Raw genomic sequence first — 111939 nt, 5'->3', positions numbered from 1 at the left:
TCGAAGTGCGCCGCGCGCTCGAGGTGGAAGCCGCCCGGCTCGCCGCGGTGCGCCACACCTCGCGCGACCTGCGCCGCCTCCACACCCTGCTCGACAAGCGCGGCGTGCCCGACGCCAACGACAACGGTGCGAGCTTCATCGAGCGCGACCTCGCCTTTCACCTCGCCATCGTCGACGTATCGGGCAACCTCGCGCTGGCCGAAACCTGCCGCTTCATCACGGGCTACATCAAGGAGACGATCGCGAGCTCGATGGGCGGCACCAACCTGCCCGAGCCCGACGACGCCGCACACCGCGCGATCGTCGAAGGCATTGCCAGCCGCGACCCCGACGTGGCCGCCGCGGCGGTGCGCGCCTTCATGGCGCCGATGATCAACGCGCTGGCGCTGGGCACGCGATGACCTCGCTTACGCTCGCCCCAGGCCACACCACGGCCGACGACCTGCTGATCGACGCCGAAGTCGACAGCCAACCCGCCCCGCGCCCCACGCCCGCGCCCACCCTCGCGCGCCGCATCCTGCTCGCCGCCAGCGTGGTGCTGATCGCCTTCAACCTGCGCCCGGTGTTCGCCAGCCTCTCGGTGGTGCTGCCGGAGATCATCAAGGCCACCGGGCTCTCGGCCACGGCCGCGAGCCTGCTGACCACGCTGCCGATCGTCTGCCTCGGTGTGTTCGCGCCGCTCGCGCCTGGGCTGGGCCGCCGCTTCGGCACCGAGCGCACGCTGCTCGCGTGCATGGTGCTGATCCTGGCCGGCACGGTGCTGCGCGGCACCGGCAGCATCCCGCTGCTGTTCCTCGCCTCGGCCATCGCGGGCAGCGGCATCGCGGTGTCGAACGTGCTGCTGTCGGGCCTCGTGAAGCGCGACTTCGCGAAGCAGGCCGCGCTGATGATGGGCCTCTACACCATGGCCGTGTGCGGCGGCGCGGCCAGCGCCGCGGGCCTGACGGTGCCCATCGAGCACGCGCTGGGCGGCGGCTGGACCATGGCGCTCGCGATGTGGGCGCTGCCGGCCGCGCTGGTCACGCTGATCTGGGCGCCGCAGGCGCTGCCGCTGAAGCCGGTGGCGAGCGAATCGGGCTTCACGGTGCGCGGCCTGTGGCGCGACAGGCTGGCCTGGCAGGTCACTTTCTTCATGGGCCTGCAGTCCGCGCTCGCCTACATCGTGATGGGCTGGCTCGCGCCGATATTGCGCGAGCGCGGGCTCGGCAGCGAAACGGCCGGCTACGTGGTGTCGCTGTCGGTCATGACGCAGGTGGTGACCTGCCTCGTGGTGCCCGCGCTGGCGGTGAAGCTGCGCAACCAGCGCGGCCTGGCGGTCGCGCTGGCACTCCTCACGGTGGGCGCGATGCTGGCGATGCTGTTCGCTCCGCTCGGCGGTGTGGGCGGCGTGTGGGCCTGGGCCGTGCTGCTGGGCATTGCGCAGGGCGGCACCTTCGCGCTGGCGCTCACGATGATCGTGCTGCGCTCGCCCGATTCGCACGTGGCCGCGCATCTCTCGGGTATGGCGCAGGGCGTGGGCTACATGGTGGCCGCCTTCGGGCCGCTGGTGGCCGGGCTGCTGCACGGCTGGACGGGGAGCTTCCGCGCCTCGTCGTGGCTGTTCATCGGGCTGGGCGTGGCGCTCGTGGCCGCGGGGCTGGGCGCGGGCCGCACGATGCATGTGGGCGCGACGACCGTGCCCAGTCGCTGAACAGCCTCATTGCGGGCCGCCGCAGAAATCCGCGCGCTCGGTGGTCTTCGCGGTGAAGCGGATGCGCGTGGTGGTCGCGACGCTCTGCGGCTCGTTCTGCGGCCACTTGCTCTGCAGCCAGGTGTACTGCCACTCGTAGGGCGCGCCCGGCTTCGCGGCCTCGCCGTAGGCGATGCGCAGACTGCCGTTGCTCTCGTCGTGGCAGTGCTTCGAGGTCTTGTATTCCTTCTCGCTGAAGCAGGCGCGGATCATCTTGAAGCACGAGAACGGAATGTCCTCATGCACCGCCTTGCCGCCTTCCAGCGGCACGAAGTCCGCGGTGTCGAACGAGGCGCCGCCGCCGGAGTACATCTCCGACACGGTCTGCAGCACTGCCACGGCCCATTTGCCTTCGGCCAGCGGATAGAGCGCGGGCGCGAGCGACAGGCGCGCCTCGGGCTGCTCGGCGCCGCTGTCTTTCTTCAGGGACTGCACGTAGCCCGAGAAATCGTGGAGGCGGTCGAGCTGCCAGCCCGCCGCATCGGTGCTGCGTTTGATGCGCGCCATGGCCAGCGGCTCGGCCGACAGCACCACGTAGTCGCCGGGCGCGGCGCCGCGCGGGCGGTACAGGCCGAGTTGCTGCACGTCGCAGGGCTGCGGCAGCAGGGCGCACAGGCGCGCGCGCCATTGCGCATCGAGCGATTCGGGTTTTTTCACGGCGTCGAACACCTGGGCCGAGGGCGCGGCGAGCACGGGGACGGCGAACGACAGCGTAAGCAGCAGCAGCTTTTTCATGGAGCCGAATGGTAGCCATGGCCCGGGGGCGCCGGGCGGGTTTCGTACGCGTCGCTTGATAAAGTCGGGCGCGACCATGAACCCATCCTCTCCCCTCCTCCAGATCGATGCGCTGCGGTTTGCCTATCCCGATCAGCCCGCGCTGGTGTCGAACTGGAACGCATCCGTTGGCCCGGGCGTGACGCTGCTGTATGGCGACACCGGCTCGGGCAAGTCGGCGCTGCTTCAGGTGATCGCGGGCACTCTGCCCGCATCCGGCCGGCTGACGCTGGCGGGCGCGAGCCTCGACGCCGTGCCGGAGGCGTACCGCCGCCAGGTGTTCTTCGTCGATCCCCTGACCGACCGCTTCGACCAGCTCAGCGCGCGCGAATGCACGGCTTCGCTCGTCGAGGGCGACGCGGGCTTCGACGAGGCGAAGTGGCAGGCCATCGCCGACGGCTTCTCGCTGGCCCCGCATCTGGACAAGAAGATGTTCATGCTCTCGACCGGCTCCAAGCGCAAGGTGTGGATGGCTGCCGGGCTGGCATCGGGCCGGCCGCTCGTCCTGCTCGACGAGCCGACGGCCGGCCTGGACATGCCCTCGACGCGATGCCTGTGGGCCACGCTCTCGGACTTCTCGGCGCAGGCCAGGCAAGCGGTGATCGTGGCCAGCGCGGCGCGCATCGACACCGTGCCGCTAGCGGCCACCATCGAACTGCCGCTGGCCTGACGCCTGCCTTCAGGCGGCTGTGTCGAAGTCGGTGCTGCGGCTCACGGCTTCCCAGGCTTCCATTTCCTTGAGCATCGCCTGCGCATGGGCCCGCACCGCGTCGACCGAATCGCCGCCCAGTTGCAGCCGCAGCGGCGTGTGCTGGGCCTCCAGCGCCTTCGCGATGGCCGCCGCGGCCTTGCGCGGATCGCCGGCCTGCGTGTTGTGCATGCTGTGCGCGAACTCGCGCGTGGCGCCCACCACCGGCTGGTAGGCCTCGATCACCGGCATGTGGCGCATGCCGCTGCCCGCGAGCTGGGTGCGGAACTGGCCCGGCTCGACGATCAGCACCTTGATGCCGAAGGGGGCGACCTCCTGCGCCAGCGCTTCCGAGGCGCCTTCCAGCGCGAACTTGGAGGCCGAATACGCGCTGAAGCCCGCGAACGACAGCTGTCCGCCAAGGCTCGATATGTTCACGATGGCGCCCGACTTCTGCGCACGCAGCACCGGCAGCGCGGCACGCGTGACGGCCATGGCACCGAAGAAGTTGGTGTTCATCAGCGCGCGCAGATCGGCGTCGGAGGTTTCCTCGAGCGCGCCGACCACGCCGTAGCCCGCGTTGTTGACCAGCACGTCGATGCGGCCGAAGCGGGCCACCGCAGCTTCGACGGCGGCTTCGGCGGCGCCGGCCACGTCCACGTCGAGCGGCGTGGCCAGCACGCGTTCGGGCGCCAGCGCCACGAGGTCGGCGAGGCGGCCGGCATCGCGGGCGGTGGCGACCACGTTGTGGCCCCGCGCGAGCGCGTGCTCGGCGAAGGCGTGGCCGAAGCCGGAGGCGGCGCCGGTGATGAACCAGGTCTGGCGGGTTTGCGAAGAGATGCTGACGGGGATGGACATGAGGCTGGCTCCTTGAGGGTGGAAGGGTTGCCTTGAAGGCATGGCGTGACTGTCCCAGCATTGCCACTCATCGACTAGATGGGTCAAATCGAATGCACTATGCAATATGATGCATGAATGGACCGCAACCTGCTCCCGCATCTCGCCATCGTTCTGGCGGTGCACCGGCGCGGCGGCTTTGCCGCCGCCGCGGCCGAACTCGGCATGAGCGCCTCGGCCGTGAGCCACGCGGTGCGGGCCGTTGAAGACCACCTGGGCCAGCCGATCTTCGCGCGCACCACCCGCAGCGTACGGCTCACCGAGGCGGGCGCCGGCTTCGTCGGCGTGCTGGCACCCGCGATGGGCGAGATCGGCGATGCGGTGGACCGTTTCGGTGAAGCGCTCGGGCGCGTGGGCGGCGTGCTGCGCATCAACGTGCCCCACGTGGCCCTGCCGCTGGCAATGACGCCGCTGGTGGCCGAAATGGCGCTGCGCCATCCCGGGCTGGTGATAGAGATCACCTGCGACGACGGCCTGGCCGACATCGTGGCCAGCGGCCACGACGCGGGCGTCCGGCTGGGCCACACCGTGGCGCAGGACATGGTGGCGGTGCGGCTTACGCCGCCCTTCGAGGCCATCATGGTGGCCACGCCGCGCTATCTGGCCACCGCCGGCGAGCCGCACAGCATCGAGTCGCTGCAGCAGCACAACTGCATCGGCTTTCGCTTCGTGACCTCGGGCGGCGTGTACGCCTGGGACCTGCGCGACAAGGAAGGTGCCCACGTCTCGGTCGAGGTGCCGGGCACGGTGCGCGTCACCGACGCGCTCTATGCCCGCGACCTGGCGCTGGCTGACGTGGGCATCGCCTACATCTTCGAGCCGCTGGTGCGTGCCGATCTGCGCGAGGGCCGCCTGCGCCAGCTGCTGCCGTGCTCTGCCTTCGGGGAACCGGGCCTGTTCCTGTACTTTCCGCGCCGCGCGGCGCAGGCGCCCAAGCTGCGCGCCTTCGTCGACCTGGCGCGGGAAATGCTGGAGAAGAGCGCCGAAACCGGCGGCCATGCGCCTTCGCTTCCCGGCTAAGACGCCCGCCGAGCCGGGACATCCGGCCGGCCGGGCCGGAACCGGCTCCCGGTCCGGCGACAATCGGGGATTCCGGCGAAAACACATCCACCTCGTCCTTGCCGGAAGTTCCAGCCAACCCGACAACCCAGGATCTACGGAAGCAAGCGCATGAGCTCGAAGCAACCCACCATCGTCTACACCCTCACCGACGAGGCGCCCCTGCTGGCGACCTACGCGTTTCTGCCCATCATCCGCGCCTTCACCAACCCGGCCGGCATCAACGTCGCCACCAGCGACATCTCCGTGGCGGCCCGCATCCTGGGTGAGTTCCCCGAGTTCCTCGGCGACGACCAGAAGGTGCCCGACAACCTGGCCGAACTGGGCAAGCTCACGCTCAAGCCCGAGGCCAACATCATCAAGCTGCCCAACATCAGCGCCTCGGTGGCCCAGCTCAAGGCCGCCATCAAGGAACTGCAGGGCAAGGGCTACAAGATCCCCGACTACCCCGAGAACCCGACCACGGACGAGGACAAGGACATCCGCGCGCGCTACAACAAGTGCACCGGCAGCGCCGTGAACCCCGTGCTGCGCGAAGGCAACTCCGACCGCCGCGCACCCAAGGCCGTGAAGGAATACGCGCGCAAGAACCCGCACAGCATGGCCGAGTGGAGCCAGGCCTCGCGCTCGCACGTCTCGCACATGCACGGCGGCGACTTCTATCACGGCGAGAAGTCCATGACCCTGGACCGCGCGCGCAACGTCAAGATGGAACTGCTCACCAAGAGCGGCAAGGCCATCGTCCTCAAGCCCAAGGTTGCCCTGCTGGACCGCGAGGTCATCGACTCCATGTTCATGAGCAAGAAGGCGCTGCTGGCCTTCTATGAAAAGGAGATCGAGGACGCGCACAAGACCGGCGTGATGTTCTCGCTGCACGTCAAGGCCACCATGATGAAGGTCTCGCACCCCATCGTGTTCGGCCACTGCGTGAAGATCTTCTACAAGGAAGCCTTCGAGAAACACGGCAAGCTGTTCGACGAGCTGGGCATCAACGTCAACAACGGCATGGTCGACCTCTACAACAAGATCGCCACGCTGCCGCAGAGCACGCAGGACGAGATCAAGCGCGACCTGCACGCCTGCCACGAAAACCGCCCCGAGCTGGCGATGGTCGACTCGGCCAAGGGCATCACCAACTTCCACTCGCCCAACGACGTGATCGTGGACGCCTCCATGCCCGCGATGATCCGCAACGGCGGCAAGATGTGGGGCGCCGACGGCCGCCTGAAGGACGTCAAGGCCGTGATGCCCGAGTCGACCTTCGCCCGCATCTACCAGGAGATCATCAACTTCTGCAAGTGGCACGGCGCCTTCGACCCCAAGACCATGGGCACCGTGCCCAACGTCGGCCTGATGGCACAGAAGGCCGAGGAATACGGCTCGCACGACAAGACCTTCGAGATCCCCGAGGACGGCGTCGCCAACATCACCGACCTGGACACCGGCGAAGTGCTGATGAGCGAAGACGTGGAGCAAGGCGACATCTGGCGCATGTGCCAGGTCAAGGACGCCGCGATCCGCGACTGGGTGAAACTGGCCGTCAACCGCGCCCGCAACTCCGGCATGCCGGTGGTGTTCTGGCTCGACGCCTACCGTCCGCACGAGGCGCAGCTGATCACCAAGGTCAAGATGTACCTGCACGAGCACAACACCACGGGCCTGGACATCCAGATCATGAGCCAGGTGCGCGCCATGCGCTACACGCTGGAGCGCGTGGTCCGCGGCCTGGACACCATCAGCGCCACCGGCAACATCCTGCGCGACTACCTGACCGACCTGTTCCCCATCATGGAGCTGGGCACCTCGGCCAAGATGCTGTCCATCGTTCCCCTGATGGCCGGCGGCGGCATGTACGAGACCGGCGCGGGCGGCTCGGCCCCCAAGCACGTGCAGCAGCTGGTGGAGGAAAACCACCTGCGCTGGGACTCGCTGGGCGAATTCCTCGCGCTGGCCGTGAGTCTGGAAGACCTGGGCCTGAAAACCGGCAACAAGAAAGCCGCCATCCTGGCCAGGACGCTGGACACCGCCACCGGCAAGCTGCTCGACAACAACAAGAACCCGTCGCCCAAGACCGGCCAGCTCGACAACCGCGGCAGCCAGTTCTACCTGGCCATGTACTGGGCACAGGAACTGGCCGCACAGACGGAAGACAAGGAACTGCAGGCCCAGTTCGTGAAGCTGGCCGGCACGCTTGCCAGCAACGAGCAGAAGATCGTCGACGAGCTCGCCGCCGTGCAGGGCAAGCCCGTGGACATCGGCGGCTACTACCTGGCGGACCCTGCCAAGTTCGAAGCCGTGATGCGCCCGAGCCCCACGCTCAACGCGGCGCTGGCGTCGGCCCAGGGCTGATGGGCATCGAGCGGGTGGCAGCCATGAAGCCTTGGTTCACGATGCTCCCCGCCGCGCTCGCCCTGCTGGCTGGCGCGGCCCACGGGGCCGAAGACTGCGAGGCCCTGCGCACCGGCATCGAGTCGAAGATCGCTGCGGCCGGCGTGGCGCGCTTCGCCGTCACCGTCGTCGATGCCAACGCATCGGCGAACGGGCAGGTGGTGGGCAGCTGCGAGCTCGGCACCAAGAAGATCGTCTACCTGAAGGACGCCGGGCCCGCGTCCGGCGCAGGCTCCGCCCCGGCACCCAGGCCGGGCGAGCCGATGCTCACCGAGTGCAAGGACGGCACCGTGTCCGTCGGCGGCGACTGCAGGAAGTAGCAGCAGCCAACGGGGTGACGGCAACGGCGCTCAGCCCTTGCCCACCACCCGTGCGATCCACGCGAGCAGCACCGCCTCGACCTCATCGCGATTGACTTCATTCAGCGCCTCGTGGCGCGCGCCGCCGAACACGTGGCACGACACATCGCGCAGCCCCGCCTCGCGGTAGCGCTGCACCAGCGGGTAGAACCATTCGGCCTTGTTGCTGACCGGGTCCTGGTCGCCCACGAACAGATAGAGCGGCAGCTCGGGGCGGATGCGCCCTCGCATCGCGTCCGGCGCCAGCTCGGCCAGCTTCGCGAACATCGACCCCAGGCCCTCGGCCGAGACCGTGAATCCGCACAGCGGATCGGCGATGTAGGCATCGACCTGCGCCGGATCGCGGCTGAGCCAGTCGAAGGGCGTGCGAACGTCCGGCAATGCGGCGTTCATGTCTTCCAGCTTGAAGCCGGACTGCAACGCCGCGCCCAGCAGATCAAGCGCCGAAGTGCCCGAAAGCGCGGCGCCCGCCAGCAGTGCGCTGTGCTCGAGGAGGTAGTACTGCGTGGCGAACGAGCCCATGCTGTGGCCCACAAGGATCAGCGGCAGGCCCGGATGCACGCCGCGCACGTGGCGGCTCAGCAGCGCCATGTCATCCACCAGCCCGGCGAAACCGCGCGGGCCGAACTCCCCCAGCTCACCGCGCGCCGAGGCGCCCTTGCCGTGGCCGCGATGCTCGTTCGAATACACCACGTAGCCGGCCTGCACCAGCGCGTCCGCCAGGTGCCGATAGCGCAGCGAATGTTCGCCCATGCCGTGCGCCAATTGGATGACCGCGCGCTGCGTCGCGCCCTGCCAGCGATGGGACTCCACCGTGACGCCGTCGTTGGCGGTCAATTCGAAGTGTGTCTCGGTGGTCGGCATGCGGTGCTCCGGTGAAAGGGGAACGCCATCCTAGGGGTTGGCGGCCGGAGTTTCGCTCAGGAGTTTCCAGCCTTTGTCGCACGGAGGACAGCCAACACCTCACCCATCTTCTTCAACGCCGCTTCCGGCGTCGGCTCGATGTGGATCGAGCAGGCCAGCATCAGGTTCAGCGGCTGGCCGAAGTCTTCGACGGCAATACCGGAGCCGCTCTCGCGCAGCACGCCGTTCGCATCGGCTTCGCACGACAGTGCCGCCCGCGCGCGGTCCGCATAGCTCCCATCGGGCACGCCGTAGGCCACCACCGGAATCCCGAGCGCGACCGCCGCGCCCACCTCGAACACCGTGCCGGAATCGGGCTCCAGCCCTCTGAAGCAGGCGAGGTTGGCGACGACGCCGTCGGCGCTGCGAAGGCGCTGCATGTTGGCCTTGCAGATCTGCATTTCCGGAGCTTCGGGCGCAGGCTCCTCGTTGCCGTCGGCCGGAAGCAGTGCGCAGAGGCCGAGTGCGTCGCAGGCCGCGGCGAGCCGAACGAAACGGTCTCTCGCGTCAGGACGAAAGACGTCCGGTCCCGCGAGGTAGATCTGCGGGCGCCTCGAGGGATCGGGGTTGTTTTCCATCGGCCGAGCATCCTCGCTTTTTGGATTCGGCTCAAGATGCACCAGCACGATGCGTGAAGATCTTCCGATCGATGGATCGGCGCCAGCGCACATGCCGCGGTGAGCTACAGTCGCCGGCCCATGCATCGCACCTCTTCACCCGGCCACGCGCAGCGACTCGTCGAACTGGTGCGCGGCGCGCCCTGTCTGATGGCCGCCTTGGCGGCGGTGCGCGAGTTGGACCTCGGCGCGTGGTGCATCGGTGCGGGGGCAGTGCGCAGCCTGGTCTGGGATTCGCTTCATGGATTCAGCGAGCCCTCGGCCCTGGAAGACATCGACGTCGTGTACTTCAATGCCGACGAGCCGCCGCGGCTCGGTGAGGCCGCCCTGCAGGAACAGCTGTCGATGCGGATGCCGGAGCATCGCTGGGAAGTGACCAACCAGGCGCATGTGCATCACTGGTTTCGGGAAAGCCTTGGACAGGTCGTGGCTGCGCTGACCTCGCTGGAGGAAGGCATCGCGACATGGCCGGAGTTCGCGACCTGCGTCGGTGTGTCCCTGGCTGCCGACGACTCGATCCGCGTGCTGGCGCCGCACGGCCTGGAAGATCTGTTCGGGCTGCGCGTTCGGCACAACCCCGTGCGCGCGGATGCCGCTACGTACCGGCTGCGCGTGGAGCAGAAGCAATTCGCGCGACGCTGGCCCAAGGTCGAGATCCTCGCCGCACAGCCCTGAAGCACCGCCCGCTCTGCGCGACAGCCGGTGGATTGAGCAAGAAGCCACAGTGGCTACATCGCGAAAGCCAAAGCACTACGCCGCGCCATAGGAAGTGCCCGCCGCCCTTGCGTTTTGCAGGATCAGGCAAAAACCGAGTTCGATTCGGATACCGCCTCGGGGCCCTCGGACGCGAAACTTCTCTCCATGCCCGGTGCACCCTCTTCTGTGTGCGCCCCACGGCAACCGACCAGCACGAGGAGTTTCATCATGAGCGCAATCCAGGAAAAAGTCGTTCTCATCACCGGCGCGAGCAGCGGTATCGGCGAAGCAACCGCGCGGCTGCTCGCGCGGCGCGGCGCCAAGGTGGTGCTCGGTGCGCGCCGTACCGACCGGCTCGCGGCACTCGCGGCCGAGATCGAAGCCACGGGCGGCACCGCGAGCTTCCAGCGGCTCGACGTGACGCATCGGCCCGACATGGAAGCCTTTGCCGAGTTCGCCCTCGAGACGCACGAGCAGATCGACGTGCTCGTCAACGCGGCGGGCGTGATGCCGATGTCGCCGCTGTGGAACCGCAAGATCGAGGAGTGGGAACTCATGATCGACGTGAACCTGCGCGGCGCGCTGCTCGGCATCGCGGCCGTGCTGCCGGCGATGCAGGAGCAGGGCTGGGGCCACATCGTGAACGTGGCGCCGGTGGCGATGCAGGGCGTGTCGCCGAGTTCGGCCGTATACCACGGCACGCAGTACGCGGTGAACGCGATCTCCGAAGGCCTGCGGCAGGAGCATGCCGGCCGCCTGCACGTGACGGTGGTGAGCCCCGACGTGAACGGCCCCGGCGACCCGCTGGCAGAGCGCATCGCCGCCACGTACGCCCGGGAGCGCATGCGCACCAACCGGCGCATCGCGGTGCCCGTGGATGCGGTGGCGCGATCGATCGCAGGGGCCATCGAGGGCTACGGCATCACGGCCCGCACGATGCGGCCGGCGGGTGCGCAGAGGCCGCACCCGGCGGTGTACGTTCAGTAGGTCTTGTACGGCAGGAACTTGCCCGACAGCACCACGTTGACGCGGTCGCCCTTGGGGTCGGCCTGGCGCTGGATGTCCATGCTGAAGTCGATGGCGCTCATGATGCCGTCGCCGAATTCTTCATGGATCAGTTCCTTGATGGTGGTGCCGTACACGCTCACGACCTCGTACCAGCGGTAGATCAGCGGGTCGGTCGGCACGGGCGTGGGCAGCGAGCCCTTGTAGGGCACCACCTGCAGCCACTTCTGCTCCTCGGGAGTGAGGCCGAAGATCTTGCCTACGACCTTGGCCTGCTTCTCGTCGAGCGTCATCTGGCCTAGACAGGCGGCGGTGGTCCACTCCTTCGAGAGGCCGACCTTCTTTGCCACGTCGGCCCACTGGATGCCCTTGCTTACCTTGACGGTGATGATTTTTTCCGTGACGTCGTTGCGGTTCATGCGGTCTCCTGTTGAATGGGCTCAGGCAAGCAACAGGCGTGCCCACCGGAACTTGCGATCCGACTCGGCAATGGGTTGGTCGTTGATGCTCGCAAAGCGCCTCTGCATCAGCCCGTTCTCCGCGAACTCCCAGTTCTCGTTGCCATGGCTGCGATACCACTGGCCCGCGTCGTCGTGCCATTCGTACTCGAAGCGCACCGCGATGCGGTTGTCCGTGAAGGCCCACAGCTGCTTCTTCAGCCGGTAGTCGAGTTCGCGCACCCACTTGCGCGACAGGAACTCCACCACCTGCTCGCGGCCGTTGACGAACTCGGCGCGGTTGCGCCACTCGGTGTCGGGCGTGTAGGCCAGGCTCACGCGCACGGGGTCGCGCGAGTTCCAGGCGTCTTCGGCGGCCTGCACCTTCCGGGTGGCGGATTCGAGGGTGAAGGGCGGCAGCGGCGGGCGGGATTCCATGGAGATCTTTCAGTGCTGTGGTGAAGGGGATGCGCCGCAATGTGCCATATGTAGACAGACCTGTCTACATGCCTACAATCGCGCCATGGACATCTCCGCACTGCCCGCACGCGAGCGCATCCTGCTCACCGCGCACGACCTCTTCTACGCAGACGGCATCCGCGCCACCGGCATCGACCGCGTCATTGCCGCCTCAGGCGTCACCAAGGTCACCTTCTACCGGCACTTCCCGTCGAAGGACGACCTGGTGCGCGCCTTTCTCGACCACCGGCATGGCCTGTGGATGGCGTGGTTCGTCGATGCGCTCGGCCGCCGCGGGGCGCAGCGGCGCATCGGCGACGGTCAGGCGCTGGAGATACTGGCCGACGTCATGGCCGAGTGGTTCTCCGACCCGGTGTTCCGCGGCTGCGCGTTCATCAACTCGGTGGTGGAGGTGGGCACGAGCGTGGCGGGCGCCAGCGACATCGCGCGCGGGCACAAGCGCGAGATGGTCGAGGTGATCGCCGGCCTGCTGCCGGAAGCGCTTGGAGGGCCGCGGCGCATGGCCATCGCGCAGGCGGCCGCGCTGGGTGTCGACGGCGCCATCGTCAAGGCGCAGATGGGCGATGCGGCGGTGGCGCGCGAAGCGGTCGGCGACCTGCGCCGGCTGCTTCAGGCGCTGGGCGATTCGATCACTTCACGACCATCGCCGTGAACGGCCAAACGTAGGCCTGCAGCGTCACGTAGAGGCCCACGAGGCAGGCCAGCGCGATGGAGTGGAAGAACACGTAGCGCAGGATCTCGCCCTCGTGGTTGAACCAGCGCGTGGCGGTGGAGGCCACCACGATCGATTGCGCGTCGATCATCTTGCCCATCACGCCGCCCGAACTGTTGGCCGCGCCCATGAGGTTGGGGCTCAGGCCCAGCTGGTCGGCCGCCACTTTCTGCATGCCGCCGAAGAGCACGTTCGATGCCGTGTCCGACCCCGTGAGCGCCACGCCCAGCCAGCCCATCAGCGTGCCGAAGAAGGGATAGAACATGCCGGTGTTGGCAAAGGCCAGCCCCAGCGTGGTGTCGAGGCCCGAGTAGCGCGTGAGCGTGCCCAGCGCGAGCATCAGCACGATGGTGAGCAGCGAGAACTTCACCAGCCACAGCGTGCGGCCGTAGGCGGCCACGAGCTGGATGGGGTTGTACTTCATGATCAGCCCGCCCACGATGGCCGAGACAAGGATGCCCGTGCCCGTGGCCGAGAGCAGCAGCAACTGGTACACCGCGCCCTCCTTCGTGGGCTTGGGCACCACGGGCGCCACCTTCTCGATCATGTTGTGCAGACCGTCGATGGGGAAGCTCGGCGCGAAGATGCCGTTGAGCCAGGCCTTCACCACCGGCAGGCCCCAGATGAACACGAACACGGTGAGGATGAGCCACGGCGTCCAGGCGCGGATCACCGCCGCGCTCGCATGCTTCGTGGGCGCCACGGCCGGACCAGCTTCGCCGCCGTCGGTCTCGTGCCCCTTGAGCGACACCGAGGTCCAGATCTTCTTCGGCTTCCACACACGCAGGAACAGCACCAGGCACACCATCGACACGATGGCCGCGATGATGTCCACCAGCTCCGGCCCGATGTAGTTCGACACCAGGAACTGCGGAACCGCGAAGGACACGCCCGTCACCAGGATGGCGGGCCACACCTCCATCATTCCCTTGCGTCCCGCGAAGGCCCAGATGAGCCAGAACGGCACCAGCAGCGAGAAGAACGGCAGCTGCCGCCCGATCATCGCGGTGACCGCCATCAGGTCGTAGCCATGCACCTTGGCCAGCGTGATGACCGGCGTGCCCAATGCGCCGAAGGCCACCGGCGCGGTGTTGGCGATGAGCGAGAGCCCCGAGGCCGCAAGCGGCGAGAAGCCCAGCCCGATGAGGATCGCGGCGGTGACGGCCACCGGCGTGCCGAAGCCCGCCGCGCCCTCGAAGAAGGCGCCGAAGGCAAAGGCGATGAGCAGCAGCTGCAGGCGCCGGTCTTCGGTGATGCCGGCGATGGAGTCCTGCAATATCTGGAAGCTGCCGTTCTGCTGCGTGAGCTGCTGCAGGAAGATGATGTTCAGCACGATCCAGCCGATGGGCAGCAGGCCGGAAAGCCCGCCCAGAAAGGCCGCCTTGCCTGCCATGTCGGCCGGCATGCCGAATGCGAACACCGCGATGACCACTGCGCTCAGCAGGCCCAGCCCCGCCGCGTAGTGCGCCTTGACGTGCAGCAGCCCGAGGCACACCAGCATCACCACCACCGGTATCGCGGCCAGTGCCGTCGATACGATCATGTTGCCGAACGGGTTGTAAACCTGTTGCCAGACCATGCGCTTGTCTCCTTGTTGTTGGAATCTTTTTGAGCCGGCAACGCGAGGCAAAGCGAGTCCGCCAGGAGTGACCGAGAGCGTTCGCTACCATCCTAACCCCCTCCCTCCGCCAACAAAAGATGGTTTCTCCGCGTCTCCCCTCGACCCAGGGCCTGCAGGCCTTCGAGGCTGTCGCGCGCCTTCGCAGCGTGAATCTGGCCGCCGACGAACTCAGCGTGACGCCCAGCGCGGTGAGCCATCGCATCCGCCAGCTCGAACTGCTGCTGGGCCTCAAGTTCTTCGTGGGCGGCGACTTCGGCCTCAGCGCCGACGGCATGGCCTACCTGGCGCGCGTGCGCGAGGCCATCGCAGCGCTGCAGCAGGTGCCCGGCCGCGAGCCCGAGTCGCAGGTGCGACGGCTGCGCGTGGCGGTCACGCCGACCTTCTCGCGCCAGATGCTGCTGCCGCGGCTCGCACGGTTTCGCGATGCGTATCCGAACATCGAGCTGATGCTTCAGGTGACCACGCCGGTGCGCAACACCACGGTCGAGGAGGCCGACATCGAGCTGCGCTTCGGCACCGGGCCCTTTCACGACCGCGAGTTTTTCCAGTTGCTGGCCGACGAGGTCTCGCCGGTGTGCAGCCCCGCTTACCTGAAGCGCCACGGTCCCTTCGACGGCTTCGCCACCGATGCCGAGGTGTTGCGCGCGCAGCTGTTGCGCACGCCGCTGGAGTCGTGGCGCACGTGGTTCAAGGCTTGCGGCGTGGGCCTGCCCGAGCCGGCCACGGGCCACCAGTTCAACGACCTGGGGCTGGCGCTCGACGCGGCGGCCGAAGACTTCGGCGTGGTGCTGATGCACCTGCGGCTGGGCAGCGCATGGCTGGACAGCGGGCGGCTCGTGCGGCTGTCGCCGCGCAGCGTGCCCTCGCCCAACGCCTACTTCCTGTGCTGGCGGCCCGGCGCGATGGAGCGCCGGGAGTGCGCAACCTTCGTCGAATGGCTGCGCGAGGCGCTGCGCGACTGAACTGAAATTTTTTCAGCAGCGGGGCCGGCTTTTTTCAGATGGCGTGTCGGGGTGCCTGAAGATAATGGCCGATTCGCTTCGCCCCCCCACAAGAACCGCTCAGGAGACAGCCCTTGTCAGACCTTTCCAAGATCACCAGCATCGAAGACCTGCGGGTGATCGCCAAGCGGCGCGTGCCGAAGATGTTCTACGACTACGCCGACTCCGGCGCATGGACCGAGGGCACTTACCGCGCCAACGAAAGCGACTTCCAGAAGATCAAGCTGCGCCAGCGCGTGGCCGTGAACATGGAAGGCCGCTCCACCCGCACCACCATGGTCGGCCAGGAAACCGCCATGCCTGTGGCCATCGCGCCCACCGGCCTCACCGGCATGCAGCATGCCGACGGCGAGATCCTTGGCGCCCGCGCGGCCAAGGCCTTCGGCATTCCGTTCACGCTGTCGACCATGAGCATCTGCTCGCTGGAAGACATCGCCGCGAACACCGACCGGCATCCGTTCTGGTTCCAGCTCTACGTGATGAAGGACCGCGACTTCATCGAGCGCCTGATCGAGCGCGCCAAGGCGGCCAATGTGACGGCCCTGCAACTCACGCTCGACCTGCAGATCCTCGGCCAGCGCCACAAAGACATCAAGAACGGCCTGACCGCGCCACCCAAGCCCACCATCAGGAACCTGATCGACCTCGCGACCAAGCCGCGCTGGTGCATGGGCATGCTGGGCACGAAGCGCCGCACCTTCGGCAACATCGCGGGCCATGCCAAGGGCGTGAAGGACCTGTCGTCGCTGTCGTCGTGGACCGCCGAGCAGTTCGACCCGGCGCTGAGCTGGGCGGACGTCGAGTGGATCAAGAAGCTCTGGGGCGGCAAGCTGATCCTCAAGGGCATCATGGACGTGGAAGATGCGCGCCTCGCGGCGAGCAGCGGCGCCGATGCGCTCATCGTGTCGAACCACGGCGGGCGCCAGCTCGATGGCGCACCTTCGTCCATCGCCGCGCTGCCGGCCATCGTGGAGGCCGTGGGCAGCGAGATCGAGGTGTGGATGGATGGCGGCATCCGCAGCGGACAGGACGTGCTCAAGGCCCGCGCGCTGGGCGCGCGCGGCACCATGATCGGCCGCAGCTTCCTGTACGGGCTGGGCGCCCACGGACAGGAAGGCGTGACGCGCGCGCTGCAGATCATCCACAAGGAGCTCGACATCACGATGGCCTTCTGTGGCCGCACGAACATCGACGAGGTCGATTCGAGCATCCTTCTGCCGGGCACCTTCTGAGCCTCCCGCAATGGCTTGCGCCTGCTGCCCCTGAAGCCTATTCGGTGACCGTGACCTGCCGAGCCCTGAAGAAAGGGCCCGCCAGCTAGTTGGATTCCAGCCGCTGCGCCACTTCCTGCCGACCCATCCCGCGCACGGCAGCCAGGCTCTCCAGCTGCGCAGCCCTCGGGCGGGCCTTGCCCTGTTCCCAGTGGTAGATGGTCTGGCCGGACACACCCACCAGCTGTCCATAAGACGCGGCGGAAATACCGAGTTTCGTGCGATGCGCAGCCAATCGGCCAGCGCTGAACCGGCGCTTCGGCCCGCCGTCTCCCTCTTCATCGGGCTCGCTTGCACGTGCACCACGGGCGGTGCCCTTGGCAACGTTGCGCAGCTCCTTTTCCAGCGCAACCACCTGCCGGCGCAGCGCGGCGATGGCGGATCGGTGATGGACGGATGCCTTCTTGAGGGTTTCGATTTCCGCGCGGACTTCCTTGCGGGCGACGCGGGAGATTTCGGATTTAAGGATGGACGCGATATTTGGCATGGCGGCATTGTGCCGACCAAATGTAAGCGGCGGGAAAGATTATTAAGTTCCTCGGAATCAAAACTTGAATCTTTTGATTACAGCGAGAAGATCCTGGCCATCTCCGTCCACTTCTCTCCTTCGGGTGTCCAGGGCGTGGGTGCCTGAAACTTCCACATCAGTTCTTCCCATTCCCGAATCTTTGGATTGTTCTGCGTTGCAAGCGCCATGGCCCGGGCGTCGTAGCGCGCATCGTCCGTTTCCATCGACATCACCATTCGCGTGCCGAGCCGGTAGATCTCCATGCCCGTTACACCGTGCGCATGCAGATGCGCTCGCACCTCGGGCCAGATGTCGCGGTGATAAGCCTCGTATTCGGCGATCAATGCAGGATCGTCTTTCAAATCGAGAGCCAGGAAATGGCGCATGGGTCGCTCCGGTCAAATCAGGAAATAGATCAGGTCAGTGCCCGGTCCAGGTGCGTATACCCGCCGTCCACGAACACCCATTGCCCGGTGGTGTGCGAGGCCCGCTCCGACAGCAGGAACACGACGTTGTCTGCAATCTCCTGCGGCGTCGTCATGCGGCGGCCGAGCGGAATCTTGTCGGTGATCTCGGCGAGCTTTCGGTCGGGTTCGTCGAATGCGGAAATCCACCGTTGATACAGCGGCGTCATCACCTCGGCCGGAATCACCGCATTCACGCGAACCCCGTCTTCCAACAGCGATGCAGCCCACTCGCGCGTGAGCGAAAGCTGCGCGCCCTTGGCCGCGGTGTAGCCGCTCGTGTTGCCCTGCCCCGTCACGGCCGTCTTCGACGAGATGTTGACGATCGCGCCGCGGCTCGCCTTCAGGTGCGGCAGGCAATAGTGCGCCATCACGTAGCAGTGAACGAGGTTGCGTTCGAGCGAACCGACGAAGGCTTCGCGCCCCGCCTCCAGTCCCACGCTGTCGTTCACGCCCGCGTTGTTGACCAGGCCGTCGATGCGGCCGAACTCCGCGGCGGTGTCGGCAATGGCCTTGGCACAGGCGGCCTCTTCCATCAGCTCGAACTGGAAGAAGCGCGCGCGCGGCTGCAGGGCGCGCAGCGCCTCCTCGAACGGTGCGTCGAGCGGATTCTTCCCGCAGATCACCGGCACCGCGCCCTCCTGCGCCAGCGTCATCGAAATGGCTGCACCGATGCCGCTGCCGCCGCCGGTGACGATCACCACCTTGTCTTTCAGATTCAGGTCCATGTTGCGCGGTGCCTTTCTCTATCCGCGGAAACGGTATTGCTCGAGCGACTGCGGCTTCATCGTGATCGAAAAGCCCGCACCCTTCGGCGGCATGTACGCCGCGTTGCGGATCTCGCAGGGCTCGACGAAGTGCTCGTGCAAATGATCCACATACTCGACCACGCGGCCTTCGCGCGTGCCCGAGATGCAGAGGTAATCGATCATCGACAGGTGCTGCACGTACTCGCACAGCCCCACGCCGCCGGCGTGCGGACACACCGGCAGCTTGTACTTCGCGGCCATCAGCATCACCGCGAGGATCTCGTTCACGCCGCCGAGCCGGCACGCGTCGATCTGCACCACGTCGATGCCGCCGCGCATGATGAACTGCTTGAACATGATGCGGTTCTGGCACATCTCGCCCGTGGCCACCTTCACCGGTGCGACGCCCTCGCGGATCTTGCGATGGCCCTCCACGTCGTCGGGGCTGGTGGGCTCCTCGATGAACCACGGCTTGGCAAACGCCAGCTGCCGCACCCAGTCGATGGCCTGGCCGACCTCCCAGACCTGGTTGGCGTCGATCATCAGGTGCCGCTCGGGCCCGAGCACTTCGCGCGCCACGCGCAGGCGGCGGATGTCGTCCTGCAGGTCGCGGCCCACCTTGAGCTTGATGTGGTTGAAGCCCGCGTCGACCGCCTCCTGCGCGAGGTGCCGCAGCTTCTCGTCGGAGTAGCCGAGCCAGCCGGCCGAGGTGGTGTAGCAGGGGTAGCCCTCGGCCTGCAGCGTGGCGACGCGTTCGGCCTTGCCAGCGGCGGCCTCGCGCAGCAGCGCCAGTGCTTCATCGGGCCCGATGCAGTCGGTGATGTAGCGAAAGTCGATGCAGCGCACCAGTTCCTCGGGGCTCATGTCGGCCACGAGCTGCCACACGGGCTTGCCTTCGGACTTGGCCCACAGGTCCCACATCGCGTTGACCACGGCGCCGGTCGCCAGGTGGATCGCGCCCTTGTCGGGACCGATCCATCGCAGCTGGCTGTCGGAAGTAACGTGCCGCCAGAAGCGCCCCATGTCCTCCGCCACCCATGCCAGGTCCAGCCCCACCACCAGATGGCGCATCGCCTCGATGGCCGCGCAGCAGATCTCGTTGCCGCGGCCGATGGTGAAGGTGAGCCCGTGGCCCTCGAGCCCCGGCTGGTCGGTTTCGAGCACGACATACGCCGCGGAGTAGTCCGGGTCGGGGTTCATCGCATCGGAGCCGTCCAGATGCTGCGAGGTCGGAAAGCGCACGTCGAGCACGCGCATGGAGCGAACAATGGTCATGGGGTCTTCGCGGGCAGGCGATCAGTCGTACAGCACAGAGGCGATCTTGGGGTCGGCGATGTTGGTCTTGTCGTACCAGTAGAAGCCCGTGTCGACCACCTTCGGCAGCTTCTCGCCCTTGATGGCCTTCACCGCCATCTCGACCGTCTTGTAGCCCATGCCCACGGGGTTCTGCGTGATGGCACCGGCCATGCTGCCCTCCATGATCGCGTTCTTCTGCTGCTTGCCTGAGTCGTAGCCGATGATCACGACCTTGCCGTTGCGCTTCATCTCCTTCACGCCGTTGACCACGCCGATGGCGGAGCCTTCGTTGGCGCCGAAGATGCCCTTGAGGTTGGGCGAGGCCTGCAGGATCGACTTGGTGATCTCGGTCGACTTCAACTGGTCGCCGCCGCCGTACTGCACGCTCACGATCTTGATGTTCGGGTAGGTCGACTTGATGCGGTTGACGAAGCCGTCGCGCCGGTCGACGCCGGTGCGGCTGGTCTGGTCGTGCACCACCAGCGCGACTTCGCCGCTCTTGCCGATGAGCTCGGCCATCTTGTCGGCGGCGAGCGCGGCGGCGGCCTTGTTGTCGGTGGTGGTGGTAGTCACGGGAATGTCGCTGTCCACGCCCGAGTCGAACGCCACCACCGGGATCTTCGCGGCCTGCGCCTTCTTCAGCAGCGGAATCGCGGCCTGGCTGTCGAGCGCGGCGAAGCCGATGGCCTGCGGCTTCTTGGCGAGCGCGGCCGAGAGCATGTCGATCTGCTTGTCGACCATGGCCTCGGTCTCGGGGCCCTCGAAGCTGACTTTCACCTTCAGGTCTTTGGCAGCCTGCTCGGCGCCCGACTTCACGGCCTGCCAGAACTGGTGCTGAAAGCCCTTGGACACGAGCGGGATGTAGATCTCCTGCGCCTGCTGTGCCTGTGCGAATCCCGACAGGCCGATGAGGGCTGCACCGAGCGTGGTTGCGACTGCTCTTCTCTGGATCATGCGAAGTCTCCTGTGGTTGTGGAAATCCGGGTGGTTCACTGCTTGCTGCTGCTGCGGCGGCGCAGGATGTCCGCGTACACGGCCAGGATGATGATCACGCCCGTGACCACCGTCTGCCATTCCTGCGCGACCGAGAGAATGCGCAGGCCGTTGGTCAGCACGCTCATGATGAAGGCGCCAATGATCGTGCCGACGATGGTGCCCGTGCCGCCGCTGAGCGAGGTGCCGCCAATGACCACGGCCGCAATCGCATCGAGCTCGTAGCCCTGCCCGAGCGCGGGCTGTGCGGAGTTCAGTCGCGAGGCGATCAGCAGGCCCGCGATGCCGCAGATGCCGCCACTCACCGTGTACACCACGATCTTCCAGAAGTCGGTGTTCACGCCCGACAGGCGCACCGCCTCCTCGTTGCTGCCGAGCGCGAAGGTGTAGCGCCCGAGGATGGTCTTGTTGAGCACGAGGCTCGCGGCCATCGCTATCAGGAACAGGATCAGCACCGCATTCGGGATCGGCAGCGACGGAATGAAGTAGCCGATGAGCGAATCCTGCGAGATCGCCGGGAAGTCCGGCGTGTCGTTGAAGTAGATCGGCTTGGTGCCCGAGATCACGAGCGACAGGCCCTTGAGCAGCATCATCATGCCCAGCGTCGCGATGAAGGGCGGGATCTTGAGCTTGGCGATCAGCACACCCGAGACGAAGCCGGCCAGCGCACCGAAGAAGATCGCGGCCGCGATGCCGAGCGCGAGCGGCATGCCCATGTAGGTGAGCACCACGCCGGCCATGACGGCGCAGAAGGTCATCAGCGTGCCCACCGAGAGGTCGATGCCCGCGGCGATGATGACGAAGGTGCAGGCGATGGCGAGCACGCCGTTCACGGCGGTCGACTGCAGGATGCTCACGAGGTTGTCGGTCTGCAGGAACTGCGGCGACGCGAAGCTGAAGAACACCATCAGCGCAATGAGGCTGGCAAAGGCCAGCAGCTTCTGGCGCGTGGCGGGCCGAAAGAGCCGCGCCTTCAGCGAGAAGCCCGGTGCATCGGTGGTCGTCGCGGCGGTGGTGGCGGTGGGGGTCGTCAAGGGGTTGTCTCCAGTCGTCATGCGGTGGCGGCAGCTGCGCGCCGGGTGGCGAGCTGCATGATCTTTTCCTGCGAGGCTTCGCGCCCCCCGAGTTCGCCGGTGATGCGGCCTTCGCACATCACGAGCACGCGGTGGCTCACGCGCAGGATCTCGGGCAACTCCGAAGAGATGATCACGATGGCCTTGCCCTGCGCGGCCAGTTCGTTGAGCAGGCGGTAGATCTCGGCCTTGGCGCCCACGTCGATGCCGCGCGTGGGCTCGTCGAAGAACAGCACGCTGCAGTCGCGCAGCAGCCACTTGGCAATCACGATCTTCTGCTGGTTGCCGCCCGACAGCAGCCGCACCTGCTGGCGCACCGAGGGCGTCTTGATGCTGAGCTGCTTCACGTAGCGCTCGCCGGCCGCCTCGATGGCGCCCTGGTCGATGAACAGGCCCATCGACAAGAACTTCTTCATGCTCGGCAGCGCGATGTTGGTCTCGACGTCCATGCCGGTGGCCAGCCCGAAATGCTTGCGGTCTTCCGACAGGTAGCCGATGCCGCAGGCCACCGCGTCTTCGGGCGATTTGATGTGCACCTTCCTGCCGTGCACGAACACCTCGCCCGCGTCGATGCGGTCGGCGCCGAACACGGCGCGCGCGAGTTCGGTGCGGCCCGCGCCCATGAGGCCCGCGAAGCCGAGGATCTCGCCGCGGCGCAGCACGAAGCTCGCGTTGCGCACCATCGTGCCGCGCGTGATGCCGCGCGCCTCGAGCACGATCTCGTTGCCCGTGGTGTCGGGAAAGTCGTTCTCCACCTCGGTGAGCTGGCGGCCCACCATCATCGCGATGAGCGAGTCCATCGGCGTTGCCGCCATCGGCACGGTGGCGATGTACTGGCCGTCGCGCATCACGGTCACCCGGTCGGCGATGCGCTTGAGCTCGTCCATCTTGTGCGAGATGTAGACGATGGCCACGCCCTGGGATTTGAGCTGGCCGATGATGCGGAACAGGTCGGCCACCTCCTGGTTGTTCAGCGCGGCGGTGGGCTCGTCCATGATGAGCACGCGCGAGTCGAAGGACAGCGCCTTGGCGATCTCCACCATCTGCTGCCTGGCCACGGTGAGCTCGCCGACGGGCGTGCGCGGGTCCAGGCGCAGGTTCATGCGCTCGAAGATGCGCTGCGTCTCGGCGCACATCGCTTCCTCGTCGATGAAGAGGCCCAGGCGCCCCCGCGGCTCGCGGCCGATGAAGATGTTCTGCGCGGCGCTCAGGTGATTCATCAGGTTGAGCTCCTGATGAATGATGCCGATGCCCAGCGCCTGGGCCGCGCGCGGGCTCGAGATGTCCACGGGCTGGCCGTCGAGCAGCACCTCGCCCGAGTCCTTGCGGTAGACGCCCGCCAGCACCTTCATCAGCGTGGACTTGCCCGCGCCGTTCTCGCCCATGAGTGCATGCACCTCGCCGGGCAGCAGGTCGAACTGCGCCTTGTCGAGCGCGCGCACGCCGGCGAAGGACTTGCTCAGGTCGCGCAGGACGACGATGGGTTGCGTCATGGGATTTCCCGATGCAATGGCAGGTTGTAGAAGCGCTGCGCGGTACCGTGCCACACGTGGGCCTGCTCGCCGGTCGCGAGGCTGCCGATGCAGGCCTCGCTGAGGGCGATCCAGCCCGCGTAGTCGCCGGCCAGCGTGAGCACTGGCCAGTCGCTGCCCCACATGAGGCGATCGGGGCCGAAGCATTCGAGCAGGTGCTCCCACAGCGGCCGCACGGCGTAGGTGACGACATCCGCATCGCGGTGCATGGAGGGCGGCGCCTCGGTCCAGAGGCCCGAGAACTTGCAGCAGACCTGCGGCAGCGCCGCGATCTCGCACATCTGACGGCGCCACGCAGCGACGGCTTCGCCATCGGCGCTGCCCACGGGCGGCTTGGCCGCATGGTCGATCACCACCGGCAGTTGCGGCCATTCGCGCAGGAACTGCAGCAGCGGCGCCAAGTGCCGCGGCGTCACGAGCGCATCGAAGCGCAGCCCCAGGCGCACCATGGCCCGCAGCACGTCGGGGTGCGGCGCGTGCGCGATCCAGTCGTCTTGGGGCAGGTCTTGCAGCATCGGCCGCACGCCCTTGAACTTGGGTTGCGCCGCCATTCGCTCCAGCGAGGCGACGGACTCGGCCCGGCTCAGGTCGACCCAGCCGACCACGCCGCCGACCACGTCGTGTGCAGCGGCCAGTTCGAGCATGAAATCCGTTTCGGCTTCCGAGTCGGCCGCCTGCACCAGCACGGTCCGCCCGATGCCATGTGCTTGCAGCAGCGGCACGAGATGCTCGGGCAGGAAGTCGCGCACCAGCGGCGCCAGGGCGGGCACGTCCGCACGCAGCCACGCGTAGTCGCCGCGCGCGGGCCGCCAGAAATGCTGATGCGAGTCGATGCGCTGAATCATGTGGGTCGCGGGCAGCGGGAGTCCTGCCGAAGGTCTTGCCTCTTAGTCCATTTGTGAACATAGTATTTACAGACGAATTTTTGACGTCAAGCCCACTTGATGAGTGCTTACCCGTAGAACCAAACTTGCAAAAAGATAGGTCTGCTGTTGAAATTCATACGTGAACAAATCTATCCATCCAGACATCTTGAGCAAGCCGACCGAAGACCAGGACCGCTACCGCGCACCCGCGCTCGACAAGGGCCTGGACATCCTCGAACTGCTGGCGGACCAACCCGAGGGCCTGACGCGCGGCGAGATCGTGAAAGCGCTGGACCGTGGCCCGAGCGAGATCTACCGCATGCTCGAACGGCTGGTGGCGCGCCAGTACGTGCTGCGTTCGCTCGCCGGCGACCGCTATAGCCTGAGCCTGAAGATGTTCGACCTGGCGCACCGCTACCCACCGAACCACCGGCTGGTCACGCAGGCTCTGCCGGTGATGGACCGCTACGTGAAGGAAGCCGAGCAGTCCTGCCACCTCGGCGTGTACGACCGGGGCAACGTCCAGATCGTGGCGCAGGTCAACAGCCCGGCGGCGAGCAGCATGACGGTGCGGCCCGGCACGCGCGTGAACCTGCTCGACACCGGCTCGGGCCAGGTGCTGCTGGCCTGCGAATCGGACGAGCGGCGCCGGCAGATGGTGGCCGAGCACGTGGCGCTCGACGGCGAGGTGCAGATCCCGCCCGACGAGCTGGAGCACATGCTCGAGGCCGTGCGCGCCACGGGCTACCGGCAGCGCGAGAGCCTGCAGTACTTCGGCGTGATCGACATCTCGTGCCCCATCTTCGGCCCGCACGGGCATGCGCTGGCGGTGCTCACCACGCCGTACATCCGGCGCATCGACCGCCATGCGATCCCGTCGCTGGACCGCGCGCGCGAGCTGATGCTGCAGGCGGCGCGCGACCTGTCGTTGATGGCGAACGCGGCCTGATTACTTCGGGGCCTTCTTCCTTCGCCCGCCGATGGCCCCGGACGCCGCAGCCTCGAGGATGCGGCGAAAGGTCGGGCATTCCATGTGGCTGGGCGCGCGGCACACAGCGGCGTGCCGCAGGCCGTCGCGCATGGCGCTCAGGCTGCGGATCGTGCGGTCGAGTTCGTCCGCCTTGGCCGTGAGCATCACCCGGTCGATGCGCGGCTGCCCGTCGGGCCCGAACATGCGCGCGATCTCGTCCAGCGAAAAGCCGGCGGCACGCCCCAGCGCGATCAGCGCGAGCCGCTCCAGCACGCCGGGATCGAACAGGCGGCGCAGGCCTTGCCTGCCCGTGGAGGCGACGAGGCCTTTTTCGTCGTAGTAGCGCAGCGTGGAGGCGGGCACGCCGGAGCGTTGCGCGACCTCGCCGATATCCAGATGCTTCATCACCCTCTTGACCTCAAGTCGACTTGAACTTGCATAGTGCGGTTTCCGCCTCCCGAAGGCAAGCACAAGGAAACGACCATGGAAGCCACACAACAGCCCGGCGACGAACAGGCCAGGCTCTGGAACGGCCTGGCCGGGCGCGCCTGGGTCGACGCGCAGGCCACGCTCGATCACCTGTTCCAGCCGCTCGAAGACCTGCTCGTCGAAGCAGTGTCCACCAACCCCGCGAGCCGTGTGCTCGACGTTGGCTGCGGCACGGGCAGCACCACGCTCGCCGTCGCGCGGCGGCAGGGCAGCGAAGGCGGCTGTGTCGGCATCGACATCTCGGAGCCGATGATCGCCGCCGCCCGGATCCGCGCCGAACGCGAAGGCACGCCGGCACGCTTCATCTGCGCCAATGCGCAGACCCACGCGTTGGAGCCCGCGAGCTTCGACCGCATCATGTCGCGCTTCGGCGTCATGTTCTTCGACGAGCCCGTGCAGGCCTTCGCGAACCTGCTGCGGGCCGCGAGAGAAGGCGCCGAGTTGCGGTTCATCGCCTGGCGCAGTGCGGCGGAGAACCCGTTCATGACGACCGCGGAGCGCGCCGCCGCACCACTGCTGCCGTACCTCCCTGCCCGCCGGCCGGACGCGCCAGGCCAGTTCGCCTTCGCGGACAGGCAGCGGGTCCATGCGATCCTCGAAGAGAGCGGCTGGGCCGGCATCGACATCCAGCCCATCGACGTGCCCTGCACGATGCCCGGGACGGCGCTGCCCGGCTACCTGAGCCGGCTCGGTCCCGTCGGCCTTGCCCTTCAGCAGGCTGACGAGCGCACGCGCGTGCAGGTCATCGACACGGTGCGCGCCGCCTTCGAGCCCTACGTGCACGGCGATGAGGTCCGCCTGACTGCGGCCTGCTGGATGGTCGTTGCGCGCGGGGCGAACGCCCATGTCTGAGGCTCAGGCGAACAGCTTCCCGTTGAGCGCAATCCGCACGGTCTTCACCGTGAGAACCGCCAGCGCCAGGTTGAGCGCGACCAGCAGCGCCATGGCAATCACCCAGAGCGGCTCGCTCGCGCGCGACCCGGCGTACTTCAGCGCGGCATTGGCGAGCGCGGCCAACGGGAAGCCGATCGCCCACCAGCTCGGCGAGAACGTGGCGCCGCGACGGAACACCTTCGGCGCGACCACCGCGAACATGAAGAGGCCGAAGTAGAAGAGCAGCGAGGCAAAGCGGTCGATCTCGCCGACGATGTTGGTGTACGCGAGAAAGCCCACCGCAAAGGGCGCCACCAGGATCATCAGCGACGGCTCCATGGCGGGAGCGAGCGGGTCGCGATGCACCAGCCGGCCGATGATCATCGTGAAGAGCACGAGCGCCAGCACCGCGCCGACCGCGCCGGCGGCCAGATTGAGTTCGGGCGCCCATGCCATCGGCATGTGCGCGCCGGTGACGGGAATGTCGAGCGTGGCCACGCCCGGGATGATCCAGGCCGGCACGGCGAGCGAGGCATCCACCTGCCCCTTCAGCAGCCTCGACAGGCCGACGAAGCTCAGTACCAGGGTCGCGAGCAGCCCCACGGTCCACGCGAGGTGCGCCAGGGGCGCGCTGTACGGCGCCACGACGGCCGACAGCAGCAGGATGGAAATCGCGATGGTGCCGAAGAAGTTGCCCGCCACGGGGTGGTGGAATTCCGCCTGCACCGCCTGCGGGTGCCTCACGAGCTTTGCCAGGTAGCCCATCGAGATGAGCACGAAGACGCCCAGCGCGAACGCCCCGACGGCCTCGCCGACGATGGCCGGCGCACCCAGGCTGTCGTGCGCGAGCCGCCATGCGAGGGCCAGTCCGGTAAGGCCCATCACCGAGGCGAACAGGTTGACCGGGAGATTGCGCACGGAGGCTTGCGCGCGAGGCGCGATCGACGCAATGGCCGGTGAAGAAGGATTCAGAGCTTGGTTTTGCATGTCGGATGCCCTTGTCTGGATTTGCATTAGTTTGTATTTTCCGCCAGACTCCCACCGTCGTTTTTGCCAACTCACGGCGTTTTCCGCCAATCCCGGGGCCTTGTCTGCCATGCGCGTCGCCATCCTCGCTTTCCCCCGTTTCCAGCTGCTCGACGTGGCCGGGCCCGCCGACGTCTTCGCCGAGGCGTCGCAGCAGCTCGGCAAACCGCGCGCCTACCAGGTCCAGGTGATCGGCACCGGGGAAGGCATGCTCAAGAGCAGCGGCGGATTGCGGCTGGGTGTCGATTCCACGGTGGCCACGCATTGCGGCGCCATCGACACCCTGCTCGTTGCGGGCAGCCCCCGCGTGAAAGACATGGCGACCGACATGCAACTGCAGGATTGGCTCAGGCGTCAGGCCCGCACCGTGCGGCGTTATGGCTCGGTGTGCAGCGGCGCCTTCGTGCTGGCCGCCAGCGGCCTGCTCGACGGCAAGCGCGTGGCAACCCACTGGAAGCTCGCTGGCCGCCTCGCGTCGGACTACCCGCTAGCGAGCGTCGAGGCGGACGCGATCTACGTGAGGGACGGCCAGCTCTTCACCTCCGCCGGGGTCACGGCCGGCATGGACCTCGCGCTGGCCATGGTGGAGGAAGACCATGGCCGCGACCTCGCGCTGAGCGTGGCGCGCCAGCTGGTGATGTTCCTCAAGCGGCCCGGCGGCCAGAGCCAGTTCAGCGCCCACCTGGCGGCACAGACCTCGGAGCGCTCCAGCATGCGCGAGGTGCAGGACCACGTGCTCGCGAACCTCAAGGACGACCTGTCCGTGCCGGCCCTCGCCTTGCGCGCCGGCATGAGCGAGCGGAACTTTGCGCGCATCTTCCGCGGCGAAACCGGAACCACGCCGGCGGAGTTTGTCGAGAATGCGAGGATCGACGCCGCCCGCCGCCTGGCCGAGGAGTCAGACCTGCCGGCCAAGCGGCTGGCCGATGCGGTGGGCTATGCGAACGTGGACGGCTTCAGGCGCGCGTTCGGCCGCCGCCTGGGCGTGAGCCTCGTGGAATACCGCAGGCGCTTCGCCAGCTGACGACGAGAAGGCGAACCGCGACTCGCGCTCCGGCATTACTTTTCGGCGACCCAGAGCCGCGGATAGTCGCGCACGAAGCTGTCTTGCGTCACGCCCAGCGTCGCCGCATAGTCGAAGCGCTTCGCCTCGTAGGCATATTCGGTGTCGCTGCGCCGCTCGTAGCGCTGCATCAGCTCGCTCAGCACGCCGCCGCCGTCGAGGTCGACCCAGGCCGCCGGCGCGTCGGCGCCCTCGCCCTTCGCCAGGTTGAGCCGGCGCAGTTGCAGCAGGTTGGTGGCGGGCGTGAAGCCCAGGTCGAGGTCGACGCAGTGCGACAGGTCGGGCACCGCCTCGTCGTTGAGCTTCCAGTGGCCGCGCGCGTCACGGGCGATCGACAGGTCGACGGCCGAATCGCCGAGCCAGCCGCGCACCGTGCCCCATTGGGTGTGCCAGTGCAGGTCGCATCGCACGCGGTAGTGCAGCTGGCCGTTGCGGCCGTCTTCCAGCCGGAACACGGCCGCACCATCGAGTTGCCAGGCCGAAGCATTGCGTTCGAGGCGGCAGGCGTCGTGGCCGGGTACATCGAGCCTGCGCCAGAGGATGGAGGCGACGGTTTGCATGGCGCGGATGATGGCACCGGCATGCTCCACCACGCAAGCCATGACCCGCGGCGCCCACAGGTGGAAGTCAGGTTCGGGGAACAGGATCGCCACGCATGACGCCACCGGCCGAAACACCAGAGACCCGCCCCGCGCCACCGGTGCCGCGCGGGCTCGACTGGGTCGACCGCGCGGCGATGCCCTTCGCCATCGCCATCGCGCTGCTGCTGTTCGCGCAATGGCCGCTGCGCGACCTTGCCGGCTCGGGCAACGGACCGACGCAGGCCAACGACCTCGCGCAGTGGCTGTTCGCGCTGTACGTGGCCGTGGCGCTGCGGCATGCCGGGCGCCGCGGCGCGCATCTGGTGGCGCGGCCCGACCTGGCCGCCGACACCGCCGGGCGCTATGCGCGGCTGCGCCGCATCGGCGCGGCGCTGTGCGTGCTGCCGTGGGCACTGTTCCTGATCGCGACGGGCACCGTGCCGGTGCTGCGCGCGGTGGCCGCGTTCGAACTGTTCCCCGACACCTTCAACCCCGGCTATTTCATGATCAAGGTGGCGCTGCTGCTGCTCGCGGTGCTGCTGGCGGTGCAAAGCGTGCTCGACCTCTGGCACGAACGTCGACTGCCCGGGCAATAGATGGCCTGGCTCGGACTCGCCCTGCTCGCGCTGGCCCTGGCGCTGATGATGACCACCGGCTGGCCGACCTATGCCGTGCTGCTCGGCGTGTGCACGCTGGGCGCAGCGGCCGGGCTGGCGTTGGGCGCGTTCGATGTCGCGTTGCTGCAGAACCTGCCGTGGCGCATCGTCGGCCTGCTGGAGCACGATCTGCTGCAGGCGCTGGCGCTCTATGCGCTGGTGGGCGCGCTACTCAACCGGCTGGCGCTGGCCGAGCATCTGTACAACGGCCTGCGCAAGGCGCTGGCCTTCGTCGCGCCACGCGCGGCACCCGAGCTGGCCGGCATGGTGCTGGGCCTGATGCTCGCGCCGATGAACGGCTCGGTCGGCGCCAGCCTGCTGATGCTCGCGCGCACCGCCGGCAAGGGCTGGGCACGCGAAGGCCTGCCCGCGGCACGGCGCACCGCGCTCGTGGCCGTGACCAGCACGCTGGGCGTGATCGTGCCGCCCTCGCTGGTGTTGCTGCTGCTCGGCGACGCGATGCTGCGCGCCCACACCGAGGGCGTGAACATGGCGCGCGCGCTGGCGCTGCCCACGGCTGCCGCCGGCGCAGCCAACCGCATCGTCAACACGCAGGACATCCTGCAGGCGGCGCTGGTGCCGGCGGCGGCGTTGCTGCTCGGCTGGCTCGCGGTCGCGTGGTTCGGCGCACGGCGCAAGCCCCGACCCGTGGCGCCGCGCGAGCCTATGGATTGGCGCGAAGGCTGGACGCTGCTGCTCGTGCCCCTGCTGATCGGCGCGCTGCTCGTGCTGGTCACGCTGGGCAAGGTGCGCGCGGTCGAGGGCGCGGCCGCCGCCTGCGTGCTGCTGCTCGGCTGGGGTGTGGTGTCGCGCCAGCTCACGCGACCGGTGCTGTGGCAGGTGCTCGACGACGCCATGGCGCTCACCGGCGCGCTGTATGCGCTGCTGGCGGCCGCCACCACCTTCTCGCTGCTGCTGCGCGGCTTCGGCACCGACGGGCTGATCGCGCGGCTCATGCTGGCGCTGCAGGGGCATCCCATGGTCGGGCTCCTGGTGGTGCTTGCCGTGCTGCTGGCATGCGCCTTCGTGCTCGACGCCTTCGAGCTGATCTTCCTGATCGTGCCCATCGTGATGCCGCCGGTGCTCGCGCAGCTCGACGACGCGGCCTGGATCGCCACGCTCACCCTGCTGGTGCTGCAGGCCGGCTTCCTGCTGCCGCCTTTCGGCTATGCGCTGGTGCTGGCGCGCGGGCAGGCCGCGCCGCGTCCGCCAGTGGCCGCGGTGGCACGGGCGCTGGCGCCCTACCTGGCGGTGCTGGCCACCGTGACCGCGCTGGTGATGGCGCTGCCGGCCACCACGCGCTGGCTGCGCACCTCGCCCACCGCGCTCGCGCCGGCCGAGCCGATGAACGATGAAGCAGTGGACCGCCTGATGCGCGAGATGGCACCGCCCGACGCCGGCGACAGCACCGCGCCACCCGAGGAGAGATAGCACTCGCGGTGTGCCGCACAACGCGCGGCACACGACCTTCGACGCGGGCTAACATCGTCCGCTCGACCATTCAGAGGAGCGCGCAAGTGGAACCCTGGTTCGCCGATGCCAAGCCGATCAACTCGCTGGAGCCCGAGATCGCATTTCATTTGTGGGACGCGTTCAACGCTGCGCCGTACCAGCGGCCCGAGCCGCTCGCATTGCCGGAATTCCAGCGCGCCGAGCGCTTGCGAGTGCGCACCTCGGAGGCCATCGGGCACGAGGCGGAGCTTGCCGCGTACTACGGCCAGGTGGCCGCGCTGGCCCGGCAGCACGCATTGAAACTCCACCAGGTGCGCCAGTATTTCTGGATGGACCTGCGGCTCGACAACGAGGAGGCGGACGTGCACCTGTCCTTCCCCTGGTACGACACCTTCTCTTCCATGGACCACTTCCTCGTCGCCGTGGCCGGGCACGACGAGGGCAATATCTACGACGACCAGGACCAGGGCTGGGCGGTGGAGGTCTGGGCTCGCAACGGCACGCTCTACATCCGCGAAAACGACCCCGATTCCGAAGAACCCGGCCAGGCCGTTGCGCTGCCCAGGGCCGGCCTGCAGGCCCGCATTGCCCCGCTGCGCGAGCGCACCGCGAAGCTCGTGGCCCGTCTTGCAAGCGAGCTCGGCGCCGACGTGTGGACGACGGGCGAAGCCCCTTCTTTCCCGTAGGCCTGCTGCGCCGCGCCGCGGCGCTCAGATCGGATAGGCCGTGAGGATGTAGAACGGCTTGCCGTTGTAGCTTTCCATCTTGAGGATGATCCGCACGCCGGAGAGGTCATTGACGGCCGTGCTGCCGAACTGCACGCCGCGCCCCACCACGTAGCTCAGCACGTGCTCCAGCTCCGGCGACTTGCTGCCCGCGGCCGCCCCGCGCGACCACGCGCGCACCGCGGCGGCGTTGACACGCAGCGTCTCGGTGATCGCGCGCTCCGCGGTGGCAAGGTCGCCAAAGGTGGACACGGCCCTGGGACCCGGCCGGGTGGCGGTTCGCACCCTGGCCAGCAATTGGGCGTCGGTCTGCCCGACATGCCGCGCCATGGTGTGGCCGCCCAGCCTCGATCCCGCTGCGGCCTCGTGCTCGGCCAGCCGGATGCGGCCGCCGCGCATCACGGCGACGATGCGTGCGGCTCCCAGCGCCGATGCCACGACCAGCGGCACCGCCACATCCACCGCAAGCCCGATGCCATCGGCCGTGTCGCGCGAAGCGCCCAGCGCCTCGGCCGCCGAGCTGGCGGTCACGGCGGTGGCCGTGCGCTGCGGCGTGCCGGTCCAGATCTGGCGGCCCGACGTCGCCATGGTGTCGAAGCTGTGCACGCCCAGCACCACGCAGCCGGCCTTGGTCACCATCGTGGGTTCGGGTGCGACGCAGAGCACGCCGGCGCCGACCAGTTCCACGACACCGCCCACCAGCCCCACGGTGCCCCAGAGCCGGTTGCTCCAGCTCGCGGATTCGGGCACGTCCTGCCCGCCCAGTACCGCGGCCATCTGCACCGGCGTCAGCGCGATGCTCAAGCCTTCGACTTCGTCATCCATGCCATTTCCCTTTCCCATGCCATCGGAGGGTCCATCCGCAATCGGCCGCATTCTTGCACGCAGTCGCCCGGCGGGCGAACATCGCCGGAGCGCGAGACAATCGTCAACGTGAGTTCCGAGCCCCCGACATCCCCTCCGATGCGCCGCATCGCCCACCTCGACATGGACGCCTTCTACGCGTCCGTCGAGCTGCTGCGCTATCCGCAGCTCAAGGGCCTGCCGGTGGTGATCGGCGGCGGCAGGCGGCGCGTGGACGAGGCCATCCGCGACCTGCCCGAGGGCGGCACGCTGGCCGACATTCCGGTCGCGGCCTTTCCGCTGCTGAAGGACTACACGGGCCGCGGCGTGATCACCACCGCCACCTATCCCGCGCGGCAGTTCGGCATCGGCTCGGCGATGGGGCTCATGAAGGCCGCCAAGCTGTGCCCGCAGGCCATCATCCTGCCGGTGGACTTCGACGAGTACCGGCGCTATTCGCGCGCCTTCAAGAACATCATCCTGGAGGTCGCCCCGCTCATGGAAGACCGCGGGGTGGACGAGGTGTACATCGACTTCACCGACGTGCCCGGAGGCCAGCGCGACGGCGGGCGCTCGCTGGCGCGGCTGATCCAGACCGCCATCTTCGACGCCACCGGCCTGACCTGCTCCATCGGCGTGGCGCCCAACAAGCTCATCGCCAAGATGGCGAGCGAGTTCAACAAGCCCAACGGCATCTCGGTGGTCTACGAGCACGACCTCGAAACGCGCATCTGGCCGCTGCCCTGCCGCAAGGTGAACGGCATCGGGCCGAAGGCCGACGAGAAGCTCAAGCGCTTCGGCATCGAGACCGTGGGCCAGCTCGCGGCGCGCGACCGCGACTGGCTCGTTGCCACCTTCGGCAAGGCCACGGGCGCGTGGATGCACGAGGTGGCCTGGGGCCGCGACAACCGGCCGGTGGTGACCGAGAGCGAACCCGTGTCGATGAGCCGCGAGACCACTTTCGACCGCGACCTGCACGCCGTGCGCGACCGCGCCGAGCTGGGCGCGATCTTCACCCACCTGTGCGAGAAGCTGGCCGAAGATCTGCAGCGCAAGGGTTACGTGGGCAAGACCATCGGCATCAAGCTGCGCTACGACGATTTCAAGATCGCCACGCGCGACCAGACCATCGAGCGCTTCACGTCCGACGCGAAGACCATCCGCCACACGGGCGGCCTGTGCCTCAAGCGCGTGCCGCTGGAGCGCCCGCTGCGGCTGCTGGGCGTGCGCGTGGGCGCGCTGGCGAAGGCGGGCAGCCCCGAGGCGCTCGCGCCCACGGGGACCGGTGCGCACCGCGCGACGCCGGAGCCCGCGTCGACCACCGCGTCGCTGTTCTGACGGCGCCATGGCGAAACGCTGGCTGCGCCGCACCGCCTTCACGCTGCTGGGCTTCGTCGCGCTGATCGGCCTGTACTTGATCGTGGCCTGCGCGCTGGTGTTCTGGCCCGCCAATGCCAGGCCTGCGAGCGATGCACCGGTCGACGTACAGGCCTGGGTGCTGAGCAACGGCGTGCACACCGACTACGTGTTCCCGATCCGCTCGGCCACCATCGACTGGCTGCAGGTGTTTCCGCTGAAAGACTTCAGGGCGCCGCCGCCCGATGCCGAATTCATCGCCATCGGCTGGGGCGATCGCGAGTTCTACCTGAACACGCCCACCTGGGGCGACCTGACGGCGGCGCGCGCCTTCGGGGCGCTGTCGGGCGGCAACCGCGCGCTGATGCATGTGAGCTACCTGCGGCGCGAACAGCTGGCGCGCGGGGCCTACAGCCTGCCGCTCTCGCACGCACAGTACGCACAACTGATCGGCTACGTGCGCGCCGCTCTGCCCTCGGGCCATGCCTCACCCATCGCCGGCGCGCACTACGGCGACGACGACGCCTTCTACGAAGCCGAAGGCGGTTATCACCTCTTCGAGACCTGCAACACCTGGACCGGCCGCGGGCTGCGGCAGGCAGGCGTCACCGTCAGCCGCTGGACGCCGTTCGACTTCACGGTGACATGGCACCTGAAGCCTTCACGGCCCTGAACCCGCTCAGGGCTTCGGCACGCCGCCCTGCCACTTCGGCCAGTTGGTCACGATGTGATCGACCACGCGCGAGCCCACCAGCTCGATGTTCTCCACCGTCTCCGCGAAGCCGCCGGCCGTTTCGCCCGGGGCCGGGTCCAGGTGCTGCAGCGTGGTTTCCTTCGGGCTGCCCTGGTCGAAGTTGACCGCGCCGCGCAGGCTCATCACGCGGTCGGTGCCGTGCGTGCGCTTGATCACGAGGGTGATGGCGGCGGCTTCCATTTCGGTGATGACGTAGTCGTCGGCGCCGTAGAGCCTGGCGATGTATTGCGCCTGCTTCGACATGCCGGGGCCATGGAAGAAGGTGTCGCCAGTCATGTGCGTGCCGGTGCCGACGAAAGGCGCGCGGCGGGCCGCGACATCGGGGTAGCGCAGGCGGTACTTGCGCGCGCCGTCCGAATCCTTGAGCGGCGTGTCGGCCGAGAGCCTCATGGCCCAGCTCACGAGGTCGGGGTTGAGCTTGAAGCGGCGGTACTCCTCGTAGCCCTTGCGCGGCATGAAGGTCGGCTCGCCGGGCTTGTTCTCCTCGGGGGCCCAGCGGTGGCCGAGGTCGTAGTCGACCAGCCAGGTGGCCCAGCTCACTTCGCCGATGGTGCCGCGCGAAGGCGGCGTGCCGGCCACGCCGGAAATCACGTAGTAGCTCTGTGAGAAGTCGAACTGCGGGTTCAGCAGGATCGCCTGCATCGACGACGACGAGTTGACCTTGCCCATGCCGAGCACCGCGCCGCACACGCCGTCGGCATTGCAGTACACAGGCTGCAGCGCACCGGGCACCGCAATGGGCTTGGCGCCCTTCCAGTAGCGTTCGTACCAATGTTGGAACTCGCCGGCGCGGTCGCCCGTGTTCTGGCCGATCTCGAACATGGCGGCGACGAAGACCTTGACCTTCACGGGCGCGCCCGGGGCCGAGGCGGTCGGAGTGGAAGTGGTGGACGCGCAGGCCGTGAACAACAGCGCTGCGGCAGGCACCGCCAGCCAGCGGGCGGTGAAAAGCGTGGACCTGGAAGAAGTCATTCTGGAACCCGTTCAAGAGGAAAGAAGAAGAAGGCGGCGCAGGCGCACAAGCGCGCCTGCCGCACCGAGGGCGCTTGCGGCGTCCTACAACCGGCGATTGTCGATGCTGGCAAAAGCGCGATGTCGCGCCACCACGCAAACCCCATGCCGGCCTCTTCCCCTCCTGCCAAGCCGCCTTTGAAGCCGACGCCCATCGCCAACGGCCTCGTCTACGTGAACCCCGGCATGCCCGGCATCCGCCGCCTGAAGCACGGCGAGCGTTTCCGCTACCGCGACGCCAATGGACAGTGGCTGCGCGACGTGGACGAGATCGCGCGCATCCGCATGCTGGCCATCCCGCCCGCCTACACCCAGGTGTGGATCTGCCCGCTGCCCAACGGCCATCTGCAGGCCACAGGCATCGACGCGCGCGGGCGCAAGCAGTACCGCTACCACGCCGACTGGCGCTCGATGAAGGACGAAACCAAGTTCGATCGCCTCGAAGCCTTCGCGCTCGCGCTGCCGCGCATCCGCGCCCGCGTGGCGCGCGACCTGCGGTCGACGAAAGGCCGCAAGACGCCCGACCGCACCCAGGTGCTCGCGGCGGTGGTGCGCCTGCTCGACACCACGCTGCTGCGCGTGGGCAACGAGGAATACGCGAACAGCAACGGCTCCTACGGCCTCACCACGCTGCGCAGCCGGCACGCCGCCGTGCAGGGCCAGGCGCTGCGGCTGCGCTTCCGGGGCAAGAGCGGCGTGATGCACGAGGCGAAGCTCGACGATCCGCGCGTGGCCCGGGTGGTGCGGCAATGCCAGCAGCTGCCGGGGCAGGCGCTGTTCCAGTACGAGGACGAGGACGGCGAACTGCGCGGCATCTCGTCCACCGACGTGAACGACTACCTGGCCGAGGCCGCGCAGGGCGAGCGCTTCACCGCCAAGGACTTCCGCACCTGGCACGGCACGGTGCAGGCGCTGGAGCTCACCTTGCTGGCCTGCGAACCGGGCCGCGTCGCTACCGACGGCAGCCGCTACAGCGCCAAGGACATCCTGGCTGCCGTCGCCAGGCAGTTGGGCAACACGCCGGCGGTCTGCAAGAAGGCCTACGTGCATCCGGCGGTGCTGGCGTTGGGCAGCGCGCTCTCGGATGGCGACGAGGCCACGGGTGTGCTGTTCGAGAAGATCGCCGCGCACCGCACCACCAAGCCCTCGCGCGGGCTGCATGCGGCCGAGCGGCGGCTGCTGGCCTTCCTGCGCGCGCAGCGGCGCGGCCATGCGGCGCGCAAACGCGGAAAGACTCAGTTGCCGGTCGCGAGCACGAGGCGCACGCTGTCGCCTTCCAACGCCACGGCGTAGCCGAGGTCTTCGGCCAGGTTCTGCAATGCGACGGCGTCGATGGCCAGCGCACGCGGCGCACGGTGCGCGTCGAGCACGGCATGCGTGCCGCCGGGTTCGCGCGGCAGGGCCGTGAGGCGCAGCGCGTTGGCGCCGTCCGCCTCGACCCGGATCGCCCCGGCCTCGGCCGCGCCGTCGTGCAGGTAGCCCAGCGCACCGAGGAACAGGTAGCGCAGCGCAGCCGCGGCGGGCCAGCGATGCTCGTCTTCCTGCGGGTCCAGCGAAGCGTCCGCATCGAGCGTCACGCCGTGCAGGTCGAAGGCAGAGCGCATCAGGGCCACGCACTGCGCCACCAGCGCGCTGCGGGTGATGCCGTCATCCGTGGTGGCCAGTTCCCAGTCGCGCAGCGAGCGGATCGCCTCGACCAGTTCGGAAACCTGGTTGTCGATCAGCGCCACGCGCTCTTCGCAGGCGGCGGCGTCGATGGTGGCTGCGCCGACCTGCCGCTTGAGCATCAGCAGCGCCATGCGGACCACCGAGACAGGTGCCGCCATGTCGTGCCGCAGGGCGGGCAGCGCGCGCGTGAGCAATTCGTGGCGCACACCGGCGGCAATCCAGCTGCGCGCACTCGGCGAGGACTTCATTTCGCAGCGGCCACGGGCGTCGGGTTCATCGGCACGGTCACGGGTACTTCCTGAAACGAGGGGGAATAACAAGTATCGGCCCCACCTCCCCCCCCCGGGTGTAGGAGCGTGCCTACGATGGCGCCGGCACAGGGCCTGGCCCCTACCTCCAGGCCTTCGCAGGCCGCGATCTTCAGCTGAAATCAGCCCGCAGCCGGCCCGCAGCGCGCCTGCAGTTCGCGCTTGAGCAGCTTGCCGTTGGCGGTGGTGGGCATTGCATCGATCACCTCGATGCGGGCCGGGCGCTTGTAGGGCGACAGGTGTTCGACGAGGTACGCGCGCAGCGCCGCTTCATCGAGCACCGCGCCGGCCTTCAGCTCGACGAAAGCGACGACCTGTTCGTTGCCATCGGCCTCGGGCACGCCGACCACCGCGCACAGGTGCACGCCGTCGAAGCGGCCGACGACGGCCTCGATCTCCGCCGGATAGACGTTGAAACCCGAGCGGATGATCATTTCCTTCAGCCGCCCGACCACGAACAGCGCGCCGTCCTCGCCGAAGCGGCCGAGATCGCCGGTGGCATACCAGCCGCCGGGTCGCATCACCTGCGCCGTGGCGGCGGCGTCGCGGAAATAGCCGAGCATGAGGCCGGGCCCGCGCAGCCAGATCTCACCCGTGGCGCCGGGTGCGGCGTCGTTGGCGTCGAGGGTCACGATACGGGCCTCGCCCCCCTCCACCGCATACCCCGCCGCGGTGTCGGCGCGCGGCGACTCGGTGCGTGTGAGAAACACCGAGCCCGCGTACTCCGACAGCCCGTAGCCATAGTGCAGCGGCTGCCCGAACAGCTGCTCCACGCGCTGCTTGAGCGCCGGGTCGAGCGGCGCGGAGCCGGTGTAGACGTAGCGCAGTTGCGGAAAGCACGGCGCGGCCTCCTCCGCCTCGATGTGCGCCAGCAGCCGCGCATACATCGTCGGCGGCCCGAGCAGGTTCGACACCTGCTCGTGCGCCAGCGCGTGCAGCGCGTCGGCCGGCGAGAAGCTGCCGCGCAGCACCAGCGCCGCGCCGCCCGTGAGCGCAGCCATCAACACCGTGCCGATGCCGAAGATGTGCGTCATCGGCAGGAAGGCATAGACGCGGTCGCGCTCGCCCAGGGCGCGCACCTGGGCCGACACGCGGCCGAAGTGCAGCAGCCCGCGGTGCGACACCATCACGCCCTTGGGCGTGCCCGAGGTACCGGAAGTGAAGATGATGGCGGCCGTGTCGGCCAATGCCGGATCGGGCTCGGTGCGCGCTTCGGCACGCACGGCCGAGCGCATCACGCCACCGAGCGCCGCGGCCGTTGCACCGGCCCTCTGCGCATGCTTTTCAGCGGCTTCGGAGGCGGCGGCCGTGAAGCAGCAGACACGGGCATCGGCGCGCTCGACGATGGCAGCGATCTCGCCCGGCGACATGCGCGCATTCACGCCGCACGACCATGCACCGACGCGGCTGCAGGCCATGAGCAGCGCGATGTGCGCCGCGCAGTTCTCGGCCACCAGCACCACGCGGTCGGTCGGCCGCACGCCGGCGGCCAGCAGGTCTTGCGCGGCAACGTCGACCATCGCCTGCAGCGCGGCATAGGTCGTCGTGCCCGCAGGCTCGAAGAGGAAGACGGCATCGGGCCTGCTTGTCGCGCGTTCTTCCAGCAGGCTGTGGATACGGCGCATCGGCTATTCCGCCTCGATGCCCTTGGACGCGGTCGCCCAGAGCTGGCGGTCGGACTTGCCCTTGGCCGCCAGCAGGTCGGCCGCGCCGGACCACACGTCGTAGCCCTGCTCGCGCAGCCGGCTCGCGATGTCCTCGCGCGCGAGCATCTTCTGCACGGCGGCGTTCATGCGCGCGACCAGCGCCGGGTCCATGCGCGCCGGACCGTACAGGCCGAACCAGCCGCCCACGTCGTAGCCCGGCACGCCCGATTCGATCATCGTCGGCACCTCGGGCAGCATGCGGTTGCGCTGGCGCGAGGTGACGGCCAGCGCGCGCACCTTGCCGGTCTGGATGAAGGGCTTCGAGGTGGCGATGATGTCGAACATCATGGTCACGGTGCCGGCCATCACGTCGGCGAGCGCGGGCGCACTGCCTTTGTAGGGCACGTGCGTGAGCTGCACGCCGGTCATCTTCTCGAGCAGCGCGCCGCTCAGGTGGTTGGACGCGCCCACGCCCGCCGAGCCATAGAACACCTTGCCGGGCCGTGCCTTCGCATAGGCCAGCAGCTCGGCCACGCTGTGCACCGGGACTTCGTTGTTGACCACGAGCACGTTGGTGTAGTCCACCAGCGGCGCGATGGGCGTCAGGTCCTTCATCGGATCGAAGGCCATGTGGCGCTGCACGTTCGGGTTGATGGTGATGGTCGGGCTCGCCCCGAAGAACAGCGTCGCGCCATCGGGCTGTGCTTTCGCGACCGCGTCGCCGCCGAGCGAGCCGCTGGCGCCGGGCCGGTTGTCGACGATGACCTGCGTCCCGAGTGCCTGGCTCAGCGCGGGCGCGAGCAGGCGCGCGGCGCCGTCCACCGGGCCGCCCGCGGAATAGCCGACCACGAGCTTGATGAGGGACGGCAAGGACTGCTGCGCGAAGGCGCGATGGGGCACGGCGGCCAGCGCCGCGCTGCCCGCCAGCGCGGCCACCCATTGCCGGCGCGAAAAGTCGATCGAGGTCATGAGCGTTGTCTCCTGTTATGAATTGCTTTGGCGGCTGCGTCGCTCACGCCGGCAGGTCGAGGACTTGCCGCGCGAGGATGTTGCGCTGGATCTCGTTGGTGCCGCCGTAGATCATTGCGGCCGTGGAGCCGATGAGCGGCGCGAGCACGTTGAAGGTCTGGCCGTCGAGCACCTGGTCGCCGGCCACGGCGCCCTGCTCGTCGCCCGCTTCGACCAGCAGCGCGCCGATGCGGTGGTAGGTCTCGCTGGCCCAGATCTTCAGCAGCGACACCGAAGCCGGCAGCGGCTTGCCCGCACGCACGATGTTCGCGAAGCCCGTGTACGCCGCCGACAGGTCGAGCACGTCCAGCCGCAGCGCTGCGAAGCGCTGCGCGAACACCGGGTCGGCGAACAGGCGCCGCGCCTGCGCCAGCCGCGCGAGCTGACCCAGCGCGTATTGCGACTGCTTGGGGCTGCCGAGGAAGATGCGCTCGAAGCCCAGCAGCGCCTTCGCGATGGTCCAGCCGCCGTGCAGCTTGCCCACGAGGTTCTCGGCCGGCACGCGCACGTTGTCGAAGAACACTTCGCAGAACTCGGGCTCGCCCGCCAGCGTGCGGATCGGCCGGATGGTGATGCCCGGTGTGCGCAGGTCGCACAGCAGGAAGCTGATGCCCTCCTGCTTGCGCGCCTCCTTGTCGGTGCGCACCAGCATGAAGATGTGGTTGGCGTCCTGCGCGAGCGTGGTCCAGATCTTCTGGCCGTTGACCACGAAGTGATCGCCCTGCGCATCGCGCGCGGGCAGGGCTTCGGTGCGCAGGCCCGCGAGGTCGGAGCCGGCGTTGGGCTCCGAATAGCCCTGGCACCACACATGCTCGCCGCTCAAGATGCGCGGCAGAAAGCGCTGCTGCTGTTCGGTCGTGCCGTGCTGGATGAGCAGCGGCCCGATCATCACGATGCCCTGGTCGGGTGCGCGCGCCACGCCGTACTGCTCCAGCTCCTCGATCCACGCGATGAGCTTGTCGGCGGGCAGGCCCATGCCGCCGTGCGCCTGCGGCCAGGCGGGCGCGATCCAGCCCTGCGCCGACAGCGTGAGGTACCACTCGCGCATCTCGCTCCAGCGTGCGCGGTGCGAGAGGTAGCGCAGCTGCTGCGGATAGCGCTGCTGCAGGAAGGCGTGCACCATGCGGCGGAACTCGGCCTCGGGCATGGTGGACCAGTCTGCCGTGCGCGGGAACTCGCCTTTCCAGGTGGCCGCGCCCGTGGTCGCTTCGGCATCTCCAGCCAGCACGGCATGCCGCCGCTGATGCGCACTGACATTCCCAAGCCACGCCGACAGGCACAGCACCCGCTTGTAGAACAGGCTCAGGTCGCACTCCTGCGTATAGCCGATGGCGCCATGCAGTTGCACCGAGGTGCGCGAAGCCTGCAGCGCGGCGGCCGTGCAGCGCGCATTGACGCGGCTTGCCTCCGCTTCGAGCCGGTCGACCGTCAACCCCTGCCCTGCCACCGCCAGCACCTCGTTCAGCGTGGCCTGCGCCACTTCGAGATGGATGAACATGTCGACGCAACGGTGCTGCAACGCCTGGAAGCTGCCGATGGGCTTGCCGAACTGGGAGCGCGTGCGCAGGTAGGCCAGCGTCTGCGCCAGCATGGCCTGCCCCGCACCCAGCAGTTCGGCGGATTGAAGGATCTGGCCGGCCGCGAGTGCATGGCGCAAGGCATCCTGCGCAGCCGGCCCTTCGGCCAGCACGGCCTCCGGCGGCAAGGCGACCTGCTCGAAGCGCAGGTTCGAGGCCTGGCCACCATCGACCAGCGGCACCAGCGCCTCCGTCACGCCTTCGGTGCCGCGCGGCACCCACAGCAGCACCGCGTCGTCGTCGCCGCGCGCCGACACCAGCCAGCCGCTGGCGCCCGCGCCGGGCAGCACCATGAGCTTTTCGCCCTGCAGCAGCACGCCGCCAATGTGGCCGGGCCGCGGCTCGCAGCCGCAGGCCAGCGGCACGGCGCTGAGGTCGCCAGCGCTCTCCTGCCATGCCAGCGCGGGCAGGCTGCGGCCTGTAACCAGTTCGGCGAGCAAGGCGTTCGCGCCCGGCGTACCGAGCCGCGCCAGCAGCAGCGCACTGAGGCCTGCCACGGCCAGCAGCGGCTCGGGTGCCACATGCTCGCCCGCGGCCCGCAGGATTTCCGCTGCGCCGTCGAGCTCCAGTGCAAGACCGCCGGCCGATTCGGGAGCCAGCATGCCGGGCCAGCCGAGCTCGGCGATTGCGCGCCAACCGTGCGCCTCATCGGCATCAGCTTGTTCCATACGCTCGCGCCGCCGCTGGATGGCGCGGCTGCGAACGAAGTAGTCGAGCGCCGCTTCGCGCATCGCCGAAAGTGATTCGAAGTCCATCGCCGCAGCGTGACAGAAGGCCCCGCCGGGCGGCATTCGCATTTGCCGAAGGGAGGGTTTTGCAATCACGCAGCCGCCTCGCGCGATGGAGGGCTAGATTCGGCGCCATGACCAAGATCAAGAAATCCCTGCACACCGAGCTGGGTCACAGCACGCCGGACAAGATCACCGTGCGCGGGCGCGACCTACCTTCGGAAATCCTCGGCCACCTGAACCTCGGCGACATGGCCTTCCTGGAACTCACGGGCCGCATCCCGACGCCGCAGGAATCCGTCACCTTCAACGCCATCGTCGTCACGCTGGTGGAGCACGGCATTACACCCAGCGCGCTGGCTGCGCGCCTCACGTATGCGGGCGCCCCCGAAGCGCTGCAAGCCGCTGTGGCAGCGGGTCTTTGCGGCCTGGGCACGGTGTTCGTCGGCAGCACCGAGGGCGCGGCGAAGATGCTTTACGAAGCAATTCCCTTCGGCGAGAAGCCCACGCGCCCGCTCGCCGACATGGCGAAGGACATCGTGGCCGATCATCGCGCGCGCAAGCAGATCGTGCCGGGGCTGGGCCATCCGCTGCACAAGCCCATCGACCCGCGCACGCCGCGGCTGTTCCAGATCGCGGCGGAGAACGGCTTGTCGAGCCACTATGTCGCGCTGATGCAGGCGGTGCAGGAGGAAGCCGAGCGCGTGTCGGGCAAATCGCTACCGATCAACGCGACCGGTGCCATCGGCGCGATCGCGGCCGAATTCGGCTTTCCGTGGAAGATCATCCGCGGCTTCGGCGTGATGGCGCGCGCCATCGGCCTCGTGGGCCACATCCTCGAGGAGATCGACGATCCGATGGCGGTCGAGATCTGGCAGCGCGTGGAGAAGGAAGCCGGCGGCCCGCGCCGGGACTGAGCAGCAGCAAACAATGAACAACGCCAACGACAAGAACTTCCCCGACATCCGCGACGCCGTGCGCGACCTGTGCACGCAGTTTCCCGATGCCTACTTCCGCAAGATCGACGAGGCGCGCGGCTACCCCGCGGAATTCGTCGACGCGCTCACCAAGGCCGGCTGGATGGCCGCGCTGATCCCGCAGGAGTACGGCGGCTCCGGCCTGGGCCTGACCGAGGCCTCGGTCATCATGGAAGAGATCAACCGCCGCGGCGGCAACTCCGGCGCCTGCCACGGCCAGATGTACAACATGGGCACGCTGCTGCGCCACGGCAGCGAGGCGCAGAAGCGCGCCTACCTGCCGAAGATCGCCAACGGGGAACTGCGCCTGCAGTCGATGGGCGTGACCGAACCCACCACCGGCACCGACACCACCAAGATCAAGACCACGGCCGTGAAGAAGGGCGACCGCTATGTCATCAACGGGCAGAAGGTGTGGATCTCGCGCATCCAGCATTCGGACCTGATGATCCTGCTGGCGCGCACCACGCCGCTGGCCGACGTGAGGAAGAAGTCCGAAGGCATGTCGATCTTCATCGTCGACCTGCGCGAGGCCATCGGCAAGGGACTGACGGTGCAGCCCATCCTCAACATGGTGAACCACGAGACCAACGAGCTGTTCTTCGAGAACCTCGAGATTCCGGCCGAGAACCTGATCGGCGAGGAAGGCCAGGGCTTCAAGTACATCCTCGACGGGCTCAACGCCGAGCGCACGCTGATCGCCGCGGAGTGCATCGGCGACGGCTACTGGTTCATCGACCGGGTAACGGCCTACACCAAGGAGCGCGTGGTGTTCGGCCGCCCGATCGGGCAGAACCAGGGCGTGCAGTTTCCGATTGCCGAAGCGTTCATCGAAGTGGAAGCAGCGAACCTGATGCGCTATGAAGCCTGCCGCCTGTTCGACGCGCACCAGCCCTGTGGCGCACAGGCCAACATGGCGAAGTACCTGGCGGCCAAGGCGAGTTGGGAGGCGGCCAACGCCTGCCTGCAGTTCCACGGCGGCTTCGGCTTCGCCTGCGAATACGACATCGAGCGCAAGTTCCGCGAGACGCGGCTCTACCAGGTGGCGCCGATTTCCACCAACCTGATCCTGAGCTACGTGGCGGAGCACATGCTCGGCCTGCCCCGCTCGTTCTAAATGAGGGATGCGATTGCCATGAACGCTGTGGACCACCCGAGCAAGGTGCTCGCCGCCTTCGCCGCCGAACTGAAGTTCGGTGACATCCCCGCCTCCGTGCTTCGCCGCACCGAGGACCTGATGCTCGACTGGCTGGGCTCGGTGCTCGCCGCCCGCACGGCACGGCCGGTGCGCAGCATCGAGCGCTTCGCGCAGATGATGGGGCCGGCCGACGGGCCCAGCGAGATACTGACCTCGCGCCGCACCAGTTCGCCGGTGTTCGCGGCGCTGGTCAATGCGGCGGCCTCGCACTATGTGGAGCAGGACGATGTGCACAACGGCTCGGTGTTCCACCCCGCTGCCGTCGTCATAGCGCCCGCGCTGGCCGTGGCGCAGAGCCTCGGCGCAAGCGGTGCGCAACTGCTGACGGCCGTGGTCGCGGGCTATGAGGTCGGCATCCGCGTCGGCGAATTTCTCGGCCGCTCGCACTACAAGACCTTCCACACGACCGCGACGGCGGGCACGCTCGCCGCTGCAGCAGCGGTCGGCCGCCTGCTGGACCTCACGCCGCAGCAGATGCTGCACGCCTTCGGCTCGGCCGGCACGCAGTCGGCCGGCGTATGGGAGTTTTTGCGCGACGCGGCCGACTCGAAGCAACTGCACTGCGCGCACGCGGCGGCGAGCGGGCTGATGTCGGCCTACCTTGCGCAGGACGGCTTCACCGGCGCGGCGAAGATCCTCGAGGGCGCGCAGGGCCTGGGCGTCGGCATGTCGAGCGATGCCGATCCGGCGAAGCTCGTCGATGGCCTCGGCACACGCTGGACACTGGCCGAAACCTCCTTCAAGTACCACGCCTCCTGCCGCCACACCCACCCCGCCGCCGACGCGCTGCTGCAGGTGATGACGCAGAACAAGCTCAAGCCCGCCGACGTGTCGCGCGTGACCACGCACGTGCACCAGGGCGCCATCGACGTGCTGGGCCGCGTGACGGTGCCCGCGACCGTGCACCAGGGCAAGTTCTCGATGGGCACGGTGCTGGGCCTCATTGCCGTGCACGGCCGCGCAGGCCTCGGCGAGTTCGACCGCGACTTTCTCGCGCCCGAAGTCTCGGCCTTCCGCGACAAGGTGACGATGCAACTCGACGCCGAAGTCGACACTGCCTACCCCGCGCGCTGGATCGGCAAGGTCAGCGTACACACCGCCGACGGCCGCACGCTGCAGGGCCGCGTCGACGAACCCAAGGGCGACCCCGGCAACAGCCTGAGCCGCACCGAGATCGAGGACAAGATGCAGCGCCTCGCGCACTACGGTGAAGGCGTGACGGCAGAAGAAGCAAAGGCCCTATGCAACCGCATCTGGCAACTGGGCGAGACCCGGAAAGTGACGCGCTGGTTGCCCTGAGGCAGGAAGGGCCTCAGGCCCGCCCCGGGCCCGGTCTGCGGTGCCGGATGGAACGCCCAGGCTCAGGAAGCGATCAGGTGATCGAACAGCTCCCGAGCAGATGCAGGCAGCTGTTCCCGATCACGTGCGATCAACTTCAGCTCCCGCTCGGCCCACGCATCGCTGAGCGCCACAGTCGAGATGCGCATCGCCATCGACAGCCGCTGGGCGGAAGACGCGGGTAACACACCCACCCCCACGCCCGCCTCGATCATCAGGCAGATCGCCTCGAAGCTGCTGACCTGGATGCGCGGGTTGAAGCCCCGCCCCGCCAGTTCGGCGCGGCGCTGCAGGAAGCGGTGGATGGCGCTGCCGTGGTGCAGGCCCACGTGCTGTTCGTCGAGCGTGTCGGCGAAGGCCACCGAAGGGGCGCCCGCGAGGTGGTGCGTGAGCGGCACCACCAGCACGAGCTGGTTGCGCCCGAACGCGCGCGCATCGAACTCGCCGGTATGCACGTCGCCGGCAAGGATGCCGATGTCGGCCTCGCCGTCGGCCACGGCGCGCACGATCTCTTCGCTGAGGTATTCGCGCAGGTCCACCTGCACGGCCGGATGCTGCGTGAGGAAGCCCGCGAGCTTCTGCGGCAGGTACTCGGTGATCGAGGTGGTATTGGCGAACACGCGCACATGGCCCTTGATGCCCTTGCCGAAGTCCTGCATGTCGCAGCGCAGGTGCTCCATCTGCTGCATCACGCGCTTGGCGTGGTAGAGCACGGCCTGCCCCGCGGCCGTGAGGCTCACGCCCTGCGCGCTGCGATGCAGCAGCTTGCCGCCCACGGCCTCTTCCATCTGCTTGATGCGCGTGGAGGCGGCGGCCAGCGAGATACAGGCCTTCTCGGCGCCGCGCGTGAGGCTGCGCGCCTCCGCCACGTAGACGAACAGTTTCAGGTCGAACAGGTCGAAATGCAGGTTCACCGGTCAGGCGCGCGAGGAAGGAAAGTAACGCGCATTGTCCGGCGAATGGCGCCGTGCGCGCCCGCTTGCGGGTTTGTCCTCAGACGGGGTCCCAGCTGAACACGTCGGCCGAGCGGTCGAGCGGGAAGAAGCTCGCGCGCATCGCGGGCATGGCGTGCTCGGCGATGCTCTGCGGCGTCCAGCCCTCGGAGCGGTGGATCGAGCGCACCGGGCGCGGCTGGCTGATGAGCGAGATCTCGTTGTTGCGCACCGAGAAGATCTGGCCGTTGACCGCGCCCGCCGCCTCGCTCGCGAGGTACACCGCCAGAGGTGCGACCTTGGCCGGCGTCATCTGCTTGATCTTGTCGACGCGGGCGCGCTGCTCGTCGGTGTCGGTGGGAATCGCGCCGATCATGCGGCTCCAGGCAAAGGGCGCGATGCAGTTCGAGCGCACGTTGAATTTCTGCATGTCGAGCGCGATCGACTTCGACAGCGCGACGATGCCGAGCTTGGCGGCCGAGTAGTTGGCCTGGCCGAAGTTGCCGATCAGGCCCGAGGTGGAGGTCATGTGCACCAGCGCGCCCGCGTTCTGTTCCTTGAAGTGCACGGCCGCCGCGCGGCTCACGTGATAGGCGCCGTAGAGATGCACCTTGAGCACCGAGTCCCACTCGTCGACCGACATCTTGTGGAAGAAGCGGTCGCGCAGGATGCCCGCGTTGTTGACCGCCGCGTCGATGCGGCCGAAGCTGTCGAGCGCGCACTGCACGATACGCGCCGCGCTGGCGGCATCTGCCACGCTGTCGGTGTTGGACACGGCCTGGCCGCCGGCCGCGCGGATCTCGTCGACCACCTGCTGCGCGGGGCCGGCGCTGCCGCCGGCGCCATCGAGCGCGGCGCCGATGTCGTTGACCACCACTTTCGCGCCGTGGGCCGCCATGGCCAGCGCGATGTCGCGCCCGATGCCGCCGCCCGCGCCCGTGACGACGACCACTTTTCCTTCAACCATGTTTGTCTGTGCTCCGGAGGTTCTTTCGACCGCGGGTTCGCGGGCATATTTCAGAATGCCACAGGCGAAGCGAAAGCGGGTTTCAGGTTTCCGAAGAGGGCCTTCGGCGCGGCCCCGGGGACGGCTATTGGCGCGCCGTGCGGATGTTCGCCGGCAGCGCCTGCGGCCAGCTCGTGCGGAACGGATTGATGTCCAGCCCGCCGCGCCGCGTATAGCGCGCATACACCGCCAGCTTGGTCGGCTTGCAGCGGCTCCAGATGTCCGTGAACATGCGCTCGGCGCACGGTTCGTGGAACTCGTTGTGGTTGCGAAAGCTCACGATGTACGCCAACAGCCCGGCCTGGTCGATGGGCGGGCCGCTGTAGCGGATCTGCACGCTGCCCCAGTCGGGCTGGCCGGTGACAAGGCAGTTGCTCTTGAGCAGGCGGCTGGTGAAGGTTTCGTTCACATGCACCTGCGTGGCATCGCTGCTCAGCAGCTCCGGCGCGGGCTGGTAGTGGGTGCACTCGATGTCGAGGCGGTCGAGGTCGAGGCCGTCGAGTTCGTGCACCGGCTCGCGGTCGAACATGTCGGGCGCCATCAGCTTCACGCCGATGCCGGCCGACTGGTCGCTGCCGCGCCACGCGGCTTCGGACAGGTCCGCGCGCAGGCGCTCGCGCACCGCGTCGGCGCTCGCGAACTGGCTGTTGTTGAAGCTGTTGAGATAGAGCTTGAAGCTCTTGCTCTCGATGATGTTGGGCGTCTCGCACGGAATGGTGAAGTGCACGATGGCCAGCTGCGGCTTGCCGCGCAGGTTGAGCCAGCTCACCTCGAACGCGGTCCAGAGGTCGGCGCCGAAGAAGGGCAAGGCATCGGACCTGATGCCCATGGCCTCGCGCTGCGTGGCGCGCGCGATGGGAAACAGCAGCGTGGGGTCGTAGCGGTCGGCGTAGGCCGAGGCGCGGCCGAGCTGCGATTGCTCGGGCGTGTTGGAGTTCGGGTCGTGGCTCATGGTGTGGCGTTTCTGGCCTCCGCTGCATGCGCGAACGGAGCAATGTGGTTGGCGAGGATGGTGCACACCTCGGGCGGCAGGTCATGGCCCATGCCGGGGATGGCGACGAATTGCGAACCGGGAATGCGCCTGGCGGTGTCCTCGCCACAGGCAATGGGCACGAGCGCATCGGCATCGCCGTGCAGCACCAGCGTGGGCGACTGGATGCGCGCCAGCACCTGCGGCCGGTCGGCATCGGCGCCGACGGCCAGCATCTGCCGCATCAGCCCGGCCGGGCGGTATGCGCGGCGCATGCCGAAGGTGAGGCGCGCGGCCAGCTCTTCGTCGCTCTGCGGGTAGGCGGGGCTCTGGATCAGCCGCAGCAGCCGAATGCTGTGCGCGACCAGCGCAGCCTCGTCGCGGCCCACCGGACGGCGCATGAGCATGGAGGCCACCTCTCGGCGCGGCCCGGGCAGGCCGCGTGCGCCGCTGGAGCTCATGATGCTCACGAGGCTGGTCGTGCGCTGTGGTGCGGTAGCGGCCATGCGCTGGGCGATCATGCCGCCCATGGAAGCGCCGACGATGTGGGCCCTTTCAATGCCCAGCGCATCGAGTACACCGAGCGAATCAAGGGTCATGTCTTGCAGCGTGTAGGCAGAGCGCACCGGCAGGCCGAGGCGATGGCGGATGGTTTCCCACACGACGTTGCCCACGCCCGCATGGTCGAAGCCCTGGCTCAGGCCAATGTCGCGGTTGTCGTGGCGCACCACGCGAAAGCCCGCGTCGACCAGCTGCTGCACGAAGCCCGTGGGCCATGCGACCAGCTGCATGCCCAGGCCCATGATGAGCAGGATCACGGGGCGACCCTCGCCTCCGGTGTCGTCGACTTCGATCTGCAGGCCGTTGGCGGTGACTTTCATCGGCTTCTTGCTTACTTGAACTCGCGCTCGCGCAGCCACTTGGTGGCGACCCACTTCTCGCCTGCCAGCACCGGCGCGCCGCCGTGCAGCGTGCGAGTGACGGGGTCGGGCCGGTCATAGCTGAAGAACACGCCGCAGCCGCGCACCGGCGCCACTTCGAGGCCCACGTCGGGGAAGGTGGTGGCGCCACCGCCTTCGGGCTCCTGCAGGTACATCACCAGCGTGGCGACACGCTGGCCGCCGCGCTTGAGGATGGTGGGCGTGCCGGGTTCGCCGGGGTCGAAGTAGTCGTAGTGCGGGCGGTACTGCGCGCCGGGGGCGTAGCGCAGGATCTGCAGGCCCTCGCCGTATTCGAGCGGCCAGCGCAGCAGCGTGGCGAGGCGCTGCTCCAGCCGCGCGACGATCTCGTTCTCGCCGCGTTCGAAGAACATGCCGTCGCTGGTGCGGTCGACGTTGAGCACCTCGCCGCCGGTGCGGGTCTCCACGGTGAGCGAACGCGCGAGCCGAACACGCGCCGCAGCGATCAGGCCTTCGCACTCCTCGGCCGACAGCAGGTTGCCGAACACGACGACACGCGGATGCCGCATGGTCTGCAGCACCTGCACGCGGCGGTCGCCGGCATCGAGGTACAGCGGCGCACCGTCGAGGTCGGGGCCGGGCATTTTGGTGCGCACGGGCGGCAGGGCCACCTCCACGTTGGGGAATCCGGCCTCGAGCTGGGCCAGCGCCGTGTCGGCGGCGGCATCGTGCCAGCCGGCCGCGCGCATGGAAGCGCGCAGCGCTGGCACCGAGTGCCCGGCCGCGAGCTGGGCCACCAGCCACTCGCGCAGTTCCGGACTGATCGGTTGCGACATCAGACTTTCCTCCTGAACACCAGCCTTTCGGCTGTCGACACCTGGGCGTCGAAACCATAACCCTCGAGGTCGAATTTTTCCAGTGCCTTGGGCGTCGCCGCCTTGTGCTGCACGGCCCAGCGGGCCAGCAGGCCGCGCGCGCGCTTGGCGAAGAAGCTCACGATCTTGTACCTGTCGCCCTTCCACTCCTCGAACACGCATTCGACCACACGGGCCTTGAGCACCTTCTTGTCGACCGACTTGAAGTACTCCTGCGAGGCGACGTTGACGACCACCGGCGTGCGGTCGGCCGCGAGGCGCTCGTTGAGGTGCTCGGCGATGCGCGAGCCCCAGAAGGCGTAAAGGTCCTTGCCGTGGCGATTGGCCAGTTGCGTGCCCATCTCGAGGCGGTAGGGCTGCAGCAGGTCGAGCGGGCGCAGCAGGCCGTAGAGGCCGCTGAGGATGCAGACGTGGTCCTGCGCCCAGGCCAACTGCCCCTTGGTGAGCGTGCGGGCATCGAGGCCGCCGTAGACGTCGCCGTCGAAGGCGAAGGCGGCCTGGCGGGCGTTCTTCTCGGTGCTCTTGCCGGACCAGGCTTGGTAGCGGGCCACGTTCAGGGCGGAGAGCTTGTCCGACAGGTGCATCAGCTCGGAGATCTGCTGGGGCGACTTCTCGCGCAGCAACCTGATCAGCTCGACAGAGGGGCCGCGCGGAGATTCGAAATGGGGTTGAGTGGCGGGGATTTCAGAGGGAACCGGAGTGTCGTAGTCGAGCGACTTCGCAGGGGAAAGCAGGAACAGCATGGCGGAATTATCAGTGGCTGCCGTGACGCCGGGCCGCGCCGGTAAAATCGCGGGCTATCCCACCCTGCCTCCCCACGGCTCCCTGAAGGGCCGTTCCGTATTCCCATGAGCGAACCCACCACTTCTCCCGCCCAGCCTGGCCTGGACAGCCTTTCCAAATCGTTCGAGCCCGCCGCCATCGAGGCGCACTGGGGCCCCGAATGGGAGAAGCGCGGCTACGCCAAGGCCGGCTTCAGAGGCACGCAGCAACCGAAGGAAGGCGCCGAATCGTTCGCGATCCAGCTGCCGCCCCCCAACGTGACGGGCACGCTGCACATGGGCCATGCGTTCAACCAGACGATCATGGACAGCCTCGCGCGCTACCACCGCATGAAGGGCGACAACACGTTGTGGTTGCCGGGCACCGACCACGCGGGCATCGCCACGCAGATCGTGGTGGAGCGCCAGCTGCAGGAGCAAAAGCTCAGCCGCCATGACCTGGGCCGCAAGAACTTCGTGGCGCGCGTGTGGGAATGGAAAGAGAAGTCGGGCAACACCATCACCGAGCAGATGCGCCGCATGGGCGACACGGTGGACTGGAGCCGCGAATACTTCACGATGGACGACGATCTCTCGAAGGTGGTCACGCACACCTTCGTGAAGCTGTATGAAGAAGGCCTGATCTACCGCGGCAAGCGCCTGGGCAACTGGGACCCGGTGCTCAAGACCTCGGTGAGCGACCTCGAAGTCGAAAGCGAAGAGGAAGACGGCTCGCTCTGGCACATCGCCTATCCGCTGGAAGACGGCAGCGGCACGCTGACCGTGGCCACCACCCGGCCCGAGACCATGCTCGGCGACACGGCCGTGATGGTTCATCCGGAAGACGAGCGCTACAAGCACCTGATCGGCCAGCGCGTGAAGCTGCCGCTGGTCGACCGGCTGATCCCGATCATTGCCGACGACTACGTCGACAAGGAATTCGGCACCGGCGTGGTGAAGGTCACGCCCGCGCACGATTACAACGACTACGCCGTCGGCCAGCGCCACAAGCTCGAGATGATCGGCGTGCTCACGCTCGACGCGACCATCAACGACAACGCCCCCGAGAAGTACCGCGGCCTGGACCGCTTCGTGGCGCGCAAGGCCATCGTGGCCGACCTAGACGCGCTGGGCCTGCTGGTCGAGGTGAAGAAGCACAAGCTGATGGTGCCGCGCTGCGCGCGCTCGGGCGCCATCGTCGAACCGATGCTCACCGACCAGTGGTACGTGGCCATGACGCGCCCCGGCGCCGATGGTCAGTCGATCGCGCAGAAGGCCATCGACGTGGTGAAGTCGGGCGAGGTGCGCTTCGTGCCCGAGAACTGGGTCAACACCTACAACCACTGGATGGAGAACATCCAGGACTGGACGATTTCGCGCCAGCTCTGGTGGGGCCACCAGATTCCGGCCTGGTATGACGAGGATGGCAAGGTGTACGTGGCCGAGACCGAGGCCGACGCGCAGGCCAAGGCGCCGGGCAAGAAGCTCGTGCGCGACGAGGACGTGCTCGACACCTGGTACTCGGCGGCGCTGGTGCCCTTCTCCTCGCTGGGCTGGCCCGCGAAGACACAAGACCTCGACCTGTACCTGCCCTCGACCGTGCTGGTGACGGGCTACGACATCATCTTCTTCTGGGTCGCCCGGATGATCATGATGACCAAGCACTTCACCGGCAAGGTGCCGTTCAGGGACGTGTACATCCACGGCCTGGTGCGCGACGCGCATGGCAAGAAGATGAGCAAGTCGGAAGGCAACGTGCTCGACCCGGTGGACCTGATCGACGGCATCCAGTTGCCCGCGCTGCTCGACAAGCGCACGCAGGGCCTGCGCAAGCCCGAGACAGCACCCGCAGTGCGCAAGAACACGCAGAAGGAGTTTCCGGACGGCATTCCGGCCTTCGGCGCCGATGCGCTGCGCTTCACCTTCGCGTCGCTGGCCTCGCTGGGCCGCAGCATCAACTTCGACTCGAAGCGCTGCGAGGGCTATCGCAACTTCTGCAACAAGCTGTGGAACGCCACGCGCTTCGTGCTGATGAACTGCGAAGGCCAGGACTGCGGCCTGCTGGAACACACGAAGGAAGACTGCAAGGTGGGTGGCAAGGCCCACGGCTACCTGAAGTTCAGCCGCGCCGATTTCTGGATCGTGTCGCAGTTGCAGCGCGTCGAGGCCGAGGTGGCCAGGGGCTTCGAGGAATACCGACTCGACAACGTGGCCACCGCGATCTACCAGTTCGCCTGGGACGAGTTCTGCGACTGGTACCTGGAAATCGCCAAGGTGCAGATCCAGACCGGCGACGAGGCGCAGAAGCGCGCCACGCGCCGCACGCTGATCCGCACGCTCGAGACGCTGCTGCGCCTCGCGCATCCGGTGATTCCGTTCATCACGGAAGAGCTGTGGCAGAAGGTATCGGCGGTTGCAGGACGTGAGGGCGAGTCGATCATGGTCGCCGCCTATCCGAAGAGCCAGCCCGAGAAGATCGACGAGGCGGCCGAGGCGCACGTGGCGCGGCTGAAGGCGCTGGTCGATGCATGCCGCACGCTGCGTGGCGAGATGAACGTGTCGCCGGCCACGCGCCTGCCGCTCTACGCGGTGGCCGACGACGCCGAAGGCGCGGCCTTCCTGCGCGCATCGGCGCCGGTGCTCCAGGCGCTGGCAAAGCTCAAGGAAGTGAAGGTCTTCGACGACGAGGCTTCGTGGTCGGCCGCGGCCGAGGCGGCGCCCGTGGCGGTGGTCGGCGCTGCGCGCCTGTGCTTGCACATGGAGATCGACAAGGCGGCCGAGAAGCTTCGCATCGGCAAGGAAATCGCGCGCATCGAAGGCGAGATCGCGAAGGTAAACGGCAAGCTCGGCAACGAAGCCTTCGTTGCGAAGGCGCCGCCAGCGGTGATCGAGCAGGAACGCAAACGCCTGGCTGACTTCACGGCCATGCTGGAGCGTTTGCGCGATCAGCTTGTGCGTCTTGGCTGACACACGAGGGGCCGGGAAGGCGTTTAGGATGTTGAGAACGGTTTCGCGCCGCGCCGTCACATCATCCTGCACCCCCTTTTGAAGAAAGACGCTGTACTGCCCATGTCCACTTCCTCGACCCGCATTCGCAAGGCCGTATTCCCCGTTGCAGGCTTTGGTACTCGCTTCCTGCCAGCCACCAAGGCACAGCCGAAGGAAATGCTGCCCGTGGTCGACAAGCCGCTGATCCAGTACGCCGTCGAGGAAGCCTACGCCGCCGGCATCCGCGACATGATTTTTGTGACCGGGCGCAACAAGCGTGCGATCGAAGATCACTACGACACCGCCTACGAACTCGAGAGCCAGCTCGAAGCCAGCGGCAAGGATGCGCTGCTCAACATCGCGCGCTCGGTGTCGCCCGACGACATGACATGCTCGTACGTGCGCCAGCCGCGCATGCTGGGCCTGGGCCATGCGGTGCTGTGTGCCGAGCACCTTGTGGGCAACGAACCCTTCGCCGTGCTGCTGGCGGACGACCTGATGGTCGGCCCCGAGGGCGGCCAGCCCGTGCTGGCGCAGATGACCGCGGTTTTCAGCCGCCTCGGCGGCTCGCTGCTTGCGGTGCAGGAAGTGCCGCTGGCGCACGTCAAGCGCTACGGCATCGTGGCCGGCGACGTGATCGAGGAAGGCCTGGTGAAGGTCAACCGCATGGTCGAGAAGCCCAAGCCCGAAGACGCGCCCTCGCGCCTGGGCGTGGCCGGCCGCTACATCCTCACGCCGGGCGTGTTCGACGAGATCCGCAACCAGCCCAAGGGCGCGGGCGGCGAGATCCAGTTGACCGACGGCATCGCCGCGCTGATGAAGAAGGAATCGGTCTACGCCTATTCGTACAAGGGCATCCGCTACGACTGCGGCAGCAAGGAAGGCTTCCTGCAGGCGTCGGTGGAACTGGCGCTGGCCCACCCCGAGGTGGGCGCGGAGTTTCGCGAATACCTCAAGAGCCTGAAGCTGTAGCCGCTTCTTCTTCGGGCGCCATCGCGAACGAAGGAAGGGCCGCTGACGCGGCCCTTTTCTTTTCTTTTTGTCAGCGCCGCTTCAGCACGTGGATGAAGTCGCCGCCCACGGTTTCCTGTGCCATCAGCTCGTTGCCCGTCTGGCGTGCGAAGGCCTGAAAGTCGCGGATCGATCCCGGATCGGTCGACACCACCTTCAGCAGCTGCCCGCTCGCCATCTCGTTGAGCGACTTCTTCGCCTTGAGGATCGGCAGCGGGCAGTTCAGCCCGCGCGTGTCGAGCTCGCGATCAACTTGCATTGCCCGGCTCCGGCGGCAGGTTCAGGCCGCGGCGGCGCTCTTCGTTCTCGGCCGCGGTGAAAAACACGGGCTCATGGCCGCGCGTGCGCAGCCAGTCGGCCAGCGCATAGCCAGTGCCAGCGGGCCAGCACTTGAGGTCGGGCAGGTCATAGAGGCGGTAATCCACCAGCTCGGGCGAAAGCTTCACCTCGCCATCGGCCACCACGTGGTACGCAATGATGATCTGGTTCATGCGCTGGAAGTCGTAGGCGCCGACGATCTTCGCGGCGCTGATGTCGAGGTTGGTTTCTTCCTTCACCTCGCGCGCAATGCCCTCCTCCGGCGTCTCGCCGGCCTCCATGAAGCCGGTGATCAGCGCAAACATCTTGCCGGGCCAGGCCGCATTGCGCGCCAGCAGCACCTGGCCGCGGTACTCGACGATGGCCGCGAGCACCGGGGTCGGGTTGTTCCAGTGCGTGTGGCCGCAGTTGGGGCAGCGCAGTCGCTCCTTGGGGCCGCCGTCTTCCATCAGCGCGATCCACTCGAGGGGCGTGGCACAGACTTGGCAGAACTTGGGGTGGGGCATGAAGTCTCTTTCTTTTCTTTCCGGCCACGAACGCACCTGGATGGCGCGCTGCGGCGGTTGCCTGCCGCTTATGCGGGGAAGACGCCGGTGGAGAGATAGCGGTCGCCGCGATCGCATACGACGAACACGATGGTGGCGTTCTCCACCGTCTTCGCCACCTGGAGCGCGGCCCACAGCGCACCGGCCGCCGAGATGCCACCGAAGATGCCCTCTTCGCGCGCGAGGCGCCGGCACATCTCTTCGGCGTCGTCCTGGCTCACGCTGATTTCTTCATCGACGCAGCTCGGGTCGTAGATCTTCGGCATGTACTCGGCAGGCCACTTGCGGATGCCGGGAATGCGCGAACCTTCGGCCGGCTGTGCGCCGATGATGCGCACTGCCGGGTTCTTCTCCTTGAGGAAGCGCGACACGCCGGTGATGGTGCCGGTGGTGCCCATGGCGCTCACGAAGTGCGTGATCTTGCCCTTGGTGTCGGCCCAGATCTCGGGGCCCGTGGTCTCGTAGTGGATGCGCGGGTTGTCGGGGTTGGCGAACTGGTCGAGCACCCGGCCCTTGCCCTGCGCCACCATCTGTTCGGCGAGATCGCGGGCGTATTCCATGCCACCGCTCTTGGGCGTGAGCACGAGCTCGGCGCCGAAGGCCTTCATGGTCTGGGCGCGTTCGATCGAGAGGTCCTCAGGCATGATCAGCACCATGCGATAGCCCTTGATGGCAGCGGCCATGGCCAGGGCGATGCCGGTGTTGCCGGAGGTGGCTTCGATCAGGGTGTCGCCGGGCTTGATCTCGCCGCGCTCCTCGGCGCGCTTGATCATCGAGAGGGCCGGCCGGTCCTTGACCGAACCTGCGGGATTGTTGCCCTCGAGCTTGCCGAGAATCACGTTGCCGCGCTTGGCGTTTTCTGCGGCGTGGATGCGCTGCAAGGCGACCAGGGGGGTCTTGCCGATGGCGTCTTCGATCGTCGGATAATTCATGGCAGCCACTGTGCCATAATTTTGGGCTTCGTTCAGAACCCTGCCCGGGTGGTGAAATTGGTAGACGCAGGGGACTCAAAATCCCCCACCGAAAGGTGTGCCGGTTCGATTCCGGCCCCGGGCACCACACTTTTGCTCTCCCCCAGGCTTCGCGCACTTCGTGTCGCTACGCCAACCCCCTTCCGGGGGCGACACCGGTGGCCCGGCGAAGCCGGTTCCACGGTGTCCCTGGAATGGGCCCCTTCCCCCCTTTATCTTGGCTCGGTCTGCTCGCGCAGCCCCGTATGCACCGTCGGGTGCGCAAGCCGCACCCGCAGTTCGCGCTTGAGCCGCGTGTTGTCCAGCCGGCGCGATTCCCCCATGAAACTCAGCAATTGCAGCGGCAACTGCCGCTCGGCGCCGCCGCGGGCCACGCGCGGCGGGCGGGGCATGCCGTAGAGGTCGGCGGCGAGGTCGACGTAGTCGCCCATGCGCAGCTCGGTGTCGTCCGAGACATGCACGATACGCTGCGGCTTGCCGCGGAACAGGGCCGCGACGCAGGCGCGCGCGAGGTCGTCGGCGTGGATGTGGCTGGTGTAGACATCGTCCTCGCGCCGCAATACCGGCGTGCCGCGCTGCAGGCGGCCGCGCGGGGTGCCGTTTTCGCGGTCAGGGGCGTAGATGCCCGGAATGCGCAGGATGCTGGCGCGCACGCCCGCGCTGCGGCCCAGCCAGCGCACGGCGCGTTCGGCATCCACGCGGCGGTGGGAGCGCGGCGTGTCGGGGCGCACGCCGCGGGTTTCGTCGACGCGGGCGCCGCCGCAATCGCCGTACACGCCACTGGTCGAACCGTAGACGAAAGCCGAAGGCAGCGACCGCAGGCGCAATGCCCGCGCCAGCTCGGTGGTGCGCTGGTCGCGCCACCAGGCGGCACCGCCATCGCGGGCGGGCGGCGCCAGGTGCAACACCCGCGTGGCGACGCCCGCCAGCCGGCGCAGGGTGGCCGCGTCGTCCAGATTGCCCACCAGCGGTCGGATGCGGGCCGCGCGCAGGGCGCCCACGCGGTCGGCCGACGAAGTAAGTGCCACCAGTTGCATGCGGCCGCGCAGATCGCGCGCCACGCGCTGGCCGATGTCGCCGCATCCGACGATCAGCAGGCGCTCGCGCCGGAACCGCGCTGGCAGAGCGCCGGAGGGGCTATTGATTGAAGGCAAAATCCTGTTCCTGTCCCAATTCAGTTGCTCACCGGGCTTCGTACGGCCCGCGAAGAGTTCACCTCGAAGAATACCGATGACTGCTACAGCACCGCACGAAGCGGGCTTTTCCATCCACGTCGAACCCAGTGGACGCCATTTCATGGTTCACGGCGACGAGACCATCCTCGCGGCGGGCATCCGGCAGGGCATCGGCCTTCCCTATGGCTGCAAGGACGGCGCCTGCGGCTCGTGCAAGTGCAAGAAGCTGTCGGGAGAGGTTACCCTGGGCCCCCATCAGAGCAAGGCCCTGAGTGCCGAAGAACAACTCGCCGGCTACGTGCTGACCTGCTGTGCGCACGCCCGGAGCGACGTGGTGCTCGAATCGCGACAGGTCACGGAAGCCGGCGCCCTGCCGATCCGCAAGATGCCGGTACGGGTGCAAGGCCTCACGCGCCTGTCGCACGACGTGATGATGGTGCGCCTGCAGTTGCCGGCCGGCGAGCCGCTGCAGTTCTACGCCGGCCAGTACGTGGAGTTCATCCTGCGCGATGGCGCACGCCGCAGCTACTCGATGGCCAATGCGCCGCACACGCTGGGCCAGCCCGGCACGGGCATCGAACTGCACCTGCGGCACCTGCCCGGCGGCAAGTTCACCGACCATGTGTTCGGCACGATGAAGGAAAAGGAAATCCTGCGCATCGAAGGCCCCTTCGGCAGCTTCTTCCTGCGCGAGGATTCCGGCAAGCCGATGATCCTGCTGGCCTCGGGGACGGGCTTCGCGCCGATCAAGGCGCTGCTCGAGCACATGAAATTCAAGGGCATCGAGCGGCCCGCCACGCTCTACTGGGGCGGCCGGCGGCCCGAAGACCTGTACATGGACGCCTGGGTGCGCGAGCAGACGGCGCAGATGCCGAGCCTGCGCTACGTGCCCGTCATTTCCAATGCCACGCCCGAAGACAACTGGACCGGCCGCACCGGCTTCGTCCATCAGGCCGTGCTGGAAGACTTCGCCGATCTGTCGGGCTACCAAGTCTATGCCTGCGGTGCGCCCATCGTGGTCGACTCGGCCAAGCGCGATTACGTAGCGCTGGCGGGCCTGCCCGAAGAAGAGTTTTTTGCCGACGCATTCACCACAGAGGCCGACAAGGCCCTTCCCTGAGACACCCCAAAAAGACAATGAAGACGAGACACTTCCTCCTCACCCTGCTCGCCGGCGTCGCGGCCCTGCTGGGCACCAGCCAGGCGATGGCGCAGCAGCAACAGCGCCCGATCCGCCTCGTCGTGCCCTACGCGGCAGGCGGCCCGATCGACAACACCGCTCGCATCCTGGCCGAGCGCGTCAAGGACACGCTCGGCCCGGTCATCATCGACAACAAGCCCGGCGCCGGCGGCAACATCGGCGCCGACATCGTGGCGAAGGCGCCCGCCGACGGCCTGACGATCGGCATCGCGGCCACCGCCACCAACGCGGTGAACCCGTGGCTCTACAGCAAGATCCCGTTCAACGCCGCAACCGACTTCGCACCGATCACGCAGATGGTCCGCGTGCCCAACGTGCTGGTGATGAATGCCGACACGGCCAAGCGCCTGAATATCAACAGCGTGGCCGACCTGATCCGCTATGCCAAGGCCAACCCGGCCAAGCTCAACTATGGCAGCGGCGGCAACGGCAGCGCCGGCCATCTCGCGGGCGAGCTGTTCAAGAAGGAAGCGGGCATCTTCGCGCTGCACATCCCGTACAACGGCGGCAACCCGGCGCAGCTGGCGCTGATCTCGGGGCAGGTCGACTTCAACTTCGACAACCTCGCCACGGCGGCGCCGAACATCCGTTCGGGCAAGCTGAAGGCCATTGCGGTGACGACCCTGCAGCGCAGCAACGCGCTGCCCGACGTGCCGCCGATCGCCGACACGCTCAAGGGCTTCTCGATCGACACGTGGTGGGGCCTGGTGGCGCCGGCCGGCACGCCGCACGAGGTGGTCGTGAAGCTGAATCAGGCCTTCGTCGCCGCGCTGAATGCGCCGGAAACGAAGACCCGTTTCGCCTCGATGCTGGCCGAGCCGGTCGGCAACTCGCCCGAGCAGTTCGGCAGCTTCATGAAGAGCGAACTCGCCAAGTACGAGAAGGTGGTCAAGGCCACCGGGGCGAAGGTGGACTGACGAGGTCGTCCAGGGGCGCTGCGGCCTGCGTGTCGGTGGCCGCAGCCACGGCCGCCGCCGCTTCGGCCGCCCCGCTCTGGTACGTGCGCAGGCCTGCGAGGTCGAGCACTTCCACGCCGCCATGTTCGATGCGCAACAGGCCGTCGCGCTGTAGCGCATGCAGCGCGCGGTTGGCACGCTGGCGCGACACCGCCGACAAGAGGCCGATCTCGTCCTGGCTCAGCCGCACGAAGCGGGTGGCACGCGGATAGAGGATGGGGTCGAACAGGCTGGCCAGGCAGCGCGCCACGCGCGCGTCGGGGCCGAGCAGCCGATCGAATTCCATGAGGCCGATGAACAGGCTCAGTCGCGCATTGATGTGTAACAACAGAAACCGATTGAAGTCGATGCTGGTGGACATCAGCCGCTCGAAGCTGCGCCGCGGCACGCAAGCCACGCGCGTGGGCCGCAGCGCCACGCCGTCGTAGCGCCAGCATCCGGGGGTGAGCAGCGAGCCTTCGCCGCTCCAGCCTCCAGCGGTCACGCCGGTGAAGGTTGAGACGCGTCCGTCGGGCAGCGACACCGACATCTTCAGCAGGCCATCCATCACGCCGATCCAATGATCGGCCGGCTCGCCGCGCCGCACGACGAAGCCGCCGGCCGGCACCACGCGCTCGTGCGACTCCTGGACGACGTGGTCGAGTTCGTCGTCCGTGAGCGCGCGCGCCCACAAGCTCTCGCGAAGCATGTTCTCCAACGCGTTCGACATCGCGCCTCCTGCTGTCGTCCCTCGTGACATCGCATCGGCCGATCCGTCGCAGGCGCCGGTCGGCGGGGACCGTAAGAAATGTCGTTGCAACGACATCTTCGGCGCGGCGATGGTGCCACAGTCATCCGCGTTCGCCAAACAACAAGGAGACAACGATGAAGCGTTCGAACAAGGACCCGCGCCCCGCGCGCGGACCGGACGGCGGGGATGCGCACGGCCTGCGCCGGCGCGACGTGCTGGGCTACGCCACGGCCGCACCGCTGGCATCGGCGGCGGCTGGCATCGCTGGGCTCGGTGCCCTCACGGCGCCCGCCTCCGCGGTGGCCGCACTGCTGCCCATGACCCCGCCCGACACCACCGACCTGATCGACATCGGCGACGCGGTCACGCTGACGTCCCTGCCGACCATGCCGCTGGTGAAGGTGACGAACACCGGCGACGGCCGCGTGCGCCTGGCGCTGCCGCGCCTCGAAGTGGGCCAGGGCATCGCCACGGCCAGCGCGATGATGCTGGCCGACAAGCTGCGCCTGCCGCTGAGCGCGATCGAGGTCACATCGGCCGACGCGAGCCCCGAGCTGATCTGGAACCAGCTCACCGGCGGCTCGTCGAGCGTGCGTTCGATGCATGCCGGCATGCCGACGCTGGGCGGCCTCGGCGGCCTGCTCTCGGGCTCCACGCCCTCGGTGGTCGGCCAGCGCGTGACGCGGCTCGACGCACTCGACATCGTCACCGGCCGCAAGAAGTTCACGCTCGACCAGGCGGTGCCCGGCGCCAAGCCGACGATGGTGCGGCGCCCGCCGACCATCAACGGCAAGTTCGTCGGCATCAACAACCTGAACACGGTGATGGGCATGCCGGGCGTGATCGGCGTGGTGCCGATTCCCGCCACCAACGGCATCACGCCGACGCCGCCGGGCGTGGCGGTGATGGCCGAGACCTTCGGCCAGGCCTGGGCCGCGGTGAACGCGCTCGACGTGACCTGGGGCGCCGGCCCGCTCGACGGCGAGTCGAACGCCACCATCATGAGCAAGCTGAAGTCGTCGCTGCTGCCTTTTGCGCTGCCGCCGCTGGGCGCGCTGACGGTCGAGGCCGAGTTCGAGTTCGCGCCGGCCGCGCACTGCCCGATGGAAGTCGAATGTGCGATTGCGGACGTGCGAGCGGATCGTGCCGAAATCTGGGCCGGGCTGCAGAGCCCCATCGTCACCCAGCAGGCAGTGGCCGCCGAGCTGGGCCTGCCGCTAAACAAGGTTGTCGTGCATGTGGTGCCCTCGGGCGGCTCGTTCGGGCGGCGCCTGTTCTGGGACCCGGTGCTGCAGGCGATCCAGGTGGCGAAGGCGCTGGGGCGCCCCTGCCGCCTGATGTACCACCGCACCGACGACATGCGCCACACGCGCATCCGCCCGCCGATCTACCAGAAGGCACGCGCCACGATGCTGCTGGGCCAGGTCATCGCCTTCGAGCAGCGCATCGCCAGCGTGCGGCTGGACACGCGCCACGGCTTCGGCAACATGCTCGAGGCCGCCGCCATCGCACTGCCCAATGCCTTCCCGCAGACGGTGGGCAACTTCGCGATCGAGCAGGTGATGTTCAAGACCATGGTGACCTCGCCCTACAACTTCGGCGTCACGACCAAGCTGCTGACGCCGGTGCCGATGGACATGAACACCTGCTCGTACCGCTCGGTGCACATCCAGCCCGCACGGCTGGTGGAAGAGATCCTGGTCGACGAGATGGCCCGCGCCGCGGGCAAGGACCCGGTCGCCTTCCGGCTCGAGTACCTGCGCCTGCCGCGCGCCCGCGCGGTGCTCAAGGCGGTGGCGGAGGCGGCGCAGTGGGGTAAGGCGATGCCGGCGGGCTTTGCGCAGGGCGTGGGCGTGCACCAGGAGTCGAAGTCGTTCACAGCTTGCATCGTCGAGATCGACGCGCGGGTGCCGTCTGCCGCGAAGGTGGTGCGCGCCACGATCGCGATCGACGTCGGCACGCCGATCAACCCCTCGGGCATCGAGGCGCAGCTCCAGGGCGGCCTGTGCGAATCGATCGCGCTGGTGCTGTCGGCGGGGCTGCACATCCAGAACGGCCTGCCGCTGGAAGGCAGCTACTCGCAGTACCACTTCTCGCGCATGAAGCACTACCCGAAGGACGTGAAGGTCATCATCCTGCCGGCCAACGGCGAGGCCATCGGCGGGCTGGGCGAGGTCGGCCTGTCGGCGAGCTCGGGCGCCATCGCCAATGCCTACGCGCGCGCCACCGGCATCAAGCCGCGCAGCTTCCCGCTGAACTTTCCGGTCGACTTCACGCCGATCCCGCCGGGCAAGCTGCCCACGCCCGTCAACGTTCCGATCCCCGCCTGAGGAGACCCGCCATGCCTGTGCAATCTTTCAAGGTGAACGGCCAGAACGTGGACGTCGAGGCGCCCGACGACCTGGCGCTGCTGTGGGTGCTGCGTGACAAGCTCGGCATCACCGGCCCGAAGTACGGCTGCGGCATCAACGTGTGCAAGGCCTGCACCTGCCACGTCGACGGCAAGGCCGTGACGACCTGCTCGGTGCGCGTGTCCGACGTGCGCGGCCGCCAGGTGACGACCATCGAGGGCCTGGCCAACGGCAACACGCTGCACCCGGTGCAGCAGGCCTGGATGAACCTCGACGTGCCTCAATGCGGCTTCTGTCAGCCGGGGCAGATCATGGCGGCGGTGGACCTGCTGCGCCGCACGCGCAACCCGACGGACGCCGACATCGACGCCATCGAGAACGTGTGCCGCTGCGGCACCTACGGCCGCATCCGCGAGGCCATCAAGGCTGCGGCGGCGGCAATGGGGTAGGAGGCTTGCTTATTCGCCGAGGTAGGCGGCCCGCACGCGCGGGTCGCTCAGCAGGGCCTTGGCTTCACCGTTCATGGTGATCAGGCCTGACTCCATCACGTAGCCGCGGTCGGCCAGCTGCAGCGCGCGGTTGGCGTTCTGCTCGACCAGCAGGATGGTCACGCCCTGCGAGGCCACGGTCTGCACCACCTCGAAGATCTTGTCGCACATGATCGGCGACAGGCCCATCGTCGGCTCGTCGAGCAGCAGCACCTTGGGGCGAGCCATCAGCGCGCGGCCCATGGCCAGCATCTGCTGCTCGCCGCCCGACATCGTGCCGGCCAGCTGGTCCTTGCGCTCGCGCAGGCGCGGGAAGGTGACGAACACGCGCTCCATGTCGCTCGCGATGGCGGCCTTGTCCTTGCGGATGTAGGCGCCGATCTGCAGGTTCTCGGTGATGGTCATGCGCGTGAACACGCCACGGCCTTCGGGCACCATCACGAGGCCCTCTTCCACCAGGTCCCACGCACCGCGGCCCTTGATGCTGCGGCCCAGGAATTCGATGTTGCCGGCTCCGGCCGGCAGCGTGCCGGTGATGGCCTTCATGGTGGTGGTCTTGCCGGCGCCGTTGGAGCCGATCAGCGACACCAGTTCGCCTTCGCGCACTTCGAAGTCCACGCCCTTCACGGCCTGGATGCCGCCGTAGCCGACCCTCAGGCCGGTGACCTTCAGCAGCGTCTTGCCGGCCGCCTTGGCTTGCGCGGCGGTGGACGAGGTTTCTTGTTCGCTCATGGTTGCGGTGCTCATGTCAGTGGCCTCCGGTGCCGAGGTAGGCCTCGATCACCTTCTCGTTCTTCTGCACGTCCACCGGGGTGCCTTCGGCAATCTGCTTGCCGTAGTCCAGCACGGTGACGCGGTCGCACAGGCCCATGATGAGCTTGACGTCGTGTTCGATGATCAGGATGGTGCGGTTGTCGCGGCGAATGCGGTCGATCAGCTCGCGCAGCGCGACCTTCTCGGTGGAATTCATGCCGGCGGCCGGCTCGTCGAGCGCAATGAGCTGCGGGTCGGTGGCCAGTGCGCGGGCGATCTCCAGGCGGCGCTGGTCGCCGTACGACAGCGTGCGCGCCTTGTAGTCAGCAAATTTGCCGATGCCGACGTAGTCGAGCAGTTCATGCGCGCGGTCGGCAATGGCCTTTTCCTCGGCCTTGAAGCCGCCGGTGCGGAACATCGCGCCGAGCACGCCCGAGTGCGTGCGGATGTGGCGCCCGACCATCACGTTCTCCAGCGCCGTCATTTCGGCGAAGAGGCGGATGTTCTGGAAGGTGCGCGCAATGCCTGCCTTGGCCACTTCATGCACGGCCGTCGGCTGGTAGGGCTTGCCGGCCAGCTCGAAGGTGCCGCTGTCGGGCGTGTACAGCCCGGTGATCACGTTGAAGAAGGTGGTCTTGCCAGCGCCGTTCGGGCCGATCAGTCCGTAGACCTGGCCGCGCTTGATGGTGATGCCCACGTCGGAGAGGGCCTGCAGCCCGCCGAAGCGTTTGGAAATGCCGCGGACGTCGAGGATGGTGTCTGTCGTCATGTTGATTTTTCCTTCGGCGTTCAGGGATTGATCGACATGGGACGCGAAGCCGCACCCGGCAATTCGTCGGCGGGCGTATCGATGCCCGGCGCATGCGTTTGCAGCGATCCGGGGGCCACGGCCGCGTGGGCCGGGTCGACGGGCACTGCGCCCTTCCTGGTCAGCGTCTTGCCGTGTTCCGGCGAGGGCCAGAGGCCGCGCGGACGCACCAGCATGATGACGATCATGGCCAGCGCGATGAACAGCTGGCGCAGGATGGAGGCGTCGAGGCGGCCATCGGTCAGCGACTGCAGCGGGCCGGCGACATAGCGCAGCACTTCGGGCAGTGCGGCCAGCAGCACGGCACCGAGGACGACGCCGGGCAGGTGCCCGATGCCGCCGAGCACCACCATCGCGACGATCATCACCGACTCCATCAGGCTGAAGGACTCGGGCGACACGAAGCCCTGGAAGGCCGCGAACATCGCGCCCGACACGCCGCCGAAGCTGGCGCCCATGCCGAAGGCCAGCAGCTTCATGTTGCGGGTGTTGATGCCCATTGCCTTGGCCGCGATCTCGTCTTCGCGAATGGCCATCCAGGCACGGCCGACGCGCGAAGTCTGCAGGCGGTGTGAAATGATGATCGTGGCGATCACCAGCGCCAGGAACAGGTAGTAGTACAGCGAGACCGAGGAGATCGAAAAGCCGTCGAACTTCCATGCCTTGCCGAGGTCGAGGCCCCAGAACTTGATGGAGTCGATGGCGGTGATGCCCTTCGGACCGTTGGTGATGTTCACCGGCTGGTCGAGGTTGTTCAGGAACACGCGGATGATTTCACCGAAGCCGAGCGTGACGATGGCGAGGTAGTCGCCGCGCAGCTTGAGCGTGGGGGCGCCGAGCAGCACGCCCAGGCAACCAGCCACCGCAAGGGCCAGCGGAATCACGATCAGCAGCGAGGTGTGCAGCCCGTTCGGGAACATCTGTGCGAACCACGGGAAGGTCTCGCTCAGGTGCGACGAGCCCATCAGTGCGTACAGGTAGGCCCCGATCGCGAAGAAGGCCACGTAGCCCAGGTCGAGCAGGCCGGCATAGCCGACCACGATGTTCAGGCCCAGTGCCAGCATCACGTAGAGCAATGCGATGTCGGCGATGCGCACCCAGGCGTTGCCCTGCATCTGCAGCAGCAGGGGCAGCGCGAGCACGGCGACGATGCCGATGATGTAGAAGGCGAGGTTCTTGCTGTTTTTCATGGCTCGTTCCTCAGGCACGGTCCGCCACGCGTTCGCCGAGCAGGCCGGACGGACGCAGCGTGAGCATGACGATCAGCACGATGAACGCGAAGATGTCGCTGTAGTTGCTGCCGAGCACGCCGCCCGTCAGCGTCCCGATGTAGCCCGAGCCGATGGCTTCGATGAGGCCCAGCAGGATGCCGCCGACCACCGCACCGGCGAGGTTGCCGATGCCGCCGAACACGGCCGCAGTGAAGGCCTTGAGGCCGGGCAGGAAGCCCATCGCGTGCTGCGCGATGCCGTAGTTCGACGCGTACATCACACCGGCAATGGCTGCGAGCACGGCACCGATGATGAAGGTGGCCGAGATCACCATGTCTGGCCGGATGCCCATGAGTGCCGCCACACGCGGGTTCTCCGCGGTGGCGCGCATCGCGCGGCCGAGCTTGGTGTAATTGACCAGCCACATCAGCACCACGAGCGAGAACGCCGTGACGCTGAGGATCATGACCTGCGTCGGCGAGATCACCGCGCCGCCCACATGGATGGGATCGGTGGGTAGGAGATTGGGATAGGCCTTGTTGGTCGGCTTCCAGATGATCATTGCCAGCGTCTGCAGCAGGATCGACATGCCGATGGCCGTGATCAGCGGCGCGAGCTTGGGACTGTTGCGCAGTGGTCGGTAGGCCACCTTCTCGATCACGAAGTTGAGGGTTGCCGCGACGACGCAGGCAATGATCAACGCGATGAGGAGGATCAGCCAGCCCGGGGTGTTGGGCATGCCGTCCTTCATGAGCCCGATGATGGTCCAGCTCGTGAGCGCCCCCACCATCAGCACTTCTCCGTGCGCGAAGTTGATCAGATTGATGATGCCGTACACCATGGTGTAGCCCAAGGCTATCAAGGCATACATGCTGCCCAGTACCAGACCGTTGATGATCTGCTGCAGCAAAATGTCCATAACGCGATTTCCTATGTGTTGCACCGTTGCGGGGTGCCATTCACCCGCCGGGCACCGGTTTGGCGCCCCTGGGTTGACAAGCAAAAAACCAGCCAACATGTGTCGCCGGCGGATTTGTGGGCGGGATTGTAGTCATGCACCAGCGTCGATTTGGTGCGCGGCGACCGGGGTTTACCCGCTCACGTCATGCTGTATGCGCGTGGGGCCATGCACGCTTTGCAAGCGTGCTGCAAGCAAGTATCAGCCGTTGCCTTCGGCGTTCCGGCGGCGCAGATCGCGCAGCTTTTCCGCGATGCGAATCTCGAGTCCACGCTCGACGGGCTCGTAGAAGACCTGGCCTTCCAGCCCCTGCGGAAGGTAGCGCTCGCCGGCGGCGAAACCGCCCTCCTCGTCGTGCGCATAGCGGTAGCCCTTGCCGTAGTCGAGCTCTTTCATGAGCTTGGTGGGCGCATTTCGCAGGTGCATGGGCACGGGTCGCGTGCTGTCCGTCTTCACGAGGGCGCGCACCGCGTTGTAGGCCTTGTAGACGGCGTTCGACTTGGGAGCGATGGCGAGATAGACCACGCACTCGGCCAACGCCAGTTCGCCCTCGGGGGTACCCAGCCGCTCATAGACCTCTGCCGCATCGAGCGCCAGGCGCAGTGCGCGCGGATCGGCCAGGCCGATGTCTTCGCTGGCCATGCGCACCAGCCGGCGCGCCATGTAGCGCGGATCGGCGCCGCCGTCGAGCATGCGCACGAACCAGTAGAGCGCGGCGTCGGGGTCGCTGCCGCGCACGGATTTGTGCAGTGCGCTGATGGTGTCGTAGAACTGTTCGCCGCCCTTGTCGTAGCGCCGCATGCGCTCGCCGAGCACCCGCAGCAGCCACTCGTCGGTGATGTGGTCGAGCTTTTCGGCGCGGGCCGCGACCGCGAGTGTTTCGAGGGTGTTGAGCAGCCGGCGCGCATCGCCGTCGGCATAGGCCACGAGGCGATCGACCGCCGCGGCGTCGATGGCGGGCACGGCCTGGATGGCCTGCGCGCGCGCCACGATCTGCTTGAGGTCGTCTTCGCCGAGCGACTGCAGCACATACACGGCGGCGCGCGAAAGCAACGCCGAGTTGACCTCGAACGAAGGGTTCTCGGTGGTCGCGCCGATGAAGGTGAAGAGGCCCGACTCCACATGCGGCAGGAAGGCGTCCTGCTGGCTCTTATTGAAGCGGTGCACCTCGTCCACGAAGACGATGGTGCGCTGCTGCTCCAGTCCGTCGCGCGCGGCAGTGGCCCGCTCTACCGCTTCGCGGATGTCCTTCACGCCGCCGAGCACCGCGCTGATGCTCAGGAACTGCGCGTCGAACGCATCGGCCATGAGCCGCGCGATGGTGGTCTTTCCGGTGCCCGGCGGCCCCCAGAGGATGCAGGAATGCGGCTGGCCCGATTCGAACGCGATTCGCAGCGGCATGCCCGGGCCGAGCAGGTGCTGCTGGCCGATGACCTCGCCCAGCGTCCTGGGACGCAGGCGCTCGGCAAGGGGTTGGTGGGCGGTGGTGGCCAAGCCTGTGGGTTTATTGCTTGACGACGTCTGCGCCGGCCGGCGGCTTGAAGTCGAACACGCTCGCCGGCAGCGAAGGATTCACCTCGACCTTGCCGAACTTGAGCACCGAGCGCTGGCCAAAGCTGTCGAGGATTTCGAGCGCTGCCAGCGCCTCGCCCTGGAAGCCGACCTGAACGCTCTGCAGCTGGCCGTCCTTGTTCTTCGGCGTGGCCTTGACCCATTGCAGGCCATCGCGCTCCGGCGCGGCCTCGAGAGTGAAATCGGCCTGCAGGGCCTTCAGGTCGGGCGCCGCGGCGATCAGCGCCGCCGGCGTGGAGCCCAGCGCCTGCGCCTGCGCGCGCTGCGTGACCTGGTTCAGGTCGGCGTCGTAGAGCCACAGCGTCTTGCCGTCGGCCACGATGACCTGCGCAAAGGGCTTCTGGTAGTCGAACTTGAATTTGCCGGGGCGCTGGAATTCGAAGGTGCCGCTCGAGGTCTTGGTGCGGCCTGGTTGCCCTTCGCGCGCCGGGGCGGTCACGGTCTGGGTGAAATCGGCGCGGCCGGACTTGACCGTCCTGACGAAGGTTTCAAGGCTTTCGAGCCCGCCGGCCCAGGCGTTGGCGGAACTCAGGAGGCCGATCAACAGCCAATGACGCAATTTCAATTTGGATTCCTCGCTTGGAAAAGCTGTGGCATTGGCATCGACCCTAACCGCCGCGAATTGCGGCAGCAGCAGGGCTTCATGAAGATTTGCAATGCCGATGGGCGTTTTTGCAAATTGCCTTTCAGCACGTAACCTGAATCTTGAGAACCACAGCGCGGCGAATTACTCTGCCGCGCGCGCGGGCACCAGAATTTCGCGCTGGCCGCTGCCACTCATCGCACTGACCAGGCCGGCCTTTTCCATGTCCTCGACGAGGCGCGCGGCGCGGTTGTAGCCGATCTTCAGGTGGCGCTGCACCAGCGAGATGCTGGCCTTGCGGTTCTTGAGCACGACTTCGACCGCCTGGTCGTACATCGGGTCTTTCTCGCCGTCGCCACTGCCCAGCAGGTCGCCTTCACCGTCGCCATCGACCGTGCCGCCTTCGAGCACGCCCTCGATGTAGTCGGGCTCGCCCTGGCTCTTGAGATAGGCCACCACGCGGTGCACTTCCTCATCGCTGACGAAGGCCCCGTGCACGCGGATCGGCAGGCCCGTGCCGCTGGGCATGTAGAGCATGTCGCCCATGCCCAGCAGCGCCTCGGCGCCCATCTGGTCGAGGATGGTGCGGCTGTCGATCTTGCTCGACACCTGGAACGCGATGCGGGTCGGGATGTTGGCCTTGATGAGGCCGGTGATCACGTCGACGCTCGGGCGCTGGGTGGCAAGAATGAGGTGGATGCCGGCGGCACGCGCCTTCTGCGCGAGACGGGCGATCAGCTCTTCGATCTTCTTGCCGACCACCATCATCAGGTCGGCCAACTCGTCGATGACCACGACGATGTGCGGTTCGCGCCGCAGCGGCTCCGGATCGTCCGGCGTGAGGCTGAAGGGGTTGTAGATGAACTCCTCGCGCGCCTTGGCTTCGTCGATCTTGGTGTTGTAGCCGGCCAGGTTGCGCACGCCGAGCTTGCTCATGAGCTTGTAGCGGCGCTCCATCTCGGCCACGCACCAGTTCAGGCCGTGCGCCGCCTGGCGCATGTCGGTGACCACGGGCGCCAGCAGGTGCGGGATACCTTCGTAGACCGACATTTCGAGCATCTTCGGGTCGATCATCAGCAGGCGGACGTCGCGTGCCTCGGCCTTGTAGAGCAGCGAAAGAATCATCGCGTTGATACCGACCGACTTGCCTGAGCCGGTGGTACCGGCCACCAGCACGTGCGGCATCTTCGCGAGGTCGGCCACCACCGGGTTGCCGATGATGTCCTTGCCGAGGCCCATGGTGAGCATCGACTTGCCTTCGTTGTAGATCTGCGAGCCCAGGATTTCGCTGAGCTTGATCGACTGGCGCTTGGCGTTCGGCAGCTCGAGCGCCATGTAGTTCTTGCCCGGGATCGTCTCGACCACGCGGATCGACACCAGCGAGAGCGAGCGTGCGAGGTCCTTGGCAAGACCCAGGATCTGCGAGCCCTTGACGCCTGTGGCGGGCTCGATCTCGTAGCGCGTGATGACGGGACCGGGCGAAGCGAGCACCACGCGCACCTCGACGCCGAAGTCCTTGAGCTTCTTCTCGATCATGCGCGAGGTCATCTCGAGCGTGTCGGCCGACACTGTTTCCTGGCGCGCCTGCGCGGCGTCGAGCAAGTCGACCTGCGGCAGCTTGCTGTCGGGCAGTTCCTTGAAGAGCGGCTTCTGGCGCTCCTTGACGACGCGGTCGCTCCTGGGCACTTCGGTCATCGCGGGCTCGATCTGCACCGGCGGCGATGGCGGGCGGCGCTTGGGGCGCGGCTCGATATGGATTTCGTCCTCGTCGTCGAAGGCGCCACCTGACGACGAAACCAGCGAGGGCTCCGCCCTGGCCGCGTCGTCGCGCGTGAACGCTGGTTCGTCGGCCTCGGCACGCTCGCGGGCGGCCTGCTTGCCCATGGCGATGTCGGCCGCCATTTCGCGTTTCTCGCGACGCGACTCGAACAGCGAATAGGCACGCGCGCCGATGCGCTCGGCGATCAGGCTCCAGGAGAAACGGAACACCAGCGCCGAGCCGATCACGCCGCCGGCGATGGCCACCAGCGCCGATCCAGTGAAGCCCATCCAGCGCACGCTGGCCGGCCCCACGAGATAGCCCAGCGCGCCGCCGCCGGAACCCGGCAGATGCGCCTCGAGCCGGTACAGGCGCGACCATTCGAGCATGGTGCTTGCGCACAGCAGCAGGACGAGGCCAAACCAGAAGGCAAGACGGCTGCGATTGAAGCGCCCACGCGGCGCCGGTTGCTCGGCGGATGCAGGCTCGCCGCCGCGCAGCCAGTTGGCCAGCGAAGAGAGCCATGCGCGCAGTCCGGCGAAAAGGCACCACCACACGGAATAGCCGGCAAGGTAATAGCTGCCATCGGCCAGCCAGGCGCCGATGCGGCCGCCCCAGTTCTTGATTTCTCCCCCTGTGCCCGAGGTCGACCAGGCGGCGTCCGAAGGCGTGAAGCTCAGCATCGCGAGCAGCCAGAACAACAGCGCCGCGAATCCTGCGATCAGCGTGATCTCATGGGCGAAGCGCATGGCGCGCATGCGCACGGGTTGCCCCTCGGCGGCGGAAGAAGATTGAAGCGTATTGAGCGAATAGGTCATGAAAAACACGGCGCCCGGCCCGGAAAAGCGGGGGCCGGAAGCACGAACACTACAACAAAAGGCCAGGACCGCCGGCAGCGGCGGACCCGGCCCTGGAGGTTCAAGCCAACGACAGGAGCCGTTCCTTGACGATCATCGACCCGTCATCCAGGGTTTGCACGAAACCTCGCTCTTCGAGGTCCTTCATCACACGGCTGACCATTTCGCGTGAAGCGCCCACCATCTTGGCCAGGTCCTGGCGGGAAATCTTGTCGCGCACCTTGAGATTGCCGGCGCCGTCCTCGACGGCGAACTCGAGCAGCGAGCGGGCCACGCGGCCGTAGACGTCCATCAGCGCCAGCGACTCGATCTTGCGGTCGGCATGGCGCAGGCGCTGCACCAGGCCACGCATGATGTTGTAGGCCATCGAGGAATTCTCGGGCAGGCAGCGCGCGAAGGCGTCGCGGCCCAGCATGAGCACGTCGCACTGGATTTCGGTGCGCACCGTGGCCGAGTGCGGCTCGTCGTCGATGAGGCTCATCTCGCCCAGGTAGTCGCCAGGGTGCAGCGTGGCGAGGATGACCTCGCGCCCGCGGCTGTCGGCGCTGGTGACGCGCGCGCGGCCGGTCAGGATGATGTAGAGCGCATCGGACTTCTTGCCCTGCTCCACCACGACCTCCGCGCGCTTGAAGCGCTTCTTGATGATCGCGTCCGCGATGCTGGCGGACTGCGTGGCCGTCAGCGACGCGAACAGCGGAACGCGCCGAAGCAATTCGAGGTTGGAAAGCATCGACATTTATCAATCCCTGATACAGCGCGCAGAGCAGTCCGAAGAGCAAGCCGATGGATTACTACAATCGCGCGCATTGAAAACACCGTTTACCCGGTGTTGAACCGGGCAGTGATACTCCATATATATCGCTACCACCCTGAAAATGTACACGCTGAAGCAGCGTATATCTTAGGTTTTCTACTCATGTCCGCTCCTCGACACGCCAAGGTTTTGATTCTCGGCTCCGGCCCGGCCGGCTATACCGCAGCCGTCTACGCAGCCCGCGCAAACCTTCAGCCCCTGCTCATCACCGGCATCGCCCAGGGCGGGCAATTGATGACCACCACCGAGGTCGACAACTGGCCGGCCGACGTCCACGGCGTGCAGGGCCCCGACCTGATGCAGCGCTTCCTGGAGCACGCCGAGCGTTTCAAGACGCAGATCGTTTTCGACCACATCAACAAGGTCGACCTGGGCAAGCGCCCCTTCACCCTCACCGGCGACAGCGGCACCTACACCTGCGACTCGCTGATCATTGCCACGGGTGCTTCCGCGAAGTACCTGGGCATCGATTCCGAACAGAAGTTCATGGGCCGCGGCGTCTCCGCCTGCGCGACCTGCGACGGCTTCTTCTACCGCGAGCAGGAGGTCTGCGTGATCGGAGGCGGCAACACCGCTGTCGAAGAAGCGCTCTACCTCGCCAACATCGCGAACAAGGTGACGCTGGTGCATCGCCGCGACAAGTTCCGCGCCGAACCTATCCTGATCGACAAGCTCAACGAGAAGGTCGCCGAAGGCAAGATCGTGCTGAAGCTGCACAACGAACTCGACCAGGTGCTCGGCGACGACTCGGGCGTGACGGGCATCCGGATCAAGAACACACAGAGCGGAGCCACCGAGCAGATCGACCTCAAGGGCTGCTTCATTGCCATCGGGCACCATCCCAACACCGACATCTTCCAGGGCCAGCTGGAGATGAAGGACAACTACATCCTGACCCGCTCGGGCCTGCAGGGCTTCGCCACGATGACCAGCATTCCGGGCGTCTTTGCCGCCGGCGACGTGCAGGACAACGTGTACCGCCAGGCCATCACGAGCGCGGGCACCGGCTGCATGGCGGCACTCGACGCTCAGCGATTCCTGGAGCAGGACGGCACGCTGTAACCGGTGCGGGCCCCAAAAGGGCTATAATCCAAGGCTTTGCCGAAACAGGGCCCTCTCATGGGGATTCCTGGCATACAGGCAAAGCCGGGGTACCGCCACCCGTTTTCTGGCGAGGTCAAGCTGCAAAACACCTGCAATCGCCACGATTGCGCCGGTGCCAGCTGTTCAAGAAAGAGTGTCCACATGGCACGCGTATGCGACGTAACGGGCAAAGGCCCGATGGTCGGAAACAACGTTTCCCACGCCAACAACAAAACCAAGCGCCGGTTCCTGCCGAACCTGCAATACCGCCGTTTCTGGGTCGAGACTGAAAACCGCTGGGTTCGCCTGCGCGTTTCGAGCGCTGCACTGCGCCTGATCGACAAGAACGGTATCGACGCCGTGCTCGCAGACCTGCGCGCACGCGGCCAAGCTTAAGGAGCTGAAACATGGCAACGAGCAAAGGCGGACGCGAAAAGATCAAGCTGGAATCCACCGCGGGTACCGGCCACTTCTACACGACCAGCAAGAACAAGAAGACGATGCCTGAAAAGATGTCGATCATGAAGTTCGACCCGAAGGCGCGCAAGCACGTCGAATACAAGGAAATCAAGCTGAAGTAATTCGGCCCTCTGATTCTCCCAAACAAAAAACCCGCTGCTTACCCAGCGGGTTTTTTGTTGCCTGCAGTTTTCGCTCTCGCCCTCCCCTCATCGGAAAAGCGGAGCATGCCGCAAGAAACGACAGGCGTAAAAAAGCCGGCAATCAAGCCGGCCTTTTGATTGGCGCGTGGCTCGCGTCAGGCGCGTGCAGCGCGCAGGCGGGTCGAGAAGTCGCGCAGGCCGGCAATGCCGCTGGCTTCCGCCCGGTGGCACCAAGCTGCCAGATCGGCGGCCAGCTGCTCGCGCGACTGGGAGGTGTTCAGCCACAGCTGGCGCAACTCTTCGCGCATCGTGGCCATCTTGTCGAGCACGGGGTGGGCGGCGCGGGCCTGCACCACATGCGAACGGGCCGCGGCAGGCACCTTGTCGTCGTCGCGGTGCAGCCAGCGCTTGGCAGCCTTGAGCACCGACAGGTCGGCCCCCTTGGTCTTCAGCGCGTCCAGCTCCTGGCTGGTGGCACGGCGCATTTCGCGCGCATAGCCAGCCATGACTTCATAGCGGTTGGCGATGACGGCCTCGAGCGTCTTCTCGTTGGCCACGGGCTGGATATCACCCATCAGCATCTTCGGCGGCACCTTCTTGACCTTAGCCCAGCCGAGCTTCTGGAACACCTGGATGTAGATCCAGCCGATGTCGAACTCGTACTTCTTGACCGAGAACTTGGCCGAAGTCGGATAGGTGTGATGGTTGTTGTGCAGCTCTTCGCCGCCAATGATCAGGCCCCAGGGCATGATGTTGCGGCTGGCGTCCGGCGCCTCGAAGTTGCGATAGCCCCAGTAGTGGCCGATGCCATTGATGACGCCGGCGGCGGTGATGGGGATCCAGAGCATCTGCACGGCCCACACGGCCATGCCAAGCGTGCCGAACAGCGCCAGGTTGATCACGAGCATCAAGCCCACACCCTGCCAGCTGTAGCGCGTATACAGGTTGCGCTCGATCCAGTCATCGGGCGTGCCGTGGCCGTAGCGCTCCATCGTTTCCTTGTTCTTCGACTCGGCGCGATACAGCTCGGCGCCGCGCCAGAGCACTTCGTCGATGCCCTTGACCTGCGGGCTGTGCGGGTCGTCGACGGTTTCGCACTTGGCGTGGTGCTTGCGGTGGATGGCGACCCATTCCTTCGTCACCATGCCGGTGCCGAGCCACAGCCAGAAGCGGAAGAAATGCGATGGGATCGGGCCCAGATCCATGGCCCGGTGCGTCTGCGTGCGGTGCAGGAAGATCGTGACCGCGGCAATCGTGATGTGCGTGGTGACAAGCGTGTACAGCACGACTTGCCACCATGCGAGGTCCCACAGGCCGTGTCCGAGCCATTGGATAGCCGCATTCAGGACGGCCGAGTCAGGAAGCAACATTGAGTCAGGTACTCCATGGCCACACGAAGGTGCAGCCTTTAGATAACCCGCGATTTTAAAGCGGCAGGCCTAAAGCAAAGCCTTTAAACCTTCAAGAAAAGCGCAGATTAACCCTAGTTTGGAGTTCCGCCTCTATTTCCGGTTCCACGCCGCGGCGAAGAAACCGTCGGTCGAATGACGGTGCGGCCACAGCCGCAGGTAGCGGCGGCCGCCCTCCCCGCCGGCGCACAGCGCCTCGGAGCCCTCGACTTTGAGGCCCTGCAGCAACTCCGCCGCATCCACGGGCACGAAATCGGGGTTGGCGGCGCCGAAGGCCTCCGCAATCGCCTCGTTTTCCTCCGGCAGCACGCTGCACGTGGCATAAACCAGACGGCCGCCCGATTTCACGAGCCGCGCCGCGCTTTGCAGGATTGCCGTCTGCTTGACCGTCAGTTCCTCGACCGATTTGAGCGACTGGCGCCATTTCAGGTCAGGATTGCGCCGCAGCGTGCCCAGCCCCGAACAGGGCGCGTCGACCAGCACGCGGTCGATCTTGCCCGCCAGGCGCTTGATGCGGTCGTCGCGCTCGTGCGCGATCGCGGCCGGATGGACGTTCGAGAGCTTGCTGCGCGCCAGCCGCGGCTTGAGCGCGTCGAGGCGGTGCGCCGAGGTGTCGAAGGCATACAGCCGGCCGGTGTTGCGCATCGTCGCGCCGATGGCCAGCGTCTTGCCGCCGGCACCGGCGCAAAAATCGACCACCATCTCGCCGCGCTTGGCGTCCAGCAGCAGCGCCAGCAGTTGGGAGCCTTCGTCCTGCACCTCGATGGCGCCACGGGCAAAGGCGTCCAGCTTGGTCAGTGCCGGCTTGCCGTCGATGCGCAGGCCCCAGGGCGAGAACGGGGTTGCTTCCGATTTGATAGCAGCCTTCGCAAGCTCCGCCTTCACATCCGCGCGCTTGTCGGTCAGCGCATTGACGCGCAGATCGAGCGGTGCGGGCTGCTGCAGTGCTTCGACCAGCGGCCAGAAGCCGTCGCCCAGCTGCGCCTTGAGCGGCGCCACCAACCACTCGGGCAGGTTGTGGCGATGGCGTTCCAGCAGGTCGTCCGGCTTGACGGCGTCGCAGTTGTCGAGCCAGCGCTTTTCGGTGTCGTTGAGCGCGCTCTTCAGAAAATCGCGCGGGCCATGAAAGCCCAGGATCGCCATGCGGCGCTCCTTCGAGCCACTGCCCGAGGGCGAGAGGTGATCGAACAGCAGCTTCTTGCGAAGCACGGTGTAGACGGTTTCGGCAAGCGTCGCGCGCTCGCGCGGGCCGAACTCGCGGTGGTCGCGGAAGAACCGCGAAACGACCTGGTCGGCCGGGTGATCGAATTTCAGGACAAGGCCGACCAGATCGGCGGTGGCCTCCAACAGGGCTTTGGGGTGCATCCCCCGATTGTCTCAGCCGCCGCCCCGTCCAGTCCGAAGGGCTATGCGCCGCGCATCCAGACGACTCCGAAGGCCTCCCGCTCGACGTCTTCCAGCTTGGGCGAATGGCCAGCCCACAGCACCAGCGCGGCGCCCGGCAGCGTGAGGGTCTGCTCCAGCTGGCGGCACAGGTTCCAGCGGTCTTCGTCGTCGAGCCCCGGTAGCTCGACGAACACGATATAGGCTCGGCGCCACGGGAATTCGTGCAGGTTCTTGCGCACCAGCCAGGCCCGCGAGGCAGGCAGGCAGCGCACCAGGTCGGCCCGCAGTTCGCCCAGCTCGAAATCGTTCAGGTCGTGCCGCGAGATCTGGCTGAAGACCGGGGTGCCGGTGATCTCTTCCCAAGCACGCGTCTCGGCCTCTTCCGCCTCCTTGAGACGGCCGCGCCACAGCTTCAGCGCCTCTTCATCGTGCGGCCCCGCGTCGGGATCTTCGAGCGAGGCCACGGCGCTCCTGGCCGCCCACCAGCGGCTGGCGGCGCCGGAGCCGTGCAGCCGTTCGAGCACGGCAAGACGCGCTTCCCGATCGCTCGCCGGCAGCATCTGGGCCAGCCCGCGCAGCGCGCCGGGATGCTCCGGCGCGATCTGCAGGGCGCTCTCGTAGCGCACGCGCACGGGGGCGGCGGGATCGAGCCGCCGCTCGGAATCGGCCCACTCGACCATCTCGTCGGGCGTATTGCGCTCGCCACGCGCGGCCAGCACGGTGATGCGCTCGCGGATGCGCGACCGGTGTGCATGGTGCTGCTTCCAGTCGGAGGCGTGGGCGCGGCGCCATTGTTGGTCGAAATGCTCGATCCATTGCTTTTCGTCGGCCAACAGCTCGAGTGCCGGGCGCATCGACCACTCGGGCATGACCGCCTTCTGGTCGAGCGCCTCCAAACGATCCCGCAAGACGGGGTGGGTGTCTTCGAGGTCGCTGACGCGGCGCATCGCCTCGCGCAGCGCCTGGCGGGCGAAGTCTTCGCCGGGCGGCGTATGCACGCGCTTGCGCAGGGCCTCGAACGGGCCCGGCGGCTGCGGCTCATGCTCGGCGCGGGCCCAATGCCAGGGCCAGAACTCGTTGGCGTACCAGTTGCCCTTGATCGCGATCTCGGTCAGTGCAGCCGCCGCCACGGAAGCGCCCAGCAGCCGGCCCGAGATGCGGTCGGCTTCGTACTCGTCCTGGCGAGCCAGCGCGAAGGTCTTGGCCGCGAAGCGCGGGAAATACCAGCGGAAGAAGGCCTGCGAAAACAGCGCCATCACGCCCTCGTTGCGCTGCAGGTCGGCATCAAGCTTGAGCCACGACAGGCGGGTGCGGTAGATCCAGGCGCTCAGCTTGCCGTGGTTGCCGCGCAGATGGCCGTATTCGTGCGCCAGCACCGACAGCAGCCGCCGCCGGTCGAGCATCATCATCAGCGGCAGGCCGATGCTCAGCGAGTTGACGGCGCCGCCGAACAGCCCGAAGCGCGGCACCTGCCGGATGCTGGCATTGAATTCGTCATCGAGATAGACGTGGTGGACCGGCGGCCCCTTGATCTTGCCGCGGATGCGGTCCAGCGCCTCGAAGAGTGCCGGCGCGTCGGCCCTGCGGATTTCCACGCCCTCGGGCTCGTCGAAGCGCACCCAGAGCGCGCGCAGCGTGGCCCACAGCAACCCCAGGGCGAACAGCAGCAGCCAGCCCCGCGTGAAATTGGAGCGCGCTCCCCCGATCGAGGAAACCACCCAGACAATGATGCCCACCGAAAGCCCGAGACAGCCCAGTACCCACAGGTAGCCGAGCGCGGCAAAGGCCGCGACGCTGCGTCGATAGCGCGCACCGTCGTCCGCGCTGGCGTGCTCGCTCAGTCGAACCAGGTGAACAAAATCAGCGCGATCCATCCGACTCCCGTCAAATCAAGCCCCGACAGTTTTTGAAGAAAGAAGCCCCGTTGAACGACGAAGACCTCCCGCCCCTGATCGAAACGCCCCCCGGTCGCTACCGCCACTACAAGGGTGGCGAATACGAAGTGATCGGCACCGTGCGCCACAGCGAGACGCTGGAGCCGATGACGCTGTATCGCGCCCTGTACGGCGCTCATGGCCTCTGGGTCCGGCCGGCCGCCATGTTCGGCGAAACCGTCGAGATCGACGGTACGCCCCGGCAAAGATTCACCCCGATCTAGCCAGGCAGGCAGTGCATGCCCGCCTTGCCTGAATGAACTGCTACATTTTTCGTAGCAATTCCGGTTCCATCAACCGCAGCGGACGTCCGTCACGCGGCTGCGGGCGTCGACGTCGAGATTGAGCCGACCGCCATTGAGTTCTGTCGTGGCCGCGTCGCCGGGCTTCAGCACGCGCACCGTGCCGGCGGCTGCACGCACGCGGGCGGCGGCTTCGAGCTGGGGCGTCAGCGGCTGGCCCACGGCAAAGCGGGCGCCATCGGCGTTGCACTGGTAGACCGGTTCAGGCGGCGGCGCAGCAGGTGCCGGGGCGGGCGCGGGCGCCGGAGCGGCACAGGCCGCCATCAGGGCGGCGCTGGCAACGGCCAGCAGCAACGATTGGGTTTTCACTTTCTAAGCTCCCGAAAACCCGCGAATATAAACAACTTTACCGATTGTGACTCGATGTATCTGCCAGCCACCCGGCAATAGCACACGGATACAACAGATGCTCCTGCGCCAGCACCCGCCCGGCCAGGGTGACTGCCGTGTCGTCGGGCAGCACGGGTACGACGGCCTGGGCCAGGATCGGCCCGTGGTCGAGCTCGGTGGTCACCTGATGGACCGTCACGCCCGCCACCTTGCAGCCCGCCTCGATGGCGCGCTGGTGCGTGTGGAGTCCCGGGAACGCCGGCAGCAGCGAGGGATGGATGTTCACCAGCCGGCCGGCGTAGCGTTCGACGAAGCCCGGCGTCAGGATGCGCATGAACCCCGCCAGCACCACCAGGGCCGGCGCGTAGCCGTCGACCGCCGTCGCCAGCGCTGCGTCGAAAGCTTCGCGGGTGGCGAAATCCTTGTGCGGGATGACTGCGGTGTCGATGCCGTGCGCCTTGGCGATTGCCAGTCCGCCGGCCTCGGCCTTGTTGCTCACCACGGCGGCGATGCGTGCGCCGAAGCGCTCGGCCCAGTGGTCGCGCTCGGCGGCGCGCACGATGGCTGCCATGTTGGAGCCGCCGCCGGAGATCAGGATCACGATGTTCTTCATGGGAAGGCGGGATTATCTGTGCCCACGCTTGTCGCGGCGCGGACACCGTTTCACAGCACGACCGTGCTAAAACTCACGGTTCCGGAGACACACCGCGTCTGCGGTGAACCGATCAACACAGCGAGGCACGCATGGATTTGAGCTTCACACCCGAAGAACAGAAGTTCCGCGAAGAGGTTCGCGCCTGGGTCAAAGAGAACCTTCCCCAAGAGATTTCGCACAAGGTGCACAACGCGCTCGAGCTGACGCGCGACGATCTGCAAGGCTGGGCCAGGATCCTCGGCAAGAAGGGCTGGCTGGGCTACGGCTGGCCGAAGGAATTCGGCGGCCCGGGCTGGACCGCCGTGCAGCGCCACCTGTTCGAGGAAGAAACCGCGCTGGCCGGCGCGCCGCGCATCATCCCGTTCGGCCCGGTGATGGTGGCGCCCGTGATCATGGCCTTCGGCAATGCCGAGCAGCAGAAGCGCTTTCTCCCCGGCATCGCCAGCGGCGAAGTCTGGTGGAGCCAGGGCTACAGCGAACCAGGTTCGGGCTCCGACCTCGCGTCCGTGAAGACCAAGGCCGAACGCAAGGGCGACAAGTACATCGTCAACGGCCAGAAGACCTGGACCACGCTCGGCCAGCACGGCGACTGGATGTTCAACCTCGTGYGCACCAGCAACGAAGGCAAGCCGCAAACGGGCATCAGCTTCCTGCTGCTCGACATGAAGTCGCCCGGCGTGACCGTGCGCCCCATCAAGCTGCTCGACGGCGGCCATGAAGTGAACGAGGTGTTCTTCGACAACGTCGAAGTGCCCGCCGAGAACCTGATCGGCGAGGAGAACAAGGGCTGGACCTACGCCAAGCACCTGCTCTCGCACGAACGCACCAACATCGCCGACGTGAATCGCGCCAAGCGCGAACTCGAGCGCCTCAAGCGCATCGCGAAGAGCGAAGGCGTCTACGACGACCAGCGCTTCCGCGACGAGATCGCCAAGCTCGAGGTCGACATCGTCGCGCTCGAGATGATGGTGCTGCGCGTGCTGTCGGCCGCCACTTCGGGCAAGAACTCGCTCGACGTCGCGGGCCTGCTCAAGATCCGCGGCAGCGAGATCCAGCAGCGCTACAGCGAACTGATGATGCTGGCCGGCGGCCCGTATTCGCTGCCGCTGATCCGCGAGGCGATGGAAGCCGGCTGGCAGGGCAACTTCCCGGGCGGCAATCCGGCGCTCGCGCCGCTGACGTCCACCTTCTTCAACATGCGCAAGACCACCATCTACGGTGGCTCGAACGAAGTGCAACGCAACATCGTCGCGCAGACGGTTCTGGGCTGAGGAGACAAGAACATGGATTTCAACTTCACCGACGACCAGGAACAACTGCGCGACGCCGTTCGCAAGTGGGTCGACAAGGGCTACGACTTCGAGCGCCGCCGCGGCATCGAGGCCAAGGGCGGCTTCTCGCGCGAGGCCTGGGACGAACTGGCCGAGCTTGGCCTGGGCGGCCTGTACATCAGCGAGGACGACGGCGGACTGGGCATGGGCCCCGTGGCAGGCATGGTCGTCATGGAAGAACTGGGCCGCGGCATCGTGCTGGAGCCCTTTGCGCAGACGCTGATCGCCGGTGCGGTGCTCAGCGGCTATGCCGGCGCAGACACCAAGGACAGCTGGCTGCCGCGCATCGCGGGCGGCCAGGCCATCGTGGTGCTGGCGTACCAGGAGCGCAAGGCACGCTGGCGCCTCGACGTGTGCGAGGCCACGGCCGCCAAGTCGGGCGACGGCTATGCGCTGACCGGCGCCAAGAGCGTGGTGCCGGTGGGCGACGAAGCCGACGCCTTCCTGGTGCCCGCCAAGGTCGGCGGCAAGATCGCCCTCTTCCTGGTCGAGCGCAGTGCCAGCGGCGTCGAGGCCCGCGGCTACGGCACGCAGGACGGCGGCCGCGCGGCCGAAGTGGTGTTCGACAAGGCCGATGCGACGCTGGTCACGCTCGATGGCCTGGCCGCGCTCGAATACGCGGTGGACGTCGGCATTGCCGCCACCTGTGCCGAAGCCGTCGGCGTGATGGACAAGACCATGGCCGTCACCGTCGACTACATGAACCAGCGCAAGCAGTTCGGCGTGGCCATCTCGACCTTCCAGGCGCTGCGCCACCGCGTCGCCGACATGAAGATGCAGCTCGAGCTCGCGCGCTCGATGAGCTACTACGCGACGCTCAAGCTCAACGCCCCGGCGGACGAACGCCGCCAGGCGCTGGCACGCGCCAAGTACCAGCTCGGCGTGTCGATGCGCTTCGTGGCCGCGAACTCGGTGCAACTGCACGGCGGCATCGGCGTGACCGACGAATACATCGGCAGCCACTATTTCCGCAAGCTCACACAGATGGAAATGACCTTCGGCGACACGCTGCACCACCTGGGCGAAGTGTCGGCCCGCATGCAGGACACCGCCGGCGTCTTCGCCTAGGACAAGGCTCGCCCCCAGGGCTGCGCGCACTTCGTGTCGCTGCGCCAACCCCCTACCGGGGGCAACACCTGCGGCCCGGCAAAGCCGGTTCCGCGGTGTTCCGCTAGCATCCAACGCCCGCTCGCTTCGCGCCGGCGGGCGTTTTTCACTTGGCCCCTCACTCCCGGACCCCAGGAACGAAACATGCAGACTCGCCGCTCTCTTCTGGTCGCCATGGCCGCCACCGGAATCACTGCCGCCATGCTGACCGCCTGCGCCACCTCTCCCACGCCTTCCTACACCGAGCGCCCGCCCATCGTGTTCATGCACGGCAACGGCGACTCGGCCGCGCTCTGGCAGACGACGATCTGGCGCTTCGAGTCGAACGGCTGGCCGCGCGAGCGGCTCTTCGCTGTCGACCAGCCGAACCCGGTCGCGCGCGACGACGACGCCGTGGCCCAGGCCGGGCGCAGCTCGACCGGCGATTCGGCGGTGTTCCTGAAGGCCGAGGTCGACAAGGTGCTGAAGGCCACCGGCGCCAGCAAGGTCGTGCTGATCGGCAACTCGCGCGGCGGCAACACCATCCGCAACTACGTGCAGAACGGCGGCGGCGCGGCCGTGGTGAGCCATGTGGTGCTGGGCGGCAACCCGGCGCACGGCATCTGGGTGGTGAAGGGCTTCCGCGAAAACAACGAGTTCTCGGGACTGTCCGGCTTCATGCAGCAGCTCAATGCGCCGAAGGGGCCGAACGGCGAGGAGGTCACGCCGGGCGTGAAGTGGATGACCCTGCGCTCGGACAACAACGACAAGTATGCGCAGCCCGATGGCGTGTGGATCGGCGCGCCCGGCAAGCCGACGAACATCGGCTTCGACGGGCCGGCGCTCAAGGGCGCGACCAATGTGGTGCTGCCGCGCGTCGATCATCGCGAAACCTCGTTCTCGCCCGCGGCGTTCGCAGCGACCTGGCAGTTCCTGACCGGGCAGGCGCCGCGCAGCACCGACGTTGCGGCCGAGGCGGATGTCGTGCTCAACGGCCGTGCGCTCGGCGCGGAAAATCTTCCGCTGAACGGCGCGAAGGTCACCGTGTACGCCGTCGACCCTGCCACCGGCGTGCGGCTCGGCGAGGCCGTTTTCACCAAGTCGGTCGGCGCCGATGGCCGCTGGGGGCCTTTCAAGGCGCGCGGCGACGCGGCCTACGAATTTGTCCTGGCCACGCCGAGCTACGGCACCACGCACATCTACCGCAGCCCCTTTCCGCGCGGCAGCAGCGTCGTGAACCTGCGGCCGGAGCGCATCATTCCGGCCGACAACGGAGCCAGCGCGGTCGTCGTGTTCACGCGGCCGCGCGGCTACTTCGACGCACAGCGCGACACCATGCGCTTCGACGGCAAGAGCCCTCCGACGGGTGTGCCACCCCAGGGCTCGGGCGTTTCGACCTCGCGGCTGCGCATCGAGGGCGGTGGCGCCCCGCGCGCGGTGGCCGGTGAATTCAACGGCGAGCGCATCACGGGCCTCACGTGGCCGGCCGCGAGCGAGCACACGACCGTGCTCGAACTGACCTACTGAAGCGAGGCCGGTCATGAACGACGCGAGCACGCCCTTCGTCCTGCAGGCGCGCGACAGCCGCGGCGTGGCCACGCTGACGCTGAACCGGCCGGCCTCGTTCAACGCGCTGTCGGAAGGCATGCTCGGCGCGCTCGAGCAGGCGCTCGGCGAGATCGCAGCAGACGACAGCATTCGCGCGGTCGTCATCGCGGCAGCGGGCAAGGCCTTCTGCGCGGGCCACGACCTGAAGGAAATGCGCGCCGCACCCTCGCTCGGCTACTACCGGCAGCTGTTCGAACGCTGCGGCGCGATGATGCTGTCGATCCAGAAGCTGCCGGTGCCCGTGATCGCGCGCGTGCACGGCATCGCGACGGCGGCGGGCTGCCAGCTCGTCGCTGTCTGCGACCTGGCGGTGGCGTCGAGCGAGGCGCGCTTCGCGGTCAGCGGCGTGAACGTGGGGCTGTTCTGCGCCACGCCGAGCGTCACGCTTTCGCGCAACCTCGGCCGCAAGGAAGCCTTCGAGATGCTGGTGACGGGCGATTTCATCGACGCGCGGGAAGCGCGCGAGAAGGGGTTGGTCAACCGCGTGGCGCCGCCCGAGGAACTCGACGCGGCCGTCGAGACACTGGTGGCCAGCATCGTCGCCAAGCCCCGCAAGGCGCTAGCGCTGGGCAAGGCCCTGTTCTATCGCCAGATCGAAACCGGCATCGAGGCCGCGCTGGCCGATGCCAGCCAGACCATGGCCTGCAACATGATGGACGAAAGCGCACTCGAAGGCGTGCAAGCTTTCATCGACAAACGCCCGCCGGACTGGAAGCGCTGAGAAGAAAGTCCACTGCCCGTCGGCATGCGCTTACGGCCGCACCGAAAGGCGTCCTACCGCCTCCATGACCTCGATTCCTAAGATGGATTTTCGGCGTCGGACCCCATGCCTGTTGCTGGAGATCCGATGCCGACGTCAAGGAGATTGATCATGGAAAAGCTCATGCAGATCTGCGCGGCAATCGCATTCCTTGCGATGCTGCCCGCGCAAGCTCAAGTGAACACGCCACCGCCGACCTCCGTCGACCCCGCCATCGCCGAACTCAAGGCTGGCCGCGACAAGATCGCAGCCGACTACAAGGCCGACCGGGCGGCATGCGATGCCATGAAGGACAACGCCAAGGACGTCTGCATCGAAGAGGCCAAGGGCAAGGAAAAGATCGCCAAGGCTGAACTCGACCAGAAGCTGAAGCCCAGCGACAGCAATGCACGCAAGGTGGCGGAGGCCAAGGTGGAAGCGGCCTACAGCATCGCGAAGGAAAAATGCGACGACCAGAAGGGCGATGCGAAGTCCGCATGCGTGAAGCAGGCCAAGGCCGACGAGGCCAAGGGCATGGCCGAAGTCAAGGCGATGAAAAAGTAGCTGGCCGGCTTTCGGCTTGGCGGCGCGCGCCTGCTCAGGCCGAACTGCTGGCAACCGGCTTCGTGATGGTCGCCGTCGCCCGGGCTCCGAGCGTCATTTCGGTGATCCACGAGACCAGCAACGAGCCGTAGGCCTGCCGCGACTCCTGTTTGGACAGCGCGTGATCCGCGCCGGAAAGCACGCGGTAGGTCACCGATTTCACCCGTTTGAAGGCAGCCAGGTAGTTCTCCACCACGGGGTGGGGGACGATCTGGTCGTCCTCCGACTCGACGATGAGGACGTCGCCGGCAAAGGCCGCGCATGCCGCCAGTGCCCGGTTGTCGCCGGGTCCCACGAGCGAGCGGCGGTAGGCCACGAGGTCGGACCGGCTCAGCTTTCCCTTGGGCGTGTCCCACTCGCGGTCGCGGTAGAGCGCCGGCGCACGCAGCGCGAGCCAGCGCACCGGCCGCAGGGCGCTTACCAGCGAAGCGAGATACCCGCCATAGCTGCTGCCGACGATGGCGATGGCGCCGGGGTCGACGGTCGGATGGCCGACCAGCACGTCGTACGCAGCCAACACATCGCGCAGATTGTCTTCGCGGGTCACCTCCAGGCGCTGCGCCGCGTGGCGCGCATGCCCTCGCAGATCGAAAGTCAGGCACACGCAGCCCAGCGCCGCGATTTCATTGGCCCGCTTCAGGTATTGCTCCTGGCTTCCATCCCAGCCGTGGACCAGGAGCACACCGGGCACCATGGTCGACGCGGCAAACAGCGTGCCCTGGATGTGCTGGCCGTCCACGGCAATGTCGATGAGGCTATGGCGTGTCGGCATGTCGCTTCAGCAGTGTGAATTTCGAAAGCCGCCCGATCTCGCGGTCGATGCCGTGGTAGGCCACGATGGCATCCGCGGGTGGCGCGGCCGCTCCGTAGACCTCGAAGGAGGACGCGCGCACGCGGTCGCACTTCGGATGCGCGTGGAACGCTTCGAGCGCCGCGATCTCCGCGCCCGTGGCGCCACCCACGCGCCACGACTGCTCCAGCACCCCCGAACGCCAGTCGCCTCGGCTGCCCATGCCCTGCGCCACGTCATAGTTCACCCGCGAGGCGAAGAAGCCCGGGTAGCAACCGGACACGGCCCGGTGGTAGTGCCGCGCCTGCTCGATCGCACGGCGAAGCGGCGGCGCCGGATTCACGACGGCGAGCAGCCTGTCGAAATCGCCGCGCACGAGCATGAGGTCGGAACCACCGTAGACCTCCTGCCCGGCGTTGTCCCGGGTCGAACGCTGCTCGCCGCAATAGCTGGCGACAAGGTGCTCCACGCTCACCTGTCCGACGCTGTACGTCCTCGGCCGGTCGAGGTTCTCCTCGAGCACGAGGCCTCGGGTCGTGATCTCGGTCTCGTCCATGGCATCGAGACAGCGGTCGAGCGCATCGACGCTTCCCACGACGACCTGCCCACGTCCACCGGTCGCGATCACCGGCTTGACCCGTGCGAGGCCGCCGTCGAGCAGCATGCGCCCCGCCTTGCGCGCCTCTTCGCGTGAGAAGCACGAATAGCCGGGGAGTACCGCCTCCGCGGCCTCGGTCGCGAAGCGCGGGGACCAGCCCGCCGGCCGCGAAGCATCGGCACCGATCAACGGATGGGTGAGCGCCTTGGTGGCGACGAAGGGGTATGGCACCACCCCGCCGAAAAGGTCGTCCACGCCGGTGATGCCCGTCGCGCGCACGAGCGCCGGATCGGTCAGGGTGTCGCTCGGCACGAAGTAGGGCACGCTGCCGTAGGCTTGCCGAGGATCGTAGACGCCCGCGAAAGTGCAGCCCTTGAGGGCCGCCAGCCGCCGTGCGAAGTGGGCGCGCGTGGCATGCTCGTGCTCGGTGCAGTAGCCGTGCGGGTCCACGTCCCAGGTCACGACGCTGCGAAGGCCTGGCGGCAGACGGGACGAACCCGACACCTCGGGGCCGGAGCCGGGGAGCGGTTTCAAGGCGATGCTCATGGCGCCTCCTCGCATGTGCACCCCTCCTCGACGGAGGAAGAAGTTCCGCCATGTTCGGCAAAACGATGCTGCGCCCGGTCGGAGGGCGCAGCGGATGCGCGTGGGAGCAGTCTGGCGCGAAGCGCCTCGGCCTAGCCGTCGTGGAGCCGCGAACTCTGTGGCAGGTGCGCCATCAGGAATTCCATCTGGTCGGCCAGGATGCGGCGGTTGCGCAGAATGAAGTCTTCCCAGAGGCTGGGCACGTAGGGCGCGTAGAGCAGCGGCATGTTCGCCTGCTCGGGCGTGCGGCTGCTCTTGCGATGGTTGCACGGCTTGCAGGCCGTGACCACGTTCATCCAGGTGTCGATGCCTCTCTGGGCAAACGGGATGATGTGCTCGCGCGTGAGTTCGTCTTCATGGAAATGCCCGCCGCAGTAAGCACAAACGTTGCGGTCGCGCGAGAACAGCTTGCTGTTGGTGAGCCCGGGCCGCTGCGTGAAGGGATTGATGCGCGGCACGCCCTTGGTGCCGATGATGCTGTTGATCGCGATCTGCGACTGCTCGCCCGTGATCGCGTTGTGGCCGCCGCGGAACACCGCCACCTGCGCGCCCACTTCCCAGCGAACTTCGTCCGCCGCGTAGTGGATCACCGCCTGTTCCAGCGAAATCCATGACTGGGGCAGCCCTTGGGCCGACAGCTTCAAGACCTTCACACACGACTCCTCGAAACGAGAAAACCACGCAGAGACCAGAGACTCGGGGTGCATCGGCGACTCACGCCAGACCACGCACTGCGTCACAATATACCGGCTTTGTGACAAATCGGCCTGATTCGCCCATTCGACGGGCGAAAGGCGCTATCAAAAAGATACTCACCGATGCAGGTTTTTCGCGGCTTCCGGCACCCGGGCGTAGCTCCGGCCTGCGCCCTCACGATCGGGAATTTCGACGGCGTCCACCGTGGCCACCAGGCCATGCTGGCGCTGCTGCAGACCGAGGCCCGCCACCGCGGGCTGCCGAGCTGCGTGCTCACCTTCGAGCCGCACCCGCGCGACTATTTCGCCGCCGTCACCAGGAAACCCGACCTGGCGCCGGCGCGCATCGGCACGCTGCGCGACAAGCTGACCGAGCTGGCGGCCTGCGGCGTGGCCCAGACCATCGTGCTGCCGTTTGACGGCCGGCTGGCGTCCCAATCGCCCGAGGCGTTCATCCAGAACGTGCTGATCGACGGCCTGGGCGCGCGCTACGTGCTGGTCGGCGACGACTTCCGCTTCGGTGCCAAGCGGGCCGGCGACTACGCCATGCTCGACGCGGCCGGCGAGGCCCGCGGTTTCGACGTCGCACGCATGAACAGCTACGAAGTGCATGGCCTGCGGGTGTCCAGCTCCGCCGTGCGCGATGCGCTGGCCGAAGGCCGCATGGCCGACGCCCACAACCTGCTGGGCCGCCCGTACACCATCTCGGGCCACGTGGTCCATGGCCGCAAGCTGGGCCGCGCGCTAGGCGCCTCCTCGCCGGGCAAGGACGATGGCTTTCGCACCCTCAACCTGCGCTTCAAGCACTGGAAGCCGGCTGCCAGCGGCATCTTCGCGGTGCTGGTCCACGGCCTGGCCGAGCAACCGCTGCCGGGCGTGGCCAACCTCGGCGTGCGGCCCTCGCTCGACGCCAACGACGTCAACGCCGGTCGGGTTCTGCTGGAGACGCATTGCCTTGAGTGGCCCTCGCATCTGGGCGCCGAAGGGGCCTACGGTAAAATCGTCCGCGTGGAACTCCTGCACAAACTGCACGACGAATTGCGCTACACCAGCCTCGAGGCCCTCACTGCGGGCATCGCGAAGGATGGGCGCGACGCACGTGCGTTCTTTGCATCGACCCACGCCGAAACCCACCGCCAGACCACGCGCGATCGAATTTAGCCCTGCACGCACCGTGCTGCCGCCCTTCGACAAGCTCAGGGTGAACGGCTTTACCTTCCGCACCGACGCGCTCCTTTTTTTCCGGGCAGTTCGGGCCGAGCCTGTCGAAGCCCCCCTGTTTCGCACCCCAACATGTCTGACGCTGCCACCTCCACCGACTACCGTTCCACGCTGAACCTGCCCGACACCCCCTTCCCGATGCGCGGCGACCTGCCCAAGCGCGAACCGGGTTGGGTGAAGGAATGGAATGACGAGGGCCGCTACCACCGCCTGCGCGACGCCCGCCACGGCGCGCCCAAGTTCATCCTGCATGACGGCCCGCCCTACGCCAACGGCCAGATCCATATGGGCCATGCGGTGAACAAGATCCTGAAGGACATGATCACCAAGGCGCGCCAGCTCGAAGGCTACGACGCGCTCTACGTGCCCGGCTGGGACTGCCACGGCCTGCCGATCGAGAACGCCATCGAAAAGCAGTTCGGCCGCAACCTCAGCCGCGACGAGATGCAGGCCAAGAGCCGCGCCTACGCCACGGAACAGATCGCGCAGCAGATGGCCGACTTCCAGCGCCTGGGCGTGCTGGGCGAATGGGATCATCCCTACAAGACGATGGACTTCGCCAACGAAGCCGGCGAGCTGCGCGCGTTCAAGCGCGTGATCGAGCGCGGCTTCGTGTACCGCGGCCTGAAGCCCGTGTACTGGTGCTTCGACTGCGGCTCCTCGCTCGCCGAATTCGAGATCGAGTACGCCGACAAGAAGAGCCAGACCCTCGACGTGGCCTTCAAGGCGCACGAGCGCGAGAAGGTGCTCAAGGCCTTCGGCACCGACCACACGATCCTCGGCGACATCTTCGCCGTGATCTGGACCACCACCGCGTGGACCATCCCGGCCAACCAGGCGATCAACCTGAACCCCGAGCTGGAGTACTCGCTGGTCGACACAGAGCGCGGCCTGCTGATCCTGGCCAACTCGCTGGTCGAGATGTGCATGACGCGCTACGCGCTCGACGGCAAGGTGCTGGCCACGGTCAAGGGCGAGGCGCTCGGCGGGCTCGAATTCGAGCATCCGCTGTACGACGTGGACGCCGGCTACCAGCGCCTGTCGCCGGTGTACCTGGCCGACTACGCCACCGCCACCGACGGCACCGGCCTGGTCCACTCCTCGCCCGCCTACGGCGTGGATGACTTCAACTCCTGCATCGCCCATGGCGTGGCGTACGACGACATCCTGAACCCGGTCCAGGGCAACGGCAGCTACGCCCCCGACTTCCCGCTCTTCGGCGGGCAGAACATCTGGAAAGCCGTGCCGGTCATCATCGCGGCGCTGCGCGATGCCAACCGCCTGCTGACCACCGAGACCATCACCCACAGCTATCCGCACTGCTGGCGCCACAAGACGCCTGTGATCTACCGCGCCGCAGCGCAGTGGTTCGTGCGCATGGACGAGGGCGAAGGCGTGTTCACCAAGGACAAGGCACCCAAGACGCTGCGCCAGACCGCGCTCGACGCCATCGAACAGACCAGTTTCTACCCGGAGAACGGCAAGGCCCGCCTGCACGACATGATCGCCGGGCGGCCCGACTGGTGCATCAGCCGACAACGCAGCTGGGGCGTGCCGATCCCGTTCTTCCTGCACAAGGATTCGGGCGAGCTGCATCCGCGCACCATGGAAATCCTCGACCAGGCCGCCGACATCGTCGAGAAGGGCGGCATCGAGGCCTGGAGCCGCGTGACGGTCGAAGAGATCCTCGGCGTCGAAGACGCGCCGCACTACACCAAGAGCACCGACATCCTGGAGGTGTGGTTCGACTCGGGCTCGACCTTCTATCACGTGCTGCGCGGCACGCACCCCACGGTGCACCACGACACCGGCCCCGAGGCCGACCTGTACCTCGAAGGCCACGACCAGCATCGCGGCTGGTTCCATTCGTCGCTGCTGATCGCCTGCATGCTGGAAGACCGTGCGCCGTACAAGGGCCTGCTGACGCACGGTTTCACCGTCGATGCCAAGGGCATCAAGATGAGCAAGTCGCTCAAGAACGGCATCGACCCACAAGAGATCAGCAACAAGCTGGGCTCGGAAATCATCCGCCTGTGGGTGGCCGCGAGCGACTACTCGGGCGACATCGCGGGCGACGACAAGATCCTGGCGCGCGTGGTCGATGCGTACCGCCGCATCCGCAACACGCTGCGCTTCCTGCTCGCGAACACGAGCGACTTCGACATCCAGAAGGATGCGGTGCCGCTCGACCAGCTGTTCGAGATCGACCGCTATGCGCTCGCGCGCGCTTCGCAGTTCCAGGCCGAGATCCTCGCGCACTACAAGGTGTACGAGTTCCACCCGGTGGTGGCCAAGCTGCAGATCTATTGCTCGGAAGACCTGGGCGGCTTCTACCTCGACATCCTGAAGGACCGCCTCTACACGACGGCCCCGGGTTCGCTGGCGCGCCGCAGCGCACAGACCGCGCTGTGGCACATCTCGCAAGCCATGCTGCGCTGGATGGCGCCGTTCCTGAGCTTCACGGCCGAAGAGGCCTGGAAGATCGTGGGCACGGGCAAGCCGGGCGAATCGATCTTCGCGCAGACCTACAGCCAGTTCCCCGCATCTGACGAAGCCCTGCTCGCCAAGTGGACGCGCATCCGCGAGATCCGCGACGCGGTGAACAAGGACATCGAAGCCGTGCGCGCCGAAGGCAAGGTCGGCTCGTCGCTGCAGGCCAACCTGCAGCTGACGGCACCGGCCGACGACTTCGCGCTGCTGGGCACCCTGGGCGAGGACCTGAAGTTCGTCTTCATCGCCTCGGCCATCGAACTGGCGGCCGGCGACGCGCTGTCGACGGTGGTCACGCCGAGCGCCGCGCAGAAGTGCGAGCGCTGCTGGCACTACCGCGACGACGTGGGCCACGACCCGGCGCATCCCACGATCTGCGGCCGTTGCACGAGCAACCTGTTCGGCGCCGGCGAATCGCGGAGCGTTGCCTGATGGCGGCGGCACGTTCCATGTCGGCATCGCGTTCACGCGGCGGCAGCAGCATCTGGCCCTGGCTCGGGCTGGCGGTGATCATCGTGATCATCGACCAGTTCACCAAGACGCTGATCCTGGGCTACTACAAGCTCGGTGACGCAACGTACGTGACGGGCTTCTTCAACGTCGTGCGTGCGCACAACACCGGGGCGGCCTTCTCGTTCCTGGCGGATCACTCGGGGTGGCAGCGCTGGCTGTTCACAGTGATCGGCGTGGGCGCCGCGGTGTTCATCGTATGGATGCTGAAGTCCCACGCCGGGCAGAAGCTGTTCTCGTTTTCGATGGCCTGCATCCTGGGCGGCGCCATCGGCAACGTGGTCGATCGGATGATGCACGGCTATGTCGTGGACTTCCTGAGCTTCCACGCCGGCAACTGGTACTTTCCTGCTTTCAATGCCGCGGACAGCGCCATCACGCTGGGCGCCATCTGCCTGATCCTGGACGAGATCCGGCGGGTTCGCCGGGGCAAGTAACTTGTTCTCAGGGGCCTACGGGCCCCTTCTTATTTGGGTCTGCCCTCTCGCGAAAGTCCGAGGGTTTCTCCCCGCTTTCTCGCGATGTCATAACAAAGTCATACTGCGGCGGTCCAATGTAATCGATTACATGAACACCGCACGATGAGCATCCAAGCCGTTGCAGCCAAAGCCGGGGTCTCTGTGGCCACCGTGTCGCGGGCCTTCAACTTTCCCGGCAAGGTGACGCCCGTCACCCGCGAACTCGTGGAGCGCGTGGCGCGGGAGCTCAACTATGTGCCGAACGCCAGCGCGCGCACGCTGCGCACCCAGCGCAGCCGTGTGCTCGGCGTGGTGCTCCCCACACTGCTCAACCCGACCTTCGCCGAGTGCCTGCAGGGCATCGCGCGCGCGGCCATCGCGGGCGGCTACGCGATCATTCCCGTCACCACCGGCTACCGGCTCGATGAAGAAGAACGCGCGGTGCAACTGCTGCTGGCCGGCAATGTCGACGGGCTGATCCTCGTAGTGTCGAATCCTTCGACATCGGCCGCGCTGCCCCGGCTCCAGGCGGCGGAGGTGCCTTATGTGCTGGCCTACAACCGCCACGCGGACCACCCCTGCGTGTCGGTCGACAGCGAAGGCGCCGTGGCCGATGCCGTCGCGCGCCTCGTGCTGCTGGGCCATCGCCGCATCGCGATGGTCAGCGGCACGCTCGCCGCGTCGGACCGTGCGCAGCAGCGCTATCGCGGCTACCTCAGGGGCATGGCGGAGGCCGGGCTCGCCGCGCCCGCGCTGATCGAAGTGCCTTTCGTCGAAACCGCGGTCGATGCGCTCTCGCACCAGCTGCAGGCGCGCCGCCGCCCCACCGCGCTGATCTGCTCGAACGACCTGCTGGCCATCCGCAGCATCCGCGCCGCGCACTTGAGCGGCCTGGCGGTGCCCGACGACCTCAGCGTGGTCGGCTTCGACGGCATCGCGCTCGGCGAAGACCTCACACCTGCGCTCACCACCATCGCGCAGCCCAACAGCGACATCGGCCGCCACAGCGTCGAGCTGCTGATCCCGGCCATCGCCGGGGGCGCGACGCTGCAGCCCGACGCGAGCCTGCTGCTTGCCCATGCCTTCCGAGACGGCGAGTCGTGCGCTTCGGCGCGCGAGGACAACAACGCCGCGATTCCCTGACCTTCCCTCGTTCTCCGACCACATCCATCCAAGGAGTCCCACCATGTCACTTCGCTTCAACCGCCTGGCTCGCCTCGGCATCCTGGCCGCCGCGCTCGCCGCCGGCAGCGCCATGGCCCAGACCGCCATTTGCTACAACTGCCCGACCGAATGGGCCGACTGGGGCACGCAGCTGAAGGCCATCAAGGCCAAGACCGGCATCACCGTGCCGGCCGACAACAAGAACTCGGGCCAGTCGCTCGCGCAGCTGGTCGCAGAGAAGGCCAGCCCCGTGGCCGACGTCACCTACCTCGGCGTGACCTTCGCGGTGCAGGCCGCGAAAGACGGCGTGGTCGAGCCCTACAAGCCCGCCGCCTGGAAAGACATTCCCGACGGCCTGAAGGACCCGGCCGGCAACTGGTTCACCATTCACTCGGGCACGCTCGGCTTCATGGTCAACGTCGACGCGCTCAAGGGCAAGCCGATCCCGAAGTCGTGGGCCGACCTGCTCAAGCCCGAGTACAAGGGCCTGATCGGCTACCTCGATCCGGCTTCGGCCTTCGTGGGCTATGTCGGCGCGGTGGCGGTGAACGAAGCACGCGGCGGCACGCTCGACAACTTCAAGCCGGCCATCGACTACTTCAAGGCGCTGCAGAAGAACGAGCCCATCGTGCCGAAGCAGACCTCGTACGCGCGCGTGCTGTCGGGCGAGATCGCGATCCTGCTCGACTACGACTTCAACGCCTACCGCGCCAAGTACAAGGACAAGGCCAACGTCGCCTTCGTGATCCCGAGCGAGGGCACTCTCGCCGTGCCCTACGTGATGAGCCTGGTCGCCAAGGCCCCGCATGCGGCCGATGCGAAGAAGGTGCTCGACTTCACTCTGTCCGACGAAGGCCAGGCGATCTGGGCCAAGGCCTATCTGCGGCCGGTGCGCGCGAGCGCCATGCCCAAGGACATCGAAGCGCAGTTCCTGCCGGCGAGCGAATACGCCCGGGCCAAGAGCGTGGACTACGGGCGGATGGCTGCCGCGCAGAAGACCTTCTCTGATGAGTATTTGAAGGAAGTGCGCTAAGTCGGTCTGTTGTTCAAGGCGCGATCACGCCGACGGGGTACCTTGCTCCGCGAATGTCCCCCGGCCTGCGGCCTCCTCCTTTATTTCGCTGCGCAAGGCACCCCGCCGTCGTGATCGTTCAGAGCACTGGTTGATCGGCCGCAAACCAGCCGCGTGCCCTGTGCACAGGGCACCGGGTGCTCCCCGCAGCGAAATAAAGGAGGAGCCGAAGGCGGGGGACATTCGCGGAGGGGAGTACCCGGTGGCCTGTGCACGCGCCCTGAACGTTCTGTCCCGCAACCCAAACAACCCACGATGAAGAACTGAGATGAAGTCCGACACCTCCTGGACCCCACGCTGGCGCCTGCTGGCCTGCGTGGCACCCGCGGCCGCCTTCTTCGCGGCCTTCTGGCTGCTGCCGGTCGTGCGTCTTCTCACGCTGCCCGCCGACAAGGGCTGGTCCACCTACTTCGCGGTGCTGACCGACGCGCGCTACCTCACGAGCATGGCCAACACCGTCGCGCTCTCGGTGGTCGTGACGCTGGCCACGCTGGTGCTGGGCGCGGCCGTGGGCATCTACCTCGCGCGCCATGCCTTCGTCGGCAAGCGCGTGCTGCTTTCGCTGCTCACGCTGCCGCTTTCGTTCCCGGGCGTGATCATCGGCTTCTTCGTGATCCTGCTCGGCGGGCGCCAAGGCGTGGTGGCCGACCTCAGCGACAGCCTGTTCGGCGAACGCATTACCTTCGCCTACGGCCTGCTCGGGCTGTTCCTTGCGTACCTGTACTTCTCGCTGCCGCGCGCCATCGCGACCTACGCGGCAGCGGCCGAATCGATGAACACGCAGCTCGAAGAAGCCGCGCGTTCGCTCGGCGCCTCGCGGCTTCGCGTCGCGCGCGACGTGTGGATGCCCGAGCTTGCACCCACCACGCTGGCCTGCGGCGCCATCCTCTTCGCCACCTCGATGGGCGCCTTCGGCACGGCCTTCACGCTGGCCAGCAAGTTCGAGGTGATCCCGATCACCATCTACAACGAGTTCACCAACTATGCCAACTTCGCGCTTGCCGCGTCGCTGTCGATCTCGCTGGGCATCGTGACCTGGCTGGTGCTGTTCGTGGCGCGCCGCTTTGGCGCGAATCCCGTCGCACGCTGAGGGCCCACGCACCATGCGAACCAACACCCAGGCCAAAGCGCCCTTCCTGCTTGCCGTCACGGTCATCGTGAGCCTTTTCATGATCGCGCCGATGCTGCTGTCGGTGATGGCGGGCCTCGTCAACAACTACAGCATGGGCCTCAAGAGCGGCCTCACGCTGCGCTGGCTCGGCGAGGTGTGGGAGAACTACGGCGGCACCGTCGGCTGGTCGCTCACGCTGGCCGTGGCCTGCGTCATCGGCACCGTGCTGCTGGGCGTGCCCTGTGCCTATGCGCTGGCACGCAGCCGCTCGCGCGTGGCGCGCATCTTCGAGGAGCTGCTGACGCTGCCGGTCGCGGTGCCGGGCCTTGCGACGGCGCTCGCGTTGATCCTTGCCTATGGCCAGCTCACTGCCTTCCGCCAGAGCTTCGCCTTCATCCTCGTGGGCCACATGGTGTTCACGCTGCCGTTCATGGTGCGCACCGTGAGCTCGGCCTTCCAGCGCGACGACCTGCTCGCGCTCGAGGAGGCCGCGCGCTCGCTGGGTGCGAACTTCCGCCAGCGATTCATGGGCATCCTCGTACCCGCGGTGTTCCCGGCCATCGTGGCCGGCAGCCTGATGGTGTTCACGCTGTCGGTGGGCGAGTTCAACCTCACGTGGATGCTGCACACGCCGCTCACGCGCACGCTGCCCGTGGGCCTGGCCGACAGCTATGCCTCGATGCGCATCGAGATCGGATCGGCCTACACGCTGGTCTTCTTCGCCGTCATTCTTCCGGTGCTGTGGGCTCTGCAGTACCTTGCCAACCTGATGCAGAAACGCCATGGAACTTGAACGCATTCCCATCGACATCGCCAACTGTGCGAAGACCTACGCCGACGGCACGCGCGGCCTGCAGCCCACCGACTTGCAAGTGGAAGCCGGCGAAGTGCTGGCGCTGCTCGGCCCCTCGGGCTGCGGCAAGACCACGCTGCTGCGGCTGATCGCCGGCCTGGAATCGCCCGACGCGGGCAGCCGCATCGTGTTCGGCGGGCAGGACGTCACGCAGCGCCCGGTCGAGCACCGCGGTGTTGGCATGGTGTTCCAGAGCTATGCGCTCTTTCCGCAGATGACGGTCGCGGCCAACATCGGCTACGGGCTGCGCATTCGCGGCGTGGCGCCCGATGAAGAAAAGCGCAGCGTCGGCGAGCTGGTCGACCTCGTGCGCCTCGGCGGACTGGAGAACAAGCGCCCCGCCGAGCTTTCCGGCGGCCAGCGCCAGCGCGTGGCCCTGGCGCGCGCAGTGGCCGTGCGCCCGCGCGTGCTGCTGCTCGACGAGCCGCTGGCAGCGCTCGACGCCAAGCTCAAGGAGTCGCTGCGCGACGAACTGGCCGAACTGCTGCGCCGCCTGCACATCACGGCCATCCACGTCACGCACGACCAGCAGGAGGCGCTGGCCATTGCCGATCGCCTCGCCGTGATGCGCGCCGGACGCATCGTGCAGGTGGGTCGCGGCGAAGACCTCTACCGTGCGCCCGCACACCCCTTCGTCGCCGAGTTCCTCGGCCGGGTCAACCGGCTGGAACGCGAGGCCGACGCCATCGCACAAGGCGTTGTCCGACTCGGAGGGTCAGCCCTGCCCTGCCCGTCGGCGTGGCGGGGCCATGCGACGCTGCTCGTGCGGCCCGAAGACATCGAGGTCGGTGCGCCCCTGCCAGGCTGGGGCGCCGCCACCGTCGAACGCCGTACCTTCCTCGGCGACCGCGTGCAGTTGCACCTGCGTGTTCAAGACCAGCCGGTGCTGATGGCCGACGTAGGGCGCGACAATCCGTTCGGACCGGGCGACGCGGTGGGCCTGCGCATCCACCCCGACCGCCTGATGACGTCGCAGGAGACCAGCGCATGACGACAACAGCAGAGAACACCTTCCTGGTCCAGCTGACCGACCTGCACATCCGCGAGCCGGGCCGGCTGGCCTATGGCCGCATCGACACCGCGCCGTACCTCGAGCGCGCCGTGCAGTCGGTGCTGGCGCTGCGCCAGCAGCCCGATGCCGTGGTCATCACCGGCGACCTGACCGACTTCGGCCGCGCCGCCGAATACGAACATCTGGCGCGGCTGCTGGCCCCGCTGACCATGCCGGTCTACCTGATGCCAGGCAACCACGACGACCGCGACCAGTTGCGCCGCAGCTTTCCCGGCCACGCCTATCTCGGCACGGGTGCCGACACCGACGGCTTCATCCAGTATTCGGTGCGCGTCGGCGACCTTCGCTTGCTCACGCTCGACACCTGCGTGCCCGGCGCCAGCCATGGCTCGCTGTGCGAGAAGCGCCTGGGTTGGCTCGAAGCGCAGCTGGACGCCTGCCGCGGCGAGCCCGTGGTGGTCGCCATGCACCACCCGCCCTTCGAAACGCTGATCGGCCACATGGACGAGATCGGCCTGCTGCAGGGCGCCGACGCGCTCGAGGCACTGCTCTCACGCCACCCGAACGTCGAACGCGTGATCTGCGGCCACCTGCACCGGGCCATCGACGTGCGCTTCGGCGGCACCATTGCCTCGACCTCTCCGGCTCCGGCCCATCAGGTCTGTCTCGACCTCGCACCCGACGCCGAATCGGCCTGGACACTGGAGCCGCCTTCTTTCAGGGTGCACGCCTGGTCCGCTCGCGGACGCCGGCTGGTCACCCACCTGGCGGCCTCCGGCAGCTTCGAAGGGCCATATCCTTTCCACGACAACGGAGCCCTGATCGACTGAAGCGCCCGCTTGTGGAAAATGGGGGCGAAACGAACCAAAACGAAAAGGACAGAACCCGCCCCCCATGAAGCATCTCCTGAATCTGCTGGCGGCCGTGGCCCTGCTGGTGTGGGGTACGCACCTGGTCCGCACCGGTGTGCTGCGTGTGTTTGGCGCCAACCTGCGCAAGATCCTCGTCCAGAGCATGCGCAACCGCTTCACGGCCGCCCTCTCGGGCATCGGCGTGACGGCGCTGGTGCAATCAAGCACCGCCACCTCGCTCATGACCTCGTCCTTCGTCGGGCAGGGCCTGGTCACGCTGCCGGCGGCGCTGGCGGTGATGCGGGGCGCAGACGTGGGCACGGCGCTGATCTCGGTGCTGTTCTCGGCGGACCTGTCCTGGCTCTCGCCGATGTTCATCTTCGTGGGCGTGGTGCTGTTCATCAGCCGCTCGGCCTCCATGGCGGGGCGCATCGGCCGCGTGCTGATCGGGCTCGGGCTGATGCTGCTGGCGCTGCAGCTGGTGGTGGAGGCTACCGAGCCGCTGTTCTCCTCGCCGGCCGTGCGCGCACTGCTCGCGTCGATCAGCAGCGACGTGCTGCTCGAGATCACCGTCGGCGCGGTGCTGGCCATCGTGGCCTATTCGAGCCTCGCGGTGGTGCTGCTGGTCGCGGCCATGGCCACGTCGAACGTGGTGCCGCTGGACGTAGCGCTCGGCCTGGTGCTCGGCGCCAACCTCGGCAGCGGCCTGCTGGCGGTGCTGACCACGGCCAAGTCGGCCGTGTCGGTGCGGCAGGTGACGGTGGGCAACCTGCTGTTCAAGGCGCTGGGCGTGGCCATCGTCGCCCCCTTCATCGGACTGTGGATCCGCTACGTGCAGCCGGAGCTGCCGAACCAGACGCATGGCGTGGTGCTGTTCCACCTGGCGTTCAACGTAGTGATCAGCGTGGGGTTCATCGGCCTCACGCAATGGGTCGCCAGGCTGGTGACGCGCATCCTGCCGGTGCCGCAACAGCCGGCCGGCACCACGCGGCCGCACCACCTCGATCCTTCGGCGCTGTCGACGCCGTCGCTCGCCATCTCCAATGCGGCGCGCGAAGCCCTGCACCAGGCCGACATCGTGGAGACCATGCTGATCGGCACGCTCGACGTGATCCGCCACAACGACCTGCGGCTGGCCCAGGAGCTGCGGCAGCTCGACGACACGGTGGACCAGCTGTACTCGGCCATCAAGTACTACATGACCCGCATCTCGCGCGAGGCGCTGGGCGAGGAGGAAAGCCGGCGCTGGACCGACATCATCAGCTTCACGATCAACATGGAACAGATCGGCGACATCATCGAGCGCGTAATCATCGATGTGGAAGACAAGAAGATCAAACCGCAGCGCAACTTCTCGCAGGCCGGCATGGCGGAGATCGTCGAGCTGCACGGGCGGCTGGTAGCCAACCTGCGGCTGAGCATGAGCGTGTTCCTGAACGGCAACGTGCGGGACGCGCAGAAGCTCCTGGAAGAGAAGGTGCGCTTTCGCGACCTGGAGCGGGCCTATGCGACGACCCACCTCGACCGGCTGTCGGACCGCACCACGCTGAGCATCGAGACGAGCTCGCTGCACATCGACCTGATCAGCGACCTGAAGCGCATCAACTCGCACATCTGCTCGATCGCGTATCCGATCCTGGAATCGGCCGGGGCGCTGGCGCCCAGCCGGCTCAGGGAATCGCGGCTCGGGAAGATCGAGGGGTAGCGCCTCTTACTCGGCGGTCTTCAACAGGGCCGCCTCGCGCCCGCGCCGCGCGTACCGCTGCGCCAGCACGGCGCACACCATGAGCTGCATCTGGTGGAACAGCATCAGCGGCAGCACGATCGCGCCCACCGCGTGAGAGGCGAACAGCACCTTGGCCATGGGTATCCCGCTGGCCAGGCTCTTCTTGGAGCCGCAGAACACGATCGTGATCTCGTCTTCCGTGTCGAAACCCAGCTTGCGCGCCAGCAGGGTCGTGAGGCTCAGCGCCAGCCCCAGCACCACCGCGCACACCACCAGCAGCCCGACCAGCGCATGGGCAGGCACCTGCTTCCACAGGCCCTCGATCACGGCCGCGCTGAACGCCGTGTAGACGACCAGCAGGATCGAGCCCTGGTCGACGAATTTCAGCACTGCGGCACGGCGCTGTATCCACTTGCCGATCCACGGCCGCAGCAGGTGCCCCAGCACGAACGGGGCCATCAGCTGCAGCAGGATGCGGCCGATCGAATCCAGCGACGAGCTCGCATGGCCACCATTCGGCAACACCACGAGATTGACCAGCACCGGCGTGATGAACACGCCCAGCAGGGTGGACGCCGATGCGCTGCAGATGGCGGCGGGCATGTTGCCCCGCGCCATGGCCGTGAAGGCAATCGCCGATTGCACCGTGGCGGGCAGCACGCAGAGATAGAGCACGCCGGTGTAGAGCCCTGGCGTCACCAGTGGCGACAGCAGCGGCTTGAGCGCCAGCCCGAGCACGGGAAACAGCACGAAGGTGCTGCCGAACACCAGCAGGTGCAGCCGCCAGTGCATGAGGCCGTTCATGATCGCCTCGCGCGACAGCTTGGCACCGTGCAGGAAGAACAGCAGGCCGATGGCAGCGCTCGTGAGCAGCTCGAAGAGATGCCCCAGCTTCCCGCTCGCGGGCAGCAGGCTGGCAAGGGTCACCACCGAGAGCAGCGCGAAGGTGAAGTTGTCGGGAAGGAAGCGGGAGCGGGACATGGATGGAACCTGGGCGCCGCACGCCGCAAGCGCGCAGGCCGACTCAGCAAGGGAATGTGTGATTTCCGCGCATGAATCTCGTCGCCACTTCGCGGAGCCCGGCGCGTGCTCCTCGCGCCCTGGGCGCAATTTTCGACGAAGCCCGGCATCGCTGCCGGCCGGCGAAAGAATGCCCCTGCCTCAGTGTGCGGCCGGTGAACTGAACTGCGCCTGACGTCGGCGCAGGCAATAGTCCATAAGGTCCTCGATCTCGGTGACCTTGTCGAAAACGGCATCGGCACCGAGCAGGGCGCATCTGCGCCGCATGTCGGGCGTGGCGAAGTTGCTGAGCACCACGATCTTCTGCGCCGGCCCGCGGTGACGGCACGCCTCGAGCACACGAAAGCCTGTGCCGTCCTTCAGGAACAGGTCGACGATGGCCAGGTCCCATTCCGACAGGTTGCATGAAAGCCAGCGCGAGCCCTCCTCTTCCGACTCTGCTTCGCCCACAGGATCGACCCGGGCGACCTCGCGCAGCGCGCCCATGAGGTTCTTGCGGATGGTGGGGTTGTCTTCCACGATGAAAGTGCGAACGGTGGTCATGAAGGCTTGCCTCTGCGCTGTGCTCACAGCCTACAAACTGCACCCGGCACAAGTCGAAGGCATGACACCGCACGCCGGGTAGGACAAGGCGCCCCTCGCGCCCGTGGATTCAGAGCGTCAGGATCGTGCAGCCGGTGGTCTTGCGCGCTTCCAGGTCGCGGTGCGCCTGCTGCACGTCGGCCAGTGCATAGCGCTGTCCGATCGGAATCTTCACCGCGCCGCTGCGCACCACCGCGAACAGGTCGTCGGCCATCGCCTGCGTGCTTTCGCGCGTGGCCATGTGCGTGAACAGCGTCGGCCGCGTCACGTAGAGCGAGCCCTTGGACGCCAGCGTGCCGAGGTTGATCGGAGGCACCGGGCCCGAGCCGTTGCCGAACACCGCCAGCAGGCCGAAGGGGCGCAGGCTGTCGATCGAGCCTTCGTAGGTGTCCTTGCCCACCGAGTCGTATGCCACCTTCACGCCCTTGCCGCCCGTGATCTCCTTCACGCGCGCCGCGAAGTTTTCGGTGCTGTAGTTGATGGCATGCGCGGCGCCATGTTCGAGCGCGAGCTTGCACTTGGCGTCGCTGCCGGCCGTGCCGATGAGCTGCAGGCCCAGCGCCCTGGCCCACTGGCAGGCGATCAGCCCGACGCCGCCGGCCGCCGCATGGAACAGGATGAAGTCGCCGGCCTGCAGGCCTTCGGCCGGCAGCGTCTTCTTCAGCAGGTACTGCGTGGTCAGGCCCTTGAGCATCATGGCAGCACCGGTCTCGAAGGAGATGTCGTCGGGCAGCTTGCACACGCACTTGGCGGGCATCACGCGCAACTCGCAGTAGGCGCCGGGCGGCGGGCTGGCATAGGCTGCGCGGTCGCCAGGCTTCAGGTGCGTCACGCCCTCGCCCACCGCCTCGACGATGCCCGAGGCTTCCATGCCCAGCTGCAGCGGCATCTGGAACGGGTAGAGCCCGCTGCGCTGGTAGGTGTCGATGAAGTTCAGGCCCACGGCCTTGTGGCGGATGCGGATCTCGCCGGGGCCGGGTTCGCCGACTTCCACGTCGACGATCTTCAGTTCTTCGGGGCCGCCATGGCGGTCGATACGGACAGCTTTGCTCATCATCGTTGCAGTCTCCACGCACAGGAAAAGAAGAGGGAGGGGCATCCTGCCATGTTTGGGTTTCCCGTGGCGGTGCGGGACATCATTGCCCGGGTAGAGTCGGCCGCCATGCAGACACAGCACCGGCGCCTTGCCCCCTCCACCGTCCTCCTGCTTGTCGTTCCTCCGCTGCTCTGGGCCGGCAATGCCGTGGTCGGCCGGCTGGTGCGAGAACTGGTTTCGCCGCTCACGCTGAACTTCGTGCGCTGGGTCGTCGCGTTCGCGCTCCTGCTGCCGCTGGCCACACCGGTGCTGCGTCGCGGCAGCCCGGTGTGGGCGCACTGGAAGCGCTACGCCGTGCTCGGGCTGCTCGGCATCGGCCTGTACAACGCCTTCCAGTACCTCGCTCTGCAGACCTCCACGCCCATCAACGTCACGCTGGTCGGCTCCAGCCTGCCGCTGTGGATGCTCGCGGTGGGCACGCTGTTCTTCGGCGCACGCGTCAGCACCCGCGAGATCTTCGGCGCGCTGCTGTCGATGGCGGGCGTGCTGCTGGTGCTCAGCCGCGGCGAGTGGCGGCAGCTGCTCGGCCTGCGGCTGGTGCCGGGCGACCTCTACATGATCCTGGGCACCATCGCCTGGGCCTTCTACAGCTGGCTGCTGGCACGCACGAACGAGCCCAGGGCCCTGCGGCAGGACTGGGCCGCGTTCCTGATGGCACAGCTGGTGTTCGGCCTCGCGTGGTCGGGCGCGCTGGCCGCCGGCGAATGGACGATGACGCCCGCCCACATCGACCTGGGCTGGCCGCTCGCTGCCGCGATGCTGTTCATCGGCATCGGCCCCGCGGTGGTGGCCTACCGTTGCTGGGGCACCGGCGTGCAGCGCGCGGGTCCGCAGGCGGCGAGCATCTTCCTGAACCTCACGCCGCTGTTCGCGGCAGTGCTTTCGGCAGCCTTCCTGCGCGAGCCGCCGCACTGGTACCACGGCGCGGCGTTCCTGCTGATCGTGGCCGGGATCGCGGTGTCGTCACGGCGCTGATTCAACAACGCCCTCTTCAAGCGAACACCGCGGAACCGGCTTTGCCGGGCCGCTGGTGTTGCCCCCGGTAGGGGGTGGGAGTAGCGACACGAAGTGCGCGAAGCCTGGGGGCGAGCTCAATACGTGCCCGGGTAGGCCCCACCGTCGGCCAGCACGTTCTGGCCGGTCATGTAGCCGGCCTGCATGCTGCAGAGAAAGGCACAGATGGCACCGAACTCGGCCGGCGTGCCGAAGCGCCTGGCCGGGATGTTCTTCTTGCGGGCTTCCCACACGGTGTCGAAGTCCTGGCCCGACTTCTGCGCGGCGCCGGCCATCGTGCCCTTGAGGCGGTCGGTGTCGAACGAGCCCGGCAGCAGGTTGTTGATGGTCACGCCCTGCGCCGCGATGGGCGTGCGCGCCACGCCGGCCACGAAGCCGGTGAGGCCGCTGCGCGCGCCGTTCGACAGGCCGAGGATGTCGATGGGCGACTTCACCGAGCTCGACGTGATGTTGACGATGCGCCCAAAGCCGCGCTTGGCCATGCCATCGACCGTGGCCTTGATGAGCTCGATCGGCGTCAGCATGTTCGCGTCGACCGCCTTGATCCAGGCCTCGCGGTCCCAGTTGCGAAAGTCGCCCGGCGGCGGGCCGCCCGCGTTGGTGACGACGATGTCGAAGTCGTGGCCGAGTGCGAACACCGCCGCGCGGCCGGCTTCGGTCGTGATGTCGGCCGCCACGTGCTTGACGAACGCAGCGCCCGATGCACCCGCCGCTTCGGCCAGCATCTTCGCCGCCGCTTCCAGTGCCTCGGCACCGCGTGCCACGATCACCACGTTGACGCCTTCGCGCACAAGCGCTTCGGCGCAGCCGTAGCCGAGGCCCTTGCTCGCGCCGCATACCAGCGCGGTCTTGCCTGCGATACCCAGATCCATGTTGTCGCTCCTATCGTGCAGGGGCTTCGCGCCCCTTGCGTGTGAAAACGAAGATGCCCGCGATCACGAGCACCGTGCCGGCCGCGATCCACGCGGTGAACGGCTCGCCGAGTATGACCACCCCCATGAGGATGGTCGACAGCGGCCCGATCATGCCGGTTTGCGCGGCCACCGCAGGGCCGATGCGCTCGATGGCCATCATCACCATGAGGACGGGCACCGCCGTGCACAGCGTGGCGTTGAGCACCGACAGCCAGATCACCTCGGGCGCCACCTGCATCGCCGCGCTCATCGGCCGCGTCAGCACGAACTGCAGGATGCACAGCAGGCAAGCCACGGTGGTCGCCAGGCCCACGAGCCTGAGCGACCCGAGGCGCTTGACGAACTCGCCGCTGTAGATCAGATAGCCCGCATAGCTCACCGCGCTCAGGAAGACCAGGAATGCGCCCCAGGCCGCCGCACCGCCGCCCTTGCCGCCACCGCCGGTCCAGAGTTCGTGGCCGAACACCAGCAGCACGCCGGCATAGCTCACGAGCATGCCCAGCACCTGCGGTCGCGTCGGATGGCGCCGGTACAGCAGCCAGCCGAAGAACAGCACCAGCGTGGGGTTGAGATACAGGATCAGCCGCTCGAAGCCGGCCGAGATGTAGGCCAGCCCGGCAAAGTCGAGAAAGCTCGCGAGGTAGTAGCCCGAGAAACCGAGCCCGATCACGCCGATCCAGTCGCGGCCGGTGAGCGCCGGCTTGCCACGCCCCGCCCACCACGCCATGAGCGCGAACAGCGGCAGCGCGAACAGCATGCGCAGCATGATGAGCGTCACGGCGTCCACGCCGTAGCGGTACGCGAGCTTGACGATGATGGCCTTGCCGCTGAATGCGATGGCGCCCAGTGTGGCGAGGATCAGGCCGGACGCAACGCCTTTCCTTGCGCCCTGGTGAGGGGGAATGCCGATCGATGCGGCTGTCTTGTTCATTCCCCGATCATCCCTTGATCCTCAGTAGCCTGCAGCGAGGCCGTCGCGGCGCGGGTCGCTGGCGGCCACGTAGCCTTCGACCGACGGCTCGCCCGCGCGCCAGATGAACTGGCCGGCGCCGAAGTCCTGGTACGAATCGTCGATGACGTCGAGGTGGTGGCCCAGGTCGCGCAGGCCCTGCACCGTGGCCGGGTTCATCGCGGCCTCGACGTTGATCTCGAACCCCGCGTTGAAGCGCCAGCGCGGCGCATCGCACGCGGCCTGCGGGTTCTGCCCGTAGTCGAGCATGCGCACCAGCGTCTGCATGTGGCCCTGCGGCTGCATGTTGCCGCCCATCACGCCGAAGCTCATCACCGGCTGGCCGTCCTTCGTGAGGAAGGCCGGGATGATGGTGTGGAACGGCCGCTTGCCCGGTGCCACCACGTTCGGGCTCTCGGCCTTCAGGCTGAAGCCGTGGCCGCGGTTCTGCAGGCTGATGCCGTACCCGGGCTCCACGCAGCCCGAGCCGAAGCCCATGTAGTTGCTCTGGATGAAGCTCACCATCATGCCGCGCTCGTCCGCCGCGGTGAGGTAGATGGTGCCGCCCTTCACGGGGTTGCCGGCCTTGAAGTCCTGAGCTTTTTTCACGTCGATGAGTCTCGCACGCGATGCGAGGTAGGCGTCATCGAGCATTTGCGCGGGGGTCACCGTCATCGACGATGGCTCCGACACGTAGCGATACACGTCGGCGAAGGCCAGCTTCATGGCCTCGATCTGCAGATGCTGCGAGGCGACCGAATCGACCGGCAGCGAGGCGATGTCGAACTTCTCGAGGATGCCCAGCGCGATCAACGCGGCAATGCCCTGGCCGTTGGGCGGAATCTCGTGCAGCGTGTGGCCGCGGTAGTCGCGCGAGATCGGCTTGACCCACTCGGGCTGGTAGGCCTCGAGATCGGCCACGGTGAGCGCGCCGCCCTGCTCCTTCGAGAACTTCGCGAGCGCCTCGGCGATCTCGCCGTTGTAGTAGGCCTCGCCCTTGGTGCGGGCGATGGCCTTCAGCGCCCGCGCAGCGGCCGTGAAGCGGAACAGCTCGCCGATCGCGGGCGCCCGGCCCCATGGCAGGAAGGTCTGTGCAAAGCCCGGCTGCGAACCCAGTAGCGGCGTGGCCGCGGCCCACTTGCCCTGCACCACCGGCGGCACGAGGTAGCCGCGCTCGGCGATGTCGATGGCCGGGGTCAGCAGGTCGGCGAACGGCAGCTTGCCGAAGCGATCGCTCAGCGCGACCCAGCCGCGCACCGCGCCCGGCACCGTGACCGAGTCGATGCCGCGCATCGGCGGCGTCGTGGCGTCGGCGCCGTACTTGGCCTTGAAGTATTCGGGCGTCCAGGCCTTGGGCGCGGGGCCCGAGGCGTTCAGGCCGTGCAGTTCCTTGCCGTCCCACAGGATGCAGAAGGCATCGCTGCCCAGGCCGTTGCTCACCGGCTCGACCAGCGTCATCACGGCGGCGGTGGCAATGGCCGCATCGACCGCGTTGCCGCCCTGCTGCAGGATGCGCAGCCCGGCCTGCGAGGCCAGCGGGTGCGAGGTCGATACCACGTTGCGCGCAAAGATCGGGATGCGGGTGGAGAGGTACGGATTGTTGAAGTCGAAGTTCATGTCGGTGTGCCTTGCCTTATTCGTTGGTGATCTTGCGGTCGACCACGATCTTTTTCCACTTGGCGGCGTCTGCTGCCACCATCTTCGCGAATTGCTCGGGCGTGCCCGGCGTCGCGGACTCGATGCCCAGGCGTGCGAGCTTTTCCTTCACCTCGGGGTCGGCCAGCGCCTCGTTGGCGGCCTTGTTGATTTTCGCGACGATATCCACCGGCAGGTTCTTCGGACCATAGAAGCCGAACCACGTGTTCGACTCGTAGCCGGGCAGCGTATCGGCGATGGGTGGCAGCTCAGGCGCCAGCGGGCTGCGCTTGAGCGAGGTGACGCCCAGCGCACGCAGGCGGCCGTCGCGCACGTGCGGCATGCCGGTGGGCAGCGAATCGAACAGCACGTCGACCTTGCCGCTGATCAGGTCGGGGATCGCCAGCGCCGTGCCCTTGTAGGGAATGTGCGTGACGAACACGCCGGCCTGCGCCTTGAACAGCTCCGCCGTGAGCTGCACGATGGTGCCGTTGCCGCTCGACGCGTAGTTGAGCTTGCCGGGGTTCTTCTTCGCGTAATCGATCCACTCGCGCACCGTCTTCGCGGGCGAATTGACCGGCACCAGCATGATGCTGGCGGCATCGCCCACGTGCGCGATGGGCGTGAAGTCTCGCACCGTGTCGTAGGGCAGCTTGCTGACGGCCGGGCCGATCGAGTGCGTGCTGGTGGTGGCCAGCAGGATCGTGTAGCCGTCGGGCGCGGCCTTGGCGGCCTGGTCGGAGCCGATGGCGCCGCCCGCGCCGGGCTTGTTGTCGACCACCAGCGTGGTGCCGAGCTTGTCGCCCATCTTCTGGCCCAGCGTGCGGGCAAAGAGGTCGGTGGCGCCGGCCGCCGGGAACGGCACGATCAGGCGGATCGGCTTGTTCGGGTAGCCCTGCGCGAGGCTGGCGGACGAGGTGGCCACGCCGAGCGCAACGGCAAGCGCCTGGAGGAACTGGAGGCGTTTCATGTGCGGAATTTGTGCCTGTGAACGAGAAGTGGATGCTATGCAGCAGTGGCGCATCAAGCCAGATAATTCCGCTTATTCAACTATGAACACTGCTTATGACAAGAAGCACCGCGGAAGAGATCTCGCTGCAGCAGCTGCGGGCGCTGGCGGCGGTGGCCGAGACGGGCAGCTTCACGCTCGCGGCCGAGGCATTGCAGCTCACGCAGCCCGCCATCAGCCACCTGATCAAGCGGCTGGAAGAAGAGCTGGCGCAGCCTCTGGTGGTGCGCGGGCGCCGCATCCGCATGACCAACGCGGGCCAGATGATGGTCGACACGGCGGTGCGGGCGCTTCGGCTGATCGATGAATCCGTGGGCGCCTGCCGCTCGCAGTCGCAGCTGCGCGAAGGCCGCATCGTGCTCGCGGTGGGCCATCTCACGGCCGGCGCCCTGCTGCCGCCGCTGCTCGGGCGCTTTTCGCAGAAGCACCCGACGCTCGCGACCACGCTGCTCGACAGCACGGCGGAGCAAATGATCTCGCGCATCCTCTCGCAGGAGGCCGACCTGGGCTTCGGCTCGGACATCGGCCAGAAGCATTCGGAGCTGGCGACCGAGCCGCTGTTCTCGGACCGCATGGCCCTGTTCGTGCGCGAAGACCATCCGCTGGCGCAGCACGCGGTGGTCGATGCCAAGCACCTGGAGGGACTGCCGTTCATTCACGTCAACCCCGACGCCAACGTGTGGCGCGCCGTGAGCCGCCAGCTCGCAAGCATGGCCAACGTGTACCCGCGCGTGGTGCATCACGTGTCGATGCTGTCGACGGCGTTCGGCCTCATCCAGTCAGGCGCGGGGGTGGCGCTGCTGCCGCGCTACGTGGAGGTGCTGATGCCGGGCAACCTGCGCGCCGTGGGCGTGACGCGGCCTGCGCTGGAGTACCCGGTGGTCGCCGTGCGGTTGGCCAAGCATCCGCTGAGCCCGGCGGGGATGGCCTTCCTCGCGATGGCGCGACAGCACATGAAGCCGCCACGGGCGAGCAGACCGTAGGACATGACCTGGGTTTTGATCGGCGAGCACCAGCAGCGAGCCCTGCGCAGGCGCCCCGAAGCGATGCACACAGAAATGAAAAACGGCGCTCGAAGCGCCGTTCTTTCTGAAGTCCCGCGAGGGAACTCTGTCCGTCACTCCTCGACGAAAGCTTCCTCCCGCTTGGACTTGACTGCAGGCAGCAGCACGATCACAAGCAGCAATGCAGCCGCAGCCAACAGGCTCGCCGAGATCGGGCGCGTCACGAACACGCTCCAGTCGCCACGCGACAGCAGCAGCGAACGGCGCAGGTTCTCTTCCATCATCGGCCCCAGGATGAAGCCCAGCAGCAGCGGCGCAGGCTCGCAGCCCAGCTTGAAGAAGCTGTAGCCCACCAGGCCGAAGATGCCCACCATCCAGATGTCGAAGGTGTTGTTGTTGGTCGAGTACACGCCAATCGCGCAGAACAGCACGATCGCCGGGAACAGGAACTTGTAGGGCACCGACAGGAGCTTGATCCACATGCCGATCAGCGGCAGGTTCAGGATGATCAGCATCGCGTTGCCGATCCACATCGAGGCGATCAGGCCCCAGAACAGCTCGGGGTTGCTGGTCATCACCTGCGGGCCGGGCTGGATGTTGTGGATCGTCATCGCACCCACCATCAGCGCCATCACCGCGTTGGGCGGAATGCCCA

109 protein-coding genes and 1 tRNA gene (1 of these 110 only partly in view) are annotated in these 111939 nt (G+C 67.3%); 51 read left to right on the top strand and 59 right to left on the bottom strand.

Annotation, left to right across the window (positions count from 1 at the left end):
• Both AC1DFC_RS00550 and AC1DFC_RS00545 read left to right on the top strand, forming a co-directional pair.
• Positions 1-401: the 3' portion of a FadR/GntR family transcriptional regulator gene (locus tag AC1DFC_RS00550; protein ID WP_478178537.1), read on the top strand. Its footprint begins 301 nt before the window's first position; only the last 401 of its 702 coding nucleotides appear in the window; its start codon lies off the left edge, out of view; the stop codon is at positions 399-401.
• Complete coding sequence (locus AC1DFC_RS00545) at positions 398-1690, top strand: CynX/NimT family MFS transporter (protein ID WP_007830416.1); 1293 nt, start codon at positions 398-400, stop codon at positions 1688-1690. Before AC1DFC_RS00550 ends, AC1DFC_RS00545 begins: the two co-directional genes overlap by 4 nt.
• A gap of 6 nt (positions 1691-1696) precedes the next feature.
• Here the strand turns inward: AC1DFC_RS00545 and AC1DFC_RS00540 are convergent, their stop codons facing one another.
• The gene (locus AC1DFC_RS00540) at positions 1697-2464 is read right to left on the bottom strand and encodes a hypothetical protein (RefSeq protein ID WP_413334858.1); all 768 of its coding nucleotides are present in this window, start codon (positions 2462-2464) and stop codon (positions 1697-1699) included.
• Positions 2465-2540: 76 nt separating this feature from the next.
• On the opposite strand from AC1DFC_RS00540, the gene AC1DFC_RS00535 reads away from it, so the two are divergent.
• A complete protein-coding gene (locus tag AC1DFC_RS00535; RefSeq protein WP_007830414.1) occupies positions 2541-3173 on the top strand; it encodes an ABC transporter ATP-binding protein in 633 nt (210 codons plus the stop codon).
• Positions 3174-3182: 9 nt separating this feature from the next.
• On the opposite strand, the gene AC1DFC_RS00530 is transcribed toward AC1DFC_RS00535, so the two are convergent.
• Positions 3183-4049, bottom strand: coding sequence for an oxidoreductase (locus tag AC1DFC_RS00530; RefSeq protein ID WP_478178536.1), 867 nt, complete (start codon positions 4047-4049; stop codon positions 3183-3185).
• 117 nt (positions 4050-4166) lie between these two features.
• Between AC1DFC_RS00530 and AC1DFC_RS00525 the strand changes: the two genes are divergently transcribed.
• The 3 genes from AC1DFC_RS00525 (at position 4167) to AC1DFC_RS00515 (ending at position 7855) form a co-directional block, all read left to right on the top strand.
• Positions 4167-5108 (top strand): LysR family transcriptional regulator, encoded by a 942-nt coding sequence (locus tag AC1DFC_RS00525; RefSeq protein ID WP_007830411.1) that lies wholly within the window; start codon positions 4167-4169, stop codon positions 5106-5108.
• A 150-nt stretch (positions 5109-5258) separates the two neighbouring features.
• A complete protein-coding gene (locus AC1DFC_RS00520; protein WP_413332378.1) occupies positions 5259-7496 on the top strand; it encodes an NADP-dependent isocitrate dehydrogenase in 2238 nt (745 codons plus the stop codon).
• A 23-nt stretch (positions 7497-7519) separates the two neighbouring features.
• The gene (locus AC1DFC_RS00515) at positions 7520-7855 is read left to right on the top strand and encodes a DUF1161 domain-containing protein (protein WP_478178535.1); all 336 of its coding nucleotides are present in this window, start codon (positions 7520-7522) and stop codon (positions 7853-7855) included.
• A gap of 30 nt (positions 7856-7885) precedes the next feature.
• Here the strand turns inward: AC1DFC_RS00515 and AC1DFC_RS00510 are convergent, their stop codons facing one another.
• Together AC1DFC_RS00510 and AC1DFC_RS00505 are read right to left on the bottom strand one after the other, a co-directional pair.
• On the bottom strand, positions 7886-8758 hold the full coding sequence (locus AC1DFC_RS00510; RefSeq protein ID WP_413314246.1) for an alpha/beta fold hydrolase: 873 nt from the start codon (positions 8756-8758) through the stop codon (positions 7886-7888).
• A 56-nt stretch (positions 8759-8814) separates the two neighbouring features.
• Positions 8815-9375 (bottom strand): nucleoside 2-deoxyribosyltransferase, encoded by a 561-nt coding sequence (locus AC1DFC_RS00505; protein ID WP_478178687.1) that lies wholly within the window; start codon positions 9373-9375, stop codon positions 8815-8817.
• Between the two features lie 120 nt (positions 9376-9495).
• Between AC1DFC_RS00505 and AC1DFC_RS00500 the strand changes: the two genes are divergently transcribed.
• Together AC1DFC_RS00500 and AC1DFC_RS00495 are read left to right on the top strand one after the other, a co-directional pair.
• The gene (locus AC1DFC_RS00500; protein ID WP_478178534.1) at positions 9496-10089 is read left to right on the top strand and encodes a nucleotidyltransferase family protein; all 594 of its coding nucleotides are present in this window, start codon (positions 9496-9498) and stop codon (positions 10087-10089) included.
• A 249-nt stretch (positions 10090-10338) separates the two neighbouring features.
• Positions 10339-11097 carry an SDR family oxidoreductase gene (locus tag AC1DFC_RS00495; RefSeq protein ID WP_413314248.1) on the top strand — a complete coding sequence of 253 codons (759 nt, stop codon included), beginning with the start codon at positions 10339-10341 and terminating at the stop codon, positions 11095-11097.
• Here the strand turns inward: AC1DFC_RS00495 and cynS are convergent.
• Together cynS and AC1DFC_RS00485 are read right to left on the bottom strand one after the other, a co-directional pair.
• The gene (gene cynS, locus AC1DFC_RS00490; protein ID WP_007830404.1) at positions 11091-11534 is read right to left on the bottom strand and encodes a cyanase; all 444 of its coding nucleotides are present in this window, start codon (positions 11532-11534) and stop codon (positions 11091-11093) included. The two genes, AC1DFC_RS00495 and cynS, sit on opposite strands and share 7 nt — an antisense overlap.
• Before the next feature lie 21 nt (positions 11535-11555).
• Positions 11556-11990, bottom strand: a complete 435-nt coding sequence (locus tag AC1DFC_RS00485; protein WP_007830401.1) for a nuclear transport factor 2 family protein — start codon at positions 11988-11990, stop codon at positions 11556-11558.
• Between the two features lie 85 nt (positions 11991-12075).
• Between AC1DFC_RS00485 and AC1DFC_RS00480 the strand changes: the two genes are divergently transcribed.
• Positions 12076-12684 carry a TetR/AcrR family transcriptional regulator gene (locus AC1DFC_RS00480; protein WP_478178533.1) on the top strand — a complete coding sequence of 203 codons (609 nt, stop codon included), beginning with the start codon at positions 12076-12078 and terminating at the stop codon, positions 12682-12684.
• On the opposite strand, the gene AC1DFC_RS00475 is transcribed toward AC1DFC_RS00480, so the two are convergent.
• Positions 12662-14323 (bottom strand): L-lactate permease, encoded by a 1662-nt coding sequence (locus AC1DFC_RS00475; RefSeq protein ID WP_413314251.1) that lies wholly within the window; start codon positions 14321-14323, stop codon positions 12662-12664. The two genes, AC1DFC_RS00480 and AC1DFC_RS00475, sit on opposite strands and share 23 nt — an antisense overlap.
• A gap of 119 nt (positions 14324-14442) precedes the next feature.
• Between AC1DFC_RS00475 and AC1DFC_RS00470 the strand changes: the two genes are divergently transcribed.
• Both AC1DFC_RS00470 and AC1DFC_RS00465 read left to right on the top strand, forming a co-directional pair.
• Positions 14443-15327, top strand: coding sequence for a LysR substrate-binding domain-containing protein (locus AC1DFC_RS00470; protein WP_007830396.1), 885 nt, complete (start codon positions 14443-14445; stop codon positions 15325-15327).
• Between the two features lie 113 nt (positions 15328-15440).
• Positions 15441-16598 carry an alpha-hydroxy acid oxidase gene (locus tag AC1DFC_RS00465; protein WP_413332385.1) on the top strand — a complete coding sequence of 386 codons (1158 nt, stop codon included), beginning with the start codon at positions 15441-15443 and terminating at the stop codon, positions 16596-16598.
• Between the two features lie 85 nt (positions 16599-16683).
• Here AC1DFC_RS00465 and AC1DFC_RS00460 read toward each other — a convergent pair whose 3' ends face one another.
• The 8 genes from AC1DFC_RS00460 to AC1DFC_RS00425 all read right to left on the bottom strand — a co-directional run bounded on the left by AC1DFC_RS00460 (position 16684) and on the right by AC1DFC_RS00425 (position 24097).
• Positions 16684-17124 (bottom strand): helix-turn-helix domain-containing protein, encoded by a 441-nt coding sequence (locus AC1DFC_RS00460; RefSeq protein ID WP_007830390.1) that lies wholly within the window; start codon positions 17122-17124, stop codon positions 16684-16686.
• A 77-nt stretch (positions 17125-17201) separates the two neighbouring features.
• Entirely contained in the window at positions 17202-17531 is a 330-nt protein-coding gene (locus tag AC1DFC_RS00455; protein WP_413332387.1) for an L-rhamnose mutarotase, read from the bottom strand.
• A 29-nt stretch (positions 17532-17560) separates the two neighbouring features.
• The gene (locus AC1DFC_RS00450) at positions 17561-18337 is read right to left on the bottom strand and encodes an SDR family oxidoreductase (RefSeq protein ID WP_413332389.1); all 777 of its coding nucleotides are present in this window, start codon (positions 18335-18337) and stop codon (positions 17561-17563) included.
• A gap of 18 nt (positions 18338-18355) precedes the next feature.
• On the bottom strand, positions 18356-19633 hold the full coding sequence (locus tag AC1DFC_RS00445) for an L-fuconate dehydratase (RefSeq protein WP_478178532.1): 1278 nt from the start codon (positions 19631-19633) through the stop codon (positions 18356-18358).
• 21 nt (positions 19634-19654) lie between these two features.
• Entirely contained in the window at positions 19655-20608 is a 954-nt protein-coding gene (locus AC1DFC_RS00440; RefSeq protein ID WP_007830384.1) for an ABC transporter substrate-binding protein, read from the bottom strand.
• 35 nt (positions 20609-20643) lie between these two features.
• Positions 20644-21681, bottom strand: a complete 1038-nt coding sequence (locus AC1DFC_RS00435) for an ABC transporter permease (RefSeq protein WP_413332393.1) — start codon at positions 21679-21681, stop codon at positions 20644-20646.
• A gap of 17 nt (positions 21682-21698) precedes the next feature.
• Complete coding sequence (locus AC1DFC_RS00430) at positions 21699-23213, bottom strand: sugar ABC transporter ATP-binding protein (protein ID WP_413332395.1); 1515 nt, start codon at positions 23211-23213, stop codon at positions 21699-21701.
• On the bottom strand, positions 23210-24097 hold the full coding sequence (locus AC1DFC_RS00425) for an amidohydrolase family protein (RefSeq protein ID WP_007830381.1): 888 nt from the start codon (positions 24095-24097) through the stop codon (positions 23210-23212). Before AC1DFC_RS00425 ends, AC1DFC_RS00430 begins: the two co-directional genes overlap by 4 nt.
• Before the next feature lie 187 nt (positions 24098-24284).
• Here AC1DFC_RS00425 and AC1DFC_RS00420 point away from each other — a divergent pair, with 187 nt between their 5' ends.
• Positions 24285-25067: an IclR family transcriptional regulator gene (locus tag AC1DFC_RS00420; protein WP_007830371.1), complete on the top strand. Its 783-nt coding sequence runs from the start codon at positions 24285-24287 to the stop codon at positions 25065-25067.
• Here AC1DFC_RS00420 and AC1DFC_RS00415 read toward each other — a convergent pair whose 3' ends face one another.
• Positions 25068-25493: a helix-turn-helix domain-containing protein gene (locus tag AC1DFC_RS00415; protein ID WP_007830370.1), complete on the bottom strand. Its 426-nt coding sequence runs from the start codon at positions 25491-25493 to the stop codon at positions 25068-25070.
• A 78-nt stretch (positions 25494-25571) separates the two neighbouring features.
• Between AC1DFC_RS00415 and AC1DFC_RS00410 the strand changes: the two genes are divergently transcribed.
• Positions 25572-26429 (top strand): class I SAM-dependent methyltransferase, encoded by an 858-nt coding sequence (locus tag AC1DFC_RS00410; protein ID WP_478178531.1) that lies wholly within the window; start codon positions 25572-25574, stop codon positions 26427-26429.
• A 3-nt stretch (positions 26430-26432) separates the two neighbouring features.
• Here the strand turns inward: AC1DFC_RS00410 and AC1DFC_RS00405 are convergent, their stop codons facing one another.
• Positions 26433-27437, bottom strand: coding sequence for an SLAC1 anion channel family protein (locus AC1DFC_RS00405; RefSeq protein ID WP_478178530.1), 1005 nt, complete (start codon positions 27435-27437; stop codon positions 26433-26435).
• Positions 27438-27546: 109 nt separating this feature from the next.
• Here AC1DFC_RS00405 and AC1DFC_RS00400 point away from each other — a divergent pair, with 109 nt between their 5' ends.
• A complete protein-coding gene (locus AC1DFC_RS00400; protein WP_413314262.1) occupies positions 27547-28500 on the top strand; it encodes a GlxA family transcriptional regulator in 954 nt (317 codons plus the stop codon).
• A gap of 35 nt (positions 28501-28535) precedes the next feature.
• On the opposite strand, the gene AC1DFC_RS00395 is transcribed toward AC1DFC_RS00400, so the two are convergent.
• The gene (locus tag AC1DFC_RS00395; RefSeq protein WP_413314264.1) at positions 28536-29192 is read right to left on the bottom strand and encodes a putative glycolipid-binding domain-containing protein; all 657 of its coding nucleotides are present in this window, start codon (positions 29190-29192) and stop codon (positions 28536-28538) included.
• 2 nt (positions 29193-29194) lie between these two features.
• On the opposite strand from AC1DFC_RS00395, the gene AC1DFC_RS00390 reads away from it, so the two are divergent.
• The 3 genes from AC1DFC_RS00390 (at position 29195) to AC1DFC_RS00380 (ending at position 31914) form a co-directional block, all read left to right on the top strand.
• On the top strand, positions 29195-29716 hold the full coding sequence (locus tag AC1DFC_RS00390; RefSeq protein ID WP_007830359.1) for a hypothetical protein: 522 nt from the start codon (positions 29195-29197) through the stop codon (positions 29714-29716).
• Positions 29717-31207 carry a TRAP transporter large permease subunit gene (locus tag AC1DFC_RS00385; RefSeq protein WP_478178529.1) on the top strand — a complete coding sequence of 497 codons (1491 nt, stop codon included), beginning with the start codon at positions 29717-29719 and terminating at the stop codon, positions 31205-31207.
• Positions 31208-31293: 86 nt separating this feature from the next.
• Positions 31294-31914, top strand: coding sequence for a hypothetical protein (locus tag AC1DFC_RS00380; RefSeq protein WP_478178528.1), 621 nt, complete (start codon positions 31294-31296; stop codon positions 31912-31914).
• Positions 31915-31938: 24 nt separating this feature from the next.
• On the opposite strand, the gene AC1DFC_RS00375 is transcribed toward AC1DFC_RS00380, so the two are convergent.
• Positions 31939-32778: an RNase A-like domain-containing protein gene (locus AC1DFC_RS00375; protein ID WP_007830353.1), complete on the bottom strand. Its 840-nt coding sequence runs from the start codon at positions 32776-32778 to the stop codon at positions 31939-31941.
• 138 nt (positions 32779-32916) lie between these two features.
• Here AC1DFC_RS00375 and dinB point away from each other — a divergent pair, with 138 nt between their 5' ends.
• Both dinB and AC1DFC_RS00365 read left to right on the top strand, forming a co-directional pair.
• Positions 32917-34134, top strand: a complete 1218-nt coding sequence (gene dinB, locus AC1DFC_RS00370; RefSeq protein ID WP_478178527.1) for a DNA polymerase IV — start codon at positions 32917-32919, stop codon at positions 34132-34134.
• A gap of 7 nt (positions 34135-34141) precedes the next feature.
• A complete protein-coding gene (locus AC1DFC_RS00365; protein WP_478178526.1) occupies positions 34142-34825 on the top strand; it encodes a TIGR02117 family protein in 684 nt (227 codons plus the stop codon).
• Positions 34826-34831: 6 nt separating this feature from the next.
• Here AC1DFC_RS00365 and AC1DFC_RS00360 read toward each other — a convergent pair whose 3' ends face one another.
• Positions 34832-35878, bottom strand: coding sequence for a purine-nucleoside phosphorylase (locus AC1DFC_RS00360; RefSeq protein ID WP_478178525.1), 1047 nt, complete (start codon positions 35876-35878; stop codon positions 34832-34834).
• A gap of 144 nt (positions 35879-36022) precedes the next feature.
• Between AC1DFC_RS00360 and AC1DFC_RS00355 the strand changes: the two genes are divergently transcribed.
• The gene (locus AC1DFC_RS00355; protein WP_413332416.1) at positions 36023-37210 is read left to right on the top strand and encodes a DNA topoisomerase IB; all 1188 of its coding nucleotides are present in this window, start codon (positions 36023-36025) and stop codon (positions 37208-37210) included.
• On the opposite strand, the gene AC1DFC_RS00350 is transcribed toward AC1DFC_RS00355, so the two are convergent.
• The 4 genes from AC1DFC_RS00350 to AC1DFC_RS00335 all read right to left on the bottom strand — a co-directional run bounded on the left by AC1DFC_RS00350 (position 37153) and on the right by AC1DFC_RS00335 (position 42879).
• The gene (locus tag AC1DFC_RS00350) at positions 37153-37833 is read right to left on the bottom strand and encodes a hypothetical protein (protein WP_007830343.1); all 681 of its coding nucleotides are present in this window, start codon (positions 37831-37833) and stop codon (positions 37153-37155) included. The two genes, AC1DFC_RS00355 and AC1DFC_RS00350, sit on opposite strands and share 58 nt — an antisense overlap.
• 182 nt (positions 37834-38015) lie before the next feature.
• Positions 38016-39518, bottom strand: coding sequence for a class I adenylate-forming enzyme family protein (locus tag AC1DFC_RS00345; RefSeq protein ID WP_478178524.1), 1503 nt, complete (start codon positions 39516-39518; stop codon positions 38016-38018).
• Positions 39519-39521: 3 nt separating this feature from the next.
• Positions 39522-40508, bottom strand: a complete 987-nt coding sequence (locus AC1DFC_RS00340; RefSeq protein WP_413314275.1) for a Bug family tripartite tricarboxylate transporter substrate binding protein — start codon at positions 40506-40508, stop codon at positions 39522-39524.
• A gap of 43 nt (positions 40509-40551) precedes the next feature.
• Positions 40552-42879 carry an acyl-CoA dehydrogenase family protein gene (locus AC1DFC_RS00335; RefSeq protein WP_042672959.1) on the bottom strand — a complete coding sequence of 776 codons (2328 nt, stop codon included), beginning with the start codon at positions 42877-42879 and terminating at the stop codon, positions 40552-40554.
• 107 nt (positions 42880-42986) lie between these two features.
• On the opposite strand from AC1DFC_RS00335, the gene AC1DFC_RS00330 reads away from it, so the two are divergent.
• Genes AC1DFC_RS00330 through AC1DFC_RS00320 form a run of 3 tightly spaced genes read left to right on the top strand, consistent with a single transcriptional unit; the run spans position 42987 to position 46326 of the window.
• Positions 42987-43769, top strand: coding sequence for a citryl-CoA lyase (locus AC1DFC_RS00330; protein WP_413314277.1), 783 nt, complete (start codon positions 42987-42989; stop codon positions 43767-43769).
• Between the two features lie 13 nt (positions 43770-43782).
• On the top strand, positions 43783-44946 hold the full coding sequence (locus tag AC1DFC_RS00325) for an acyl-CoA dehydrogenase family protein (protein WP_413332419.1): 1164 nt from the start codon (positions 43783-43785) through the stop codon (positions 44944-44946).
• Positions 44947-44964: 18 nt separating this feature from the next.
• The gene (locus AC1DFC_RS00320; protein ID WP_007830337.1) at positions 44965-46326 is read left to right on the top strand and encodes an MmgE/PrpD family protein; all 1362 of its coding nucleotides are present in this window, start codon (positions 44965-44967) and stop codon (positions 46324-46326) included.
• 62 nt (positions 46327-46388) lie between these two features.
• Here AC1DFC_RS00320 and AC1DFC_RS00315 read toward each other — a convergent pair whose 3' ends face one another.
• From AC1DFC_RS00315 to yaaA, 6 genes are all read right to left on the bottom strand, one after another.
• Positions 46389-47279 (bottom strand): LysR family transcriptional regulator, encoded by an 891-nt coding sequence (locus tag AC1DFC_RS00315; RefSeq protein ID WP_413332423.1) that lies wholly within the window; start codon positions 47277-47279, stop codon positions 46389-46391.
• A gap of 79 nt (positions 47280-47358) precedes the next feature.
• Positions 47359-48264: an SDR family NAD(P)-dependent oxidoreductase gene (locus AC1DFC_RS00310; RefSeq protein ID WP_007830334.1), complete on the bottom strand. Its 906-nt coding sequence runs from the start codon at positions 48262-48264 to the stop codon at positions 47359-47361.
• 124 nt (positions 48265-48388) lie between these two features.
• Positions 48389-49255 carry an NADPH-dependent 7-cyano-7-deazaguanine reductase QueF gene (gene queF / locus AC1DFC_RS00305; protein WP_007830332.1) on the bottom strand — a complete coding sequence of 289 codons (867 nt, stop codon included), beginning with the start codon at positions 49253-49255 and terminating at the stop codon, positions 48389-48391.
• Positions 49252-50154: an alpha/beta fold hydrolase gene (locus AC1DFC_RS00300; protein WP_478178523.1), complete on the bottom strand. Its 903-nt coding sequence runs from the start codon at positions 50152-50154 to the stop codon at positions 49252-49254. Before AC1DFC_RS00300 ends, queF begins: the two co-directional genes overlap by 4 nt.
• 11 nt (positions 50155-50165) lie before the next feature.
• On the bottom strand, positions 50166-51008 hold the full coding sequence (locus AC1DFC_RS00295; RefSeq protein ID WP_007830330.1) for a 2OG-Fe(II) oxygenase: 843 nt from the start codon (positions 51006-51008) through the stop codon (positions 50166-50168).
• Positions 51008-51790 (bottom strand): peroxide stress protein YaaA, encoded by a 783-nt coding sequence (gene yaaA, locus AC1DFC_RS00290; protein ID WP_007830329.1) that lies wholly within the window; start codon positions 51788-51790, stop codon positions 51008-51010. The genes AC1DFC_RS00295 and yaaA overlap by 1 nt, the downstream gene beginning before the upstream one ends.
• Positions 51791-51895: 105 nt before the next feature.
• Between yaaA and AC1DFC_RS00285 the strand changes: the two genes are divergently transcribed.
• Both AC1DFC_RS00285 and galU read left to right on the top strand, forming a co-directional pair.
• On the top strand, positions 51896-54775 hold the full coding sequence (locus AC1DFC_RS00285) for a valine--tRNA ligase (RefSeq protein WP_478178522.1): 2880 nt from the start codon (positions 51896-51898) through the stop codon (positions 54773-54775).
• Positions 54776-54877: 102 nt separating this feature from the next.
• Positions 54878-55768 (top strand): UTP--glucose-1-phosphate uridylyltransferase GalU, encoded by an 891-nt coding sequence (galU, locus tag AC1DFC_RS00280; RefSeq protein WP_007830327.1) that lies wholly within the window; start codon positions 54878-54880, stop codon positions 55766-55768.
• Between the two features lie 70 nt (positions 55769-55838).
• Here galU and AC1DFC_RS00275 read toward each other — a convergent pair whose 3' ends face one another.
• The 3 genes from AC1DFC_RS00275 to cysM all read right to left on the bottom strand — a co-directional run bounded on the left by AC1DFC_RS00275 (position 55839) and on the right by cysM (position 57602).
• Positions 55839-56066, bottom strand: coding sequence for a sulfurtransferase TusA family protein (locus AC1DFC_RS00275; protein ID WP_056586429.1), 228 nt, complete (start codon positions 56064-56066; stop codon positions 55839-55841).
• The gene (locus tag AC1DFC_RS00270; RefSeq protein ID WP_007830325.1) at positions 56056-56631 is read right to left on the bottom strand and encodes an NUDIX domain-containing protein; all 576 of its coding nucleotides are present in this window, start codon (positions 56629-56631) and stop codon (positions 56056-56058) included. The genes AC1DFC_RS00275 and AC1DFC_RS00270 overlap by 11 nt, the downstream gene beginning before the upstream one ends.
• A gap of 68 nt (positions 56632-56699) precedes the next feature.
• Positions 56700-57602: a cysteine synthase CysM gene (cysM, locus tag AC1DFC_RS00265; protein ID WP_007830323.1), complete on the bottom strand. Its 903-nt coding sequence runs from the start codon at positions 57600-57602 to the stop codon at positions 56700-56702.
• A 42-nt stretch (positions 57603-57644) separates the two neighbouring features.
• On the opposite strand from cysM, the gene AC1DFC_RS00260 reads away from it, so the two are divergent.
• Positions 57645-57729: transfer RNA gene (locus tag AC1DFC_RS00260), tRNA-Leu, on the top strand.
• 124 nt (positions 57730-57853) lie between these two features.
• On the opposite strand, the gene AC1DFC_RS00255 is transcribed toward AC1DFC_RS00260, so the two are convergent.
• Complete coding sequence (locus tag AC1DFC_RS00255; protein WP_478178521.1) at positions 57854-58795, bottom strand: NAD-dependent epimerase/dehydratase family protein; 942 nt, start codon at positions 58793-58795, stop codon at positions 57854-57856.
• 76 nt (positions 58796-58871) lie between these two features.
• Between AC1DFC_RS00255 and AC1DFC_RS00250 the strand changes: the two genes are divergently transcribed.
• On the top strand, positions 58872-59936 hold the full coding sequence (locus tag AC1DFC_RS00250; RefSeq protein WP_042672955.1) for a CDP-6-deoxy-delta-3,4-glucoseen reductase: 1065 nt from the start codon (positions 58872-58874) through the stop codon (positions 59934-59936).
• 17 nt (positions 59937-59953) lie between these two features.
• A complete protein-coding gene (locus AC1DFC_RS00245; protein WP_478178520.1) occupies positions 59954-60934 on the top strand; it encodes a Bug family tripartite tricarboxylate transporter substrate binding protein in 981 nt (326 codons plus the stop codon).
• Here the strand turns inward: AC1DFC_RS00245 and AC1DFC_RS00240 are convergent.
• Entirely contained in the window at positions 60906-61682 is a 777-nt protein-coding gene (locus AC1DFC_RS00240) for a Crp/Fnr family transcriptional regulator (protein WP_413314294.1), read from the bottom strand. The two genes, AC1DFC_RS00245 and AC1DFC_RS00240, sit on opposite strands and share 29 nt — an antisense overlap.
• A gap of 155 nt (positions 61683-61837) precedes the next feature.
• On the opposite strand from AC1DFC_RS00240, the gene AC1DFC_RS00235 reads away from it, so the two are divergent.
• On the top strand, positions 61838-64033 hold the full coding sequence (locus tag AC1DFC_RS00235; protein WP_007830313.1) for a xanthine dehydrogenase family protein molybdopterin-binding subunit: 2196 nt from the start codon (positions 61838-61840) through the stop codon (positions 64031-64033).
• Between the two features lie 11 nt (positions 64034-64044).
• A complete protein-coding gene (locus AC1DFC_RS00230; protein ID WP_007830311.1) occupies positions 64045-64503 on the top strand; it encodes a (2Fe-2S)-binding protein in 459 nt (152 codons plus the stop codon).
• 9 nt (positions 64504-64512) lie between these two features.
• Here AC1DFC_RS00230 and AC1DFC_RS00225 read toward each other — a convergent pair whose 3' ends face one another.
• The 8 genes from AC1DFC_RS00225 to AC1DFC_RS00190 form a co-directional block, all read right to left on the bottom strand.
• Positions 64513-65274, bottom strand: coding sequence for an ABC transporter ATP-binding protein (locus AC1DFC_RS00225; RefSeq protein ID WP_042672979.1), 762 nt, complete (start codon positions 65272-65274; stop codon positions 64513-64515).
• Positions 65275-65290: 16 nt separating this feature from the next.
• Positions 65291-66064: an ABC transporter ATP-binding protein gene (locus AC1DFC_RS00220; protein WP_007830307.1), complete on the bottom strand. Its 774-nt coding sequence runs from the start codon at positions 66062-66064 to the stop codon at positions 65291-65293.
• Between the two features lie 20 nt (positions 66065-66084).
• Positions 66085-67293, bottom strand: coding sequence for a branched-chain amino acid ABC transporter permease (locus AC1DFC_RS00215; protein ID WP_007830305.1), 1209 nt, complete (start codon positions 67291-67293; stop codon positions 66085-66087).
• A 10-nt stretch (positions 67294-67303) separates the two neighbouring features.
• Complete coding sequence (locus tag AC1DFC_RS00210) at positions 67304-68233, bottom strand: branched-chain amino acid ABC transporter permease (protein ID WP_007830303.1); 930 nt, start codon at positions 68231-68233, stop codon at positions 67304-67306.
• A gap of 240 nt (positions 68234-68473) precedes the next feature.
• On the bottom strand, positions 68474-69766 hold the full coding sequence (locus tag AC1DFC_RS00205) for a replication-associated recombination protein A (protein ID WP_007830301.1): 1293 nt from the start codon (positions 69764-69766) through the stop codon (positions 68474-68476).
• Positions 69767-69776: 10 nt separating this feature from the next.
• Positions 69777-70409 (bottom strand): outer membrane lipoprotein periplasmic chaperone LolA, encoded by a 633-nt coding sequence (gene lolA / locus AC1DFC_RS00200; protein ID WP_007830299.1) that lies wholly within the window; start codon positions 70407-70409, stop codon positions 69777-69779.
• A 162-nt stretch (positions 70410-70571) separates the two neighbouring features.
• Positions 70572-73004: a DNA translocase FtsK gene (locus AC1DFC_RS00195; protein ID WP_007830297.1), complete on the bottom strand. Its 2433-nt coding sequence runs from the start codon at positions 73002-73004 to the stop codon at positions 70572-70574.
• A 100-nt stretch (positions 73005-73104) separates the two neighbouring features.
• Positions 73105-73779, bottom strand: coding sequence for a Crp/Fnr family transcriptional regulator (locus AC1DFC_RS00190; RefSeq protein WP_007830295.1), 675 nt, complete (start codon positions 73777-73779; stop codon positions 73105-73107).
• Between the two features lie 180 nt (positions 73780-73959).
• On the opposite strand from AC1DFC_RS00190, the gene trxB reads away from it, so the two are divergent.
• The 3 genes from trxB to rpmG all read left to right on the top strand — a co-directional run bounded on the left by trxB (position 73960) and on the right by rpmG (position 75521).
• Positions 73960-74919, top strand: a complete 960-nt coding sequence (trxB, locus tag AC1DFC_RS00185) for a thioredoxin-disulfide reductase (protein ID WP_007830294.1) — start codon at positions 73960-73962, stop codon at positions 74917-74919.
• A gap of 183 nt (positions 74920-75102) precedes the next feature.
• Positions 75103-75336 carry a 50S ribosomal protein L28 gene (gene rpmB / locus AC1DFC_RS00180; RefSeq protein ID WP_007830293.1) on the top strand — a complete coding sequence of 78 codons (234 nt, stop codon included), beginning with the start codon at positions 75103-75105 and terminating at the stop codon, positions 75334-75336.
• 11 nt (positions 75337-75347) lie between these two features.
• Complete coding sequence (gene rpmG / locus AC1DFC_RS00175; protein WP_007830291.1) at positions 75348-75521, top strand: 50S ribosomal protein L33; 174 nt, start codon at positions 75348-75350, stop codon at positions 75519-75521.
• 176 nt (positions 75522-75697) lie between these two features.
• Here the strand turns inward: rpmG and AC1DFC_RS00170 are convergent, their stop codons facing one another.
• From AC1DFC_RS00170 to AC1DFC_RS00160, 3 genes are all read right to left on the bottom strand, one after another.
• Positions 75698-76912, bottom strand: a complete 1215-nt coding sequence (locus tag AC1DFC_RS00170) for a DesA family fatty acid desaturase (protein WP_007830285.1) — start codon at positions 76910-76912, stop codon at positions 75698-75700.
• 132 nt (positions 76913-77044) lie between these two features.
• On the bottom strand, positions 77045-78316 hold the full coding sequence (locus AC1DFC_RS00165; protein ID WP_007830283.1) for an RsmB/NOP family class I SAM-dependent RNA methyltransferase: 1272 nt from the start codon (positions 78314-78316) through the stop codon (positions 77045-77047).
• Positions 78317-78357: 41 nt separating this feature from the next.
• Positions 78358-80211, bottom strand: coding sequence for a M48 family metallopeptidase (locus AC1DFC_RS00160; protein WP_478178519.1), 1854 nt, complete (start codon positions 80209-80211; stop codon positions 78358-78360).
• Between the two features lie 50 nt (positions 80212-80261).
• Here AC1DFC_RS00160 and AC1DFC_RS00155 point away from each other — a divergent pair, with 50 nt between their 5' ends.
• On the top strand, positions 80262-80495 hold the full coding sequence (locus AC1DFC_RS00155) for a DUF1653 domain-containing protein (protein ID WP_007830278.1): 234 nt from the start codon (positions 80262-80264) through the stop codon (positions 80493-80495).
• Between the two features lie 69 nt (positions 80496-80564).
• Here AC1DFC_RS00155 and AC1DFC_RS00150 read toward each other — a convergent pair whose 3' ends face one another.
• On the bottom strand, positions 80565-80882 hold the full coding sequence (locus AC1DFC_RS00150; RefSeq protein ID WP_007830276.1) for an I78 family peptidase inhibitor: 318 nt from the start codon (positions 80880-80882) through the stop codon (positions 80565-80567).
• A gap of 37 nt (positions 80883-80919) precedes the next feature.
• Positions 80920-81516: a phosphoribosylglycinamide formyltransferase gene (gene purN / locus AC1DFC_RS00145; protein ID WP_478178518.1), complete on the bottom strand. Its 597-nt coding sequence runs from the start codon at positions 81514-81516 to the stop codon at positions 80920-80922.
• A 131-nt stretch (positions 81517-81647) separates the two neighbouring features.
• On the opposite strand from purN, the gene AC1DFC_RS00140 reads away from it, so the two are divergent.
• From AC1DFC_RS00140 to AC1DFC_RS00120, 5 genes are all read left to right on the top strand, one after another.
• Entirely contained in the window at positions 81648-82829 is a 1182-nt protein-coding gene (locus AC1DFC_RS00140) for an acyl-CoA dehydrogenase family protein (protein ID WP_478178517.1), read from the top strand.
• Between the two features lie 12 nt (positions 82830-82841).
• Positions 82842-83957 (top strand): acyl-CoA dehydrogenase family protein, encoded by a 1116-nt coding sequence (locus AC1DFC_RS00135; RefSeq protein WP_007830269.1) that lies wholly within the window; start codon positions 82842-82844, stop codon positions 83955-83957.
• A gap of 183 nt (positions 83958-84140) precedes the next feature.
• Entirely contained in the window at positions 84141-85502 is a 1362-nt protein-coding gene (locus tag AC1DFC_RS00130) for an alpha/beta fold hydrolase (RefSeq protein ID WP_478178516.1), read from the top strand.
• Between the two features lie 13 nt (positions 85503-85515).
• Complete coding sequence (locus AC1DFC_RS00125; RefSeq protein WP_007830261.1) at positions 85516-86304, top strand: enoyl-CoA hydratase; 789 nt, start codon at positions 85516-85518, stop codon at positions 86302-86304.
• A 150-nt stretch (positions 86305-86454) separates the two neighbouring features.
• Entirely contained in the window at positions 86455-86886 is a 432-nt protein-coding gene (locus tag AC1DFC_RS00120; RefSeq protein ID WP_478178515.1) for a hypothetical protein, read from the top strand.
• Between the two features lie 34 nt (positions 86887-86920).
• Here the strand turns inward: AC1DFC_RS00120 and AC1DFC_RS00115 are convergent, their stop codons facing one another.
• The 3 genes from AC1DFC_RS00115 to AC1DFC_RS00105 all read right to left on the bottom strand — a co-directional run bounded on the left by AC1DFC_RS00115 (position 86921) and on the right by AC1DFC_RS00105 (position 89551).
• Positions 86921-87697, bottom strand: a complete 777-nt coding sequence (locus tag AC1DFC_RS00115; protein WP_007830256.1) for an alpha/beta hydrolase family protein — start codon at positions 87695-87697, stop codon at positions 86921-86923.
• The gene (locus tag AC1DFC_RS00110; RefSeq protein WP_237726051.1) at positions 87681-88847 is read right to left on the bottom strand and encodes a DUF3182 family protein; all 1167 of its coding nucleotides are present in this window, start codon (positions 88845-88847) and stop codon (positions 87681-87683) included. Before AC1DFC_RS00110 ends, AC1DFC_RS00115 begins: the two co-directional genes overlap by 17 nt.
• Before the next feature lie 143 nt (positions 88848-88990).
• Positions 88991-89551: an HNH endonuclease gene (locus AC1DFC_RS00105; RefSeq protein WP_007830252.1), complete on the bottom strand. Its 561-nt coding sequence runs from the start codon at positions 89549-89551 to the stop codon at positions 88991-88993.
• Between the two features lie 165 nt (positions 89552-89716).
• Here AC1DFC_RS00105 and AC1DFC_RS00100 point away from each other — a divergent pair, with 165 nt between their 5' ends.
• From AC1DFC_RS00100 to AC1DFC_RS00055, 10 genes are all read left to right on the top strand, one after another.
• The gene (locus tag AC1DFC_RS00100; protein ID WP_413332449.1) at positions 89717-90754 is read left to right on the top strand and encodes a bifunctional riboflavin kinase/FAD synthetase; all 1038 of its coding nucleotides are present in this window, start codon (positions 89717-89719) and stop codon (positions 90752-90754) included.
• Positions 90755-90886: 132 nt separating this feature from the next.
• Positions 90887-93736: an isoleucine--tRNA ligase gene (gene ileS / locus AC1DFC_RS00095; protein WP_413332451.1), complete on the top strand. Its 2850-nt coding sequence runs from the start codon at positions 90887-90889 to the stop codon at positions 93734-93736.
• A complete protein-coding gene (gene lspA, locus AC1DFC_RS00090; RefSeq protein WP_007830246.1) occupies positions 93736-94251 on the top strand; it encodes a signal peptidase II in 516 nt (171 codons plus the stop codon). Before ileS ends, lspA begins: the two co-directional genes overlap by 1 nt.
• A gap of 144 nt (positions 94252-94395) precedes the next feature.
• Positions 94396-95415: a LacI family DNA-binding transcriptional regulator gene (locus AC1DFC_RS00085; protein ID WP_007830244.1), complete on the top strand. Its 1020-nt coding sequence runs from the start codon at positions 94396-94398 to the stop codon at positions 95413-95415.
• 43 nt (positions 95416-95458) lie between these two features.
• On the top strand, positions 95459-96469 hold the full coding sequence (locus AC1DFC_RS00080) for an ABC transporter substrate-binding protein (RefSeq protein ID WP_478178514.1): 1011 nt from the start codon (positions 95459-95461) through the stop codon (positions 96467-96469).
• A gap of 307 nt (positions 96470-96776) precedes the next feature.
• Complete coding sequence (locus tag AC1DFC_RS00075) at positions 96777-97598, top strand: ABC transporter permease (protein WP_007838459.1); 822 nt, start codon at positions 96777-96779, stop codon at positions 97596-97598.
• A 13-nt stretch (positions 97599-97611) separates the two neighbouring features.
• Complete coding sequence (locus AC1DFC_RS00070; protein WP_007838457.1) at positions 97612-98412, top strand: ABC transporter permease; 801 nt, start codon at positions 97612-97614, stop codon at positions 98410-98412.
• Positions 98402-99463, top strand: a complete 1062-nt coding sequence (locus tag AC1DFC_RS00065) for an ABC transporter ATP-binding protein (RefSeq protein ID WP_007838455.1) — start codon at positions 98402-98404, stop codon at positions 99461-99463. The genes AC1DFC_RS00070 and AC1DFC_RS00065 overlap by 11 nt, the downstream gene beginning before the upstream one ends.
• Complete coding sequence (locus AC1DFC_RS00060; protein WP_007838454.1) at positions 99460-100314, top strand: phosphodiesterase; 855 nt, start codon at positions 99460-99462, stop codon at positions 100312-100314. Before AC1DFC_RS00065 ends, AC1DFC_RS00060 begins: the two co-directional genes overlap by 4 nt.
• A 64-nt stretch (positions 100315-100378) precedes the next feature.
• Positions 100379-102040: a Na/Pi cotransporter family protein gene (locus AC1DFC_RS00055; RefSeq protein WP_007838452.1), complete on the top strand. Its 1662-nt coding sequence runs from the start codon at positions 100379-100381 to the stop codon at positions 102038-102040.
• 6 nt (positions 102041-102046) lie between these two features.
• Here AC1DFC_RS00055 and AC1DFC_RS00050 read toward each other — a convergent pair whose 3' ends face one another.
• The 3 genes from AC1DFC_RS00050 to AC1DFC_RS00040 form a co-directional block, all read right to left on the bottom strand.
• A complete protein-coding gene (locus AC1DFC_RS00050; protein ID WP_007838449.1) occupies positions 102047-103042 on the bottom strand; it encodes a bile acid:sodium symporter family protein in 996 nt (331 codons plus the stop codon).
• A 180-nt stretch (positions 103043-103222) separates the two neighbouring features.
• Complete coding sequence (locus AC1DFC_RS00045) at positions 103223-103624, bottom strand: response regulator (protein ID WP_007838447.1); 402 nt, start codon at positions 103622-103624, stop codon at positions 103223-103225.
• Between the two features lie 109 nt (positions 103625-103733).
• Positions 103734-104717, bottom strand: coding sequence for a quinone oxidoreductase family protein (locus tag AC1DFC_RS00040; protein WP_042674383.1), 984 nt, complete (start codon positions 104715-104717; stop codon positions 103734-103736).
• Positions 104718-104825: 108 nt separating this feature from the next.
• Between AC1DFC_RS00040 and AC1DFC_RS00035 the strand changes: the two genes are divergently transcribed.
• Positions 104826-105734: a DMT family transporter gene (locus AC1DFC_RS00035; RefSeq protein ID WP_413315551.1), complete on the top strand. Its 909-nt coding sequence runs from the start codon at positions 104826-104828 to the stop codon at positions 105732-105734.
• A gap of 116 nt (positions 105735-105850) precedes the next feature.
• Here AC1DFC_RS00035 and AC1DFC_RS00030 read toward each other — a convergent pair whose 3' ends face one another.
• Genes AC1DFC_RS00030 through AC1DFC_RS00015 form a run of 4 tightly spaced genes read right to left on the bottom strand, consistent with a single transcriptional unit; the run spans position 105851 to position 110241 of the window.
• The gene (locus AC1DFC_RS00030; protein ID WP_478178513.1) at positions 105851-106645 is read right to left on the bottom strand and encodes an SDR family oxidoreductase; all 795 of its coding nucleotides are present in this window, start codon (positions 106643-106645) and stop codon (positions 105851-105853) included.
• 10 nt (positions 106646-106655) lie between these two features.
• Positions 106656-107618, bottom strand: a complete 963-nt coding sequence (locus AC1DFC_RS00025) for a DMT family transporter (protein WP_413335173.1) — start codon at positions 107616-107618, stop codon at positions 106656-106658.
• A 21-nt stretch (positions 107619-107639) separates the two neighbouring features.
• Complete coding sequence (locus AC1DFC_RS00020; protein ID WP_413335171.1) at positions 107640-109253, bottom strand: gamma-glutamyltransferase family protein; 1614 nt, start codon at positions 109251-109253, stop codon at positions 107640-107642.
• 16 nt (positions 109254-109269) lie between these two features.
• Complete coding sequence (locus tag AC1DFC_RS00015) at positions 109270-110241, bottom strand: Bug family tripartite tricarboxylate transporter substrate binding protein (protein WP_007835460.1); 972 nt, start codon at positions 110239-110241, stop codon at positions 109270-109272.
• A gap of 95 nt (positions 110242-110336) precedes the next feature.
• Here AC1DFC_RS00015 and AC1DFC_RS00010 point away from each other — a divergent pair, with 95 nt between their 5' ends.
• Positions 110337-111263, top strand: coding sequence for a LysR family transcriptional regulator (locus AC1DFC_RS00010; RefSeq protein ID WP_007835458.1), 927 nt, complete (start codon positions 110337-110339; stop codon positions 111261-111263).
• Between the two features lie 134 nt (positions 111264-111397).
• Here the strand turns inward: AC1DFC_RS00010 and AC1DFC_RS00005 are convergent.
• A partial coding sequence (locus tag AC1DFC_RS00005; RefSeq protein ID WP_478178512.1) for a tripartite tricarboxylate transporter permease occupies positions 111398-111939 on the bottom strand: 542 nt, incomplete at its 5' end.

This window comes from Variovorax sp. 10L421 (assembly GCF_056395365.1).
Note: the sequence above shows the minus strand (reverse complement) of the source record. Positions and strands in the feature narration are given on the sequence as shown.

Bases quoted from the DNA above. Each gene is read 5' to 3' on its own strand.
- AC1DFC_RS00535 (WP_007830414.1), top strand. From the start codon at position 2,541: ATGAACCCATCCTCTCCCCTCCTCCAGATCGATGCGCTGCGGTTTGCC.
- AC1DFC_RS00445 (WP_478178532.1), bottom strand. From the start codon at position 19,633: ATGACCATTGTTCGCTCCATGCGCGTGCTCGACGTGCGCTTTCCGACC.
- AC1DFC_RS00350 (WP_007830343.1), bottom strand. From the start codon at position 37,833: ATGAAGTCCTCGCCGAGTGCGCGCAGCTGGATTGCCGCCGGTGTGCGC.
- AC1DFC_RS00525 (WP_007830411.1), top strand. From the start codon at position 4,167: ATGGACCGCAACCTGCTCCCGCATCTCGCCATCGTTCTGGCGGTGCAC.
- cysM (WP_007830323.1), bottom strand. From the start codon at position 57,602: ATGAATTATCCGACGATCGAAGACGCCATCGGCAAGACCCCCCTGGTC.
- AC1DFC_RS00250 (WP_042672955.1), top strand. From the start codon at position 58,872: ATGACTGCTACAGCACCGCACGAAGCGGGCTTTTCCATCCACGTCGAA.
- AC1DFC_RS00515 (WP_478178535.1), top strand. From the start codon at position 7,520: ATGAAGCCTTGGTTCACGATGCTCCCCGCCGCGCTCGCCCTGCTGGCT.
- dinB (WP_478178527.1), top strand. From the start codon at position 32,917: ATGCGCCGCATCGCCCACCTCGACATGGACGCCTTCTACGCGTCCGTC.
- AC1DFC_RS00470 (WP_007830396.1), top strand. From the start codon at position 14,443: ATGGTTTCTCCGCGTCTCCCCTCGACCCAGGGCCTGCAGGCCTTCGAG.
- AC1DFC_RS00345 (WP_478178524.1), bottom strand. From the start codon at position 39,518: ATGCGCCGTATCCACAGCCTGCTGGAAGAACGCGCGACAAGCAGGCCC.
- AC1DFC_RS00230 (WP_007830311.1), top strand. From the start codon at position 64,045: ATGCCTGTGCAATCTTTCAAGGTGAACGGCCAGAACGTGGACGTCGAG.
- AC1DFC_RS00385 (WP_478178529.1), top strand. From the start codon at position 29,717: ATGGCCTGGCTCGGACTCGCCCTGCTCGCGCTGGCCCTGGCGCTGATG.
- AC1DFC_RS00225 (WP_042672979.1), bottom strand. From the start codon at position 65,274: ATGAGCGAACAAGAAACCTCGTCCACCGCCGCGCAAGCCAAGGCGGCC.
- AC1DFC_RS00415 (WP_007830370.1), bottom strand. From the start codon at position 25,493: ATGAAGCATCTGGATATCGGCGAGGTCGCGCAACGCTCCGGCGTGCCC.
- AC1DFC_RS00335 (WP_042672959.1), bottom strand. From the start codon at position 42,879: ATGGACTTCGAATCACTTTCGGCGATGCGCGAAGCGGCGCTCGACTAC.
- galU (WP_007830327.1), top strand. From the start codon at position 54,878: ATGTCCACTTCCTCGACCCGCATTCGCAAGGCCGTATTCCCCGTTGCA.
- AC1DFC_RS00520 (WP_413332378.1), top strand. From the start codon at position 5,259: ATGAGCTCGAAGCAACCCACCATCGTCTACACCCTCACCGACGAGGCG.
- AC1DFC_RS00355 (WP_413332416.1), top strand. From the start codon at position 36,023: ATGCCGGCCTCTTCCCCTCCTGCCAAGCCGCCTTTGAAGCCGACGCCC.
- AC1DFC_RS00130 (WP_478178516.1), top strand. From the start codon at position 84,141: ATGCAGACTCGCCGCTCTCTTCTGGTCGCCATGGCCGCCACCGGAATC.
- AC1DFC_RS00245 (WP_478178520.1), top strand. From the start codon at position 59,954: ATGAAGACGAGACACTTCCTCCTCACCCTGCTCGCCGGCGTCGCGGCC.
- AC1DFC_RS00115 (WP_007830256.1), bottom strand. From the start codon at position 87,697: ATGCCGACACGCCATAGCCTCATCGACATTGCCGTGGACGGCCAGCAC.
- rpmB (WP_007830293.1), top strand. From the start codon at position 75,103: ATGGCACGCGTATGCGACGTAACGGGCAAAGGCCCGATGGTCGGAAAC.
- AC1DFC_RS00100 (WP_413332449.1), top strand. From the start codon at position 89,717: ATGCAGGTTTTTCGCGGCTTCCGGCACCCGGGCGTAGCTCCGGCCTGC.
- rpmG (WP_007830291.1), top strand. From the start codon at position 75,348: ATGGCAACGAGCAAAGGCGGACGCGAAAAGATCAAGCTGGAATCCACC.
- AC1DFC_RS00120 (WP_478178515.1), top strand. From the start codon at position 86,455: ATGGAAAAGCTCATGCAGATCTGCGCGGCAATCGCATTCCTTGCGATG.
- AC1DFC_RS00325 (WP_413332419.1), top strand. From the start codon at position 43,783: ATGAACAACGCCAACGACAAGAACTTCCCCGACATCCGCGACGCCGTG.
- AC1DFC_RS00240 (WP_413314294.1), bottom strand. From the start codon at position 61,682: ATGTCGAACGCGTTGGAGAACATGCTTCGCGAGAGCTTGTGGGCGCGC.
- AC1DFC_RS00235 (WP_007830313.1), top strand. From the start codon at position 61,838: ATGAAGCGTTCGAACAAGGACCCGCGCCCCGCGCGCGGACCGGACGGC.
- AC1DFC_RS00010 (WP_007835458.1), top strand. From the start codon at position 110,337: ATGACAAGAAGCACCGCGGAAGAGATCTCGCTGCAGCAGCTGCGGGCG.
- AC1DFC_RS00270 (WP_007830325.1), bottom strand. From the start codon at position 56,631: ATGCCCCACCCCAAGTTCTGCCAAGTCTGTGCCACGCCCCTCGAGTGG.
- AC1DFC_RS00450 (WP_413332389.1), bottom strand. From the start codon at position 18,337: ATGGACCTGAATCTGAAAGACAAGGTGGTGATCGTCACCGGCGGCGGC.
- AC1DFC_RS00215 (WP_007830305.1), bottom strand. From the start codon at position 67,293: ATGAAAAACAGCAAGAACCTCGCCTTCTACATCATCGGCATCGTCGCC.
- AC1DFC_RS00075 (WP_007838459.1), top strand. From the start codon at position 96,777: ATGAAGTCCGACACCTCCTGGACCCCACGCTGGCGCCTGCTGGCCTGC.
- AC1DFC_RS00540 (WP_413334858.1), bottom strand. From the start codon at position 2,464: ATGAAAAAGCTGCTGCTGCTTACGCTGTCGTTCGCCGTCCCCGTGCTC.
- AC1DFC_RS00455 (WP_413332387.1), bottom strand. From the start codon at position 17,531: ATGCGCCATTTCCTGGCTCTCGATTTGAAAGACGATCCTGCATTGATC.
- AC1DFC_RS00310 (WP_007830334.1), bottom strand. From the start codon at position 48,264: ATGGTTGAAGGAAAAGTGGTCGTCGTCACGGGCGCGGGCGGCGGCATC.
- AC1DFC_RS00295 (WP_007830330.1), bottom strand. From the start codon at position 51,008: ATGTCGCAACCGATCAGTCCGGAACTGCGCGAGTGGCTGGTGGCCCAG.
- AC1DFC_RS00360 (WP_478178525.1), bottom strand. From the start codon at position 35,878: ATGACTTCTTCCAGGTCCACGCTTTTCACCGCCCGCTGGCTGGCGGTG.
- AC1DFC_RS00375 (WP_007830353.1), bottom strand. From the start codon at position 32,778: ATGGATGACGAAGTCGAAGGCTTGAGCATCGCGCTGACGCCGGTGCAG.
- AC1DFC_RS00015 (WP_007835460.1), bottom strand. From the start codon at position 110,241: ATGAAACGCCTCCAGTTCCTCCAGGCGCTTGCCGTTGCGCTCGGCGTG.
- cynS (WP_007830404.1), bottom strand. From the start codon at position 11,534: ATGAACCGCAACGACGTCACGGAAAAAATCATCACCGTCAAGGTAAGC.
- AC1DFC_RS00425 (WP_007830381.1), bottom strand. From the start codon at position 24,097: ATGATTCAGCGCATCGACTCGCATCAGCATTTCTGGCGGCCCGCGCGC.
- AC1DFC_RS00070 (WP_007838457.1), top strand. From the start codon at position 97,612: ATGCGAACCAACACCCAGGCCAAAGCGCCCTTCCTGCTTGCCGTCACG.
- AC1DFC_RS00020 (WP_413335171.1), bottom strand. From the start codon at position 109,253: ATGAACTTCGACTTCAACAATCCGTACCTCTCCACCCGCATCCCGATC.
- AC1DFC_RS00430 (WP_413332395.1), bottom strand. From the start codon at position 23,213: ATGACGCAACCCATCGTCGTCCTGCGCGACCTGAGCAAGTCCTTCGCC.
- AC1DFC_RS00505 (WP_478178687.1), bottom strand. From the start codon at position 9,375: ATGGAAAACAACCCCGATCCCTCGAGGCGCCCGCAGATCTACCTCGCG.
- AC1DFC_RS00135 (WP_007830269.1), top strand. From the start codon at position 82,842: ATGGATTTCAACTTCACCGACGACCAGGAACAACTGCGCGACGCCGTT.
- AC1DFC_RS00400 (WP_413314262.1), top strand. From the start codon at position 27,547: ATGCGCGTCGCCATCCTCGCTTTCCCCCGTTTCCAGCTGCTCGACGTG.
- queF (WP_007830332.1), bottom strand. From the start codon at position 49,255: ATGAGCCACGACCCGAACTCCAACACGCCCGAGCAATCGCAGCTCGGC.
- AC1DFC_RS00275 (WP_056586429.1), bottom strand. From the start codon at position 56,066: ATGCAAGTTGATCGCGAGCTCGACACGCGCGGGCTGAACTGCCCGCTG.
- AC1DFC_RS00065 (WP_007838455.1), top strand. From the start codon at position 98,402: ATGGAACTTGAACGCATTCCCATCGACATCGCCAACTGTGCGAAGACC.
- AC1DFC_RS00485 (WP_007830401.1), bottom strand. From the start codon at position 11,990: ATGGAATCCCGCCCGCCGCTGCCGCCCTTCACCCTCGAATCCGCCACC.
- AC1DFC_RS00170 (WP_007830285.1), bottom strand. From the start codon at position 76,912: ATGTTGCTTCCTGACTCGGCCGTCCTGAATGCGGCTATCCAATGGCTC.
- AC1DFC_RS00045 (WP_007838447.1), bottom strand. From the start codon at position 103,624: ATGACCACCGTTCGCACTTTCATCGTGGAAGACAACCCCACCATCCGC.
- AC1DFC_RS00440 (WP_007830384.1), bottom strand. From the start codon at position 20,608: ATGATCCAGAGAAGAGCAGTCGCAACCACGCTCGGTGCAGCCCTCATC.
- purN (WP_478178518.1), bottom strand. From the start codon at position 81,516: ATGAAGAACATCGTGATCCTGATCTCCGGCGGCGGCTCCAACATGGCA.
- AC1DFC_RS00160 (WP_478178519.1), bottom strand. From the start codon at position 80,211: ATGGATCGCGCTGATTTTGTTCACCTGGTTCGACTGAGCGAGCACGCC.
- AC1DFC_RS00300 (WP_478178523.1), bottom strand. From the start codon at position 50,154: ATGAAAGTCACCGCCAACGGCCTGCAGATCGAAGTCGACGACACCGGA.
- AC1DFC_RS00030 (WP_478178513.1), bottom strand. From the start codon at position 106,645: ATGGATCTGGGTATCGCAGGCAAGACCGCGCTGGTATGCGGCGCGAGC.
- AC1DFC_RS00195 (WP_007830297.1), bottom strand. From the start codon at position 73,004: ATGACCTATTCGCTCAATACGCTTCAATCTTCTTCCGCCGCCGAGGGG.
- AC1DFC_RS00080 (WP_478178514.1), top strand. From the start codon at position 95,459: ATGTCACTTCGCTTCAACCGCCTGGCTCGCCTCGGCATCCTGGCCGCC.
- AC1DFC_RS00340 (WP_413314275.1), bottom strand. From the start codon at position 40,508: ATGACCTCGATCGACTTTTCGCGCCGGCAATGGGTGGCCGCGCTGGCG.
- lspA (WP_007830246.1), top strand. From the start codon at position 93,736: ATGGCGGCGGCACGTTCCATGTCGGCATCGCGTTCACGCGGCGGCAGC.
- AC1DFC_RS00530 (WP_478178536.1), bottom strand. From the start codon at position 4,049: ATGTCCATCCCCGTCAGCATCTCTTCGCAAACCCGCCAGACCTGGTTC.
- AC1DFC_RS00025 (WP_413335173.1), bottom strand. From the start codon at position 107,618: ATGAACAAGACAGCCGCATCGATCGGCATTCCCCCTCACCAGGGCGCA.
- AC1DFC_RS00405 (WP_478178530.1), bottom strand. From the start codon at position 27,437: ATGCAAAACCAAGCTCTGAATCCTTCTTCACCGGCCATTGCGTCGATC.
- AC1DFC_RS00475 (WP_413314251.1), bottom strand. From the start codon at position 14,323: ATGGTCTGGCAACAGGTTTACAACCCGTTCGGCAACATGATCGTATCG.
- AC1DFC_RS00510 (WP_413314246.1), bottom strand. From the start codon at position 8,758: ATGCCGACCACCGAGACACACTTCGAATTGACCGCCAACGACGGCGTC.
- AC1DFC_RS00050 (WP_007838449.1), bottom strand. From the start codon at position 103,042: ATGTCCCGCTCCCGCTTCCTTCCCGACAACTTCACCTTCGCGCTGCTC.
- AC1DFC_RS00285 (WP_478178522.1), top strand. From the start codon at position 51,896: ATGAGCGAACCCACCACTTCTCCCGCCCAGCCTGGCCTGGACAGCCTT.
- AC1DFC_RS00330 (WP_413314277.1), top strand. From the start codon at position 42,987: ATGACCAAGATCAAGAAATCCCTGCACACCGAGCTGGGTCACAGCACG.
- AC1DFC_RS00165 (WP_007830283.1), bottom strand. From the start codon at position 78,316: ATGCACCCCAAAGCCCTGTTGGAGGCCACCGCCGATCTGGTCGGCCTT.
- AC1DFC_RS00220 (WP_007830307.1), bottom strand. From the start codon at position 66,064: ATGACGACAGACACCATCCTCGACGTCCGCGGCATTTCCAAACGCTTC.
- AC1DFC_RS00040 (WP_042674383.1), bottom strand. From the start codon at position 104,717: ATGAGCAAAGCTGTCCGTATCGACCGCCATGGCGGCCCCGAAGAACTG.
- AC1DFC_RS00480 (WP_478178533.1), top strand. From the start codon at position 12,076: ATGGACATCTCCGCACTGCCCGCACGCGAGCGCATCCTGCTCACCGCG.
- AC1DFC_RS00190 (WP_007830295.1), bottom strand. From the start codon at position 73,779: ATGTCGATGCTTTCCAACCTCGAATTGCTTCGGCGCGTTCCGCTGTTC.
- AC1DFC_RS00210 (WP_007830303.1), bottom strand. From the start codon at position 68,233: ATGGACATTTTGCTGCAGCAGATCATCAACGGTCTGGTACTGGGCAGC.
- AC1DFC_RS00085 (WP_007830244.1), top strand. From the start codon at position 94,396: ATGAGCATCCAAGCCGTTGCAGCCAAAGCCGGGGTCTCTGTGGCCACC.
- AC1DFC_RS00390 (WP_007830359.1), top strand. From the start codon at position 29,195: ATGACGCCACCGGCCGAAACACCAGAGACCCGCCCCGCGCCACCGGTG.
- AC1DFC_RS00060 (WP_007838454.1), top strand. From the start codon at position 99,460: ATGACGACAACAGCAGAGAACACCTTCCTGGTCCAGCTGACCGACCTG.
- trxB (WP_007830294.1), top strand. From the start codon at position 73,960: ATGTCCGCTCCTCGACACGCCAAGGTTTTGATTCTCGGCTCCGGCCCG.
- AC1DFC_RS00545 (WP_007830416.1), top strand. From the start codon at position 398: ATGACCTCGCTTACGCTCGCCCCAGGCCACACCACGGCCGACGACCTG.
- AC1DFC_RS00410 (WP_478178531.1), top strand. From the start codon at position 25,572: ATGGAAGCCACACAACAGCCCGGCGACGAACAGGCCAGGCTCTGGAAC.
- AC1DFC_RS00055 (WP_007838452.1), top strand. From the start codon at position 100,379: ATGAAGCATCTCCTGAATCTGCTGGCGGCCGTGGCCCTGCTGGTGTGG.
- AC1DFC_RS00320 (WP_007830337.1), top strand. From the start codon at position 44,965: ATGAACGCTGTGGACCACCCGAGCAAGGTGCTCGCCGCCTTCGCCGCC.
- AC1DFC_RS00035 (WP_413315551.1), top strand. From the start codon at position 104,826: ATGCAGACACAGCACCGGCGCCTTGCCCCCTCCACCGTCCTCCTGCTT.
- AC1DFC_RS00500 (WP_478178534.1), top strand. From the start codon at position 9,496: ATGCATCGCACCTCTTCACCCGGCCACGCGCAGCGACTCGTCGAACTG.
- ileS (WP_413332451.1), top strand. From the start codon at position 90,887: ATGTCTGACGCTGCCACCTCCACCGACTACCGTTCCACGCTGAACCTG.
- AC1DFC_RS00495 (WP_413314248.1), top strand. From the start codon at position 10,339: ATGAGCGCAATCCAGGAAAAAGTCGTTCTCATCACCGGCGCGAGCAGC.
- yaaA (WP_007830329.1), bottom strand. From the start codon at position 51,790: ATGCTGTTCCTGCTTTCCCCTGCGAAGTCGCTCGACTACGACACTCCG.
- AC1DFC_RS00460 (WP_007830390.1), bottom strand. From the start codon at position 17,124: ATGCCAAATATCGCGTCCATCCTTAAATCCGAAATCTCCCGCGTCGCC.
- AC1DFC_RS00125 (WP_007830261.1), top strand. From the start codon at position 85,516: ATGAACGACGCGAGCACGCCCTTCGTCCTGCAGGCGCGCGACAGCCGC.
- AC1DFC_RS00365 (WP_478178526.1), top strand. From the start codon at position 34,142: ATGGCGAAACGCTGGCTGCGCCGCACCGCCTTCACGCTGCTGGGCTTC.